This window comes from Pseudoalteromonas sp. SCSIO 43210 (assembly GCF_054133285.1).
Window position 1 is genome coordinate 3,171,932 of sequence record NZ_CP087225.1, and the last position, 115,343, is coordinate 3,287,274.

Below are 115,343 nucleotides of genomic sequence, written 5' to 3' on the forward strand. Positions count from 1 at the left end.
CAGCAACTAGGATAGGATCAAATTTGGTAGAAGCGTGTAAGCTCATGGTGTTATCTCTTTTGTTTAAGCGATTAATGCTTATTATTCTACAACGGTAAACCATTGGTATTTATTTACTTTAGGCTATCACCCTAAAGCAGCTATCACAGTAAAAATGCTGCCTATAAGAATATAGACAGCCAATACGTTTTGACAACAAAATGATAAAACGCCCACATTATGACACCGGTGTCATGGTCAAATCAATAAATAAATGCCTTTAACCATAAAAAGCTTGAAAAAATCCATTAATAAACGAGAATGGCACAATTATTTATTACTTTAATTAAGTTGTAACAATGAAAGGTAAAGCTACTTCATTCGACATTGCCCACTATGCTGGAGTGTCTCAATCAACCGTTTCTCGTGCTTTACGTAATAGCCCTCTGGTTAATGAAGAAACACGCAAACGTGTTCACGATGTAGCCAAACAACTTAACTACAAAGTAGATAAAAATGCCAGTAATCTTCGCACGCAACAAAGTAGTACACTCGCGTTGTTATTATTTGAAGACCCAACCTCAGATGACTCACAAATTAATCCATTTTTTTTGGCTATGCTAGGTAGCATAACTCGCGCGTGCGCTAAAGAAGGCTATGACTTATTAGTTTCATTTCAATCTGCTAGTGCTGATTGGCAAGCTGACTACGAAGATAGCCACAGAGCTGATGGCATCATTTTATTAGGTTATGGTGATTACATCGACTTTCAACCAAAGTTTAAAAGCCTACTTGAACAAAATACTAAATTTGTATGTTGGGGAGCAACGGTTGATAACCGCCCTGATCTAACAGTATGCTGTGATAACTATGGTGGAGGTAAGCAAGCTGCAGCCCATTTTATTGCACATAATCGTAGCGATTGTGCGTTTATAGGTGATGCTTCAGATCATAGTCCAGAATTTTTTGCACGCTTTCAAGGCTTCAAAGATGAGCTACTTGCTAATAAGGTAACAATAAACGAAAGAAAGATGGCCAACGCTATATCTACAGAAGAATCTGGATATCACGCCACCCGCTCCCTTATTGCTAATAATATAAAGTTTAACGCCTTATTCGCTGCAAGCGATTTAATCGCCATTGGCGCAATACGAGCGCTTAAAGAAGCAAATATCAAGGTACCTAAAGACGTAGCTGTTGTCGGTTTTGATAACATTGCTATTGCGAGCTATGTAAACCCACCACTTACGACCATAGAGCAAAATACGACGGTTGCAGGACAAATGCTAGTTGAAAATTTATTAAAACTCATACGCGGGGAAGAAGTGCAAAGCACTTTATTACCGCCACTGTTAATTGCCAGAGGCTCAAGTTAATTTAATTGTAAACTTTAGGGCTCATTTTTTACAAATAACTTATTAAATAACATTTCACATTGTTTAAGCCCATCAACCGTTAATACGATAGATTTAGCTTTACCAATAGGGTTACAGATTAAACCTTTTTCAAACAACCGGTTGGTTACTTCCCAATCAACTTGCTTCCAAGCTCGATTGTGCTCATGTAATGTGAGATACATCAACGCTAATGCAGCTTCATCTATTTTATTTTCATCAATATTCATTACTAACTCCCAATCATTAGGACTCTTGAATTCAAGCTTTAAATTATTTACGTATTCATTAAACCCTTTATAGCGAGGCTTTATTCATTAAACCCTTTCATTTTTATAACCAGGACGTGCAGTTCTGCTTTTTCATCACTTCGTCTATCTGCTACTGGTTTAGCTTCATTCTTGAACCAGAGAATAAAGAAAATAAAATAATTGAGCAATATAATTGCCACTGAAACCATTATTTCTAATTCAAACTCTGTGATAATAAGTAACCAGAGTTATTAAGTAATCGACTTTTTAGTTCTTTGCTGTAAGTACGGCTTACTTTCATAGATTTATCATTTTTTAAAATAGCGTTGTACTCACTATTTCGCAGAGGTTCTAAACGCTTTACATGCTTCAGATTTACGATAGCTGATTTATGTATGCGTACAAAATCAGCTGGGAGTGTATCTTTTTCGAGACTTTTCATTCGAGCTCGCATCACAAATGTTTCTTGTTGAGTATGTACACACATATAATCACCTGCTGCATCTATACATAAAATATCGTTGTAAGGTACAAGTTGTATAGGGTTTCGACCATCTTGTATAATTAAGTTATTAGCCTCAACTAACGTTTCAATTTTTGTTGAGTTGGTGAGTTTTGGTTGCTGCGCGTTTAAATAACTTTCGCGCATTTCAAGTAATTGCTGCTTGTTAACCACACTGCTTAAACGTTCACTTGCGCGCTCAATTGCTTCACCTAAGCGCTGCAATTTAACCGGCTTGAGCAAATAATCTACCGCCTTAACTTCAAAAGCTTGCACTGCATGCTGATGAAAAGCTGTAACAAAAATAACAGCAGGGCAATAATTCCCAATAAAGTATTTAACTAACTCAAAGCCTGATTTTTCAGGCATTTCTATATCTAAAAAAATAAGGTTTGGTTGGGTTTTATTTATAATACTTACGGCGTCATCTACACTATTAGCATGACCAATAACATCTATTTGAGGAAAGCTTTCAAGCCTTATCATCAACCCTTCTATAGCACTGTACTCATCATCAACTATCAGTGTTTTTAGCTGCATGCATATTCTCCTGTGTACGCTCAAGTGGAATTGCCATATTAACCCACGCTCCGCCCAGTTCGTTGTTACCTGTTTTAAATTTATTATTTTGAGGATAAATTAAGCTTAATCGTTGTTCACAATTTTTTAAGCCTATTCCTCTTTGAGAATTAGTATTTGTGTTAAAACCTTTGCCTGTATCTAAAACAGAAATAGACAACGTATTATTCTTTTGCTCTATTCTTAGCGTTATTGTTATGTTTTGAGCTTGATCCATTCCATGCTTTAAAGCGTTTTCAACTAAAGGCTGAATAAGCATAGAAGGAATTAAAAAGTCATCGCAGTGAGACTCGGTAATAATGTTTACATTCAGCTTATTACCAAAACGGCATTGCTCTATATCAAGATAGGTATTTAATATTTGTACTTCTTCGTGCACTGTTATTTTAGCAAGCGGATCGGTGTACAAACTATACCGTAATAAATCGCATAGTTTTTCAAGCATATCAACTGCATGCATATTATCTTTTTTTAGTATTAACGTACAAATTGCGTTAATGCTATTAAACATAAAATGAGGATTTAACTGATAACGCAGCATTTTAAGCTGTGCTTCGTTTGCTAAGTTAAGAGCAACAGCAGCTTTTTGTTTTTGCGCTTGGTTATCAAGGTAAGATGTAATACCAAAATAAGCCCCCGTCCATGTTGCTAACATAGTAAGTGACGCCGTACTCCAGGTGCCAAAGTCAAACCAACTCATCGCTGACCACCAATGGCCATAAAACCACTGCAAAGCAGCCCATTTAAAAGCGGTCCACACTATACTTGCAATCAACAGCGCTGAAACATGCAGTGGAATACTTATGTTTGCCGATTTTGTTCTTGCGAACAAATAACACTTCCTTAAACCAAGCGTTATGAAAAGCCCGCATAAGGTGTCGAGTAACAGATGCGGAATATGAATTTGCCAAGGCTCGTTACTAGGTAGCTTTATCATTATTTCAGTTAAAAGCGCATAAATCCCCCAACCACTCAACTGAAAAGCCCAAAATAAATAACGCCGAGATTCTAATTTCACATCTATCCTAATAAAATGAAAACAGGTATTAAACCCGATTAAAGTTTATAAATCATTACAGCCTATAATAAGGCTATTACTCTGTGTCGCTTTCACTAACGCAACATTCGCAATTGCTAAGTTGAGTGGATGCTGAGCATTAATACTAATTATTTCAGTGACTTCGTTCATCTTTGTTTGCGCTGCACTACATCCCAACTTTATAGCGACAGTTTGCCAGCCTTTATTTTTTAACTGGGTAAGTTGAGTCATTAGACTTATTTTAGTCAAACATATTTGTTCCCCACACATTGCGCGAAGCTCAACAACATCCGATTGCACATCATCAACGCGTATATCAAATTGTATGAACTGTTTATCAACGTCTTTAAACTCTGTCGTTGCTTGTTCAAAACGTAAACTCACTGTGGCAATCTCTTGTGTATTATTCCAAACAAACTGCCTGCCATCTTCTTGATACGCTAAGTTAACCGATTGCATAGAAATACTTTTGCCGTCGGCGCTCATGGCTGATGAGCTTTTAGTCATCATGTTGATTTGAGTTTGGTCTGATAACGCCCAGCGAACGTTAGGTGCTAGGTTTCTAACAAAAAATGAGGTGCCTTGGCTGTCACTTTCATTAGCTTTTGGACTGGTTTTTTCTGATAGCTTTTTTACACTTTTAGATTCTTTATAACTAAGTCTATAACCATAAGCAAATAAAGGATCGTAGTTTTTATCGCCTTTATTGAGAATAAATTGGTCGTCAAATTTTGGCCACGAAAAACTTAATTTACCTGTAAAGTCGTATTGAACAGCATCGTTTTTATCTAAAAGTAAAACGTCAGCAACACCTTGCCCTTGTGAGCCTGGTAACCATGCGGCTACAAACGCATCAGACGCATTTATCTCTTTATTTACCCAAAGCGGACGACCGCTTATAAATACACTCACTACCGGAATGTTTTGTGCTTGCAGCGATTTTAATAAAACGAGATCTTTTTTATTATCTCGCTGATATTCAAGCCCTTGTATGTCGCCAAACCACTCGGCGTAAGGCTCTTCGCCAAACACGACTATTGCTATATCGGGTTTTTGCTTAAATTGTGCATTTTGCGATAATTCAATTTCACCACCAGCGGCAAGTACTTGTTCTTTTAAACCATCAAAAATAGACACTGCATTTGGAAAATCAGCATTGGTATTATCCGTTCCTTGCCATGATACGCTCCAACCACCCGCTTGTTTGGCAATATTATGTGCGCCATTACCTGTCACTAATATTTTGCTACGCGGAGATATTGGTAACACATTTTGATTATTTTTTAGTGTATTATTTTTCAATAATACTAAAGACTTTCTAACAGCCTCACGTGCCAAAGCTTTATGCTCTGGGGCATTTAACCAGTCTGTATTTTTAGATTCTGCACGACTCGATGGCTTATCCTTGGTAAATAATCCCCAACGCACTTTTGCGCGAAGAAAACGCCTAACCGCGTCATTTATTCGCTCAAGCTTTATATCGCCTTGCTTAACTTGCTTAATTGTATTGTGATAAAATGCCTCATAGTGTTCTGGCACCATCATTACATCGACACCTGCATTAAATGCACCGGCACATTGTTCAAGATCGCATCCTTTTACAAATTTATGCGCATTCCAATCACTTACAACAAATCCATCAAACCCCATTTTTTTCTTCAGTACAGTCGTTAATAAATATTTACTGCCATGAACTCGTCTTGAATTCCAACTATTAAACGAGGCCATGACTGATTGCACACCCGCTTCAATCGCCGAAAAATAACCCGCCGCGTGAATATCTCTCAGTGTTTTTTCATCAATCACAGTATTTCCTCTATCTATACCGTTTTCGGTGCCGCCATCACCCACAAAGTGTTTTGCCGTAGCAATACGATGATAACCATTTAAAAAATCGTCGTTTATATCACCTTGTAAACCTGACACCATAGCACTTGCGTAACGTTTAACTATATCAGGGTCTTCTGAATAACTTTCGTAAGTACGTCCCCACCTATCATCTCTTACTACAGCAACTGTGGGTGCAAAACTCCATTCAATACCGGTTACTGAAACTTCTTTTGCTGTTGCTTTGCCAATTTTTTTTATTAATTCTGCATCGTTAGCTGCACCTAAACCAATATTGTGAGGAAACAACGTTGCACCATATACATTACTATGACCATGCATAGCATCTGTGCCCCAAATAGTGGGTATTGTACTTTGGTCTTGCGAGCTATCAATTGAGGCTAAATACATTTCATCAGCAAAGCGTAACCACGTTTTTGAATCTGCGGTTTTATTGCCGTATGGTGCTGAATTACCTCCATTTAAATATGAGCCAAAGCCATACTTTCGCATTTTTTTAACGCTGAGATAGCTTATTTCTGGTTGAATTAATTGTGCTACTTTTTGCTCAATACTCATTGTCGCCATAAGCTCATCAATTTGGTGCTCAACCGATAGATTAGGCTTTAATTGCGTATTAACCATTGGCCAATCTACTGATTCTGTAGCCATTACGCTAACGCTTAAAGTACATACGCTTAACAAAGCAGGAAAAGTATTTCGCCAAAAACGACGATTAATAGTAAGCATTTAGGGATCCTTAGAGTTTTTATAACTTGATTTTTAATGCTGTTAGCCATTCGTGCTAACATTATTACGAAAAACGCTTCCTTGCGATTTTATGTAATTAACCTGAACCCTGGTTAAGAGATTTGCTAACATATTGAATCATGGTGATATTTAAATTTATTCTCTCTAACCAGCGATTTTCAGTGAAACAAGGCGAATTTACACGTCAATAGCTGGCCTACTGCAAGTAAATTTAACGCAGTTAGCGCTGAAAATAGCTGCTCAAGATAGGTTTATTATCCAGAGTTCAGGTTAATTAGCCGTAATAAAATAACGAACCACACAACGTTTAATGTAGTGATCAATTAAACAAAGTACTGTAGAACGACAAAGTGAGCTTAATTAGTTAGCCGTGTACTGAATGAAGTCATAGTATGCCCAAGCAGAGCTTTGATAATACTGACCTGGAAAATAATAAGCTTGCTCTGAGTTATCACCATGCCAGTGATTAATCATCAACTTGGTGTTATCAACCGGCCATGCATAAGCAGGAATTTCGTTATTTGTTAAATTGCCATCACCATTGTCTTTATACATAACGCGAATTGTTTGCTCTGTACCTTGGCTATTATAAATAAACCAGCGTATTTGATTTACACTCCACTCAAATCCTATTTCTACTAACTCATTTTGAATGTTTACTCCAAACTGTGCTAAATCAATATCTTCTTCCCAACTTTGATATACCCCGCCATTTGGCTGATAAATAATATTGGTATGAACGACATTGCCAAGTGAAGGTAAAAATTCAATATCAATTTCTTGCCAAGCCCGTCCTGGCTCATCAAACCATGAGGTATAGGTAAAAATAGATGATACAGTCCCTGGGGTATTCCCTGTTTTTAATGCTCCTTGTACTTTGCCATAGGTTATCGTATTTGTACTTTGTAGCTCAGCACATTTGTTGTTATCAACTACCAGTGTTATGCCATGTGAGCTTGGTGAGATTAGACCTGGTTCAAATGTACAGCCAAATGGGCTGCCATTATCGCCTGATCTGGGTGTCCATATTGATGAATCAAAACCCCATGTAAAATTATCTTTAAAACTATTTGCTAGTACATCAGGTACTAACAACGCACTTAGTAAAATGAATACGACTATTTTTTTATACATATTTAATGATCTCTATTAAGATTTAAATGCACGTCAAATACTGCAATTACACAACCGCTTAAAGCACAGGACGTACGTTTTAATACTATATTTAACACTATAGGTTAAAAGTTAAACCCTACTTTTGCACCATAGTACCTAGGCATACCAAAACTACCTTTAGCAAAGCCTTTAGAGGTACTGTTCCAATGCTGAACAGTTTCGTCACTGGCGTTACTAATGAACGCTTCTGCAAACCATTTTTGGCTTTGCGGTTCATATTTTAAAGAGGCATTAAACATTGCAAAGCTATCACGGGAGTCATCTATATAACGCGTTGCTTCATCAGAGATGGCAAACTCCATATCATCGAGGTGTTTATCAACGTTCCAAACTGTTGAATATGATTTATCCTTCCAACTTACATTAAACCAGCTGTGTATAAACCCGTATTCACCAAAATCAAAACTATGCGTGTAACTTAAATTAGCAGTAAATTTAGGCGTCATCGCCAAGTCATTGCCTTTTAAATTAGTTTGTAACAAAGGATTTTCAGGATTGAGTGAGTCCTCATAAGAAATATCAAATAAATACTCAGCATCGTAGTCCCACTTTGTAAACCAATCGTCTGTTACTTGAGCCTCTGTCCAGGTTACATATCCCGTAATTCGACCGTTTGGATATGGCTTCCAATCAAATTCGAGCTCAATTCCTTTAATAGTAGAACCAGGTACATTTTGTGTGTAATACGCTATAACAGGCTGATTTATGTAATCTAATACAGGGTTTCCTGAGCCATCCAAAATAGGCCTGCCATCATTATCCTCAACAGCAGAAAGACGCTCAACGTTACCAATAGAACCAACAGATGCATACTGCATGTCTGTGTAATCTGTGTAGAAAAATGCAGCTTGTAGATTTAACGAGTTATCAAAAAAGCTCGATTTAGCGCCTATTTCCCATGTTAATACTTCTTCTGGATCAAATTGCGTTTCGAATCGATTTACTTCAGAGGTTCTATCGTTTACTACTTCAAACACATCGCCAATACCACCGGCTTTAAAGCCGCTTGCTAAATAAGTATAAAGCATTGTATCGGGGCTCAAGTCGTAATCTAAACCCACTCTAAAGTCATGGTGCGTCCAACTGCCTTTGTTGTCATTTTCAAAAAATGATGCGTAAATAGTAGGATCTTCAAAGTAATCTGCTGGCAAGTTATTTAAATCAGTACGATTAAACCAACCCGGCGCGCAGCCATCAGCATTTGAGCAACGATAAGAGCGCCCGCCTTTATCTTCTTTTGTTTCATCACTAAAGCGATACCCCAGCGTGGCGTGCAGTTTGGGGGTTATTTTATACGTAGCTTGTGCAAAAAATGCGAATGCATCGGTTGATCTATCAGGTTGATCCCAAAATACTTTATCGTCCATTGGATTATCGTAATACCCGAGCGTTGTGGTTTTTTCGTGAAAATAGTTAACGCCCATAATCCAAGTAAGGTCAGACATATCCGATGATTGTAGTTGTAGCTCCGTAGAATAAGATTTAGCGCCAGTACCGTCTAAAAAATAAGTTGCACCATCCCAAACATCTAAACCCGCTTCGCTATCTTGCTTTGAAGAGCGCTCCATGTCTTCAAAGCCCACTAACCACACTAAATCAAGATCGTCTGTTAATGCATAATTAAGAGTGTTACGTAAATACGTTATATCTAATTTAAGTTCACCGGGTACATTCACAACCGCTTGATATGTATTATCTGAAGGTAAAAAGTTTGAACAATCGCCACCGTACTCTGTTGGGCGACCTCGTAATTTATCGCAGTTTACCAAATCAACATTATTACCACTGTCGTTAACATATTTTTGAAATACGGTATGGTTGGTGAAATTACCATCTAAAGGCGACCATAACGTACTTACTCTAAATGAATACTCATTAGCACTATTATAAAAATCTGATTTGTCAGCTTCTGTTAACGCGCGAACTTGCTGCGACTCTGGGTTGGTACCAGCTGCATCTATCCACCAATTCTCTCGTTGAGTAAGTGTACTGCCAATGTTTTGATATGAATCTTGTGAAATAACGTCTGTATTTAGTACTGCATCACTTAATCTGCGAGTATCGTATTGGTTAGGATCGTAATAACCTTCCAAATAAGAATCACGTTTTAACCCTTTAGCTGCAATACGGACCGCAAAATCGTCGCTAACTGAAAAGTTATAAAAACCTTCCGCACTGCGTGTATTATATTTGCCCGCTTCTAACGTTACACTACCATAATCATCAGTAAAATCAGGTTTTGCAGAAATAACATTAATGCTACCAACGGTCGAATTTCTGCCAAACAGCGTACCTTGTGGTCCACGTAGTGCTTCAATACGCTCAACATCGTACATTAATGCTAAAGCACCTTGCATTCTTGGTGAATAAATTCCATCTAAATGCACGCCAACAGCAGGGTCGCCAAGTTCAGTAATATTGGTAGAGCGCACGCCTCGCATAGATATAACTGGTGCTGATTGATCTGTTGCCGTTGATATATCAAGCCCAGGTACAAGATTTGCTATATCCCTTATATTATTAACACCACTTTGTTTTAATTGTGCCGATGTTAACGCTGTAATTGCGACGGGTGTTTCCATTAACCTTGTTTTACGCTTAGTCGCCGTTACCGATATAACTTCTAATGCAGTGTCATTTTTTTAACCTCGTTACTATTGCTTTGATCTGCTAAAGACTCTTGAGCAATACTAGGCAACGAACAAGCAAGTGCGATTGCCAAAGTTATTGTGTTTATTTTTTGCACGGGTATCACCTTTCAATTTGTGTGGGTTGTCAGAGGCATGTAAAACAGCTTTATTTACTACCTGTTAACAGGTTACAAATTAGTTACACCCATTGACTACCCTAATACGGTAAAGCGAAGCACTGGCAATACAACCCGAGTAAATTACACGTAAATAAAAATTAAGTTGTCATATTTATCATTTTTAAATAACCTGAACTTTGGATAATAACTGCTTGAGATAAATAAGTTTAACTATCATTGTGGTTCAATATGTTCATAAATCTCTTAACCAGAATTCAGGTTAAATAGATATAAATTAACTAGAGCCTATTTACCTTTCGAGGTTAAATTTACAGCAGTATGTCTGATTTTAGGCAAATTGGCGCTTATGGGTCGAGGTTATTCACCATAGGCGATGTAAGTCATTATATTAGCGCAGGAGCCGTTACCAGCTCCATTCGGTTACACACCTTACGCCTCGGTTAAGCCGCATTTAGATAAAACACATTTAAATCCTGAAAGATCAACCAGCCACAATAAAAGTGTTCCGATTGAGGTGAACATACGCTTTATGGATAATCAGATTTGATGAACTAAAAGCAAGGAGGGCAGCTTAACAACTCTTGGGTCACAGATACTAAAAAGCCATGGTTTTAAACCATGGCTTTTAAATTTAAAAATATAAAACAATTACTATTTTAGTGCTTTTTTAACAACTGGGTAGTGATCCCATACTTGTTTATCACTGAGTGAGCGTACCAGCTTAATGTATTCTGCGTGTGTCCAAGCTAGAGGTGTTGCTGAATTAGTTCCTTCGCCCAGTATATAACCTGCTTTGTTTACACCAACGCCGTCCCATACTTGCTCTGGTAACATCATGCCTTCATTGGCAAATTGCTCTAGCCCTTTAACGTAACTGTTTTTAATTTCAGCTTGTTTAGCATCATCCAGAGCGTTGTTCGCATTAGCTGCAGCTATTTCATAGTGACCACGCTCACCGGTGAAAAACGGCCATACACGACCACGTTGGCCTGGTGTATTACTGCCACCCTCTGCGTAATTAGTACCGGTTACTTCATCTTCGCCGTAGCCATCATTACCGTAGCGACGGTAGCCTGCAAATGTGCCGCTGCCGTCGTCAAAGCTAAAGCTGTATTTAACTTGTAGGTTATCTTCAAGCGTTTCGTCATCGTACTCAGGCAATGTTTTAACAATGCTTTCGTCGTTAGCACCACGTACGCCATAGCGTACTAGTTCTAAGAAGCCGCCATCTAAAATTTGCTTTTTGTTAAAACCTTCACGGCCATTATTAGCGTTAATTTTAGTGTCTGAGTTTGCATCGGTATCTTGGCCTATACGAATAAAGTATTCACCATCACTATTTTCGCCTTTTAAGTTACCTTTAGTGGTAAACATTTGCGATTCAATATCGTTGCTGTATTTTTTAGCCGTAGCTAGGTAGCGCTGTGCGTTTTTATCATCGCCACTAAGCGCTGCTATATCACTGGCTGTAACAAGGCCTGCTACTATTGCGGCTGTAGTTGAAGGCGAATAACCGCTTTGCTCTTCCCAGCGCTCTTGTTGTGTTGCCGGTGGTGTAATTTGCGTGTCGTTCCACAAAATTTTAGCAAGGCCGCCCTCGACTAAAAAATCCGCCGCTGGTTTTAACATACGTGCGTACCAGTCTTTAAGCTCGGCATCACTAAGTACATTTGCTTGGTGTAATTTCCACGCAAGCATAATTGGCATCGCAGTTTGATCAAGCTGTACACCCACCCATTCTAGTTCGCCATCGACATGTGTTTTTTGTAAAAACCAGCCTGTATCTCCATTGTTACCTGGCGTTTTGCTATTAACTTGAACTTTTTCAAGGTATTCGAATGCTATTTTTGCTGTAGCTGTATCACCCAGTGCCATAAATGCCATAGCTACTTGGTAGAAATCTCGTACCCACACGGCTTTATAACCAGTTGAGCCTATTTTAGCCGATACGGTTTCGCCCCACGGATTAGACAACGACGCAATAAGCGCACCTGCGTGCGTTTTGTCTTCTTGTGCTTTTAATACCATTGCGCTGGTATAAAGTAACTTACCGTTATCGGCCGTTTGCCCCGTCATTTTATTAATAGGTGTAAGGCTTTGTAGGTAATCTTGCCAACCAAATGCCGCACCTTTACCATTGTAGTTATCAAGTACACTTTGATAACCTTTTGCTAGTGTTTGGGCGCCCTGCTCTGCACTTTGTTGCTCGTTATGTGCAAAGCTCAGTACTAAATCAAACGTGGTATTACTTTCAATATTGCCAAGCTCAGCAAGTAAACTGACATTACCTGACTGCTCACCAGTATTGCTATAGCTGGTATTTAATGATTGTGACTTTTTAAGCTCATCCAAACCATCGCTTACACCCGTAAAGCCAACCGTTTTTGCGCCAAATTCAGTATTTGCTTGCAATGTTAAGTAGTTGTCACCTTGCCAAGCAACTAAACCTTGCTCGGTAGTTTTTGCAAAATCATCAAGGCCGTTATTATCAATATATGGATTTACCACAACATAGGCTTTAACGTCTTTAAGGTCGGTATTAAACACGCTACGAACAAATAAACTTTGCCCATCAGGATCGGTAAAAACGTGTTTTTCAAGAGTGAATCTGCCTTGTTTATCTTTACTTACTATTTTATAAGCAAGTGATAACGGACGGCCTTGCTCGTCTTTGTATAGATAATCAATAGTGACATCAAGATCGTCTGCTTCGCTAACAGTAAAGTCTTTTCCTGTTACCACAAATTGCATATCTTTTATTTGTGCTTGATGAATAAGGCCAAACATAGTTTCGGTGATCATGCCTTTAGCAATTGAAAACCAGACTTTTGATACTACACCTGTTGGTGCATCACTTGTGTAATGACCATTTTGGTATTGCTCGTACGATGTGCCAATCCCTGTTTTACCTGCGTATGACCAAAACGGGTCGCTGCCCGGAGCACCAGGCGCAGTTGTTTTAGATGTTTGTACTGTTTGTGACTGATTCGTATTTTGAGCACCGCATGCAGTTAATCCAAGTGCTAATAATGAAATAGTAATTAGGTTATAGTTTTTCATTTTTTTACTCTTAATTAGAATTTTTAACGCGCATAACAGCAATGGCTGCTAATACAAATGACGCAGCACCAATTAACAAAGCGTAAATGGGCTGATTAGAAAACACATGACTCAAAATAAGCCCTAAAATACTGGCTGCAAGTAGCTGTGGAATAACAATAAAGAAGTTAAATATTCCCATATAAACACCCATTTTATTACTCGGTAATGAGTTACTTAGCATTGCATAAGGCAGTGACAATATTGAAGCCCACGCAAAACCAACACCAATCATAGGAATAAGCAGCATTTTGGGGTCTGTTATAAACATAAAGCTGGCAAGGCCTAGTGCGCCTAGTAATAAGTTAAAACAATGCGCGCCTTTTAAGCCCATTTTTTTAACTAAGAATGGAATGCACATTGCGGCAATAGCAGCGAATCCATTGTAAGCCGCAAATAAAATACCGACCCAATCAGCGCCATCGTTAAACGCTTTTGATGTTGTATCGCTACTCCCATAATGAAAGCTTGTTACTGCCGACGTGGTATAAATCCACATCGCAAATAAGGTAAACCAACTAAAAAATTGCACCCAAGCTAATTGCTTCATCGCAGTTGGCATTGTAAATACATCTTGCACTACTTGATAAAAGCCCCCTTGAGTGTGATTTTTAGCTTTTAATAAACCAGCTATCCACTGCACAATGCCAAAGGCAAGTAAGCCACCCGCTAATAAATAAAGTTCTTTTTCAAGCGCTAAGCCCATCACTAGGGCAAGTGTTGCAAGGCCTAATACAACAAATATAATGCCGCCTTTATTGTAGTTAATATCAGCAATTTCAGCCGTTACAACTGGCCCTTTTTGTGCCTCAAATTTAGCTAATTGCTCAGGTGTGTATTCTTTTGTTTTTGCAACAGTCCACAACACAGCAGCTAGTAAAACAACGCCACCCCAGTAAAATGAGTACTTAACTGAGTCTGGTATTTCACCAATAGCTGCCGTGTTACTCACATCAAACCAATTTGTCATCATCCATGGCAGTGCTGATGCCAAAACTGCACCTATACCAATAAAAAAACTTTGTAACCCGTAACCGGTAGCGCGTTGCTTTTCTGGCAAGTTATCGCCTACAAGCGCTCTAAATGGTTCCATGGTTACGTTAATTGACGCATCCATAATCCACAACATACCAGCAGCAATCCACAATGTTGGCGAATGCGGCATAATAAACAATGCAATGGTTGTTAATATTGCACCCAAAAAGAAAAATGGACGACGACGACCAAAACGACACCACGTTTTATCACTCCAATAACCAATAATAGGTTGCACAATTAAACCGGTTAGCGGTGCTGCTACCCATAAAATAGGAATATCATCCACTTGTGCGCCAAGGGTTTGAAATATTCGGCTCACGTTACCGTTTTGCAGGGCAAAACCAAACTGTATGCCTAAAAAGCCAAAACACATGTTCCATATTTGCCAAAAGCTTAGAGTTGGCTTGTCGCTATTATTTTGATTATTCATTATTAGCCTTATTTGTTAATACTGCGCTGCTAAATGCATCAAGTGTAAGTGTGAAGGTTGCGCCTTGAGACCCTGATGTAATCTCGGTGCTATGCTGCTCAAGTAAGTCATGCAATTGAGTGTATTCGCTGAGTCCCGCTAATTGCACTTTTGATAAATTAACCGTCATTGTTTGAGATTGTTCGCTAAAGTTACTTAATACGTAAAGCATTTGTTGGCCAAGTTTGCGGGTAAAGCCTACAATTCGCTCACTTCCTGTAACACTAAGCTCACTCATTTCACCGCCCACCACTGCAGGTAAACTATTAAGTGACAGAATGGCTTTATAGTAATCACGAAGTGCTGACTGCTCTTTTGTTAAATTAGCGCCGTCAAACTTACCGCTATTCATCCATGCTTGATGCGCTGGTACGCCAATGTAATCAAAAATACTGGTGCGGGTTGGTAAGCCAAAGCCTGCATATTCAGATCCATCCTCCCCTACATCTTGGCCAAAATATAATAAGGTTGGTGCACGGCTAATCAGGTTTGAAACCACCATGGCTGGTTTACCCCACACGGCTTTGCCTGCAAAGTCTGGGCTTGCGATACGCTGTTCATCGTGATTTTCTAAAAAGTGCAGCATGTGCTGTTCAATATCCGCAACCTGTTGCTGCGCATCAAAAATAGCGTTTGCAGGTTGCTTGCTTTGCATAATTGCTTTTAAGGTATCGTAAAAACCGACCTTATCGTATAAATAGTCCATTTTACCTTGATGGATATAAGCACGGTACATTTTTGGGTTGTAAACTTCGGCAAGTAAAAATGCATCAGGTTTTTGCATTTTTATTGATGAGTTTAAAAAGCTCCAAAATTCAACCGGCACCATTTCGGCCATGTCGTACCTAAAGCCATCAACACCTTTATCTAACCAAAAAAGCGCAATGTCTCTAAATTTGTACCAGCTGTTAGGGAGCTCTTTATCTTGCCAAAACGCGTAGTGAGCACGGTAATCTTTATTTTTGTATTCATTTGGTAACTCTACAAAGTCGTAGCTGCCATCAGGCTTTACACCGTAATTCACTTTTACTGTTTCGTACCAATCGTTCATATCTGGTTTTGGAGATCGAGCACCATTACCTGTCCATTTGGCGGGTGTTTCATCAAAAAAACCATCAACAAGAGGATGAGCATTCCCGCCTAGCACTTTATATGTTGTAGAGGTAGGCACTTGAAATGACTGCCCAGGCACATAGTAAAAATTGTTGTTTTTATCGTACGTTTTACTGGTGTCGTCTTGCGCGCCAAAATCTTCAACCCCTTTAGGCTTTCCTAATGATTGATAATTTCGCGCAACATGGTTAGGCACTATATCAATAATGACTTTCATGCCATGGCTGTGCGTACGCTCAATGAGCTGGCTAAACTCTCCCATACGATTCGTCACGTTAATTGCTAAATCAGGATTTACATCATAATAATCTTTTATTGCATATGGCGAACCTGCTCGTCCTTTTACAACATCAGGGTCGTCTTGAGAAATCCCATAGTCGGTATAATCGCCTACTAAGGCGTGGTGTAATACGCCGGTATACCAAACGTGCGTTGTTCCCAGCTCCTTTATACCTTTGAGGGCGGCATCGTTAAAATCGGCAAACTTACCTACGCCATTTTGCTCTTTAGTGCCCCATGAAACATTGGCTGTTTCGGTATTACCAAACAAGCGAGTAAATACTTGATATACAACCGGCTTGGTAAGCTCACTTTTTGTGTATGCAGGCGCTTGCGGTTGCTCAGGTTTGTTATTCTCTGAACACCCTATAGAAATAAGTGCGCTACACAGTACTGCGGATACATAAACTGATTTTTTCATTGTGTGTCTTTTTTGTCAGTATTGTTATTACTTTATACTAAAGATTACTGCAGCAACCATACAGTTGCTGCATACGTATTCAGGCAACTATTGTGGGGTATTTATAACGAATACCGTTGCACTCATAGCCGGTAGAGTAACTGCACTACCCAGCATCTTTGTTTTGTGGGTGAATAAGTTTAGTGCTTTGGCATTTTTTGGTATTACTTCCTGCATATACTCAATATTCTTAGTGAGCTCTTTTGTGTTTTTATTCATAAATACCAACACAGTTTGCTCGTCGCTAATACGCGCGTAACTATACACACCTTGTTGAGGCGTAAAGTGTACAAGCTTTCCTTTATCAAGCGCAGTGCTGCCTTTTCTAAAGTTAAGCAAGGTGCTAATTGTTTTATGCATCTCTTTTTGCTGTTTTGTTAGCCCCTCGCCCGTAAAGGCGTTACGAGTTTGGCCTTTAAATCCACCTGGGAAGTCTATTCTAATATCACCATGGTCTTTACTTGGAGTGTTATCTAATAGCACTTCCGTACCGTAGTACATTTGGGCTATACCTCGTGTGGTTAAAAACAAGGTCATTGCCATTTTAGTTTTGGCTTCGTCTTGGCCAAGTTCAGTGTAAACGCGGCTCATATCGTGATTATCTGCAAATACCATAATGTTATTGGTATCAGGGTATAAAAAATCATTAGCTAACGATTCATATACTTTAACCCAACCGGTGTTCCAACTTTCATCTTCATTTAGCGCTTGAATTACCGCCTCTTGCAACGAAAAGTCCATAACGCTTGGTAGGCTTGATGTATAGCCATCTTGGTTATGCTTACCACGTTGCCAGTAAGAGGCAATAGCAGGGTTAGAGGTCCACTCTTCTCCTACAATATTAAAATCCGGATACTCTTGCATAATTGCTTTTGTCCAATCGCTCAAAAATGCTTTATCTGAGTAAGAGTAAGTATCAACGCGAATACCACTTAAATCTGCGTATTCAATCCACCAAATCGCATTTTGAATTAAATATTCGCTTAAAAGTGGTTGGCGCTGGTTTAAATCCGGCATGCTGGCTACAAACCAGCCATCGTTAAACTGGCGTTTATCGTAATCGCTTGCGTGTGGGTCTTGAATTGTTTGGCGGGCATGGCTTGTCGCATTTTTACCATTTTCAAATTCGCCATTAAAGTTGATCCAATCTTTGCTCGGTTTATCCTTCATCCATGTATGCTCAGCACCAAAGTGATTAAGCACCATATCCATTACCAAGCCTATACCCTGCTCTTTGGCCTTTACTGAGAGCGATTTATAAAGTGAATTAGAACCCATGCGTGGGTCTACGTTATAAAAATCAGTAATAGCATAACCGTGATAAGAGTAATCGGGCATGTTGTTTTCAAGTACCGGCGTTAACCATAACTGCGTTACACCTAAATCTTTTAAATATGGCAATGCATTAATAACACCTTGTATATCACCACCGTGTCGCCCTCCTTTAAATGTTGGATTTACTTCCTCCAACATACCGCTCACGGTGTCATTTTGTTTATCGCCATTTACAAAACGGTCAGGGTTAATTAAATACACAGTATCTTTACTGCTAAAACCTTCTCGCACAGCACTATTTTTTGTTCTCTCAAGTAAAGAGAAAATGAAATTATTCTTACCATTGCTATTAAATTTTAATGTGCCTGCTTGAGCTGTATCGCTAATGGCTATATGTAAAAATACGTAATTAGGGTTTTCGGTGCGCGTAATATTGGCCAGCTCAACTCCTTGATAAGGTAAAAGCTTAAATTGGGTGTTTGCAATGTTTTGTTCATGCAACATTAGCGTAATTGTATTTTTTTTCATGCCCACCCACCAATTAGCTGGTTCAACGCTAAGAGCATAAGACATGCTTGGTATAGTATATAAACAGAGTAAGAGTATTTGCTGTATAAATCGCATTATGACGCCCTTTTAATACTGGCTAAAAATTCTTTGTGGGTAGGAAGTTTTTCAACTGTCGAATTTACTAATGTTTTTAAACTAATAAACAAATCACTTAACTGCTCGTCCGTAAACGAATTAGCAATAGTGCAATAGTCATCAGGTATTAAGCCTTGTCCAATCATCACTTGCTGCCAAGCAACTTCAGCAAATAACTCGTCGTTTTCACGGACTACCTTGCCTGTGTGTTTAAATAGATTAAGTTTATGGATCAGTGAATCCGGTATATCCATTTGCATGCATTGACGCCAAAATGCGGAGTCTTCGCGCACAGTAAGTTTGTAATGCAAAATAATAAAATCGCGCATGTGCTCTATTTCTGTCACGCTTTGTTTATTAAACTCGCTTGCTAACGCATCGCTGATACCATGGTGCGGAAATAATTTAATCAGCCGCGTAACTGCGCTTTGAATTAGGTGAATGCTTGTAGATTCCAATGGCTCTAAAAAGCCATTTGATAAACCAACCGCGATTACATTTTTATGCCATTGCTTTACACGTCTACCTGTTTTGAATTTAATAAATCGAGGTTCTGTTATTGGATCTGCGGGTAAGTTATTAAGCAACAACGCCTTTGCGTCTTCATCCGATAAATAACGACTACAATAAACCAAGCCATTGCCTATTCGGCTTTGTAACGGAATTTGCCACTGCCAACCGGCACTGTGCGCAATTGATTGCGTATAAGGTTTTAATTCATCGTTTGATTTTGTTTGTACTGCAATGGCACTATCGCATGGTAAATAATGAGACCAATCTACAAATCCGGTATTGAGTGTTTTCTCAATAAGCAACGCACGCAACCCTGTGCAATCTATAAATAAATCACCGTTGATTTGCTTATTATCATCGAGTATGAGTGTTTCTACATTACCCGTTGCTAAACATTGTGTAACCTCACTAATTTTGGCATCAATGTGTTTTACACCACGCGATATTGCCAGCTTTTTTAAATATTCAGCGTAAAGTGTGGCGTCAAAATGATAAGCGTAACTTAGCCCAGGTAATTGGGTATTGGGTATTGTGTTTAAGGGAGCAAATTTATGCTGTTTAGCGGCTTGGTAATTTAACGAAAAATCCCATAAATCGTCTTCGCAACCCGTGATTCGACCTTTTAACCAAAAGTTATAAAAGTCGCAAAACGGGAAGTCTTTTCCAATCGGGCCAAACGCATGCATATAACTGTGCGTTGGTTTTTTCCAGTTTTCGAATTCAATACCGAGTTTAATTGTTGCGTTGGTTTCGTTTATAAACTCTTTTTCGTTAATGCCTAATGCGTTATTAAGTTGAATAATAGGCGGAATTGTTGCTTCTCCAACTCCCACGGTGCCAATAGATGATGACTCTATCAATGTGATATTAATTACTTTACCTAACACTTTATTAAGCAGTGCTGCAGTTATCCAACCTGCGGTACCACCGCCTGCGATCACGACGTGTTTTATTGATTTCATCTTATTATCCACGTTTTATTAAATCAAAGTATGATTAAAAAGTTAGGTAAAGTAGCTATAAAAAAGCCCTTGTAAAATAAATCACAAGGGCTTCTACACACAATTTTTATTATAGCTTGTAGCTAAAGCCTAACAAGTAAGTGCGACCGTAATCTTGGTAGTCACGTACTTGTAAATTGTTATCACCCGAAAGCGAAGTAAATGGCTCTTCGGTTAAGTTTTGAATTTGGAATGTAACAGATAACCCTTCCAGACCTTGTAAGCCAGATTCAGCAAAATCATATCCAGTTTGAATATCCCAAATTGTTTCGCCTTTAATATCTACTTGCGTAGCCGCAAGTCCTAAGCCGTTAACATTACCTTTAAAGTCAGAGCGTTTACGCATACTTGTACGCGCTTGAAAGCCATTTCTTTCGTAATAAAAAGTTAAGCTATCGATCTTCTCTGATAAACCTGGCAGTTCATATTCATTCCCATTTTGATCTTCAATATCTTGCTCTACACCAGTATGGCTGGCAATTAAGCCAAAGCCTTCCAGTGATGAACTAAATATACTCAATGGTAAAGAAAGAGATAGCTCGTAACCCCAAAGGTCACCTCCGCCACCATTTACTTTGCCTGAGCCAGAACCTTGGCTATTTGCTGGTATTTCACCTGTTGATGGATTAGCGACACCAGTCATATCTATTGCGTAGTTACCGTCAAAAATCCAAGTAGAAATATCTTTATAGAAATACGCTGCTGCAAAATAACCTTCTTCATGAAAATAGTTTTCATAGCTTAAATCAAAACCAGTGGCTTCTTTAGGCTCAAGCTGCGGATTACCACCAGATACACTCCAGTTATTACCGTTAGAGTCTTGAGTTGGGCTATATGTTGCATTTACAGAAGCGTTCATTTCATCTAAACGAGCACGTGAAATAGTTTTAGCTGCACCAAAACGAACCGTTTGTTCTTCATCTATTGCAAATGATAAGTTTAAGCTAGGTAATACATGCGAGTAATCATGGCTAATGTCTGTTGGAGATACAACAACTAAACCGTTTTCGGTCGTCGCAGCAGAACCTTGTGATGATTGTTCCGTTTTAACATAACGCACACCAACGTTACCTGAAACAGGAATTGAACCTAGTTCAGTATTAATATCTGCTTGCAAAAATAAAGCTGTAACTTGTTCTTGTACTGTCCAAGACTGCGTTTTATGTTTTTGATCTGTTAAGCTCTCTTGTAGGAGATTGTAGTAACCGTCATTAACCAGACCATTAGTGTCATAAGCAATCATATTACCCATACCAATAAAGTCTAAACTTGCAGTGCCCAAACGGTATTTTTCAGGTACTGAGACCATTCCTGGGTTATCAAGTGAAAAATCTTTCAAAGTCATAAAATAACCTTCTGACTTTTTAGTTTTTTCACGGTCACGGTACGAAATACCAAATTTAATAGCGCTTATGTAGTCATTTTCAAGCACTTTGCTAGCAGCTAACTTTAATGTTTGAAGCTCATCATTAATTTCTGGTGCGTTGATGAAGCCATCTTGTGCTGTATTTTGGTAAGGCGTATCATTTAGGCCGTATTTATCATTTAACGCAGAGCTTGCGCCCCAAGATAACGGTCCACCTAGTTGAATTAAGTTATAGTCACTGTAATCAAGTTCATGGGTAAATTGCGCGCCCGTGTTGCCACCATTAAAGGTATAACCTAAGTTATCAGCAACACCATTACTGTCTCCGCGACCAGTTCCTGAGTAGCTTTCTATACTCCAAAGCTGACGTTCTACTTCAGATACACTTGCATCAAACTCTACAGACCATGCATCATTAATATCGTATTTTGTATTAAAACCGAATTGCTTTAGTTCAGCATTACGTTCTTCATAATCATTTCGAACAACAACACGCTGGCCTTGTTGCAGCTTAGCGCTAGTAATAAAACCAGAGTCTTCGTCTACAATAACACTGTTTGGATCTATACTACCTTGACCCCATGCAAATGGAATTTCAATACCGCGTAAAATTCTTTCGTCAGAAAAATCAACATATAATGCATCGAATGTCATATTCAAGCGATCATTCGGAGATGCTTCTATAACCAGCATTGCTGAGTCACGATCTAATGTAGATGAACGGACATAAGGTTTTGCACCACCTAAAATTGAATAATCTTTACCATTATTTGTGAATTCTGGATACCCCCACGAATTCCAACGCTTTTCTTGGTTTGGAGAACTCATTTTGTTATACGCGAATGCCACACCAATAGTGTCATCTGCAAATTGGTCAATATACGAAAAAGTACCGCGGAAACCTTGGTTATCGCCATCTGGGTTTAACTTGTCAAAGCTTGTTTTTTCAAGCTGACCATTAAACATAACAACACGTTCACCTTTACTTAAAGGCTTAACCGTTTGCATGTCAATGACACCAGCAATACCTTCGGCTTCAATACTGGCATTAGGTGTTTTATAAACAGTAACACCGCTCATTATTTCAGATGGGTAAAGATCAAACTCTACGCCTCGGTTGTCACCAATAGACACTTGCTCACGGCCATTAAAAGTGGTCGCACTTTCATCTTCACTGAAACCACGAACACTCACACGACTTGCTCGGCCATCTAAACGTTGTGCAGTTAAACCTGGTAAACGTGCAATAGACTCAGCAATAGACGAATCAGGTAATTTACCTATATCTTCTGCAGAAATAGATTCTACAACCTGTGTAGAAAAGCGTTTAGTGTTTATAGATTCAATTAAGCTGCCACGAAAGCCTTTAACCTCGATAACCTCTACGTCATCTTTTTTTATTGTATTTTCTTGAGCAGCTAGTGTTGCAAAGCTTGATAAGCCTGCAGCTGTTAATGCCAAAGTTAATATACTTGGTTTGAACATAGACATAATGTTTCCCGTTACCCATATTGTGATACCCGCATTCATTGTTTGAGTGATAGTCAAACAGGCGAGCTAATTTTGTTGTCAGGATGAATATTAACGCCAGCTTTATTTTATTAACAACTTTATGCATACGTATTCAACCGTTACAGAAGGATTTAACATTAACATGAACTTGAAAAAACAAAGACTAACCAATTGATTTAATTATATATAAAAACAAATAAATTCAATTGTAAAACATTGCTCGTTAAATTCACTCTATTAACAGTTAATAGCTCACTGACCTTGATGTAAACAAAGTGAAACTAATTAGTACCGCTATGGAAAATAAGAACTATTAAGCATCAACCAAGTGTTGAATTGGTCAGACCATTAAAGGTGAAACATAAAATATATTTCCCTTATAGGACAAGCTATTAGGTTTAGTTCGAGTAAGAAAATAGCTAAATTATATAATTGGTAAACAAAAAACACACAAATCGAACATTTTTAATGATGCCTAAGTACTTATTTTTGATAATTTAATTGTATTAATTTTAGTGCATACGTATGCAGGCTTTTTACAGTGTTCAAGGCTTCACGTATGCTTTTTCAAATAACGTGATTAATCTTAATCACAAATAAGAATAGTCTAAATACTGTGTGGAATGACGGAGAAAAGCATGACCCAAAAGCAGTGGTATAAAGGTGCGGTTATTTATCAGGTTTATCCGCGTAGCTTTCAAGATAGCAACAACGATGGTATTGGTGATTTAAAAGGAATTATTAATCGTATTGATTACATTAAAAGCTTAGGCGTTGATGCTATTTGGATTTCACCTTTTTTCAAATCGCCAATGAAAGACTTTGGCTACGATATTAGTGACTACCGCGACATTGACCCGCTTTTTGGTGATTTAAACGATTTTGATGAGCTAATAAGCCAAGCCCATGAGCGTGATATTAAAATAATTATTGATCAGGTATTAAGTCACACCTCCGATCAACATCAGTGGTTTTTAGATAGCCGCGATAATTTAATAAACGATAAAGCCGACTGGTATGTTTGGGCCGATGCAAAAGAAGATGGTACAGCGCCAAATAACTGGCTTTCTATTTTTGGTGGTGGGGCTTGGCAGTGGGAACCTCGTCGCGGGCAATACTACTTGCATAATTTTTTAACCGAACAACCGGATCTTAACTTTCATAATCCAGATGTAAGAAAAGCAGTGCTTGATAATGTAGAGTTTTGGCTTAAAAAAGGCGTTGATGGTTTTAGACTCGATGCTATTAATTTTTGTTATCACGATGCACGACTACGCGATAATCCAGCTAAACCAAAAGATAAGCGTCAAGGCCGTGGTTTTAGTGAAGATAATCCGTATGCGTTTCAGTACCATTATTACAACAATACTCAGCCAGAAAACATTGAGTTTATGCAAGATATTCGTGCATTACTTAATAAATACCCAGGTACTGTATCACTTGGGGAAATATCGTCAGAAGATTCGTTAGCAACTATGGCAGAATATACTCAAGGCGGCGACAAACTGCATATGGGTTATAGTTTTGAGCTTTTAACAAATGATTACTCAAGTGAATATATTAGAACTACGGTTCAAACCCTAGAACAACATATGCTTGAGGGCTGGCCATGCTGGGCATTTAGCAATCATGACGTAGAGCGCGTAGCAAGCCGCTGGAGCGAAAACGGTAAAATCAACTCTCAGCAATGTAAAATGTTAACCGCCCTACTTGCTTCTCTTCGCGGCAGCGTGTGTATGTACCAAGGTGAAGAATTAGGGTTAGGTGAAGCAAGTGTTGCCTTTGAAGACTTACAAGACCCGTATGGCATAACGTTTTGGCCTAACTTTAAAGGGCGTGATGGCTGTAGAACGCCAATGCCTTGGGAGCAAACTGGATCGCAGCACGCTGGGTTTAGTGAAGCCAAGCCTTGGCTCCCAGTAGATGATGCACACAAAAAACAATCAGTTGCGATGCAAACAAATGATAACAACTCAATTTTAAATGCCTACCGTGAATTTATGACCTGGCGAAAAAAGCAAACGGTTTTGCTTGAGGGTGATATTGAGTTTATTGAAACGCCTGAGCCTGTGCTTGCTTTTTATAGAACCCTTGGAACGCAAAGAATGCTTTGCATGTTTAATCTAAGCTTTCAACAAGCAAGTATTGATATGCCAACATCAATCGTTAAAGAATACACTGAGCTTAGCCATCACAGCGCAAAATTAAGCCAAGATACACTAACGCTTGAGCCTTACGCTTGCTTTTATGCAGAGTGTTAATGACATCAATAATTACACTTAATGTTACAGCTAAGCTCTAAACATAAAAAGCCCAAGTAAATTACTTGGGCTTTTTTGTACATTTAATTTTTCTAATGACTTTGGGTTTTACTGTTTAAGTAATCAGTTAGCGCAAATAGAACACCAGACATAACAAACGTAACATGAATAATCACCTTCCACAGTAATTCATCGTTTGGGTATGCACCTGAGTTAATAAATACTTTTAATAATTCAACAGCTGAAATAGCCACGATTGCGCTTATTAGTTTCATTTTTAGCCCTGAAAAACCGACTTTCCCCATCCAAGATGGTCTGTCTTCATGATTATCAATATCAAGCTTTGAAACAAAGTTTTCGTAACCGCTGAATGTAATGATTAGTAATAGCCCTGCTAATAGTGCGGTATCGACTAAGGTTAAAATGCCAACAAGTAATTCTTGATTAGTTGCTGAAAACGTCGCAATACCCATTAAATAAAGCTGTTTAAAAAATTTTATTAGTAACAATACAACTGCAAAGAGTAAACCAACAAAAAATGGGGCCAGAAGCCAACGTCCTTTAAAGATAAAAGATTCTAACGCATGCTCTAATTTATTCGCTTGGCGTGGCTTTTTTTGAGGTGTATGTGATGACATTTTTTGGTCTTTTAATTTAAAAAAGCGACCTTAGCTTATAACTCACAACAACACAATGATGTGAAAATACCGATAGATGAATTACTCATCTTCACGATAAAAATATTTCGTTATCTTTTATCTCAATTTCGTTTAAAAATCAGCATACCAACAGAATTGTTCTGTACTGGGCACTATTGTTTTACGCTTCAACTTAAATAGCGTAATTCAGTCGTCACACCATTTTTTTAGGAATAAACGAATGAACAAAGCATTGCTAGCATTAATCGTAGCACCTTTATTTGCAGTATCTGCAACTTACGCAGTAGCAGACGATGCGACAAACGCCTCAGCCGAAACAATAAAAGAATACACAGAAATGTGTGTTAACTGGGCTAAAGATGACGACGTAAGTAATGAAGATCTAAATGCATACGTATTAAAGTGTGTAAATGATGAACTTGAATCAGAAGGATACAAGAAAATATCTTCTGTAAAAATTTAATAATATTCATACCAATCTGCTTGTATATGTGGTCTATTTAACGATAAGAAAATCGCGCTAGAACTAAGCAAAAATTTTGTATCTAGTTGTTCTAAATAAAAATTTTTAACAACGTTGTAGAGTGATTTAATTCGATAAATTGTTCAAATATTTATGCAGGTTGGTATTATATGTGCGGCTAACAAAGCCATTGCGAAGTACATATAAATAGATAAAAAAAACCGGAATCGACACAAGCTGTGCGTTCCGGTTTTTTTAGCTTTTAAAAGCGATGAATAAGCGATTATTTACTTATTCAGCCTCTTTTTTTGCTTTTGGCTTAGCCTTTGCTTTAGCAGGGGCTTTTTTAGCCGCTGGTTTCTTTTTAGGTGCTGCTTTTTTCTTCGCTTCTTCTGTCCATTTACCCGCTTCATAATGAGCAGTCCAGCCGGTAGCTTTACCGTCAACTTCAGTCATAACATACTGAGATTTATTTTTACGGCTATAGCGTACAACAGCAAGATTACCATCAGGATCTTTAGCTGGTGCATCTGCTAAATAATAAAACTTAGGCGAAATGCGGTCTCTAAAGCGTTTTAACTCTTCTACCTTAGGTGCACGTGTTTCACGTGACTTAGGAAAAGTATTTGCGGCTAAAAAGATACCCGCAGCGCCATCACGTAAAACAAAATACGCATCTGATTTTTCACATTCTAATTCAGTAATGTGAACAGGATCTTCTTTTGGCGGCGCTGCTTCGCCATTTTTAAGTAGCTTACGAGTATTTTTACATTCTTCGTTATTACAGCCAAAGTACTTACCAAAGCGACCCGATTTAAGCTCCATGTCCGAACCACATTTATCACATTCGATAATTGGTCCATCATAGCCTTTAATTTTAAAGGTACCTTCCTCAACTACATGGCCTTTACATGCGGGGTTATTACCACACACGTGCAATTTACGAGTTTCGTCAATTAGGTATGAGTCCATTGCTGTTTCACAAATTGGACAACGCTTCATTTGCATTAACTTTTCAGTTTCTACATCTTCAACATCTGCAGCTACAGCTTCATCACCCGATACCAAGTTCATCGTTGTAGTACAACGCTCTTTTGGTGGAAGGCTATAACCAGTACACCCTAAGAAAACACCGGTTGAGGCCGTGCGTATACCCATTTTTCTGCTACACGTAGGGCATTCAATATCTGTTTCAACCATCTCGTTAAGACGCATACCACCTTGTTCTGGCTCATCTTTGGCGACAGTTAGTTGCGTTGAAAAATCAGCATAGAATTTATCAAGTACTTCAGTCCAAACGCGCTCGCCTTCCGCGATATCATCTAGCCGACCTTCCATTTTAGCGGTAAAGTCAAAATTCATTAAATCTGTAAAGTTTTCAACTAAACGATCGGTAACAATTTCACCCATTTTTTCAGCGAAGAAACGGCGATTTTCAACACGTACATAACCACGGTCTTGAATCGTTGAAATAATAGATGCGTACGTAGAAGGACGACCGATACCTCGTTTTTCAAGCTCTTTAACCAAACTCGCTTCACTAAAACGCGCAGGCGGCTTGGTAAAATGTTGCTTAGGATCAAGTTCAACAAGAGTCAGTGTTTCACCTAATGTAACCGGTGGTAATGATTGATCTTCTTCATTCTTTTTGCGAATTGCAGGTTGTACTTTAGTCCAACCATCAAAGCGTAATACGCGACCCTTTGCTTTGAGCTGAAAATCGTTTGCTGCAACAGTCAAAGTAGTTAGATCATATTCTGCAGGCACCATTTGACATGCAACAAATTGACGCCAAATAAGCTCGTATAATTTTTTAGCATCAGCGTCAACGCCTTCAATGTGACCAGAAAGCACTGTTACACTTGATGGACGAATAGCCTCATGCGCTTCTTGTGCATTGCCTTTAGAACTGTAGTTAATTGGATCTTTTGGTAAATATTTTTCACCAAATTGCTCAGTTACATATTCACGACACATAGCAACTGCATCTTTTGACAGATTAGTGGAATCGGTACGCATATACGTAATGTAACCACCTTCATACAAACGCTGAGCAAGCATCATGGTCTTTTTAACGCCATAACCTAAACGTGTACTTGCCGCTTGTTGCATTGTTGAAGTAATTAAAGGCGCACTTGGACGACTCTTACTTGGTTTTTCTTCAACATTAACAACTTTATATTCGGCATTCTCAAGGCTTTTAACTGCTGCGCTAGCCTGAGCTTCATTTACTGGCTTAAATGGCTTGTCGTCTTGTTTGGTTACTTCTAAACGTAACTCTGACTCTGTGTTTTTAACATCAGCATGAATATCCCAAAACTCTTCTGGTATAAATGCCTTAATTTCACGTTCACGTTCAACCAATAAACGCACTGCAACTGACTGAACTCGACCTGCAGAAAGTCCGCGAGCGACTTTTGCCCACAGTAATGGCGACACCATAAAGCCAACAACGCGATCTAAGAAGCGTCGCGTTTGCTGAGCAAAAACCATATCGGTATTTAACTCACCCGGCGTTTCGAACGCTTGTTGAATAGCATTTTTAGTAATTTCGTTAAAAACTACGCGTTTATACTTTTCAGGCTCTCCACCAATGATTTCTTGAAGGTGCCAAGCAATCGCTTCCCCTTCTCTATCCAAATCCGTTGCGAGATATATTTGATCTGCATTTTCTGCCAGTTTTTGTAATTCTTGGACAACTTTTTCTTTACCCGGCAATATTTCGTAATGCGGTTCCCAGCCTTGTTCAGGGTCAATTCCCATACGTGCGACTAAGTTGGTATAATCTCGTTGTTTTTTATACGCTGCTTTTTCTTCAGGTGGCAATTTACGAACTTCTGCTGGCGTTTTAGTTGCCGGCACTTTAGCTTTGCTCGAACCCGAAGTAGGTAAATCTCGTACATGTCCAATACTAGACTTTACGATGAAATCATTACCTAAATATTTATTAATTGTTTTAGCCTTAGCAGGTGACTCTACAATTACTAGCGATTTGCCCATAGTTGCCTATTTCTAACCAAATATTAAAAATGTGTTTACCGCTCTAAGCGGCGCGAATATTTATAGGTATATCTACAAACACTAGTTGTTACAAGCTTTTAATACAAACTTTTCAGTATTTACTGAATAAACGAACAATTTCTGTTGCTAATTTAAACAAACAGGTGTTTTTAGAATAATTGTTGTGGAATATATAGAACACAAACAAAAATGCCAACCTAAAGGTTGGCATTTTTTTGAAACATCATAAAATTATAGCTTAGCGTCGTCAGTAACTGCAATTGAAGTTGACGAAATAAGACCCGATGTAGCTTCAACACTAATTGTTAAAAAACCATCAGTTATATCATTTCTTCCATCGGCTGGCTCTCTTGTTATACCAAAGGAAATACCTACAGGCACAAAACTTGTTGTATTAGGAAAGATATAACTGTTAGTGCCCGTTAGAATACCATTTTCAGAGGCGATACTTACCTCACTCCCAACGGGTAAAGGGTTATTATAGGCATCAGCTATGAACACGGTTAATCCAACACTATTAGTTCCTGTCGCTTCTGTTAAGTCTATTGAATCAACTCCACACATTAGCTGGCCTGTTGAACTACGCACTAAAGGCCCTGTAGGGTCACTATTTACACGCACCTCAGTCGCTGTTACGCCTGTAATAGCAGCACAATCATTGGCATAAGTTATTAACCTAAAGAAAGCAGCATCACCAGACATTACAATTTCTTGGTTTTGAAATACGTTAACCATTTGGCGGCTGCATATACCAGCAGTTTCGTCTTCTTGACGGCATAGTAAACCATTGTACAAACCGTTCTCTGTAGTCCAAGAACCATTACCATCAAAATCTACAAACTCTTCAAACTCATCGCCTGTTGAGTTATCACGTGAACAAGGATCCGTTCCATCGTTACAGTCTTTACCGCCAAAAGTGCCATCTTCATTGTTATCAATAAAAGCTTCTGGAATATCAAATAAATCATCAAAGAAGTCTTCGCTATCAAAGTAACCATTACCATTTAAGTCTGAAAAAGTCTCTTCACCAATAGCATATGCATGAACGGTTGCACGCCCCCCTAATGGTAAATCTAATGTTAGATCATTATTTAAAATACCTAATGGACACGGTAATCCACCATCACATTTTTGAGCAATTGTATTTTCGTACATTGAATCGGTAAACGGGCGTGGATTACTACTAGTCCAAGTAACACTACAAACGCCATTCGTAGTCGTACAGCTTGGTTCGATAACACCACCTTCAGTAATAAAACTTACAGCAGTGCCATCTGGTACCGGGTTATTAAAATGATCGGCTAAGCGCGCATTAACAGATACTAAAGTCCCATCAACATTTAAACCATGCGTATTAAACTCTGAGCGAGATAGTGAAAAGCTATTTTGATCAGCAATCCCTGTGCTTATAACTAAAATATCCGAAGGCGCTGTTACAACCACAGTTTCGCCACCAACATCATCTTTACTTGAAGCAATAACACGCACAGGCGTCGCAACTGCACCAGACTGAACTGTAGTCTGTATCTCACCAGCACTATTGGTGATAGCCGAAGCGGTACTAAGCGTAATTCCACCTACTGAAGTGGATAATGTAAAGTCGACAGTTCTAGAAGCTAGTGCATTACCGTTAGAATCAATTAGTTTAAATCTAACTTCTGAAATTTCACTTCTGTTAGCTCCACCTGTACCTTTTAATGAAATGACAGGTTGTGTTACTTCAATAAATTGGATGAAGCCAATATCAGCTGGAGATACATTAATCGTTGCCGTACCTGATACAGTATCACCACCAGTAACAACTGTTGCAGTAATAATATCGCCGCCAACACACGTTAAAGGTCGGTAAGTTGAACGAGCGAAACCACCAATGCTGGTAACAGCTTCATCCATCACAGCTAAACCACTTGCAACACAGCCTGATGAAAATTCTACATTTAATGGGGTTGTATAGGCTTCACCATCTTTAGTAATTTCAATAGAAATTAGTGCTGTAGCACCTGCGGCTAGAAATTCATCATCAGCTAAAGAGCTTGTTATAGTAATATCAATATCTACAGCAGCTATCTGAAATGCTTTGGTAATGCTGCTCCCCAATACTGAAACAGTTATTTCTCCAGCCCCTACATCTCTGCCGGGGATAATATCAAGTATTGCAATACCATTTACATCGGTGATTGCGGTGCCCGTTGTAGGTGAAATAGAGCCAATCGTTGTTGTTGCCGTAACGAGAGTTTGAGTTAGTGGTATGGTTGAATCCTTTTTATTAACTTTAATATAAAGGATGCCAATTGAATCACCAGAAATACCGGCAGTCTCTTCACATAAACTCACATCCTTCGTCGTTTTGAAGTCAGGTGGGCAGTTTTGGAATATTGTAAATGCTATATCGGCACTGCTTTGATTTGGATCAATCGCATCCCCACTGGTATAAAAGCCCAATGTAGATTCAACCGCTTCAAACTGAGCGGTAACAATACCAGCCCCTTCAATTGTTCCTGATGTCAAATTGAGCGTAGCTATGCCCTTTGAGTCAGTCAGTGCAGTCCCTGAACTGGGCAATAAACTACCAAGCGATGAGTTAAAGGTAACAACTTCTCCAACCGCCGGTTGACTATCAGAATCTAGAACAAGCGCCTTAATTAAACCACTTTCACTTGCACTAATCTGGCTCGTTTGTGCCAGCGTTGTCGCCGAAAGTAAGCTTAAATCAATCGTAAAATCTTCCGACAATCCCAGCACAGGAGCGTCGCCTGCTGTAGTGTAAGTATAAGCATTAGAGTTTATACTACTGCCATCTTCAGTAATATAAGTAGCTGAAACAGTTCCTGCACCAGCTTCAGTGCCAGCAAGTATATCTATTTTAGCAATGCCTTCATTATTGGTCATTGCTGTTCCATTAGACGGATTTATTGTTCCAAAGCCTGATAGATTAAATTGTATGAGCTGAAAAGCAGCTGGTTCACCATCTAACAGAAGTATTGCTTGTGCAATTGCGGGCGTTAAAAAATTTACATTTCTGGCCTCTCCTCCATTTAATGTTTGTAAATTAACGGCCAGCTCTACTTTAGGTATAACTTCAGTTTGAGTCTGAAAATCAAAAACGTCTGTATACGATGCGCCATCAATAGTATACGTCGCAGTAACTTCTCCCGCGCCTGTAATTGTTCCCGCAGAAAGTTCAACAGTGGCAATACCGTCACTTTGGGTTAATGCCGACTCTGGAGTAAGTTCACCCACACCATCAGCTAAACTGAACGTTATGCGTCTTCCTGCAACTGGGGTATCATTTTGTTTAAGTGTTACACGTAAATCTATTGGCGCGTCAGCAGTTACTGCATTTGATTCAGAGTCACTAGTTTGAGAATACCCTTGAAGGGTTACTGTATAAACAGTTGTGTCGGTGTCAGTATCACCACCCACTGTGCCATCTTTTTCAAGCGTTCCACCTCCGCCACAAGCCATGAGTAAAAAGCTAAGTAACATAATACTGAGCAATCGCGTTAAAGGCATTGACCTCTCCCTAGTGTTGTTATTATTAACTAAACGTTATTTACCTAATATTAACCTATAACCTAGTTTAAAATCACAGTTTTTTATTACTTTTTTGTATAAAATAATTTTCAATAAATACTAACTTTTTCTGTATAAATATTTATAGACTGGTAGTCTATGACAAAATTTATTAAAAGTAGATTAGGGTATATGTCAAAAATCCGTTCAATGAGTTTAACCACTCGCATCATGATAGGTATGGGGTTAGGGGTTATAGTAGGCTTTATATTTCAGGCTATTTTAGCTGGTGAAGACGATTATCTAATACCACTTGGGTTATTCTCTTTGCCAATTAAAGCATTTTTTGTCGATGGCCTTTTTCATGTGGGTGGGCAAATATTCATCGCTAGCTTAAAAATGTTAGTTGTTCCGCTCGTTTTTGTTTCACTTGTCTGTGGAACCTGCAGCCTTAGCGATCCAAAAAAACTGGGACGCTTAGGTGGCAAATCTATTAGTTTATATTTACTAACTACAGCTATAGCTATTACAGTAGCAATCTCCCTAGCCTTATTATTTAATCCCGGGGAAGGAATTGGCTTACCTTCTCAAGCGAGTTACGATGCAAAAGAAGCACCTACTCTAGCTAGAGTTATTATAGACATGTTCCCAACAAATCCATTTGAAGCAATGGCTAAAGGCAACATGCTACAAGTCATTGTATTTGCATTACTATTTGGCATTGCTATGGCACTAAGTGGTAAAGCAGGCAAACGCGTTGCTGATGTATTTGAAGACTTAAACACAGTTATTTTAAAATTAGTTACTTTATTAATGAACATTGCACCATATGGCGTGTTCTTTTTAATGGCAAAGCTGTTCACTACAATAGAGCTCAATTTAATTGTGAGCCTAGCTAAATATTTTGGCGTTGTTGTTTTGGCCCTGCTATTACATGCGCTTGTAAATTACACATTACTATTAAAAATACTAACGGGCTTAAACCCGCGTATTTTCTTAGCTAAAATGAAGCACACCTGTTTATTTGCATTTAGTACATCAAGCTCTAGCGCAACCATGCCTATTACACTTGAAACTGCGACTAAAAAGTTAGGTGCAAGCAACTCAGTTGCCTCATTTACTATACCCCTAGGTGCAACCATTAATATGGATGGTACAGCGATTATGCAAGGCGTCGCAACCGTATTTATTGCACAAGTGTTTAGTGTTGATTTAACGATTTCTGACTATTTAATGGTCATATTAACAGCTACGCTCGCATCTGTAGGCACAGCCGGTGTTCCTGGTGTTGGCTTAATAATGTTGGCAATGGTACTTAACCAAGTTGGCTTACCTGTAGAAGGGATTGCTATTATAATTGGCGTAGATAGATTGCTAGATATGACCCGTACTGCGGTAAATGTTACTGGTGACTGTATGGTTACCTGTGTTGTTGCCAAGTCTGAAGGTGAACTTGATGAAAGCGTATTCAATGACCCTAACGCAGCTAAAGATTTAGAAGATTATCATAAGTCTATTGATTCATAATCTATGACTATTGAGTTATAAAAAACCTTGATGTTTTGCATCAAGGTTTTTTTCGAGTAAAAATAATTAGCTTGTTCTCAGGTTAAAAATTCTAATCTAAGGATTTAGGGACTTAAATTTAGAAAGTAAGTTTATCCCGACTTTATTTACGCCACTACTCAAGCCAAGCGCTAGCTTATCGCTCAGTCCTTTTTTGACTTTATATTTAATTTTATAGATTTGGCGTTCATGTTGCTGCTCTAATAAAGCATCATCACTTGTTTTTATAACATCTACCAAGCCTTTTTCAATAGCTTGCGTTGCAAACCAATGCTCGCCTGTCGCAACTAGATTTATATCTAAACTTGGGCGTTGTGTACTCACAAATGTTTTAAATAAGTCGTGAGTTTGTTCAATTTCTTCGCGAAATTTTTCACGAGCTTTATCCGTATTCTCACCAAATAAAGTCAGTGTACGCTTAAACTCACCAGCAGTTATTTGTTCAAATTCAACATCATTTTTCTTCAATATTTTATTAAAGTTAGGAATTTGAGCAATTACCCCAATAGAGCCAACAATTGCAAATGGTGCAGCGAGTATTTCATCGGCAACACATGCCATCATGTACCCTCCACTGGCAGCCACTTTATCAATTGAGACACTCAAGGGTATGCCAGCATTTTTAATACGCTGTAGTTGCGAAGCAGCAAGTCCGTACCCATGTACAACCCCGCCACCACTTTCTAAACGAATAAGGACCTTGTCTTTACTAGGTTCAGCAATAGAGATAATGGCTGTTATTTCTTCTCGTAAGCTTTCCACCTCGTGTGCATCCATACTGCCCACAAAGTCAATTACATATAAACGAGGTTTAGCTTCGTCTTTATCTGCTTTTTTACTTTGCGATTTAATCTGTTTTTGGTGTGCTTTAAGCTCTTTTTTACCGAGCGTATTTTGCAAAAAACTTTCTTTAAGTTCTTCTAATTGCTCTGATATATCATCTATTTGTATTTCACCTTTTTTAGCTTTTGGCTTAACTGCAGCGCCAACTATCAACATTAGAATAACTGCGATAGCGATAACAAAAGTAACTGTTTTAGCAAAAAACAAACCGTACTCGTATAAAAATTCCAACTGGTTTCTCCATTTATAAATTTCAGCTAATTTAACATGCTTTAAAACAAAAAAAAGCCACTTTTCAGTGGCTTTTAAAGGTTAATTATTTTACTGGTTATTAATCAGTCACAACTTCAGAGTCTGAAACTAACAACATACGTCCACGTGCAGCTAAATAAGTAGCTACTTGCAGCTGCATTTCTGCATTAGCAGCAGCACTGCCTTCAACAGTTGAAGCCTTTGCAGCATCTTGAGCTGGCGTTAATATAGAACCATGATGCCCTTTAGTAAATTTAACTAAATAGCTCGAAGGTGTTTCACTTAATGCTTGCGAAGTACTTACTGTTTCAAGACCCATCAAGTTAGCTAATGGAATTGTGCCAGAAATAGGATTATTAGCTGCCATTGGCGGTATCACTTGGTCGGGCTTGTTATCAACACCATCACCCACAACAACATTAGTATAAACAGGAGTACCTAATGCTTTCACCGTGGCAGCGTAGTTAGTTGGATCGCCACTATCAAGTGCTGTTTGTGCCGCAAATGCAAACTGTGTAAATACACCTTGAATGTTAGTAAGTTTAGTCGTTTCACCCGCAGTAGTAAGTGATGCAACATATTCATTGTAACCACATGTCAAGTAAGCTTCCATGTCTGGTACTAATGAGCCACAGTTAGAAAGCGCAGCGCCTTGTAGGTAGACATTAAGTTCATCAGCTTCGGTTGTACCAGCTTGTGAAAGTACTGAACCTTGAATAAATGGACCAAACGCAGCAGATTCAAGTAAGAAGCTTGCTATGCCACCGCCGCCACTTGCAAGTGCTACTGTATTTACATTAAACAGTGGGTCAACAGTAGGCGCCATTGGGCTATTAGCTTGAGCAATAAATGCCGGGGCTACAATAGACCCTAACGAATGCCCGATGTAGGTAACATCTTTACTATTGATAGTCGTATCGTTAATAAAGTTTAAACCCAAGCGTAAGCCTAATAAATCAGCCGCTGATTGACGTAGGCTATCTCGCGCAACAAGTAATGAACTCAAGTCCATATAACTAAGTACCGAACCTGTTGTTGCATTAAAGTCATCACTTCCATCACCATCAACATCGATACCGCGTTCACCATGTCTTGGGTGGTCAATTGCTACAGTTGCAAAACCTTGAATAGAAAGTTGGGCAGTTAACGCTAGCATACTTTCTTTTTGCGTAGTAATACCATGCTGCATAATTACAACAGGCCAGCCATTTTCTGGCATTTCAATAGCCGGTAATTGTAGTTGCGCACGAACACCGTTAATAATTGGTAAAATAGGTTTTGTTAGTTGTACTGGCACATTCGCCATGCTTTGTACTTTTGGAATGGTATTATATTTAGTTAAATGACGCGTGCTGTCTAAACCTAAATCTCGAAGCTGTCCACTACTCAATGCAAAACATAACCCGTCATTCTCACTAATAGGTTCTGCAGGAAAAGCATCACCGGCAACAGCTTTATAACCAAGTATTGCTACCGCGTTATCACACATACCTTGCCAATATGTATCGTTTAAATCACTTATCTCAGTGCCTGTTGGAGTCCCTAGGTACATAGGAAGCATAATGCTACCCTTTTGATATTGAACACCAGAAAAAGCAGGCGATACTTCAACACCTTGTGAAGCAAATACTTGTTGTACATTTACCATTGGTTGTTCTGGTACTTGCACAGCAGGTGTTGCCATACTTGGCTGTTGCAAGCTCACTGCTAACAACTGCTTGATAGTACCCAGCACAGGCCCTGCTGATTGAATAGTCATCGCACCTGAGAAAATAATGTCGTCTTTCGTAATATTTCCAGAACTAACAACTACATTTTCGTAGCTATTAACTGCGCCCTGCAAACCAAGTTGGGCTGCTGTAATTAATGGCGCTTCTTGTTTAACTAACCCATAAGTTGAAGATGGCTCAATAGAGCGACCCAATGAGTCTTTAAGCCCTGTTGTTAATACATTAATGTATGAACTACCAGCTTTAAATGGTTTTAGAGGAACAATTGCAACAGCATTACCTGAAGCTTGAGTAACAAAGTCAACACCAAAGGTAAGTTCGCCCACTAATTTACAAGCAGTACCTGCAGCTACTACCGAACATTCTTCATCCGTTAAGCTTGCACCCATTATTACTTCAAAAATTCTAACCGTACCAGGAGCCCCAGCAGATGCTTCATCTAAACTTACACTCGGTGGGAATGTTAAATCAATTTTATAAGGAACCTGCGAAGACCAACCATCAAGTGCGCCTAGAGCCAATTGTGGGTTGGCATAAGCTGTGCGTGGAATAGACACGTTATCATCATCTAATTCACCAGGAATGTTTAATGTACCGTCTTGGGTACCACTCATTAACAAATCGTTTGGAACAGATATAACTCCATTAGCAGGGTCAAAACTTACTGTTGCCGTTGGAATAACTGGGGCTGTGTCGTTTTTAACATCTTTTAACGTTTCTCCACCGCCACAACCTGCTAAAGCAGCTGTAACCGAGAGTGAAAGTAGCATTTTTTTCATATTGTTGGCTCCGCACATATTTTATTTTTATAGTGTGTTTAATCAGTGTATTAAGTTAAAACAATGTAATCAGGTTATTAATGAGACATTAGACCAGTTAAACTTAACGTAAAGTTTCTATTTTCGCCACCTAATTTTGCAATAAATTCGATTACTTCACGTTTTGCTATGTTAAAATTAAAAAAATCATACAATTTGGTACTTTTATGCACACTTATCAAGCAGCTGAAAACGCACTCAAAGATAAAGTTATTTTAATAACAGGCGCCGGCGATGGCATTGGTCGAGTAGCAGCCATTACATATGCAAAGTATGGTGCTACGGTTATTTTATTAGGTAAAACAACTAATAAACTTGAATGTGTTTACGATGAAATTGTTAATGCAGGTTATCCTAAACCTGCAATTGTGCCTATGGATTTAAAAGGCGCAACGAAGCAAAACTACCGCGACCTTGCCGCAACGATTGAATATCAGTTTGGCCGCCTAGATGGGCTTCTTAATAATGCCGGTATTTTAGGCTCGCTTGGCCCACTTGAGCATTTTTGCTCATCTACGTTCGAAAACATAATGAAAGTAAACGTGACTGCACAAGCGATGATCACTAAAGCCTTGTTTCCGGTTCTTCGTAAATCTGATAATGCATCAATCGTATTCACATCATCAGGTGTTGGTCGCAAAGGCCGTGAATTTTGGGGACCTTATGCCATTTCGAAATTTGCAGTAGAAGGCATGATGCAAACATGGGCATGTGAAGTAGGTAAAACAAACATTCGTGTAAACTGTATTAACCCAGGTGCTACGCGCACTTCAATGCGAGCGGCTGCATATCCAGGTGAAGATAGAGACGCGCTTGCTACACCAGAGGATTTAATGCCTACCTATTTATATCTAATGAGTGACGATTCTAGTGAAGTGAATGGCGAATCGTTAGATGCTCAGGTAAAAAAATAACCCAGCCTAAGTCCTGTGTTATTTAAAAGCACATTAAAAAAGCCGCAATTAGCGGCTTTTTTGTGTTAAATAAATAACTAATTGACTATTTACGTTTAGTCGGCTTAACACGTTGATTGTGTTTTTTAACTGCTTTACGGATTTGGTTGATTTTAGCGCGTTTATCTTTGCGCTTTTCTGGCATAACAGAAAGCTTAGTCTGCGTCTCCCGACCTAATTTAACGGTTTTACGTAAATAGTTTACCGTTTCTAGATCATACTCCATCCAACCACCTTGCGGTACGCGCTTATCTAGCTCCAATTTACCGTAACGAATACGAATAAGACGAGATACTTCCGCATCTTGAGATTGCCATAAACGGCGGACTTCGCGGTTACGCCCTTCATTTAACGTTACGTTAAACCATCGGTTAACACCTTCGCCACCCATTGGGGTTACAGTCGTGAATTTGGCTGGGCCATCTTCAAGCTCAACACCACGTAGTAGGTTTTTAACCGTTTCGTTGGTTACTTCACCAAATACACGTGCAGAGTATTCACGTTCTACTTCATAACTTGGGTGCATTAAACGGTTTGCTAGCTCACCATCATTAGTAAACAGCATCAAACCTGATGTATTAACGTCTAAGCGGCCTACTGCAATCCAACGATCGCCATCAATACGAGGAAGTCGGTCAAATACAGTACGACGCCCTTCTGGATCTTTACGTGTACTTAGCTCACCTTCTGGTTTGTTATACATAATTACACGACAAATTCTATCTGCTTTTTCTTCAATTTTCACAGTGTGTCCGTCAACACGAATTAAGTCTGTTTCCTCAACACGGTCGCCTAACTTTGCCACTTTACCGTTTACACTAACGCGGTTTGCATCAATGTATTTTTCCATTTCACGGCGCGAGCCTACGCCTGCACGGGCTAGGACTTTTTGTAACTTTTCACCTTGTATACTCATTCGGATGGTTCTCTCACAGAAGGATCACTTAATAACTGGTTAATTTTACTTTGCTGCTCTGTTGGCAGTGCTGGTAAATTATCTAAACCTGTTAACGAAAAATAATCTAAAAATTGTTTTGTAGTTGCATATAAAGCCGGTTTACCCGGAACCTCTTTATGCCCTACCACTTTAACCCACTCTCTTTCGAGTAAGGTTTTTATAATATTCGAACCCGTAGTAACTCCCCTTACTTGCTCAATTTCGCCACGTGTAATGGGCTGCCTGTATGCAATAAGCGATAATGTTTCCAGTAAAGCACGTGAATACTTAGGCGCACGTTCTTGCCACAAATTATTTAACCAAGGGCTTAAACTACTACATGCCTGAAAGCGATAACCACTGCCAACTTCGACTAGACGAATACCACGAGTTTGAAAATGTTCTTGTATAGTATCTATTGCGTCGTTTATTCGCGCCATAGAAATAGCTAAATCTATTAATACTACGTCTTTAAGGTGGCGCTTACTAAAAGGCTTATCTGCAACAAAAATAGCTGCTTCAATGATCTCAACTAGTTGTTCATCACTAATTCGCCGACCCGCCATACACACTCTTAACAAATAAAAATACACAGCCATCTATTATGACAGAACAACACCAAACTAGGAAAATATATCTACTAAATAACTAGATTTTAAACACAAAAAAAGCCAGTGATTATCACTGGCTTATAATTTACTCTTTAAAACAACAAATATTAGCTATGTTTAATGGCTTCTAATGCATCATCTTCAGCTACTGCGTTACCGTATTTTTTAATGTAACCCATAAACTCGCTTTTACTGATGCGCTTATCTTGGTTTTCATCCATATAACCAAAATGATTTGAAATATCATCATCGTTGCCTTCAGCAATCGAAATATAACCGTTGCTATCATTATCTAAACTTGAAAAACTACTCTCAATTTTATCAAACTTAGCTATTTCAGCTTTAAACGCTGATTCACTTACGTCACTATCAGTCGCCACTTTACCTGCATTAAGCTGCATGTAGGCGTTAAATTCTTTACGGCTAATTTCATTATCCATATTGGTATCAATATTCGAAAAATGCTCCCAGATGCTATCATCATCCGCTTCGACTTTTGAAATGTAGCCATCGCTGTCGTTGTCCAGGCTTGCAAAATCACTGTCTATTTTCTCAAGGCCTTGATTTGAAGAACAAGCCGCGAGGCTCAAAGATGCTAAAATTGTTGTTGCTAATGTTAACTTTTTCATAAGACGTGTCCTTGTAATTAAATAAATGTCACTTTAGCTAATACAATTCGGATGCCAATGTTAGTTAACTAATTAAAATCAAATAGTTACAAATAAATAGAGCATTTAACAAACAATTTCAATAAGTTATATCTGAAAACTTTGCAAAGTGCTTTGTAATTTTTGCAAAAAAAAAGCCCAGTATATATAAATATACTGGGCATGCTTTTCAAATCTTTGTGTTATTAAATAGCCGCATTTTGATAACGTTTTACAAAATCAGTTACTTTTTGACCATTACACTTTAGAGAGTTTAAATTACCGATTTTTTGACGAACTGGCGCTAGACCTTGTTTTAAAGCAGTCATACACAGTTGTGTTTCTTGTTGAGTGTCTTTAGCAAACACTTCAACTTTAGTTTTAATCACTTCAGTAGTTGTTCCTTTTTTAGCAATATCACGAATATCTTCGCCATTACACAAAATACTTTGTGAAAAGCGTGATAAAAACACACCATGCTGGGCTGCTTCTTTACGAGCGGCAGAAAAGCCTTTATTGGCACTTAATACACACAATTTAGATTCTATTTTATTATCTTTACTAAAATACGAATTACTTTGTGCCGAGACCGTAGTTGATGCTAAAAGTGCTGCAGCTAAAATTAGTTGTGTTTTCATGTGAGATCCTATTTGAACGAGCTTATTGAGTAATTTCGCGCATTATATAACCTACTTTTTAGATATCAATTGAATTTTTTATTTATTTAACAAATTAATATAGCATTAACAATGTTTAAACTTTAAACACCATTTGGTCAACAATTATGCAGCGATTTTATCCATTTCAGTCATGTTATGTACGCGTAAATACTGATACAATTTAGTGCATTAAATAGAACCAATTTTAAGGTAAATTCAATGAAAGTGATTTCTTTCAATATCAATGGTCTGCGTGCTCGTCTTCATCAATTACAAGCAATTATCGATAAACATCAACCAGACGTGATTGGACTGCAAGAGATTAAGGTTCATGATGAGGCGTTCCCACTAGAAGATGTGCAAAAAATGGGGTACCACGTTTATTACCATGGTCAAAAGGCACATTATGGTGTGGCTATGTTATGCAAGAAAGAGCCTAAATCGGTCTTAAAAGGATTTGCTACCGATACAGAGGAATCGCAAAAACGCATGATAAGCGTTACTGTAGAGCAAGAAAACGGTCGTGATTTAACCGTAATGAATGGTTATTTCCCGCAAGGCGATAATATCAATCACGAAACTAAATTCCCTTATAAACGCCAGTTCTATATTGACTTGATGACTCACCTTGAAACAAACCATACACCCGATCAAGATATAATTGTTATGGGCGATATCAACATATCACCTACCGATTTAGATATTGGTATTGGTGAAGTAAATGCTAAACGTTGGTTAAAAACGGGTAAATGTTCTTTCCAACCGGTAGAGCGTGAATGGCTTGCAACATTACTTAATTGGGGCTTTAAAGACACCTTTAGAGAACAAAACCCAGAAACAGACGATCAATACTCATGGTTTGACTATCGCTCTAAGGGGTTTGTAGATAACCGAGGACTTCGAATAGATGTAGTACTTGCAACTAATGAGCTTGCAGCACGCTGTATAGATACTGGTATTGATTACGAACTGCGCGGTATTGAAAAACCCTCAGATCATGCCCCTATATGGTCAACATTTAAGTAATTACTATGCTCAGCATAACAATACAAGGGCTACTTTGGGCCCTTGTAATTATTATTGCCCTACTAAGCTTTGATAAAAAAACATATAAAACATTGCTTAATACGCCAGCCCGTCAAACTGGCGTGCTTGCATGTGCGTTAGTGTTTGCAGTGCTTTGGCGAATAAAAGCAGGAATTTTAACTGGCCTCGATTTACACATATTAGGCGTTACAGCTGCAACATTAATTTTAGGCTGGCGATTGACTATTTTAAGTAGCCTACTTGCCACAGCCCTACTGACTGCATTTGGTCAAATTGAACTTGAACTGTTACCAGTTCAACTGCTTATTGGTGCGTTTATTCCTATTTTACTAAGCTACCTTGGCTTTATAATTAGTTACCAGTATTTACCTCGTCATTTTTTTGTTTATATATTTGTTTGTGCGTTCATAACTGCAGGGGTTATAGCCTGTATAAAAATAAGCCTAGGTGCTTTATTTTACTTAGCTATAGGGCAATACAATTGGCAAGAACTCGCAGATAACTACGTTTATTTAAGTGCCATAATTTGGTTTCCTGAAGCAATGCTCAACGGTATGGCTATAACAGTTATGATCACCTATCGCCCGCATTGGGTAAAAACTTTTTACGATAAGGACTACCTAGACTCATGAGTCTACAATATCAATGCCCACTGTGTAACCACGCACTTTTGAAAACTGATTCAACACTTCGTTGTGCTAACAACCATAGCTTTGATGTTGCTAAAGAGGGCTATGTTAATTTACTGCCTGTGCAACAAAAAAACTCAAAACAACCAGGCGATTCGCTTGAAATGGTACAAGCTAGGCGTGCATTTTTAGAGCGTGGCTATTATGGCTTTTTGCAACAAAACCTTAGCGACATAATCAGTAATATAAGTGCAAATACTATTATTGATTTGGGATGCGGTGAAGGGTTTTATACTCAAGCAATAGCAAGTAAAACAAACGCAGTTGTGTACGGCGTCGACATTTCAAAATCTGCGGTTAAATATGCAGCAAAGCGCTACCCTAATTGCAACTTTAGTGTGGCATCAATTAGCCAAGCGCCTTTTGAAAGCCAATTTGCTGATGTACTTGTTAGCGTATTTGCACCTTTGTTTGAGCAAGAGCTTGAGCGCCTTGCAAATCAAAACGCAACATTAGTGGTTGCAAGCCCAGGACCTTGTCATTTAAAAGAGCTAAAATCGTATATATATTCAAAAGTAAACGAACATACTGAAATATCTTCGCCAAAAGGGTTTCAAAAATCAGAGCAAGCTCTTTTAACAGAGCATGTAGCGCTTAGCTTTACTGATATTAAAGACTTAATAATGATGACGCCATTTGCATGGAAGTTCAGGCCAGAACATTGGGAAGCACTCAAGGAAAAAGGCGAGCATACTGTCACCTTGTCATTTTACATTACGCAGTTTACAAAAACTGCATAATCAAATTTGGGGTTATTTAGGCGTAAGTTTAACGACGTCTAAAATTGCTCTTTCGTAAACGCTTTATCCATTTTATCAAACATGTCTTTAAGTAGACTCGCAAGCTCCAAATAACGAGGCTTTTTTTCGCTTAACTGCGCTTGATAACCGTTGGCAACCATTTTTGTATAAAGCTCGTGATACCACTTTTGCATGGCTGGCTCTAAAGGTGTTTGCGCACGCTTACCTAGCCATAATAACCCTTGTAACGGTAACGAGATAAAAAACAAAGCACTCGCAATAGCTTGCGGTAAGAAGTCTGAACCGAGGTAATTCAGCTGAAAAAATAACGTAAGCATGGCTAAAATAGGCATAACTGTGATCGCAAGATCAGTAGCTTTAATAACCTTAAACTCGATGAATAGAGGTGCTAACTCTTTTCTCATTGGCCATTGTTTTGCATACAACCGCCCTGTTTGTACTTGTGACATCACACTTTTTTGCATCATGACTCCTCACAGTGACTCTATTAAAACACAATACTAAATTGATTATTTCTAAAGTGTAACACAATTTTAAGGGCCTTTACTTTCTCAGTAAAAGTGCTTAAATTTGCTGTTAAAGTGTGCAAAACACTAAACTAAATTCCATAACTGGGGTAAAATATTTCGCATTGATTCAGCTACATTTTAGTTTAGCTTAATTAAATGTTTTAGCCTTATTTATCACTCTGAGTGTAACGATTAATGTTTCACGTTCACTTACTAAATTTTGTTTATGGAAATGAATTTATGCCAACAACCTCCCCTAAGTCACAACACGTTTTAGTACTAAATTGTGGTAGCTCCAGCTTAAAATTTGCCATTATTGATGCAAACACGGGCCACGAAATTATATCTGGTCTAGCAGAGCGCTTAGGTGCAACAACTCCTTCTATAAAATATAAATTCAACGGCGCTAAAACTGTCATTAACTTAGTAGCAGGTCAAGCCCATGCAGAGGCAATAGATACGTTAGTAAGCCTAATAAAAGATCATAGCTTAGATGAGCAACTTATTGCTGTGGGTCATCGTGTTGTGCACGGCGGCGAGCATTTTACGCAATCGGTTTTGATTGACGAGAAGGTCATTGCGGGTATTACACAGGCAGCAACACTTGCGCCACTTCACGGACATGCTAATTTGTTAGGCATTGCATCTGCACAGGCATCGTTCGAAGGCTTACCACAAATAGCCGTATTTGATACTGCGTTCCACCAAACGATGAATGAAGTAGCTTACCTTTATGCACTGCCATATAAGCTATATACAGAATTTGGCGTTAGACGTTATGGGTTTCATGGCACAAGCCACTTTTATGTTGCAGGCCAAACAGCAAAACTACTTAATCAACCTATTGAGCAAAGTAACTTTATCAGTGCCCACTTAGGTAATGGTTGTTCAGTGTGTGCTATTAAAAATGGTAATAGTGTAGATACCAGTATGGGCCTAACACCACTAGAGGGCCTAATGATGGGCACCCGTAGTGGCGATATAGATCCAGGCCTGTTTAACTTTTTAACCACGCAGCTCGATTACACTGCACAGCAAATAGATAACTTGCTCAATCAAAAAAGTGGTTTATTAGGTATCAGCGAGCTTTCTAATGATTGCCGCACAATCGAAGAAGCGGCTGTTGCCGGTAATAAAAAAGCAATACTCGCGCTTGATATGTTTTGCTACCGTCTTTCAAAACAAATTGCCGCTTATATGGTACCACTACAACGCCTTGATGCGATTATTTTTACCGGCGGTATTGGCGAAAACTCTGATATTATTCGTGAAAAAGTAATCTCACAGCTTGCCTTTTTAGGACTTGATTGCGATAAACAAGCTAATCTTAATGCTCGTTTTGGCCAAGAAGGCATTATTAGCTCTTCACTGGCACGTAGTAAAGCCGTTGTCATGCCCACAAATGAAGAGTGGGTTATTGCACTTGATGCTGCAAACATAGCAAAGGAGCTTTAATATGGCGCGTCGTATTATGTTAATTCCTGTCTCTACAGGTGTTGGTCTAACCTCTGTCTCTGTTGGTTTAGTGCGTGCTCTTGAACAAAAAACAGTTAAAGTTAACTTTTTTAAACCAATTGCGCAGCCCCGCTCGGGTGAAACGGGCCCTGAAAAATCAACGCAAATAGTTACCCAAGGCTCACCGATTAACCCACCTACACCTTTTGCACTCGATTACGCAGAGCAAATGATTGGCGATGGCAAAGGTGACGACCTACTAGAGGAAATTGTTGAGCGTTTTGAAAGCAAAATAAACGACGATGAAGTAGCCATCATTGAAGGTATGGTCCCTACTCGTCGTCAACCTTACGCTGGACGTGTAAATCGTGAAATTGCACAAACACTTGGCGCCGACATTGTATTTGTACTCACCCCCGGTAATTACAGCATTACACAAATAGAAGACCGCCTTGAAATCGCAGCGGGTAACTATGGTGGAATTGATCACCCTCGCGTACTTGGCTGTATTTTTAATAAAGTAAATGCGCCACTTGATGAAGAGGGCCGCGCTCGCGCCGATTTAGTTGACACCTACAAACCAGAAGAACTTGAAAACGAATTAAATCGTTTAGCGTCGTTACCTATTTTTAGAAAAAACCCGTTTATGTTACTTGGTGCAATTCCGTGGGATTTTGACCTCGTCGCACCTCGCGTAAAAGATTTAAGCGCGTATTTAAAAGCAACGATAATAAACGAAGGCGATATGCTGCATCGTCGCCTGCGTCGTATTACTTTTTGTGCGCGTACAGTGTCAAATATTTTAAATTACTTTACCCCAGGTGCCTTATTGGTAACACCAGGCGATCGCTCAGACATACTCGTAGCTGCATGTTTATCAGCTATGAATGGCACTAAGCTTGGCGCTATATTACTCACCGGTGGCTTTGAGCCAGAGCCACGTATTATGGCCTTGTGTGAGCAAGCTATGCAAACTGGCTTGCCTATACTCGCTACTGATGGCGATACATGGCGCACCTCGTTATTACTGCATAACTTTAATATGGAAGTACCAAACGACGACGACCAACGAATTGAAAAAGTAAAAGATCATAACGCTGAACATATTGATTCTGACTGGTTAGACACGTTAGCAAAAAGCGTAGGTAAAACACGTAAATTATCGCCTCCAGCATTTCGTTACTTGTTAACAGACAAAGCCCGTAAAGCCGGAAAAACAGTTGTGCTACCAGAAGGCAATGAACCTCGTACTATTAAAGCGGCTGCTATTTGTGGCCAACGCGGCATTGCTAAAACTATATTGCTTGGCGATCGCGAAGAAATAATGCGCATTGCAGAGCAACAAGGGATTGAGCTTAACGAACACGTAAGTATTATTGAGCCTAAAAGCATCATTAATGATTATATTGCGCCTATGGTCGAAATTCGTAAAAGCAAAGGTCTAACTGCCGTAGTCGCGCAAGAGCAGCTGCAAGATAACGTGGTACTTGGCACAATGATGCTTGAGCAAGGTAAGGTAGATGGCTTAGTGTCGGGTGCAGTAAACACCACTGCCAATACAATTCGCCCACCACTGCAGTTAATTAAAACAGCGCCAGGATCATCGTTAGTATCATCCGTGTTTTTTATGCTGCTGCCTGACCAAGTGTTAGTTTATGGTGACTGTGCGATTAACCCAGACCCTAATGCTGAACAACTTGCAGATATAGCTATTCAATCTGCCGACTCTGCTGCTGCATTTGGTATAGAGCCGCGTGTAGCTATGATCAGTTACAGTACGGGTACGTCTGGCACGGGCGCTGATGTAGAAAAAGTACGCGAAGCCACAAAAATAGCGCAGCAAAAGCGTCCTGATTTAATCATTGATGGGCCACTTCAATACGACGCAGCCATTATGGAAAACGTGGCACTTAAAAAAGCACCTAATAGCCCTGTTGCAGGTAAAGCGACTGTATTTATATTCCCTGATTTAAATACAGGCAATACTACCTATAAAGCAGTACAACGTAGCGCTGATTTAATAAGTATTGGTCCAATGCTACAAGGTATGCGCAAACCTGTTAACGACTTAAGTCGTGGTGCATTAGTTGATGATATTGTGTATACCATTGCACTAACGGCCATTCAAGCAGCACAAGCTGAAGCACTTAATTAAACATCAACACTCACATGTGCTTTTTATAGCCTAGCTATTATTTATTTAATAATTAACTAGTTAGGCTATTTATACCCTGCAACCCCCATACTTATCCACAGAAATTGTGGGTAAGTTTTTCTACCTTCGGGAATTAACTCACTTACTATCAGGTTAGTTACTGTTACACCTTTAATTTAAAGCTAATAATCTATACTATAAACCTACCGATATTGCTGTTTCGCAGGTTTTTAATGTCAAAACAAACATTACAATTACACAGCACCGTTTTATCTATACATAGCTTAGATATAGATGCCGACATACCTGCGGCGCTGTTAAAACTCCCGTTGTTTTTTATTTCTAAAACCCACGACGAACTTTCAATTGTATGCCCTAGTAGCTTTGAAATAAACAGCCTAGACACAGAGCCAAATTGGCAAGCACTTGAAGTTGTTGGCCCACTTGGTTTTTCGCTAACCGGGATAATGGCCAATATTTCGGGCGTATTAGCACGTGCTAAAATATCTATATTTTCAATTTCAACCTACGACACCGATTACATACTTGTAAAAAAGCAAACTGCACTTCAAGCTATTACGGCACTAAAAAAAGATGGCTACAGTGTGGTGGCTGAATAAATTATGAAAGCACAAAAAGTAGAATATATTGCGCAAAACAAAATACCTCGTAACGCCATTAATATTACCAGCCCTTTTTCAGGCAAAGTACTGGAGCTAAATGAACATCCAGAACCTTTGTTTAGCTTTGGCACACTTGGGCCAGGTATTATAGTGCAACTAACTAACCATAAAATTTTAGCGCCGTTTGATGGCACTTTATTACAGGTAAAAAATGCAGGCACGGAGTTTATATTACAAGCAAAAAATGGGTTGAAAGTGTTAATCAACTTAACCATTTCAACATCGCAACCAATTACACACACTCATATAGCACAGCTCAATGGTAGCAAAATAATCAAAGGCCAACGCCTTGCTTATTTTGATTTACGAGAGCTTGATACTCCTATGCTTGCTAGCCTAATTTTACTAAATGGCCACAACCTTGGTACATTTCATTACTCTCACTCACTGGTACAAGCGGGTGAAGACACTCTATTAACTATTATTAAGAAGAATTAAATCTATGATTACCTTATACGGCATTAGCAATTGTGACACGATTAAAAAAGCTAAAAAATATTTAACCGATAACAATGTCGAATTTACTTTTCACGACTACCGTAAAGATGGCGTGAATGAGCAAATGGTGAGTGACTTTGCTGATAAGCTTGATTGGGAACAGCTTGTTAATAAACGTGGTACTACTTATCGTGCATTAACTGATGAGCAAAAACAAAGCTTAACTAAAGAGAGTGCTATTTCACTGTTAGTTGAACAACCTGCAATGATCAAACGTCCGGTACTCGTAAACAATGGCAGCTACCATTTAGGTTTTAAAGCAGTTCAATACGATGAGATTTTTAAATAATGACTGTTGACGTAATTGCACTCGCTCAAGCGCTAATCCAACGAGAGTCAGTAACCCCCGAAGATGCTGGCTGCCAACAGATGATGAACGATCGCCTTGCTGCGGTTGGTTTTAATATAGAGTCATTATTTTTTACCGACACACTTAATACTTGGGCTCGAAAAGGCACACAATCACCGCACTTTTGTTTTGCAGGTCACACTGATGTGGTGCCAACAGGCCCTGAAAAAAATTGGCAACATCCGCCGTTTTCAGGATTAATAAAAGACGGTCTCTTACATGGCCGTGGCGCTGCCGATATGAAAGGCTCACTTGCAGCAATGCTTGTAGCAACCGAGCGTTTTGTTACTAAGCACCCAGATCATAAAGGTTCAATTTCATTTTTAATTACTTCTGACGAAGAAGGTCCATTTGTAAACGGGACGACTCGTGTAATTGATACGCTAGAAGCACGCGGTGAAAAAATCGATATGTGCCTAGTTGGAGAACCTTCATCAAGAGATGTACTAGGTGATGTTGTTAAAAATGGTCGAAGAGGCTCACTCACCGCTTTTTTAACCGTTAAGGGCGTACAAGGGCATGTAGCCTACCCACATTTAGCACAAAACCCAATTCATCTAGCAACCCCTGCACTTACTGAACTTAGCCAAACGGTGTGGGATAACGGAAATGAATACTTCCCTGCTACCAGCTTTCAAATTTCAAATATTAATGGCGGCACAGGCGCTGGTAACGTGATCCCGGGTGAACTAGAAATACAGTTTAACTTTAGATTTAGCACGCAAGTAACGCATGAGCAATTACAACAACGTGTAAATGACATACTGCAAAAGCATAACTTAAATTATGAATTAAGTTGGATAGTAAATGGTTTGCCTTTTATTACCGAGCACGGACCTCTTGTTGATGCCACAGTCAATGCTATTAAATCGGTAACCGGTTTAACCACAAACCTAGAAACCACAGGTGGCACATCTGACGGGCGTTTTATTGCGCAAACAGGTGCTAAAGTAATTGAACTAGGGCCACGTAACGCTACTATTCATAAAGTAGATGAATGCGTAAGTACCGATGATTTAATAGCCCTTACCAACATTTACGAGCAAATATTAGAGCAACTTTTAACATAATGGATGCCACTCAACCAACACCAATAATGTGTATTACAGGGCAAAGTGATACACATTTAACTGATATACAAAATCATCGCTTGCACAGCGCTATTACTAGCGACTTTTTAGCACTACAAAGTGCAGCTCAAAAAGCGGGATTTGATCTTACTATTGCCTCAAGTTTTCGCGACTTTGAACGTCAGTCAATTATTTGGAATAATAAGTTTTTAGGTATTCGACCTGTTTATAATAAACAGCAAGAAATTGTAGATTTAACTAAGCTAAGCGAGATTGATAAATGTATAGCTATAATGCTCTACTCTGCACTACCTGGGGCAAGCAGGCATCATTTAGGGACTGACTTAGATGTGTTTGATAAAGCCGCAGTAAGTGATGATTATAAGCTACAGCTAACACCTGATGAATACCTGCAAGGTGGGCCGTTTGCACCTTTAAGTAACTGGCTTGATGACAACTTGGGTAAGTTTGGCTTTTATCGCCCTTACCAGCATGATTTAGGTGGCGTCGCACCTGAGCTTTGGCATATAAGCCATATTAAGCAGTCACAATTATTAGTGAATAAACTTAGCGAGCAAGTACTTTTTGAATGTATAAAAAACAGTGAACTACAGGGCAAGCAGGCAATACTTGATAACTTACCTGCTATTTATACACGCTTTGTAACAAACGTAAGCACACCCCTAAAAGAAGGCTCGCTCAAATAATATTATGCCTTCTTTTTATTTAAAATAAATACCAGCACAGCGCCTAAAATTAACGCGCTTGCGACTACAAACTCCATTGTTACCTGCTCTGATAAAAACAAAACCCCGGCAATGGCTGCAAGTACCGGCACACACAACTGCACAACAGCAGCTTGGGTACTTTTAAGCAGTGGCATAGCTACATACCAAACACTGTAACCAATCCCAGATGCTATCGCACCCGAGGCACACGCAAGTAACACCCCTTCAATACTCATATTTTTTAAATAACTCATACCTACAAGTAATAAAACAGGGATAGCCACTAAGCTTCTTATAAAGTTAAACCCAGTAGTACGCAGTGGCGATACACACACTTTACCGCGAATACTGTAAATACCCCATGCTATACCGCTGAGTGCCATAAGTGATGCACCAAACAGTGAAGGCACTGCAGCGGATGGCAGCATTAAATATACAAAGCCGCCTAGCGCCACTATAAACGAGCACCACTGAAGCACACTTAATTGCTCTTTTTGATAAATACCCCAGCCAATCATAGTAAGTTGCACAGCGGAAAACAAAATAAGTGCGCCAGTGCCTGTATCGAGCTCTACGTAGGCAATCGAAAAACAAAGTGCATAAACTAAAAGGCTAATACTGCTTTGCCAGCTTCCTCTGTCACTTATAATAGCGGGGTTAAATGTGCCTTTACGTTTTAAATTATGGGTATAAATAGCCATTATAATGCCCAAACACGCTGCACCACTTAGTAAGCGAATAACTGTAAAGTTCCAAGCATCTATATAGCCTTCGGCTAAAGCCATTCTGCAAAAAAGAGAATTTGCGGCAAACGCAATTAAAGCAATGATTGTGTATATGGTGGCTTTCAAAAAAATTCCTTTGCAACAAAAAAACATTGTTGTTTAAACTTACTCGTTAATTAACCAACCACGTTCAAGCCACTGATTAATTTTAGTAATTAAAAACCCAGCGATTTGCTCACCAGGGAGCTCATTTAAACAGGATTGGCATAACTGTGCAAAGGGTGTGTTTTGTTTTAATAGATTCAGCAAGCGATGCTCTTGTTCATCAACGCTTAAATATTGTGTACGCCTGTCAATATCACGTGCAATAACCCAAAAGCGAGGTTCTGAGGCTATTGGTTCTGGCGGTGTTTGCTTTTCTTTTATTGCCTGCCAACTTTCAACCGCCAACGTATTAAACGCGACTAACTGTACACTTGGATGTAATTTTAATAGTAAATTTGGCCATTGCTGTGGTTCAATACTTTCAAGCTCTGATACATTGAGTAATGTTTTATCGCTTGCATCAAACGCGCTTAGCAATAGTCGTTCAAATTTGGCTATATCTGCAAGTATGGGGTAATCGTTAAAAGGAGTATTGGTGGCTAAGTAATCAGGTAATTTATCTGCAAAAATTCGTAGTGACGTATGAGTTGAAGGATATAAAGCTAAATAACCATCAACCATCATCTCAAATAAATCATCACCTAAGTAAATGCCCAACTGTTCGTGATCTTGTTCTACAACAGCTCTTAAACGAATTTTATAAGCGTTTTGATAAATAGAGAGTCGCTGTTGTGTGTTTAACTGCCCTTGCTGCGCAATTTGGTCGCTAATATCCGAACTTTCACCTTGCAGTAAATCCATAAACTGTTGTTGCAGCTTCGCTAAATCGCTCATGCTCTAATATCCCAAAACGGTTTCACTAGCGTTTTAGCATGCTCAAGCTCAGTTATTAAATCATCAAGGGAGCCAATATTATCATCGCGTTCAATCATAGTACTTACAGGGCCTAATGTTTTTGCATACTGAGCATATAAGTCCCATACCGCATCTGGGACATCTTCATCATGAGTATCTATAATATGCGTACCAAAGTCTTGATGTCCTGCTAAGTGAATTTGCGCAATAGCAGTACTCGGAATAGCCGATAAATAATCCATTGCGTTAAAGTCGTGATTACGTGCACTTACATAAACATTGTTTACATCCATTAAAAACTTACAGCCAGTTTGCTTATGTAATTGCGCTAAAAATTCCCACTCACTCATTTGTGAAGCGTTGTATGTTAAATAACTCGACACATTTTCAAAAATCATCTCTCGGCCTAGGTAGTCCTGAACTTGCGATATTTTATTAGCTAAATGTTCAAGCGCCTCATTGGTGTAAGGCATTGGCAGTAAATCGTGGCTATTTATGCCGCCAACTTGAGTGAAGCATAAATGATCAGACACCCACTGCGGCTCTACTCTTGCAATGGTGTTTTTTAACTGATTTAAATAGTCTTTGTTGATTGCGTCTGTACTACCAATCGACATTGATACACCATGCATCACAATGGGGTAATCAGATCTGATTTTATTTAAATAATGCCAAGGTTTTCCACCGGCTACAAAATAGTTTTCTGAAATAATTTCAAACCAATCTACAGCTGGTTTCTCTGCAATAATTTGCTCAAAATGAGGGGCTCTTAGTCCTAAACCAAAACCTAAAAAACGATTTGTCATAAACTTCCTTAATAAGCCTGAATAATAAAATACATCGTTCAGGCTTATTTTATGCGTTCGATAAATTTTTATACCAATTGCATTAAATTTGTGATCTATTATAGCGCTAAGAAAATAACGCAATAAGTGTGCTATTTAATGCGATAAAAAGATCATATTTTTAATAAAATTGGTATTAGCTACCTACAGAACCACCAATGTCACCACATGCTTTTGCTGGCATTGATACAAAACCAGTCCCTTTACATGATGCATGTCCAGCGCACGCGTTATTAGCTGTTTTACAATCATTATGACCGCCACATACATTTACATCATTACAATGTACTAAATCAGCTTTAGCTACACTGCCAACCCATTTATCTTTTACTTTACCGCCAACGTCAGCACACGCTTTTGCAGGCATAGCTACAAAACCAGTACCTTTACATGATGCTTGACCAGCACATGCATTTTCAGCTGTTTTACAATCGTTATGACCGCCACACACATTTGCATCGTAACAATGAACTAAATCAGTTGTTGCGCCATTATTTGCAACAGAACTTGATGGTGATGTTTCTGCCTCTGTAGCATTACAACCAACTAAACCTGCAACCATTACAGCCATTGCTGCACCTGTGAACTTTTTCATTTTTTATTTCCTCTGAGTGATATAACAAATAGCTAGACCGTAAAAGCTAAATTACTATTTCAGTGTAGTTGATAAAAATTAATAGAATTCACGTTTTGTTCACCAGTGTGATCTTATATTTCTAGATTAGCAGGCAATTTTACTCTACGATTTTTTACAATATTTCACACATTTAGCTAAAAATAATATGTTAATGTATGCAGGTAAATTAAGAGGAGTGCGCAGTGCGCCTAAGTATAACTTTAAGCTTTTGTTTTATTTTAAGTGGGTGTAGCACAATAGGTTTTAGTGACCTATTTAATGACTATGCCACGCAAATGACACCAATAAGAAATGCGATCGAGAAAAATAATATCGAAGAAGCGCAATCCCTTATTGCTAATAATAGCACCCTGCACAGCAGCTACTTACTCAACCAACTCGAGCAAGCTCGTTTAAACGACTTAGCGAATACAGCAAATGATGCACAAAGCAAATTTGAGAATGTGTATACGCAAATGCAAAAAAAACGTGAAGCCGCCAAAATACAAGTTAGTGCGGGCCTTGAACAAAGTAATGCGTTATTTACTAACGACTCAGCCATTACCTATGTTCCACCTGCTTACGAAATGAGCATGCTTCATAGTTATAAAGCACTTAACTATGTATATAAAAATGATATTGAAGGCGCTTTAGTAGAAATTCGTAGAGCTAATAAAGTACAAGTTGATGCACTTGCAGAAAATCAAACTGAAATAGACTCAACAATAAAAGAAGCGCAACAGCACTACCCGAGTATGAACAATGTAACCAGAGATGTAAAAAATGGCTTTCAAAATGCCTACACGTTTTACTTATCTGCTTTGCTTTACCAAAGTGCTAAACAATACGACGATGCTTATATTGATTATAAAAAAGCACTCGCTATACAACCTAACAATATTTATTTACAACAGGACGTAATACGCCTTGCTAAAAAACAAGGGTTTGCGCAAGACTTAAGTGAATTCAAAAAACGTTTTAGTGATGCACCCACAATTTCTGCAACGCAAGGCGAAGTAATTGTTTTATTTGAACAAGGCTTAGTCCCCAAACAAGATGAATTTAAACTGCGCTTACCAATTTATTCATCACGTGGCGATGCACGCTTTTATAGCCTAGCAATGCCGGTATATAAAGATAACGCCTATGTGCGCCGTCTTAACACCATAAACATTGATGCACAAAGCTTAACGCTTAGTCCACTGGTACACATTGAAGCACTTGCAGCCAAAACATTAGAAGATCAAATACCTGCAAAAGTAGCCCGTCAAGTACTTAGGTTAGTGGCAAAAGAAAAAGTGCGTGCAGAGTTTGCTCGCAGCGCCGGTGATGTAGGTAACATAATTGCCAATATTTATAATTTGGCATCTGAGCAAGCTGATACACGCAGTTGGCTTACGCTTCCAAATCAAATAAGTGTTGCAAGGCAAAACCTAAATCCAGGTGAGCATTCTCTGCATATAGGCACACAAGCGCCTATAAATTTCACCATTAGTAAGCAAGGGTTAACGTTAATTTATTTAACCTCTATTAATAACTACTTTAATTACCACGTAGTTCAACTTTAGGAGCCATCATGAAATACATAGCGCCATTATTAGCAGTCTTAATGCTCAGTGCATGTTCCAGCAAACCGATTACATCCGGTATTTCTGTTGAACAAAATAAAAGCCAGTTTAATGAGCAATTACGTGTTGATAACCCAGCTTTAAATAAAAAGCTGACTATAACTGACATAAAGAGCCGTCAAACAAACCAGTTAACCGATGTGGTAGTGACACTTTCGAGTCAGTATAAAAAATCACAGTATTTACAGTATCAATTTAATTGGTTTGATAAAGACGGCTTTGTTATTAAAGGCAACCACTCACCTTGGCAAGCACTCACCTTATTTGGTTTTGCAAAAACACAATTACCGGGCTTAGCACCAAGCTCTGATGCAGTTACCTTTTCTTTAGCAGTAAGAGAAGTGTCTACCGAATCACAAGAATTTAAAGATTAAAGGAAACAACCATGATCATCAGTAACAAATTTAAAACAGCATCAACTTACGCTTTAGTTGGTTTGAGCGCTTTAGTATTAAGTGGCTGTGCCAATAAAGCCGTAGTAAGTTATGGCGATGCACAAGCAGTAGAAACAACCGATATTAATTTTGGCTCTACCGACTTACAAAAAGTAGCAAGCCAAATGACCGATTCATTACTCAGCTCACCCGTTGTTGGCACAATGACCGCTAATAAACGCCCTGTAGTATTTGTTGAGCGTATTAAAAACAAAACCAGTGAACACATTGATACTGAATCAATCACCGATTCAATCTCAACACAAATGCTACGCAGCGGTAAGTTCCGTTTTGTAGATATGACTCGTGTTGAGTCAGTACGTGAGCAATTAACGTTTCAGAACGAAGATGCCCTTGTTAACCCTGCAACAGCCGTTGCATTTGGTAAACAAATTGGCGCGCAATATATGTTATACGGAAATTTATCGAGCATAGTTAAATCAAATGCCGATAAATCAGACGTATACTATAAATTTACGATGCGTTTAATGGATATGGAAAGCGGCCTAGTTGAATGGGCAGACGAAACTGAAATTCGTAAAACGAAAGAAAAATCAACCTTTGGCTGGTAGCTAATACCAATCGGCTTATATATGGGGTCTATTTAACGTTAAGAAAATTACGCTAGTACTAGACAAAGATTTTTGTATCTAGTGGTTCTAAATAAAAAATTTTTAACGACGTTATAGCGCAATTTAATTCGTTAAATTGATCAAAGATTTATGCAGGTTGGTATAAAAGGAGCAAGTTATGAAAGCAATTACTGTAATTATGTGCGCTTTACTTACAATAAGTGCGCCTACGTTTGCTAAATACGAGCGCAATAAAGCAGTTCCTGTGCAGCAAGTTTTATTTGGTGACGTAAAATCGGTCCGCAATATTACCGAACAAGAAATCATTCAAGACAAAAACAACGGCTGGAAAACCTTCGGCGGTGCATTACTCGGTGGTGTTGTAGGCAACCAGTTTGGTGGCGGTAGCGGCCGCACAGTAGCAACAATATTAGGCTCGGTAATTGGCGGCAGTGTTGCACATAATAGGCAGCAGCAAAGTCATTATCAGCAAAATCATTTTGTAGAGTTATTAATACAAGTTGAAAACGGCGATCAGTTTATGGTTGTTCAAGATCAAGACCAATCAATGCGTTTTAGTAAAGGCGATAACGTAAGATTAGTTTACTTGAACTACAACACGGTGCGTGTAGATAAAGCGTATTAGGCCGTGCTGAACTTTGGTGGTTGAATTTGCAGCGGCATGTTTGGTGTTTCGACAAGGCGGAACCTATGAACGGTGGTTGTTCCCCATAAATAGGCGATAACGCAGCATAAATGCGCTGCCCGAAGGGCTGAGGGATCCCCACTTTATCCAGCGGCCTCTTTTTGATAATTAAAAATAAAGTTTTTTAAACTTTTTTCTATATAGCTTTGTGTAATACGTCTCTTACATAGCTTTATGACTTGCTTGGCTAAGGTTAAAAATGAAAGAACTCGGCGATTCTTAACACTATTTGCTTGAAATTTTATATGCCACTTTCTTTTTTCTGCTTCACACCCTATAAACCATAACGCAGTGCTCGCTATTGTGGCTATCAAGCATAATATTCCTATTCTATTTATGCCGGTGCTTTTACTAAAACGCCACGAAAAACCATATCTCAAACTTTTGTCATCGCGGAAATTTTGCTCTATTTGCATTCTTTTGCTATATAAACCAACTACTCGCTTACTCGTCATTGTATTGTCTGATGTCGCGAGTAACCATGGCTCTTTCGCTAAGTTTTGATACATTTTTGTATCTTTCGTAAATCTGCTTTTTCCTTTTCTTCCTTTATTTTTTCCATGATATACGTGTAAAAATGCATCGCATGCTGTCGGGCTGGACTGAGTTAGTCTTGCTTGACCTAACGCCTTTGGTATATCGCTGGCACCAGCCCTAAGTTGTTTTAATGTATGCCATTGTGATTGCATGGCTAGTTTACACTTCATTGAGCCTCTTAATCGACCTATCATATGCCAACCAAGTTCGCGTACTTTACTATACCAAGGCGTAAGAAAGCCGCCGTCTGTTACAATATAGACACTAGGATGTCGTCCAAGTACTTCATAAAGTTCATCTAAAAACAGGCTGTTGGTTGCTGGGCTATCAAAATTCTTCTGCTCAACAATCATGTTATAAATCACGATAGAGCGCCCATCCACAAGTAAGCTTGCTCGCAGTAAGTGATAGTCGTGACCACAGGCACCGCTCCAGTCAACGGCAATTGCAAGCATTGGTAAAGAGTCGATAATAGGATGAGCTAATGCTTTATAGATAGCGACCCTTTCATTGTAGAGGTGAGTATTTTTTAAGAAGCGATCAACGCGTTTTATTTTATGTTTTACATCCACAGCGCCAGACAAATTTCTGCCGATTTCAGTTAAGGTAAGTTTATTGCCCGAAATTAATGCATTACTGCAGCTTAGTAATGTTTTTACTCTGGCATTATTGAATGGCGCTAATGCATGTTTAAAGTACTTATGGCAAACTGATGTGTCAGGCATAGCAGTTGTGACTTATGTGGGTTGTGGTGATTTACATAAGATCATAAATTGCTGTGCCTGTCACGTTTTGGGGATTCGTCAGCCCGAAGGGCTGAGGGATCCCCACTTTATCCAGCGGCCTCTTTTTGATAATTAAAAATAAAGTTTTTTAAACTTTTTTCTATATAGCTTTGTGTAATACGTCTCTTACATAGCTTTATGACTTGCTTGGCTAAGGTTAAAAATGAAAGAACTCGGCGATTCTTAACACTATTTGCTTGAAAGTTTATATGCCACTTTCTTTTTTCTGCTTCACACCCTATAAACCATAACGCAGTGCTCGCTATTGTGGCTATCAAGCATAATATTCCTATTCTATTTATGCCGGTGCTTTTACTAAAACGCCACGAAAAACCATATCTCAAACTTTTGTCATCGCGGAAATTTTGCTCTATTTGCATTCTTTTACTATATAAACCAACTACTCGCTTACTCGTCATTGTATTGTCTGATGTCGCGAGTAACCATGGCTCTTTCGCTAAGTTTTGATACATTTTTGTATCTTTCGTAAATCTGCTTTTTCCTTTTCTTCCTTTATTTTTTCCATGATATACGTGTAAAAATGCATCGCATGCTGTCGGGCTGGACTGAGTTAGTCTTGCTTGACCTAACGCCTTTGGTATATCGCTGGCACCAGCCCTAAGTTGTTTTAATGTATGCCATTGTGATTGCATGGCTAGTTTACACTTCATTGAGCCTCTTAATCGACCTATCATATGCCAACCAAGTTCGCGTACTTTACTATACCAAGGCGTAAGAAAGCCGCCGTCTGTTACAATATAGACACTAGGATGTCGTCCAAGCACTTCATAAAGTTCATCTAAAAACAGGCTGTTGGTTGCTGGGCTATCAAAATTCTTCTGCTCAACAATCATGTTATAAATCACGATAGAGCGCCCATCCACAAGTAAGCTTGCTCGCAGTAAGTGATAGTCGTGACCACAGGCACCGCTCCAGTCAACGGCAATTGCAAGCATTGGTAAAGAGTCGATAATAGGATGAGCTAATGCTTTATAGATAGCGACCCTTTCATTGTAGAGGTGAGTATTTTTTAAGAAGCGATCAACGCGTTTTATTTTATGTTTTACATCCACAGCGCCAGACAAATTTCTGCCGATTTCAGTTAAGGTAAGTTTATTGCCCGAAATTAATGCATTACTGCAGCTTAGTAATGTTTTTACTCTGGCATTATTGAATGGCGCTAATGCATGTTTAAAGTACTTATGGCAAACTGATGTGTCAGGCATAGCAGTTGTGACTTATGTGGGTTGTGGTGATTTACATAAGATCATAAATTGCTGTGCCTGTCACGTTTTGGGGATTCGTCAGCCCGAAGGGTTCTGCCTAGGTGCAATTTACTCTGTGTTACCTAAATGGATTTAGGTAAGGGGCGTGAGCAGGACACGGAAGCTTTGCTCGGTTTTTACTTATTCTTACATGGATGTAAGTCATTAGGGTAACGCAGAAGCAGTTACCGAGCCCACTAGGTTACAAACCTCACGCCGCGATTAAATCGCCCCTAGATTGAACACCTTCCTATACCTATATTTGAATGACTCTGCATTGTAGTTTTTCTCATCAAAATGCATTGCACTTTGCAAAAAAGAGCAATAACAACCGGACCCTTTTCTTTTAGAACTCATTAAATAATTATAAATCAATAGATTATAAATTTATGTGTCTTGGAATAATTCCTGCTATATCAAATTAGGAAAATAAAACACAAAGGCATAACAATGAAAATAGTGTGTATAGGCGGCGGTCATGGATTAGCGCAGGTTTTAAGCGCAATTAAACCAATGTGTAATAGTTTAACAGCAATTGTCGCAACAACTGATAACGGGGGAAGTACGGGAAAAATAAGGGAATCTCAAGAATGCATTGCTCTGGGTGATATTAGGCGCTGTTGTCTGCAACTTGCAGAAAATAGAAAGGCACTTAACTCAATTTATGAACACCGGTTTTCAGAAGGTGTGTTAGATGGCCATTGTTTAGGCAACTTAACGTTGTTGGGCTTAACTGAGCTCACCAAATCTCCCACCAAAGCTGTTGCTTACTTTAATGCAATACTTGGTAATTCAGAAACTGTTTTGCCTATGACAGAGATCCCGACAGATCTAATCGCCACCCTTAAAAATAATAAAGAGGTCTTTGGTGAGTGTGCTATTGATGCGTTAGACACATTACCAACAAAAGTGCATTTGTCTAAAAATGTGCCCGCAGCGCCAGGGTGCGTAAGTGCTATTTTGGAAGCCGATTTAATCATAATTGGTCCAGGCAGTATTATTACAAGTGTTATGCCTGCCTTTTTAGTAGAAGAGATCTCTTTGGCTATTCAAGAAACATCTGCCTGTCGTATTTTCATTGAGAACACAACGCTAGAAAATAGCGTCATGAAACACACGTCAACTACTGGGATCGACTGGCTACAAGATCACCTAGGTTTTAAAATATACGATTTAAGTATTTCACCTTCTGCAATTGAAGAGATTTTTAATGACAATAAAAATGCACTACAGTCCAGAGAACATTTGCATGATATTGACGAACTAAAAAACATATTCTCGGAGTTACTTAAAGTACCAATTCAGCTTTGTGAGCAATCTTGATTGCTTGCAATAATAAATGCCATTTCGTTGAATGTTTGCTTGCTTTGCACTTCGACTATTTCTAGAAGATTATGTAAATCCTTTTTTGAGTGCTCGGTTTTTATAAGTTCCTCAATATATTTACATGTATCACCTAGCGCTATCGCACCAAAGCTATAACAACTACTTTTGAGACTATGTGCGTTAATTTCTATCTCATCACGCTCATTTGAATTAAGTATTATCGCCATTGTTTTTTTTGATTCGTCGACAAAAAATTTTAGTAGTTCAACAGCTGTGTCGTCGCCAATATCATTCTTGAGCTGTTCTATTACCGCTAAATCTATCATATCTACCTTTTGGAGTTTATTATGAATTACCAAGTTATTTTGTTTGTTGACTCTTCCATGTTGGGGGGGATTGAAACCCACATCGTTGAATTATCAAAACTACTGAGTAAAAATAATGTTCGTAGCTCAATTTTATTTTATAAAAATCATGGCAATCAAAAATTTTATGATTTATTGATTAAAGAAAACATAAGGTATGACTTTTTACAAGGGAAAATTAAAAACCTCGCTAATAAACTACTCAGTTATGATAACAACACTGTCGTTCATACGCATGGCTATAAGGCAGGTATATTAGGCCGATTAGTATGTAACATTATCAACAAACGCTGTATTAGCACATACCATGCTGGCGAAGTTGGGAATGGAAAAGTTAAATTTTATAATAAACTAGATCAATGGCTTTCATCGTTATCTATAAATTTTGCGGTCTCAAACAAAATAAAAAATACAATTAGCAATGTAAAATTACTTGAAAATTTTATCTCTTTACCAGCGCCTTCAAAACCGGTTATTCATACATCAACTATCAAGATTGGGTTTGTTGGCAGGCTTTCTTATGAAAAAGGACCAGATATATTTTTTCAATTAGCTGAAAACATGAAACAGTCTAACAATGTTGAATTTCACATTTTTGGTGACGGCCCTCTAAAAAATAAAATACCTGTTATAAATAACCTACATTATCATGGCTTAACTGAACGCAATAATATATGGAATCAAATAGATGTCTTACTTATTTGTTCTAGAGAAGAAGGCTTGCCTATGACATTATTAGAAGCAATGTCTCAGCATAAACTGGTTATAAGCAGTACTGTTGGCGCTATACCAAGTATCATTAAAAATAACAAAACTGGTTTTTTAATGAGTGTTGGTGATGCTAAAGATTGTCAAAAAAGCATAGAGCAATTAATTAATTTCCCTCCCCAAGCAAAAGTTAACTTATTAAATGACGCATATAACATGCTAGAGGAGCGTTTCTCTGGTAAAAAACAATTTTTATTGCTTCACCAAGCGTATACAGGAAAATAAACTATTCATTTTCTTCCCAGCTTTTAATCTTTCGATAAAGTGTCGATGGGCTAACATCAAGTAGTGAAGCGGCTTTAGGTATATTTGATGAACATATTTTTATTACACGTTCAATATATTCTTTTTCAGCTAACCATAATGCTTTAACATCATTTTGTGTATTTGGTAAATCGTCAATTAATATATTCGCAGGTTTAGTTTGAATACTCATTGGTGCTGGTTCAATCGCTTTTTTTGAATTTTCAGGTAAAGCGGGAAGCATATCAATATCTATAAATGCCTCAGGATGGAGTACCAATACATTACGAATCACATTTTCTAACTGCCTTACATTACCAGGCCAACTATATTGCATAAGTAATTGCTTAACCCCCCCTGCCATGCCTTTATATGGATGACCTTCGTCTTTCGCTATTTTAACAAATAAAGCTTCAGCAATTTCTATAATATCTTGGCCGCGCTCTCTTAGTGGCGGTAATTCAATAGGTATAACATGTAATCTATAATATAAATCTTCTCTAAACCGGCCACTTTCCACTTCAACTAATGGATCTCTATTTGTTGCACACACAAATCTAACATCTACTTTTACAACTTTCTCACTGCCAACTTGTTGATAGCTACCTGTTTGTATAAAGCGAAGTAATTTACTTTGTAGGTTAATGTCCATTTCACAAAGTTCATCTAAAAACAATGTTCCACCATCGGCTTGACCTGCAGCGCCAACGCGATTCGCAATTGCCCCCGTAAAAGCACCTTTTAAATGACCAAAAATTTCACTCTCAATTAAATCTTTAGGGATAGCCGCGCAGTTTAGTGCAACAAAAGGTTTATCAGCGCGATTTGAAGCTTGATGAACTGCACGAGCACATAGTTCTTTTCCCGTACCACTTTCACCTGTAATAAATGCAGTGGCTTTACTGGCGGAAGCAGAACTTATAATTTGATAAACAGATTGCATCTGTTTTGAACTACCAATCAAATCAAAGTATTTTCCGTTTTCGTATTTGTTTTTGTATTGGCTAACCGTTTGTTTTAAGTTTTTAATTTTTAACGCATTATTAACTGTAATCCGAAAACGGTCGGCTTCTATTGGTTTTTCTAGGAAGTCACATGCACCTAGCTTTATTGACTGAATCGCTATTTCTTTTGTAGCATGCCCTGTTAATACAACAACTTGTGGACAGTTTTCTGGATCAAATGTAGCAAGAATGTCTAATCCATTCATATCCGGTAGCATTACGTCGAGCACGATTAGATCAGGCTGCACCTTATTAATAATCGCTATTGCAGTTGCACCATCACTTGCCACGAGTGTATTTACTCCTGTCGGTAATAAATATGATTGGTACATCATTGCAAGAGATTGAGTATCTTCGACAATTAACACTGTTGGTGGCATAGTTAATTCCTTGTTAGCAAGCCAAAAAGAAGCTGTGAATCTGTAATGATTTAACTATAAAAGGTTAATTAAAGCAAATTCAATTAATTACAATAAGCGAAGCATCATCAATTTCTTTTGAAAGCGTAACCTGTGAGTTTTCCCATAACGTGTTAGCAAACTCAGCATGAGCGTGTTTATCTAACGGTATAATTTTAGTTAATTCACATATCTCATCTTTATCGGTAAAGCGGTTTTCAGTCCAGCCATCCGTGTATAGTAAAATATGTTCAACGTTATCAAGCGCTGCTTCATAAAGTGTATAACTATGATCTTGAGCGAGACCAAGCAGTGGACCGGTGCCTTTTAATTGACAAATTTCGCCTGTTTTTCGCAAAACGACAGGTGGAGGATGACCTGCATTTAACCAATATATTTTATTATTTTTTAAGAAAAATATGACAAGCGTAACTAAACTAGATTTACATAGCTGTTGTTTATAGATCGCGTTATTTAAAGCCACTAACATTTTTTGATAAGGAAGACCGGTTGCCAAAAAGCCACTTATAAAACCTTTAATAGCAAAGCTTTCTTTTAATGCTTGTAATCCGTGTCCCATCATATCACCTAGAATAAAAGCACTGCATTCATCATTAATGGGCATAAAAAAATCACCGCCGTTACCCAAACTAATTGAACCAAAAATATGAGCGGTTTTCTCATCTTGTAAATGAATTTTAGAAGGCGCTGACTCAAAAGTAGTTTGATAAGACAAGTAAGCAAAACGATGAGTTACACGTTCGATGCTTTGTAGTAACTTATTTTTTTTAATCGGTTTAATTAAATAATCGTCAACACCTAAGCGATTTATTTTATGTATCACTTCATCACTGTCATCGCCAGTTAACATAACAACTGATAGTTGCGACTTTAAATTAGACTTATTAAGTTTTTCTAATAAGGGCTCACATGTCCCATTTTTTAATTTATGATCCAGTAATAAAATACTTGCGTCAGCGGTTAAAATTGCCTGCCATCCTGATTCTATACTTTCACAGGCAATCACTTGAAATTTATCATTTAGATAAGCGCTCATGAGGGCAAGCTGAGTGACATCATCATCAACATAGATAATCGTTGGACGCCTATCTATTTGCTCTAAAGGGAATGAAAAAAAGTTTTTGCCATTTTTCGTTATATAATCTGCGTCCTTAAAATAATAACGAATTAACTCAACTCCCATTCCTCCTTCAACGAGTTTTCCAGAGTCTATTTTCCACGATGAATTGTTGTTTTTAAAAAGGTTATATGGGGCTAGCTCATCAATGAATGTTAATATGTAGCTGTCGCTACTAGGCTGGCTAATACGTAATAAAATTTGATGCTCAGAACCTTGGTTGTGTCTAATTAGATTTGTTAAATACTCTGTAGTAACTAAGCCTGCGGCATCCACCTCATCCTTTTTTACATTGAGCGCTCTTAAAACGTGCTTTAGAATGAGGCGAATCTCAGTCAATGTTGGCCATAGTAGTTCAAAGCGTCTTTCAAATAATATATCCATTGCACCCTCAATGATGTTCAAACAACCATCTTTGTTTATTAATTCTTGCTTTAAGAGTAGTACATAACTTTGGCCATTTTGTCGTATGCTTTTCTAAAAGTTTAACTATACGCTCACCTAATGGCGCAAAATTATGTTGGCTTATCAATATTTTGATATTGCTATGCCCTGCTTGCTTTAATTCTCTCACACCTTTGCAAAGCGACTCTTCATCGTTAACCCCCAGCCCCACGGTAACGAAGGTTAATTCACTGCATAAACTTAAGGAATGCAGTGGCACATTATTCCTGTTCAATTTTAACACCGGTGACATGTCAATTAATATATAATCGTATTCTTGCTTTAGCCGATCAACTGCGTCATTTAGTACATGTTTGTTCTTCGCCGGTTCAATCCTAGCTAGGTTTTTAATGGTTAATAAACTGATACCTTCATAATTAGTCACGCCTAATTGACAAGAAATATCATCAAAGCACCATGGTTTAGAAATTGTTGGTAACTTATCATCTGAGCAAAATGTATTGATTGGGTTTAAATCAATTATTAGCACTGATTTAAGTTGGCTTTGTAATCGCTTAGCAACACTAACACATGCACTAGATGACCCTTCTGAACCTGATAAAGAGATAAAAGTGATACAACGAGCTGAATTATCAATCATCATGTTACATATAACTTCCAGCTCATAATACTGTTTTGGTATTAATTTCATAAGCCCACCACTAATGCAAGAATAGTAATAACATCTAAAAAGTTATCTTTAAATTGACTAAGTAAATCCTGCCCTTTCTCTGGTATGTAAAGCGTATCACCCGCTCTTAATACTGGAATATTTACTGAATTTGGTGATTTAATAAACGCCTCTAAATCAAATACACGAGACTGTTCTTTACAACATGAATGATTAACAACAACTATTTTATCTATCAATGCTGAGTTAGAAGGGCCGCCTGCTTCAGCTAATACATCTAAAATGGACATTGTATCGTCAAAATTGTATCGACCCGGTTTTTGTACAGCCCCCATTATACGTACTACCCGTTCTTTAGGTGTACGGAGCCAATCTTTGTCTTTTTCAGGTACAAAAATAGTGTCTCCTGGTAATACATTAGGAAACAAAGTTTCATCGCCTGTTTCAAAGTACATGGCGAGATCTAATTTACTTACTTTAGCTCGATTACCATTACGGTGAGTGATTCTAATATTACGAATATCTGCCGTCGCTGTTGGGCCGTCTGCTGCAGCTAAAATATCAATAAAGTGCATGTTTTCGTTAAACGAGTAACGACCTGGCGAACCTATTTGCCCCATAATATAAATAGACTTACTCGACTCTTGGCGGATCCATTGGGATTTATTATCCGACGGATCAACTGGTAGCTCTTCAAATATAACTGTATCACCCGCAACTAAATTTGGCAGCGGTGTGTCACCATTAGTAATAGTATACTTTTCAAGATCAAAGCGTTGTGTAACATCACCATTACGCAGTATTTTTATATCATTGATATTAGCGCTTTTTGTAGGCCCCCGGCATGAGCTATTAAGTCTGTAAAATCCATTTCATTACTCCATTCGTATCGACCTGGAGAATGTATGGCACCAATTATTTTGATAGCTCGTTTAGTCGGAATTTTAAGCCAGCTTTTTTCGTTAACATCTGTTTTTTCAGGTACAAAAATTACATCGCCAGGGTTTAAATCTGGTACTTTGGTCGTTACACTGCCTTCGCTATAACGCTGTAAATCAAATAAAATACTGTCTCCTTCTGGTGTTAATATTTTGATATGGCGAGTTTCAGCAAATCGTGTTGGTCCGCCTGCATTGGCTAAAATATCTAAAAAGTTTGTGCTATCGGCCGCTTCGTACGCGCCTGGTTTTTGCACTTCTCCCATAATATAAACCGTACGTGACGTTGTGTTTACGTCATCAACCATAATAGGCACATACACAGTAGAGCCAGGTTTTAGCAGTTGCATAGTGCTATTTGAGGGTTTATCTAGGTACCCTTTCAAATCAAAAATAACAGGTGTTTTATCAACAATGACTCTTATTTTAGTTACATCAGCATAACGAGTGACCCCCTCTGCGCGCATAAGTGCATCTAAAATACTCATATTTTCTTTAAAGGAAAAACTCCCTGGATTATGTACTTCACCTAAAATAGTTATCGCGCTGCTATCACTGGCATCCCCTGTTGCACTGAGTGTTTGCGCATCAAAGTCTATTTGCACATTACCAAGCAAAGGCGATACTGGCACAAACACAGTATCTTTGCTTTTTAGAGAAGGTAACAGGCTAATATTTCCTGTATCTAAATATGATTTATAATCAAATTCAATTACCTCATTACCACGCCTTATCTGTATTCTATCTAGCTGAGCACCGGGTTTTAAACCGTTTGCTTTAGAGATAACCATTTGAATATTCCCATCATCAGGAATACTCACTTGCGATGGTGTCACTACATAACCAAGTACATTAATAAGAATATCTCTGCTGTGGATCGCTACATAAAAATCATCCATTGCAACAAATAGTTCAGCAAGTACGGGGGTTAACTCACTTTCAATTTGCATAGTCGTTTTGTCAGCCACATTAAATTGGCCTATTTCTGGGAGGTTAATTTGTCCTCTTTTATCCACTTCAAACGTTGTATCAAATTCTGCTTCACCTGGAATATATAGAAAAAGCTTATTTCCCACTTGCACTATGGCATTACTTTCATCAGAAGCTGAGTAAACATTGAATGATAAAATAAACACCGCAATCGCGAATATAAATTTCATAATTTACTCCTCTTTGCTTTTAATAATTTTTGTCCAATTAACAAGTGCTTTAGCGTTATCATCTTGCATATTATTATTGCTTGCATTGAGGACTATCGCTTCAACTCGCCTATCAGAATGGCGGACACTTTCCGTTGGGGATTGCTTGCTATAGGGCTTTAAGCTTCCTTGTGTAAGTGTGGTAATACTTTGAGTTTTAACACCATAAACGACGAGCCAATGTTTTACTGTTTCAGCTCTTTTTAATGCAAGCTCATAATTATTATTCCCTTCACCAACTGAATCAGTATGACCCACTAACAAAATTGAAATACTATCTAGTTGCTTAGCTAAATCAGCAGCTTGAGCAAGCCTTGCTGCATATTTAGGGGTTATTTCAAACGCATTAAATGCAAATTGATTATCACTATTTAGTAAATCCGCTACTTGTTTTTTAACACTAGATACAGTCGTTTCTGAAGTGGTATTAACTGCACAATGAGTGAGCTTTTGAACCGTGTCAAAATGGTTTGTTAGTTGATTGAGCCCATGGTAGTGAATCAATAAGTCATGCTCTGCATCTTCCCACATTTGCGCAGCTATAAGCCTTCGAATACGATTTTCGTAAATTTGAGCTTTTAAAAGCTGTGCTGGCATACATGCTTTTATATCTTGTGACTTTAAAAGTTCTAATTTAAAAACAAGGTGTTCAAATTCACTTCTCACCACATCTTCGGGTTGTGTAAAGTTATTATCTGTTTGCTCATCATTTAATGGATAGTTTTGATATTTTTCGGCCCAACCCCCTTGCCCCTCATCAGGCCAAGAAGCACACCCACTTAAAAGCAAGGTTATGATGAAAAAAATGTGTGCTTTCATATCGCTCTCCTTATCGTTAAAGCGAATCAATAAATGGAATGGTTTTATCCACTCTTAGAAGATTCATTAGCTTAAACGGCTGCCCAGTTACATTGAGTAATGACAATTTATGGCTTCTTTTTTCTATTCTTTTATAAAGAAAGACAATCGCGCCAATACCCGAAGAGTCAATAAACTCAGTCTTTGAAAAATCCAAGATAATAAAGTCTGTACCTGTATCAACTAGCTCTTCAAATTCATCTTTAAATCCATCAACAGTAAAACCTGAAAAGTCATTTGGAAGCGATACTATTTTATGTTCATTTTCACTGGTTAAATTTATCATCGTAGTTACCTATTAAATATTAAATTCAATATAACTATTACAAGAAACGAACCAACTTTAAGATATTGATAATTAATGGCTTTTAATTTAGCAGTGGGAGCGCTTGAGGATAGTAAAGCATAATGCAATTCCCTTTTAAAAGTAGGATTGCATTATGCAAAAATAATTATTGCCCTTTTCCAGTAAATACAACAACGAGTGTTTTCAAAAAAATAGTCAATTCCATATAAAACCAACTACGTGGAGATGATGTACTTAACATATAAGCATAATCCCAACCTATTTTTTTCCTTGCATCATCAATACTTTCATCATATCCATTCATTACTTGAGCAAGCCCCGATATACCTGGCTTTATACCGTAGGTACGCTGAGAGAAATAAGGAATATCTTTTTCAAGCTTGGAGTAAAATACAGGTCGCTCTGGTCGAGGACCAATGAGTGACATATCGCCTACCAGCACATTCCATAATTGAGGTAATTCATCTAAACGCGTTTTACGAATGAAACGCCCTATAGGTGTAATTCTAGGGTCGTCCTTACTTGCCCATACCGCGCCACTTGCTACTTCAGCATCAACCACCATCGAGCGAAATTTAAGGACATTAAAAAGGGCAACAAAGTTATCATTACTCTCTCCCACTCTAAGTTGATTAAACAGTACCGGTCCACGTGAACTTACTTTAATTGTTGCAGCCACTAAAAGCATGATCGGAGACAGTAAAGTTAGTCCTACCACAGAGCCAACAATATCAATTATACGTTTTATAACTTTAATACTGACGTTTGGTTCAGCTTCTCTATCATGAACCCTTTCCCAGTGTTTTTTATAATCACCACGTTCAAATTTAATAATGCCCCATAACGCTAAAAAATAAGCATTAAGAATATAATTAACTTTATCAACGATAGGGATCTTGGCCTTAATGTTGAGAGTACTTTTAATCACAAAGAGACTATGGACGGCTACAATCACGCAACACAACAACTTAACTAACAATAAGTTCGAGAAAAATGCCATTGAAAACAGTAAAATATAAATTAAAGCAAGCAATATTGGCATTACGCCACGCAAAACTTTATGTGAAATAAAGTTAAAACTAACCCACCCTAATCTAGGATTGAATAGCTCAAATAATATTTTAATTTGTTGCCAATTGCCTGCTCCTAATCTCACTCTTCTAGCATAGTCATGGCTTTGCTCATCGCACTCTCTTTCAATAATGTTAATATCGCTATTTACGACCGCTTTGCCGCCATTTTTTAAGGCTTTCATAGACAATATAAAATCATCATTTATTGTATTTTCATCCAATATATCTGTGTATTTTGAACGAATAGCAAACATGGCTCCTGGCACACCAATCACCGCACCAAGTGATGATTCCAGGCTTTTTACATTATTTTGATATTGCCAATAGTGTTGTTGCTCTGGGGTTGCGTGTTCATCTAGAACATAAACACCTGTAATGACCTTAATATCAGGATCTTTAAAATCAGTATCAATTTTATTTAATACATCAATACTTAATAAGGCACTCACATCGGTAAACAGCAAGACGTCGTAATTTGATTTAGTTAGTGTAATTAACTCGTTAATACCATGTGCTTTGCCTTGGTTTTGTTTATTATAATGCAAGTGGCACACTACGTTTTGCTGAGCAAGATGTGATTGAGCCAACATCGCTTCTTCGTATGTGTTATCTGTACATCCATCTAAATAAACATGAATGGCATAAAGCTCAGTGTCATAGAGCATAGCGCCGAGGTTATGTAATTTTTCTTTAATGTGTTCTTGCTCATTAAAAGCACACACCAAAATACCAAATCGATTATTTTTTCTTATATTCCCCTCTGGGAATATACGTTTATGAGCCCGTCGACTAACCAACTTTAACAGCGCTAAATAACCAACGTGATGGTACACAACGGTTACAATCAACACCATGAGAACAATTATTAAATAAGTCATGATTTTCCCCTTACGATGGTAATCCATTATAAAAACGGTCGTACTCTTCACTCATTTTATTAGCATCAGCGATTGAAAAAATATGCTCCCTTATACATTCTCCCTGTTTCATATTAATCGCTTTAATAACCGCAAGTTTAAGCCCCATTTCATCGCCTGGTTTAACCAATACACCTTGCTTATGGGTTAATACTTCGCTGATCCCCCCAACATCAGTTGCAACAATAGCTTTACCACACGCCATAGATTCCAAAATTGATAGCGGTAACCCCTCTCTTTGCGAGTAAAGACACATTACATTGATTGCAGAGTAAAATAATTGCATGCTTTGTACATTGCCTAAAAAATGTACTCGATCTGAAACACCCAATGAGCTAGCATAATCAACAAGTTTTCTGCGTAAGCTACCATTGCCAGCAAACACTAATTCGATGTTTGCTGGCAATGAAGATAAAACCCTTATAAGCGGAAAATGCCCTTTCCCTAGCTCTAAACGAGCAGAACAACCAATCAAACTCACCTTTTTAGGTAAATTTAATTCATGCCGAGCGTCCAACTCATTGGTACTAAAAAACTGTTTAAAATCGACTCCATTTAGGATTGTTCTATCGGTTCTAATTGCTGTTTCGGTATAGAAATCTTTCGCCACAACTTGTGCATCCGCAACCCAGTGTATTTTTGTTAGCTTATTTAATAATTTAGTTATTAAACGTTGCTTAAAACTTTTTAAATACCACGCGTCATGGATAGTCGAAACGTGCTTTATCTGGCGATTTTTTAAACTTACAATACTTGCATAAAGCATTGGCCCTATATGATGGCTATGGATGACATCTATATTGTGTTTTTTTAAAAGAGCTGACAGTTTTCGAACTGTATTTAGATCAAATTTTTCAGCCTTATTTAGGCAAATTAATCTGTGCTCAAACGCAGCTAGCTGCGGCCAGTCTCTAACTGCTTCACTAAAACTTCCCTCGAGTGAAACAAAAACACTCGTATCAGAAAATTGACTTTTTTGCATTAGTGTCGCGGCCATTTTCTCAAGGCCACCTATTTTGAAATGTTGAACCAAATGTAATACATTCATGTTATTTCCTCTGATCAATAGAGTTCACTGATGAATTGAAAACCAAATCCACAGGTGTATTTCTAACAATGGGTAAAATAGTCACGACCTCAAGAGCTGAGAGCTTCTCTATGGTTTGAATATCCTTAAGGTGGCTATCGAATAAAGTCGCAACAAACACTATTGTGCTACTTGTAAAGATACCTAAAATGATGCCTACAATAATTGATACGGCAAAAGATGTGTTGATAGGTTGTGTCGGACTATATGCACGCTCGATGTTTTTTACTTTATCTGGGCCTTCATATTTAACTAACTTTCCTGTTACCTTCGCCATTTCGTAACGGCTTAACATATCTTTATATAATGATTGCTTAACATCGTAATCACGTTCTAATTTTCTTAATTGCTTTTCAATATCACTTGTCACTAAAAGTCTTTCGCTTACTGTATTAACTTGCTGTTCGAGCATGCTGTATTCTTGCTGGTGCTGAGTAACTGAGTTTTTTGCTTCTTCTAAATTAAGAATTTGAGAGACAAGTACACTGCTTTCGTTATCCCCGCCACTGGGTAAGGTATTGGCCATCTGCCAAAGCTGATCAAGGTTAGTAAGGTCAAGCTCCTTGCTACTTTCAATTAATGACTGTTGACGATTTCTTATACTTTGCATCTCTCTTTTTTTTGAAATTACCTTACTGTGCTTTTCTGTATAACGTGTTTTTAAAAAGCTAAGTTCAGACTCTACTGCAATAATTTTTTCTTCAATACGCCCTAGGATTGGATTGGCTTGTCCCATTTTTGTTGTCAACGCTTTAAGCTTGGCTTGCGCACCCGATAAAACGATAGATTTTTGCTGTTGGTCACTCAATAACTTATCGAATGTTTGTCGGTTACTGTGTAAAACGGCAGGCAAAGTATTGCTATTTTTAGCTTTGAACATAGCCAGTGATTCTTCCGATACCTCAAGCTCATCCCGAAGACTGACTAGTTGCTGATAAAAAAACTGTTCCGATGTATCAAGTGATGCTCTTGTTGGGGCTAATAAACTTTCAATAAATTTTTCAACCACTTTCTCCAACACCATCTTCATTTTTGTCTGGTCATGCCATATGAAGTTCACACGAACAAGTTCATCGCCAACAAGTGATAAAGAAAGTGCTTGAGAAAGCTCTTGGTGGATTTTTTCTATCTCAGCTGAGGTAGCCGTTTCAGAAATCAAGCCTGTTTCTTTTGCAACAGCTATTAGTACTTTTCGGCTAATTACAAGTGTTCTAAGTGCCGCCATTCGATTTGATAAATCGAAAGAAAAAGATAAATCATCTAGGTATGGATTAAGTAACGAAGACTCTTCAATTAAAATAGTTGCATGGTTTGTGTATTGCTTTTGCGCAGTCACAGCCAAGATAATCACGACTGAAGGAACAATCAAAAGTGGTAAAATGAATAGCTTTGCCCTTGTATAAACACTATACAAGGTTAAATAAAGTAACCTTTTTATTTGCTCTCTTACTAACATAAACCCTACCTATACATTTGCATATTGCTATGCGAAATTTAGCTGCTATTTGCATAATAAAAATTTAAGCTGCAAATAGCGTACTTTAATAAGGTAGTTGCACAGGCTGCGCCAAGATTATCGTTTACTGCCTAAGGCGCTTTATTTAACATTAAAATATCATGTTGAACGAGCAATGCTTTTGACTCCCAACTATGATCTTTAGCGATGTCCTGTTGCGCTGACTTAAGAGAGCTTAACTGTTCTTTATCTAAGGCAATTGCCTGATCTATTTTATTTATAAAATCGAATTGATTTTTTGCTATGTAAATATTCGACTTATAACGTGTTACGGCTGGAAAGTCCGTGGCAACAATCGGGCTTCCTGCGGCTAAATACTCTTTTAACTTTAATGGATCACATGCTCTAATTTGCTCATTATCTACAAATGGTAAAATAGACACATCCCAATGTGCCGAAAACTCCACTAAACGCTCGTGATCAACAGCTGGCACATGTGTAACGTTTTTAAACTGCATTAGCTCAGATGTGCAAGCAACAATATCTCCGACCAAAAGCAGTTGATAATTTGGTCGCTCCGCAACAAGCGCTGTTAATAAACTGATATCTAACCACTGATTAATACTTCCATAAAACCCAATTACTGGTCCATTTAAAACATCTATTTCTGGGGCTCTCTTTACATCAGACGTAAATAAATCATAACTCACACCATGGGGAAGTAGCTTTGTTTTATGAGCCGGCATTTTATTGTTTAAAAAATCACTCACAACATAAATTAGGTCGGCTTTCTTAATTAAATTTTTCTCAAAGGATGACACTAAATTAGGATCGACACCTGCCAATGCATTAAAATCGTCACCACAGTAGTAAATAAGGGTGTCTTGTGCTTTTTTAGTGAAAAAGTATTCTGCGGTAGGCACACTTAACCAATACGTTAACGGGCCATTACTTTGAATATCTTTAAAATAAAAAGAAAAAACCCACCTATTATAACGCCTCACAAAGCGATTATCGTGCCATGGCAAGACTGGTAATCGGTAAACTTGCATCGTCGAAGGTGTTTTAATTGCCGTATTTTCAGGTTTACTAAAAAGCTGCTTAAACTTTCCCCAAACTCGTTTTATATCGTGTAATTTAAAGCGAGGTTTTCGCATACCTATTGAGTTAACCCAATGTATTTCATGATTTTTAGCCAATTGAGAAAATAAATGTTGCGTACTACTCGGGTGACTTGCCCAATCTTCGCCAAAAACGATAAATTTCATATTATTATTCCTTGATGTGTTTGACCACTTTAGCCGGATTACCTGCTGCAATAGTAAAAGGCGGAATACTTTTCGTAACAACGCTTCCTGCGCCTATAATTGCCCCCTCGCCTATAGTAACGCCAGCAAGAACAGTCACTCCAGTACCAAGCCACGCACCACGTTTAATAGTAATGTCGCCAATTTGAGACTCATCATCACTCTCCCCAAGTGCTCTTCGTTCACAATCAACTGGATGGCCAGGAAAACCGGCTAAAAAAATACGTCCCGCGAGCCGCACATCATCTTCTAACGTAATATTTCGACCTACCGAAAATGCATTCTGCCAACCTATATCTACATTATTACCAATAACTAAAGTTGGCGTGGTAACGCTACCCATCCGCCCACAAAAAGTTGTGATACCCGACATCCGTACGTTATCGCTGCACTCAATTTTAAGCTCCCCCAAAACTTGTGGCATACCTGAGTAAAGAAACAACTGTTTTTTACTCCCTTTTATCTGACTTTTAAACAGTGGGGTGTAATAAAGTATTCTTAGTAATTCATGGGAAAATGTTTTTAAAAATTGATGTAGGTAATAGAATCCAGAGTGAAATAACGGAATAACCACCATTTGTGGATTGCGAAGATAAGTTGCAAAATAAAACAGCGATTTCGCAACAGGATGAGGGCTATTCTTAAGCCAGTATTTAAAATGTATTAACATACTACGATTCCTTATTGCTTTGTATTGTGAGCTTTTCTAGCGCAATTGTTAGTGCCAGAATAATATATAAAGGCCAAGTAAATGCTTGTGTTAGGAATGTACCAGCAACCATAAACCCAATAATGCCAGCCTTTAATGCATTAGCATTAACAACAACTTGGTGGTTGTAGTTAAGTTTATTAATGCAATAAACTCTCGAAAGACTTCGGTAAATACTGGCAATTAAAACCAGAAATATACATATTCCAACAAAACCTGTTTCACCTAAAACCTGAAACCAGGTGCTATGTACTGCATGATTCTTGCCATCCCAATGAGGACTGTAAAAGTAATAATTTACAAAAAAGTTATCTACACCAACGCCTGTTAAGGGGTTCGACAGCGCCATATTAATTGCCGCTTGCCACGCGTATATTCGACCCATTGCAGATTCATCAACCCCATCTTCTGCAGCTCCACCGCTTTGCCTGTCGCTTATACCAGCAAAAACCATCATAGCTAACATCGCAACACCTGCACACATTGCAACAACGACAGGATTTTTTACTTTTTGATATAAAAAGAAGCTTAAGATAGCCGCAATTCCGAGTACCCCACCACGACTTTGCGTAGCAATAACACCAGAAATAGTAAAAATTAAACCGATTCCTGCAAATATTCGACGGTATTTATTAACTTGTGAATTGAATAACTCAGCGGCTAAAAAAGAAACCGGAAACATTAACACTAAAGATAAATCGTTTGGATCACCCAGTTGTGAGCGATACTCACGAGAAATAGTCACCCGAGTACCTTCAATTAGACCAATGCCATTAATTTTGTTGTTTAAAGCAACCAATGCAACAGCAACACCAGAGATCATGATCCCCATGCGAACAAAACTAAAATGAGAGAACCGTGTTAGCCACCAGCTGATAGCAAACACCATAATAAATACCTTAACCAGTACCCCTATCCAATACTCTATTGCCAGCCCTTTGTTTGTTGCACTAAACACACACACCGTAAGCCAAGCAAACCAAATAACAAAAATCAGATGTGTTGAGCTCCAATGTGGCTTTAAGGTTTTTGAAATAAACAAATGCCATGTAATTCCTAACAGCGAGGCGAGCGCCAACATTTTAGGTATTTTGAGGGGCATTAAAAAAACAAAGGCTTCGTGTAATCTAAAATAACTAAATAGAATAAAAAAAATAATAAATACAGTACTTATCTTAACCGCTAAGTATCCTGCAAATGGCAGCAGTAATAATGCAAATGCAGCAATAGGACCAAATAAAATATACAGCACAAGCGTTAGCGCTGTAATAAGCAACCCATTTATAATTAAACAATGTTTTTTATACCAATTAATCATGCACTCTGCCCTTCAATATGTGATGAATGACATTGCTAATTATTTGATTATATTTATGACAAAGGATCATTAAAAAACAGATAAATGTGATGAGTTGGCAGATTACATATTGTGGAAAGTCAAAAGCACTCATCATATAAATGACTAAAAAACATCCCCAGCTCGGCACAAGGTTTTTTACACTAAACGATAAATATTCAAGCTTTTGACTTATAACAAAAAAAAGTATTGCTTTTAATAACTGGGCTGCCATTAAAGCAATAACAGCACCCAGTACAGCTAATTCAGACACCAAAAAGAAAAGCAGTATCAGTGCTGTTAAAGCACTAATAACATTCACTACAGTGACAAAAAAACCGTTGAATTTGGTATAACAACCAATATTTAATAAATCACTATGGTGTCTTAGTACCACAATCACAATTAAACTCGGTAACAGCCATATATTTAATTGATAGCTATTGGGTAATACTACGGCTAAAAGATGAGGCGCCACTATCGTCATAAACGCACAAAGTAATATGCCAATATCCAAACTAAGTTCGCATAAAAACACATAACGAGTACGATCTTGTGCTAACTCATTAAAACGACGAGAAAACCACCACATTCTAATCGGTTCAAAAGTAAACGACGCCATTAATGCAAACTGCACTGCAACGTAGTATTGAGCTAGTTTTTCTTTACCTACACTTGCTACAATAAACCAGTTTTCAGCACCGTTATTTGCGTATACAAACAATGAAGAGATAATAATGCTTAATAAGAACAGACTATTTTTATAGCTAATATTCCAAGGAATATATTTAAAGCCGATGCTAATCTGCTGAAAAACAACTGATAATGCTATAAATAATACACAAGCACTCGATACAACACCCGACACCATCACACCGGTTACCCCATAGCCTAAATAAAGCAATACAAGCGTACACACAGTTTGAACAATGCCCTGTAGTATAGCTAAAATACAAAACTGCTTAGCCATCTCGTAGTATCTAAAGTAACAAAATAAAATTGAAAGCAGCGATGATAGTGCTAAATTAACAGCCAACAGTTTTATATCTATCAAAGTTAATGAAACAGGCAGTAACGCGCTAAACGGCTCTACAAAGTAAACACATACACACACAAAGATACTGCTGAAAAAACCACATAAAATAAATGCATCTCTAAATAATGCTCGCTTTTTTTGAGGGTTGTTTATTTGTTGCTTAAAAAGTAATTCCGGTAAGCCTAAACATAAAAGTAACGACATAACCGCTGATATTGACACTAAAAAAGTTAGCTCACCAAACTCAGTTTGACTCAAAATACGTGTAGAAATAGGTAATAAAGCAAACCCCAGCACTTTAAGTGATAAGGTAGATAAACCAAAATATGCAATTTGCTTAATTCCATTCATAGTTTCACCTACACAGTTTGAATCCAGTTAGATAGCTTTTTAGCTTGCGAATTTGCATCAAACTTTTTAGTCACTAATTTTTTAGCATTTAGTCCTTTTTCGTATCTTTCATACGGGCTAAGATCACAAAATTCAGTTAAAATTCTTTCGAGACCGCCAATACTAGAAGGCTCACATTTAAACCCAACGGAGTCATTAACAATTTCTTTTGCTCCCATCAGTTCTGTCGTTATTACAGGAATGCCACTGGCCATCGCCTCTTTTAAAACCACAGGACCGGTATCACGGTCACCATTACTAGACACACAAAAAGGAGCCACTAAGGCAGAGTAATCACTGGTGTTTTTTGCTAGCCATGTGGGGCTTTTTGCACCTAAAAACTTAACTTCATTAACAATATTAAGTTCTTCACATAAATAAATTAGATCATTTAATAAAGGCCCTTCCCCTACAATATCTAGCGAAATAGAGTATTTTTTATTTAACTTTTTTATTGCTGGTAATAGAAATTGCAGACCTTTTTTTTCAACTAATCGCCCTACAAATAAGAGCTTTACTGACTCATTTAGACGACTTGGTTTGGCGTTAAACATACTTAAATCGATACCACAGTGCAGTAATTGAACCTTACCTGCGCTGTAATTATTTAGCTTTATCTGCATGTCTTTACATACCGCAACTGAGAAAGCACACAGTGATAATTTAAGTTTTAAATCAGAATCGTTCACGTAAACATCGTGACCGTGCCCTATTGAGGACACGCTAACACCTGCAATTTTGCTGGCAACTATTGAATATGTGAGCGGGGCATGCATGAAATGGCAATGGATATGAGAGATTTTACGAGAATGAATTATCTCAGCAATATTCAGTCCATAACCCATTAGCGATACAAGAGAGATAGCGCTAAATTTACTGGCCAATATGCTACTTTTAAGTGCCATAACAGGGTGTTGTAATGCAAAACTAATAGCAGACTGAGTCGATTTTTTTATTACAATAATACGAACGCTATTATCTAAATTGATGCACTCATTCAAGTTTTCGAACGTCAGCACACTTACTTTATGTCCTGCTTTAACTAAAGCATTGATTTCAGTAACGACAAACGTTTCTGATGGAATGTGAAAGCTGGGGACAACAATACCAATATGTTTCATTTTAAAAACTCCAGATAAACTTAATGTTACTTCGCAAGAACTATGCCCTGCAAAAAACGGCTTAAATGAGCATTAAAAAATCAATATGCGAAGATAAATCGCAATATGCAAACCATTAAACAAAAAATCGCCCCGAAGCGTATTAAAATCGTTGGCGCTTATCTTGCGTAGTCTAACTACCTGAGAAAATGAAGGTTACTTAATATGAGCATTGAAGTAAGCGTTATTATTCCTAATTACAACTGTAAACCCTATTTAGCAAAGGCAATATCAAGCATTGTTAGACAAGAGAATATTAGCTACGAAATACTCGTCGTCGATGATGGTTCAACTGACGGCAGTGTCGAATGGTTAGAAAATCTTCAAAAAACACTGCCTGAAATTAGAGTCATTGCACAACCAAATACAGGGGTTGTAAAAGCGAGAAACAGAGCAATATCTGAGGCTAAAGGCGATTACATTGCCTTTTTAGACGCCGATGATTACTGGACAGACGACAAGTTATACAATCAAATTAACTATATGAAACAAAATAGTGACTGTGTTTTAAGTTTTACTAATTACATGCATGTAAATGAAAAATATGAACCAATTATTGATTGTTTCTCTTATTGGCCGGAGTTCTCAAAATTTATAGATAAAAATAGCACAGGGTATCAAAACCTTAAATCACCTATGGACTTACTCCTATTTGCTAATGTGATAGGCACGTCTTCTGTGGTGGTAAAAAAATCAGCTATCAGCTTCGTTGGAAAATTTGATACTTCACTCAATAGCGCAAGTGATTGGGATTGTTGGTTAAAATTAGCTCGAATTGGTGATGTTGCATTTTCACTTCAAACATCAATGGGCTATTTAATGAGGGCAGGCTCAATCACAGCAAATAGAAAAAATAGACTTAATGCAATGAAAGTAATCATTTCTCGATGCAAAAACGATACTGGATTTGATACAAAGCTTAAAGCTAAAGCGAGAATGTTAGAGTGTTATGGTGAGTACTACAGGGAAATCGGGCTTAAATTTAAAGCCTTACGTATTACAGCGGCTGCTTTTATGTTATTTCCCCACAAACGAAATTTTCAGCACCTATTACATGATATAAAACAGACGATTAAGCCATCGTGAGCAATTTTTATATACCAAAGCCCATTAAATAGCTTACGCAAACCGACTTTTAAAGGCTCAGCATAAAATCCTGAGCCTTTAAGGTTAATCAATAATTAAATCATAACTAAGCATTCTATGATCACTGCCTTTAAAGTCACTCACTGTTAATCTTTGCAAATTAATGCCTTCACTTATTATACAATGATCTATGGCTAAGCCTGTAAAAATAGATCGCCCACGTTCAAAAGGCATAAAGCTCACATACCGCTCACTTTCTCCGTAACACGTTTTACTATCATCCCAATTAAAGTATTGAGACCAAGGGACAATATTTAAGTCACCAGCGATTACCCAAACGCCCTTTTCATTATGTGCTGCCGTGTTTAGTGCTGCTAATAACGTATTTCTATTTTGCCAATGTTGTCTTGACCGTGGGGAAGGAGGATGAGCTACAAAAACCGTGACAATGCGATCTATAAATAAAAACTTCAATTTAATGTAACCTAATCTATCAGCATCCAATTTAACTTGATGCTTATACACCATAGGTATTCGTGATAAAACAACTATGCCATAGGGAATTCCTTCTATCTCTTCATAGCCAAACATATCAGTTGTACTTAAAAATTGGTTCAGTAAATTACGATTTTTGTCGCTGAATTCTTGTAAAATCAACACATCCCATTTTTTTTGCAACAACGTTGCTAAATGAGTTTCTATATATTTATTACTATAGTTTAAGTTTATTTGCTTAACAGATAATACCGGTCCACTGTAGGATGTTGAGCTAGATAGATTAAATAACACAGGGGTAACCCCTACAATACACACAAGCAGTAATGCGGCTCCTAATTTAAATAGTTTGAGGGTAATTAATAGCAGCGCACACACTAACGCAGCTGACAATAATTGTAAGCGCAAAGATACAAACACATCTGCATAAAAATGCTCTAAAGGATTATACGCAAGTGCAATAAATAACAATGCGGCTAACAAAAGAATAATCCGCAAAAAAAATCGTTGCGGATTATTAATACCTAAGGCTCTAAACATAAATTTTTGACCCCGTGAGTGAAAACTTTCAAAGGTTATCGCATTATAAATAACTGTTGCTGTTCGCCTGAATTATATTTCCATGAATATAAAAGTGGCTGAGTAGAGCTATCGTAAAACCAAATTTCGGCTATTAACTCAATATCTTCGCGACTCAATGTAAGCTGTTTTTCAAGCATACTATTGGCCAATGGCCCTCTATAAACGCAGTTATTATAATCTGCCCGCTGTGCTGATATTTTCTTTTGGCACACATTTAAATACGCTCTAACCTCTCCCAGTCCAAGATCAACATCAAGATTAAGTGAGTATTTAGTGGAAAGGTTAAATTGTTCATCAATTTGTAAAGCTGCTATTCCTGCTGGTTCATTTGAACTTTCCAAAGGTAGAGATACCGCTGCCTCAGGAGCTTTTGATTCTTCTGAACCCGAGCCGCCACATGCAATTAAACCTAGTGATAACATTGAAATTATAATAGCGTTATTCATTATTGATCCCCTTTTACAACATTATTAATACTGTAATTATTAAACCATTTTGTTTTTTGCGCACCCGATGACTCTGCAAATTCGGCAAAGCTGCCATAGGCATCAGTTATATCAACACCCTCAAGTGGATGAAGCCATTGCATACCAACTTCCATTGCCCAAGGTAAGCCACTTTCACTAAGGAAATACAAACCTTTACTTTGATCGCTCACATCATCAGAGCCAACATAGTTATAAAATGAGGAGTCAAACGCTTCAGTCGGCGTTTGATTTTTGATATGCACTTCCCAGCTTCTGGATTCTTTTCCTACCAAAAAGTCTCCGTGATAAAAACCATCTGTTGCAAAAATAAAGGGGTCAAGAAGTGTACCTGGAGAGGCTGTGATTGCTTTTGGTAATTTTAATGGAATGGTCATGCTAAATGTGACTTTAACGTTATCATCACAGTTATTTTCTGTTCTAAAGTATTCGCAACCGGACTGTTTAGAAACATACTCCCACGTATCTTGCATAAAAATTAGAATAGCTTCATCGCGGTTTTCTTCTAAATAACGGCCATTTTGCAATTGCCCATCAATAACCAAAGAAATAGCACTCTCATCAACTTCATTTCTTAAAATTGAGAGTGGATTACCATTTACCGTTTCCTTTAGCCTCACAGCAAAGCCATTATGATAGGTCGCACCAATACCTATAAGTTGACCATCTATTTTGTAGCCAACTACACTGCTGCCTTCTATTAGCTGAGTCGTTCTGTAATTTAGTACGACATCATTAAAATCGTAATCACCTGCAAACGGCCATTTATCTTCGTAAGCAAGCGTTACCCAATCACTCTCACCTGGATACACAGCACTGGCAAATGTAGTTACTTCGTAATCTTCAACTTCGCCGCCAAGTACTCCCCCTGTTGCGGTGATAAGCGAGGCTTCGGTACCATCAGTTACTCTAAATCGAGCCCATGTTTGGCCTGACTTTGTATTACTAGGAACACTGACAAGAATACTGTTATCACCCTCATTAAGCTGAAGTTTGGTGACCGTTCGTTCATCTTCACTAAATGCTCCGTTTTGATCCCAATCAAACCATGCATATAAAAAGCTAGTCGCTGATGCCCTAACTATGATTTGGCTATCTTGACCTGCAGATATAGCAGTTACAAAACTAACCCCATCATCCGATCCATCAATCGGAAAATTGACTAAATCAGCTTCTGTATTTATATTTTCGCCATCAACAGAATCTCCTAGATAAATTAACTCACTGCCAGTGCTATTAGGATCAAACAGATGCCTAGCGCCACTTTTTTCAAGACTCGTGTTATACGGTGCTGGTGCATCACCAAAATCAATTGAGCTATCGGTGACTTTAACTTCAGCTATGGCACAACGTGCCCCATCGTTTTGGCTTGATTTAGGGCCTGATGTAAATACGTTAGCAACCGGCGTATAGTCAACAACTGGGCTAATGCTTAAATCAACCTTATGAATTTTACCGCTTTTGTTATTACTGAAATAAAATTGCCCATTAATATCAAAGTATGCAGCTCCAAAAGCCCCAGTATCATCACCAATGTCTACTTGAGTAATAAATCGAGCGGTATTAGCTGCTATGTCTATTTCATGCAAGTCACCATTAGATTCTACAGCGTATAATAAATTACTCTTTGGGTGAAAAGCGAAATCAAATATACCTAGCTTCCATGTATCTGAATCAGGTAGAAGTGTGGCCGTAATAGAGGCATCTAAATCACCATCTAGGTTGATAGAATAAAGACCAAAATTTGGAGTATAAACATAATATGAAGCGCTCTGAGTTCCTTCATCTTCAATGACTTGAATATCACCAACGTAAAAATTTGTTGCAGGAAGACCAGCAACATCTAAACGTTTCATTTCAAAATCATCACCAATTTGCACAACACTACTTGGTAATTGCTTACTAAACCCGTATAAATATTGATCTTTATAATTAAAGCCTATTGCGTTAACACTTTCATTATTAGCCTCATTTGCAAACGTCAGCTCTGTCGTTAAAACGGTAGGTTTAGCAGACACTAAATCTATTCCATACAGTTGTGCTTTTGAGTTTTGCATTAAAAAAGCCTGACTTGGACATTCATCAAATGGCTGACTTAAAACAGCACACGGAACTAGTGATAAAAGTGCTGTGGATAATTGGGTTAATTTCATAATTAGTTGCCCTTATTTATTAAGTAAATAAATCAGTGCAGACTTCATTCCAAAATTTAGTACATTGAATTCTTTATAAAAAAATAAAATAGAGCGATTTCTATGCATGTTGCAACTCTATTAATTTGCATTATGCGAATTAATACCGTGTTTATAAAATAGATATGACGGAAAAAGTTCTAAGCATAAGAGGTGTTAAAATCATTAGTATCGCAAATAATCCAGCTAGCTTATGAACTCTATAAATACCAAGATCTTAACTTTTCATCTAACCATAGGTGCTTTTTAAAATTTAAATGCCCTTAGGTAATCTATCTTCCTTGTTTGTCAGCGCTTTATCTGTAAGCTTTATTTAGGTGTGCGAGAATCACTGTTATTTAAATAAAATATTCCCTTATACTTTGGGAAACTAACTCATTAGGTTATTTACATGTTTGATCACGTAAAAAGAGATTGGCTCTCTAATGTTCGTGGCGATGTGCTTGCTGGTATTGTTGTGGCGCTTGCCCTAATACCTGAAGCGATTGCCTTTTCTATTATTGCCGGTGTTGATCCAAAAGTAGGTTTATACGCCTCATTTTGTATCGCCGTTATTATTGCCTTTGTAGGCGGACGTCCTGGCATGATATCGGCAGCCACCGGTGCAATGGCACTGTTAATGGTGACGCTAGTTAAAGATCATGGTTTGGAATACTTACTGGTTGCTACCTTACTCACTGGTGTACTACAAATATTTGCAGGCTTTTTAAAGCTCGGTGAATTAATGCGCTTTGTATCGCGCTCTGTTGTAACAGGGTTTGTAAACGCGCTGGCGATTTTAATATTTATGGCGCAGTTACCTGAGCTGACTAATGTTACTTGGCATGTTTATGCGATGACCGCAGCGGGCTTAGGTATTATTTACTTATTCCCATATATTCCAACTATTGGCAAAATACTTCCCTCTCCTTTAGTGTGTATTGTTGTTATTACACTGGTTTCAATATTTTTAGGTCTTGATATAAGAACCGTTGGCGACATGGGCGAACTGCCAGACACTCTACCTATATTTTTATGGCCCGATGTCCCCCTAACACTCGAAACACTGCAAATTGTATTACCGTATTCAATTGGTCTTGCTGTTGTCGGCTTACTTGAGTCAATGATGACCGCCACTATTGTTGATGACTTAACTGATACAACGAGCGATCGTAATAAAGAATGTAAGGGCCAAGGTATTGCTAATATTGGCGCAGGCTTATTTGGTGGTATGGCGGGTTGCGCTATGATTGGGCAATCAATTATTAACGTTAAATCGGGTGGTCGCGGCAGGCTTTCTACCTTTATTGCAGGCACATTTTTAATCATTATGGTGGTGTTTTTAGATGAGTGGCTGCAGTTAATTCCTATGGCAGCCTTAGTTGCCGTAATGATTATGGTATCGATTGGTACATTCTCTTGGACCTCTGTTAAGGATTTAAAAAAGAACCCGCTTTCATCAAACGTAGTGATGATTTCTACCGTTATTGTGGTTGTTGCCACGCATAACCTAGCCATTGGCGTTTTAGTTGGTGTGTTGTTAGCTACGTTGTTTTTTGCCAATAAAATTGGTCGCTTTATGGTGGTTAAAACCAAGCATGATGAAAGCAACGATAAAATAACCTATGAAGTCGTTGGCCAAGTATTTTTTGCCTCAGCTGAGCAATTTATTGCATCGTTCGATTTTAAAAATGCGGTTTCTAACGTCGTAATTGATTTAACCCATGCACATTTTTGGGATATAACTGGTGTATCGTCACTCGACAAGGTGGTCATTAAATTTAGGCGTGAAGGCGCAACGGTTAATATTATTGGTATGAATAGCGCAACCGAAACTGTAATTGATAAATTTGGTGTGCATAACAACCCTGAAGAAGTCGAAAAACTACTTGGCGGACATTAAGGAGAATGCAATGACTAAAATAATTACCTATGTAGATGGCTCAGCCATTACTAAAAATGTAACCGACGCTGCTATTTGGGCTTCAAAAAAGCTAAATAAACCAATTAGCTTTGTGCATACAATTGAAAAAACGCAGCAAACTAATATCGGCGACTACTCTGGCAGCATTGGGCTTGGTGCGCATTCGACACTTCTTGATGAAATGACCAAGCTTGACGAACAACGCTGCAAAGTAAGTTTAAAAATGGCTGACGAATTATTAAACTCAGTAAGTGAGCATGCTAAATCGGCAGGTATTACTAATTTTGAATTAATTAAGCGCCACGGTGATTTGCTCGATACCGTTATAGACTTAAAAGACGACACACGCCTTATTGTTATTGGCCAAAATGGTGCTGGACATAGTAATAGCTTTGCGGTGCTGGGCTCACATATAGAAACCTTAGTGCGCAATGCAACACAACCTATTTTGCTTATTCCAGAAACATTTAAACAACCTAAATCATTTATGATTGCGTACGACGGCCGCGAAACAGCCGACAAAGCGCTACAACAAGTGATTGATGGCGGCTTGTTACATGGTTTGCATTGCCATTTAGTGAGTATTAAAAATAACGAAAAAGACCTTGAAGAAAAATTTGTTAATGCACAGCACAAGCTTATCAGTATGGACTTTGAAGTGTCGGCAAGCTTTTTAGAGGGCAATATTTTTGACTCGTTAATGCAATATAAAGAGCAAAATAATGTAGAACTAATTGTAATGGGTGCATTTGGGCACTCTAAACTAAGGCAGTTTTTTGTGGGCAGTAACACCATTAAAATGCTCGAAAACAGCGATGTGCCTGTGGTTATTTTAAAGTAGGTAGCTATTTTAAATAAGTTTAAAATCAATCTTAAAAGCCTAAAATCACTTAACTGATTTTAGGCTTTTGTTTTTGGCCTAGCTTCAAACTTTTCAAATAAAAACTGAATAAACGACGTGACCTTTTGAGCCACAAACTTTCTATGCGGATAAATAGCAAATAAGCCAAACTCAAAGGTTTTATAGCCTTGCATAACCTGCACAAGCTTGCCCGATGCAATATCGTCTCTCACCACTATTTCAGGGATTAAGCCAATACCGCCACCCGCTACAACCACCTCTTTTACTGCTTGCGGATTATTAACCGAAACACGCGAGTTTACGTTTGCCGTTAATGCCTCACCAGTAGGTGAAACAAGTGGCCAATGGCGACCTATTTTAAAGTTACTATCAATCACTGTGGCGTGTTGTTCAAGCTCATCAACACTCGCTGGTGCGCCAAAGCGGTTTATATAATCTGCCGACGCACATAAAATTAAAGGGTAACTGGTAATTTGCCTCGCGATTAAATTAGAGTCAGACACACTGCCAATTCTAATTGCTAAATCAACCCCCTCTTCTAGCAAATCAATTGTTTTGTCTGAAAGCACTAAATCAATACTTAAATCAGGATAACGGCTCAGTAATTCAGGCATTAACGGCGCAAGGTTTGATTCACCAAACGACACCGGCGCACTCACCCTAAGTTTGCCGCTAGCAAGCGCTGTTTGACCCGATAAGTTATCGAGCATTTCACTGTAGCTTTCAATTACAGGTACTACGCTTGTGTAATAACTTTGCCCCGCTTCGGTAATCGAAATTCTGCGCGTGGAGCGGTTAAATAATCTAACCCCTAAGTCTTGCTCTACAATGCCCACGTATTTACTAACCAGCGCCTTTGAAAGCCCTAGTCTGTCGCCTGCGGCTGTAAAAGAGCCTGTTTCAACAACCGCTATGATTGTTTTAATGCCAATAATAGTATCCATGATTGTCAATATAGCATTGACATTAATTCCTTACTAGCTCGGTTTTTCAAAACGGATAATAGTGAAAGAATAGCGTTATTAAAAATCACTATTTAAAATTAAAAACAGGACAACCCATGAGCAACCTAACGCTATACCGTTTTACTTTATCTGGTCATTCACATCGTGCAGAATTATTTACATCGCTTTTAAAGCTTGATGTAAATATGGTTGATGTTGCATTGCAAAACGGCGCACAAAAACACGCTGACTTTCTAAAAATGAATATTTTTGGGCAAGTACCGGTACTTAAACATAACGATGACATTATTAACGATTCAAACGCTATTTTACTGTACTTGGCACAAAAGTTTGATGCTAACAGAACCTGGTACCCAGAAGATATTACGGTGCAAGCGCACATTCAGCGCTGGTTGAGCGTTGCTGCAGGGCTTGTGGCTTCAGGACCGTGTGCAGCGCGTTTAGTTTCGGTATTTGGTGCAGAGCTTGATCATCAAAACGCGATAAACATTGCCCACACATTATTTAAAACAATGGATGCGTACTTACAAAATCGCGAGTACTTAGTAGGCACTCAGCCTACTATTGCCGACATTGCCAATTTTTCGTACATAGCGCACGCACCAGAGGGTGGCGTATCACTTGAACAATACCCAAATATTTTAAGATGGTTAAACAATGTACGTAAACTTGATGGTTTTATAGCAATGCCTGAAACAAAAGCGGGTTTACTCGCTTAGTTTTAAGTTTTTAATACTATTTTTTAAGAGGCTATTAAGCCTAATGCCGATCAGTTAAGAAAATGATCGGTTGACCGATCCAAACGATCATGCAAAATCCGTAATAGGAAACTAACTACGGATTTTTTTGTGAATATAGAACAAGCACTGCAAGCAACACTTGAAGAAAGCAGCCGATACCATACCTTTGAAAAATTATCAGAAATTCTTGACCCTGAAATCATTGAACAAGGCTTTCAACAAGCAGGGATTGCAACCGTTCGTAAGCGAAGATTACCGCTTTAGGCCGTTTTGTGGTCAGTTATTGGCATGGCATTGTTTCGAAAAGAATCGGTTTGGAATATCGCTAATAAGCTAGATATCATGTTACCTGGCAAGAACCAACTCGTTGCTCCAAGTGCGATGGTACAGGCGAGACAAAGGTTAGGTGATGATTCCGTTAAACACGTTTCCAATAAATCTGCTCAATCAATGTATAAGCAACAGTCATTCGAAACATGGAATGGTTTGAACCTATTAGCTGTTGACGGTGTTGTTTGGCGAACAGCCGACACGCCTGATAATCGTAAAGCCTTCTCTTCTGGTAGCAACCAATACGGTGATACAGCCTTTCCTCAAATACGCATGGTCTGTCATATGAAATTGACCAGCCATCAACTGCTCAGTAGCGAGTTTGATAACTATAAAACCAACGAGATGAAATTAGCTGAGCGTTTAATTGAACGTACACCGGATAATTCACTGACTATGTTTGATAAAGGATATTATTCTTTAGGCCTGTTAAATCGTTGGCACCAAACTGGAAAAATGAGGCACTGGCTGATACCAGCAAGACCCGACTTACAGTATGAAATCATCTCCAGCGCGGGTAAAAATGACCATATCATTGAATTGAAAACAACAAAGCATGCACAAAAAAACTTTCCCGATGTTCCTGAAACGATTAAAGCGAGATTAATCAGTAAAACAATAAAGGGTAAAAGCTACCGTATACTAACCTCGATGACGGATAGATTGCGTTATCCAGGTAATGAAATAGTTGAATTATATTGTCATCGTTGGGAGATAGAACTTGGGTTTAGAGAAATCAAACAAACCATGCTTGATAGCGCATATCATTTGAGAAGTAAACGTCCAGACATGGTGCGTCAGGAGCTATGGGGCGTGTTACTCGCCTATAATTTAATACGAAGAATAATGACGATGGCGGCGACAGTTACAGGGATATGGCCTAACCAGCTTAGTTTCTCTAGCAGTTCGATGGCTGTCATTCAGTATTTCTCGTCAGTATCTATAATGAGTCCAGGGAATATTCCAATACACTGGCGGCACTTACTCAATACACTGGTCTTATTTAAGCTTCCAGCTAGACGAGAGGATAGAAGATATCCCCGATGGGTTAAGCCAAAACCGTCTAAGTATCCCCATAAAAAGAAAAACGCCAGTCAGCTTAACTGACTGGCATTAAGCTAAATGCCGCTTTTGTATGTGGGCTACTTAACAATCCAAGGCGTTACTTTAATAACCTGCGATATATCGCCAAGTGCTGCGGTATCATCTTCCCAGTTATCTTCAACTGCAAAATAACACACAGACTTTTCGCACGTTATGCTCTTATCATCAAATTGCATTGGGCTTTTAAATGTAACTGCTACGCCCTTTTGCTCTGGTAATAAAAACCACATTAATTTACTTATAAAAAAGCCCGACAGATCAGTTAACAGCTCATCAAGTTCTTCGTTAATGGCATATAACGACTGCTTTGAAAGCGCTAAACCTTCAAGTTCATTTGCTTCTATTTGTAACTTTAATTGGCAATCATGTTCAGGGTTTTGTGGCTGAACAACAATCACCGCTTTATCGCTATCAAGTTGTTTATCGAACGGTAATAGTAGCTGTGCTTTATCGGTAAAGTTGAGCGGATACTCGTTTTTTTCGGTTAAAATAGTACCGCTTTTTATTGCGCACGCTTCGTTAGTTGCTATATCACTTATATAAAAGTTAACTCGCGCATATTGAAAATCGCCTTTGTTAACTACCTTTAAGCGATCGTAAAAACCGTCGTACGACATCACAAACTCTCTCGCATTGGCGTTAAATACCGTCGTACTAAGCAACAACAACGAGATAACACTCACGCAATTTAGAATACGTTTATTCATCAAAGTAAGCTCTATTTTGGTTGATCATAGTGTTCAATTCTTCAATGTACGCTTCACCACGTTCAGAATATGACATTAAACCCTGCGTTAGTTTTGTCGCCTTGATCTGCTTTTGTTCAAGGCGTAAATTTTCGCGAATCGCGCGTAAATCTTTATAAGCAGGATGCGTGTTGATATTTTTAAAGTAAGAATTTATAGCCGCTCTTACCGACTTAAACGCAGCCACTTCATGCACAGCACCTGTATTACGGCGTCTTGGCACCATGCCACAACCTTTTGAATAACACCACTGACCAAAAAAGTTAAGGCCAATACGTGCAAAACGCGATGTGCCCCACGCAGATTCATTCGCTGCTTGCATAAGCGCTAATTCTTTAGGAATTATATCAACACGACGTAGTGCTTGTGTAAGTATTAGCGTATCAATCGTGGTTGGTAAGCCGTACGACTTTAAAATTTTAACAATATCTTTGCTTTGTTTAGATTGCAGTGGCTCGTTATCCTCAAGCATCATGCGTGCTATTTCAAGCTTAGCGCGTTGCTGTAGTATTTTTTTATTTTCGGCTTCAACGTGCGGACGAATAAAGCTAAAAAATGCATGTTTTTTTTCTTTAACATCACTAAATTCTGAAAACTTTGGCAGTTTTACATTATGTAATGGTTTTTCTTTTTTCTTCACTTTTTTTGGTTGTTCTGACGTTTGTTCTTCCGATTCAACATCGTCACTTTGTATAAACGGATATGCAAGCGCCCATACAAAAAACACGGTTAGTAAAAGCTTAAAAATCGTTTTTAACATGTATTCTCTCTTTGAAACAACAACTATGCATGGTTTATACACAAGCATACGAAGGCGCATTATACCTAAGCCACTTTATAAACGCGAATAACTGGGGTTTGATGACCTTTTACGGTTGAATTTTCAGCAGTGTATTTGGGTTTTAGATAAAACAGAGCCTATGTAGTGCATTTGTTCATTCGCAATTTATAAGTGCATGGGTATACTGAGCAAAGTTTAATAATATTAACTATGTGTGAGTAAGCAGTATGGATAAACAATGGCAAAGCCGAATAATAGAGCAATATAAACATCGTCCTAACGATAACCGCTCGCCGTGGCAGGTCGATCGTTCGCGTATTATTCATGCCGCTGCATTTAGGCGTTTGCAAGCTAAAACTCAAATTATGGGCATTGGCCTAAACGACTTTTACCGCACTCGCCTTACCCACTCTTTAGAAGTATCGCAAATTGGTACCGGCATATTGCGCCATTTAAAAGCGCAACATAGCGACTTTACGCACTTTCCATCAACTGGACTGCTCGAAACACTGTGTTTGGCGCACGATATTGGTCATCCACCTTTTGGCCATGGTGGCGAAATAGCGCTAAATTACATGATGCGCGATCACGGTGGTTTTGAAGGTAACGCACAAACACTGCGCATAGTTGCAAAACTTGAGCCCTACAGTAATGGGCACGGCATGAACCTAACTCGTCGTACTTTATTAGGTTTTATAAAATACCCCGCGTTTATTAATACGCTTTGGCATACCATTCCCGATGCCACAACCGGTCGTGCATTTATAAAAGCGGATGATTGGCGACCTGCCAAAGGGTTATACAACGACGATGCAGCCATATTCAATTGGATAGTAGAACCACTGAGTCAAAACGATAAAACATTGTTAGGTAACCATGGCGCTATTGATAAGTACCGCGCTAAAACAACGTATAAATCGCTCGACAGCGCCATAATGGAACATGCCGACGATATAGCATACGCCGTACACGACTTAGAAGATGCCATTGCAACCCACGTACTCACATTAGACGATTGGCAAACCCATGCTCTGCCCCATTTAAAAGCACTAAACTTTGACTGGCTAAACGACATGCTTGAATCGCTGACCCAGCGCTTGTTTTCAAAAAATGATTATGAGCGAAAAGATGCCATAGGTGAGCTGGTTAATACCTTTATTATTCATATACATTTGGATATTCAAAACGATGACTTTGAATGCCCTATTTTAAAGTATACCGCTAAATTAGATGCCCAATACGACAGTGTATTGCAAATACTTAAGCATTTTGTGTTTCAACGTTTAATACGCGACCCCGAAATGCAGCAAATAGAATTTAAAGGTCAAAACTTACTTATAGAGTTATTTACCGCGTTTGCTAGCGATCCGCTGCGTTTATTGCCCGAAACAACACAAGCACAATACATAGAAGCGCAAAAGCAAAACCAAGGTATGCGTATAATTTGCGATTACTTAAGCGGAATGACCGACGAGTACGCTTATAAAACGTATCAACGATTGTTTTCACCTATGCAATAGCTAACTGCTAACTGCTAACTGCTAACTGCTAACTACTAACAAACATTAAAAAGGCCGAGTAAATTTAATTTACTCGGCCTTTTTAGTTTTTATATTTAGTTGGAACGTTTTATAAAGATTTTACGCCCATGTTGTACAACGTAAAACCAAATATATCAGCGTACTGCTCAATTGTTTTACTCGTTGGTGTACCTGCACCATGCCCCGCATTGGTTTCTATGCGAATAAGCGTTGGGTTATTACCTGTTTGCTTTGCTTGAAGCTCAGCTGCAAACTTAAACGAATGCGAAGGAACAACACGGTCATCATGATCGCCAGTTGTGATCATAGTAGCTGGATACTCAACACCTGCTTTTACATTATGAAGTGGTGAATAACCTTTAATGTATTCAAACATTTCTTTGCTTTGCTCACTAGTGCCGTAGTCGTATGCCCAACCAGCGCCCGCAGTAAATGTATGGTAGCGCAGCATATCAAGTACGCCTACAGCAGGAAGAGCCACCTGAAATAAGTCTGGGCGCTGCGTCATTACGGCGCCAACCAATAAGCCACCGTTAGATCCACCGCGAAGTGCTAAGCGTTTTTTAGAGGTGTACTTTTTATCTTTTAAGTACTCAGCCGCGGCTATAAAGTCGTCAAACACATTTTGCTTTTGCAATTTAGTGCCTGCATTATGCCAGTCTTTACCGTACTCACCGCCACCGCGAATATTAGCAACGGCGTATACACCACCTTGCTCAAGCCATACTGCATTAACGGGGCTAAAGCTTGGCGTTAAACTAATATTAAAACCACCGTAACCGTATAAAATTGTAGGGTTTGAACCATCAAGCTTAATGCCTGTTTTATAGGTAATTACCATCGGTATTTTAGTACCGTCTTTTGATGTGTAAAACACCTGCTCAGACGTGTAATCATCACTATTAAAATCAATAGCCGACTTACGATAAACACCCGATTCACCCGTAGTTACGTCAAACGTATAAGTAGTACCTGGTGTTTTGTAGTTAGTGAACGAATAATAAAGCGTTGTTTGATCTTTTTTACCGCCAAAACCACGTGCTGTACCCACGCCTGGCAATGTAATTTCGCGAATTAGCTCGCCTTTTTTGTTGTACTGTTTTACCTGCGAAATCGCATCAACCATGTAGTTTGCAAAAAAGGTATCGCCGCCTTTTGTAAGGTTTAGTACGTTTTTGGTTTCAGGAATTAAATCAACCCAATTTTCTGGGCTTGGGTTGCTTGCATCAACTGTCACTACTTTTTTGTTTGGTGCATTAAGGTTAGTAACTAAAAATAGCTTGCTGCCTTCGTTATCAATCACTGATGTATCTGAATCAGTATTTCCAACAACCGTTACAAACTCACTGTTTTGCTTTGTTAAGTCTTTTATAAACAGCTTATTACCTGAGGTTGACGTACTAGCTGAAATAAGTAAGTAGCGGCCGTCATGAGTTACATCAGCGCCTACATAGCGATGTTTCTGCTCATCAGTTTCACCAAATACAACACTATCAGCAGACTGAGCAGTACCTAGCTTATGGTAATACGCTTTATGCTGATCTGTTTTAGCCGAAAGCTCACTGCCTTTAGGTTTCTCGTAACTTGAATAATAAAAACCTTCGTTGCCAAGCCACTCTATGCCACTAAACTTAACATCAACAAGTGCTTCTTCAACTTGTTCTTTAGTATGTGCATCAATAACTATAATTTTACGCCAGTCGCTACCACCTTCAGATATTTGATATGCGAGCAACGAGCCATCTTTGGAAAACGATAAACCCGACATAGACGTCGTACCATCGTCACTAAACTTGTTTGGATCTAAAAATACTTCAACGTTGCCGCCCTCTTTACTGCGGTACAAAACATATTGATTTTGCAGGCCATCGTTTTTATAAAAATAGGTGTAATCGCCTTCAGTAAAAGGAGCGCCTATTTTTTCGTAATTCATTAGTTTTTCAAGGCGCTGCTTTAACTTATCGCGATAAGGTATTTGTTCTAAATAAGAAAACGTTAAATTGTTTTGCGTTTTAACCCAATCGGCAGTTTCTCTGCTCATATCATCTTCAAGCCAACGATATGGATCCGTCACCGATTCTTCAAAGTAAGTGTCTACCACTTCACCTTTTTTAGTCTCTGGGTACACAATTGTATTTACTTGTTTCATTGATACTTTTACTTCTTCTTGAGTTACTGTATTAGTTGGCTCTGAACAACCGCTAAGTGCCATAAGTACAGCACATGTTAAAGTTTGCTTAAACATGGTGAGTTCGGTTCTTATTTATTATTAATAGCATAAGAAGTTATTAACTTTTAATCCTTTTGTCTATTAAGATGCGTTCAATGCTATTTGTCGTTGTAAACAAATGTAAAGGTGCGCTTTAATAGCCCACAATCTTCATAAAATAAAAAACAATAAAAGAGCACGCAATGCAAAGTACAAACCCCACATTTAAAAGTTTTAAAGCCTTCTACCCTTATTATTTAAAAGAGCACCGCAACGTTATTTGCCGCCGCTTACATTTTATAGGAAGTACACTGGTTCTTGCTGTAAGCGCAATAGCATTAATAAAACAACAATACAGTTTATTATGGCTATTACCTGTTATTGGATATGGGTTTGCGTGGGTCGGGCATTTCTTTTTTGAAAAAAACCGCCCTGCTACTTTTAAACACCCTTTTTACAGTTTGTGGGGAGATTGGGTAATGTTTAAAGATATGCTTGTAGGAAAAATTAAATTTTAACACTATTTTTAGCACTCTTTTTTATACCAATTACTTATAAAAACAAAATTACTTCATGCTTTAGAGTATAGGTTCTAATAAGTAGTACATAATTTATAAACCACTCATTAAATGTTAATTTAGTTAACATTTAATGGGTGGTTTTGTATTTTACATTTTTTAAAAATATTTATAGCTCAACAGCTGTTTATTGCCAGCCCAATAAAAACGGCTTCCTACTCTCAATTAATTAAAGCCATCAACCTCATCTTACCAGTTAACTAAACGTTAAATTTAACTTTTAAATATAATTCATTATTCATCAATTACTTAGCAATCACCTTAGCTATATAACTAAAACAATGGTCATTATAAAAAACAACCAAATGTAATTATAAAAATCCCTAGATTAATTGAATGTTATTCAATTGACTGACTTTGTTAATTAAGTATATGTTCAAAGTAACAAAGAGGTTTACCCACTTTTTTGTATAAAAAAATAGAATAATTCAATGGGTTTCGAATGAGGGAAATAGAACATGAATAAAAAGCCATTATTTCAATTACAGACATCGGTACCACAAATATTACTCGCCATGAGCGCCTCTGCTGCACTACTGGGTTCGCTCTCAGTAAATGCTGCAGAGCAAAACACCAAAGCAGAAGAAAATATTGAACAAATAAGCGTCATAGGCTCTCGCCGATTAGGTCGTACAGTAGAAGATAGTTCAGTGCCTATTGATATTATAGGTGCTGATGCACTCAATAATTCAGGTTTTACTGAAACGAATGCCCTGCTTAGCAGTTTATTACCAAGCTTTAACTTTCCGCAGGCATCCCTTACAGATGGTAGCGACCATGTGCGCCCTGCCCAACTTCGTGGCTTAGCACCCGATCACACACTAGTGCTTGTTAATGGCAAGCGCCGCCACAGTAATGCACTGCTTAACCTAAATGGCTCAACGGGTCGTGGTTCATCATCGGTTGATTTAAATGCGATACCAGCAAATGCTATTGCCCGCATTGAAGTATTACGTGATGGTGCAGCAGCGCAATATGGCTCTGATGCTATAGCCGGTGTTATTAATATTGTGCTTAAAAGTGCCAGCAGCGGTGGCTCGTTTTCAGCAAACTATGGCGCTAACGTTACTGAAATGGATGGTGTACCACAGCTAAAGTCAGTATCTGAAGGCAGTGATGGTGATTTAGCCTTTACCGAGGGTAGCGATCGCTCGTTAACCGACGGTCAAACATTAACCCTACAAGGTAATATGGGTTTTGAACTAGGCGATAATGGCTTTTTAAACATCTCAACAGAATACCGCGATCGCCATTCAACTAACCGCTCAGACTACGACCAACGTGAAAACTATGCACGATTAGAAGATGGCTCACTCGACCCACGCGAACTGACCGTAAATCGATATAACCATAATTTTGGTAATGGCGATGTTGAAGACTTCTCTATTTTTTACAACGCAGGTTACCAGTTAACAAACAACGCCGATTTATATTCATTTGGCTCTTACAGCAAACGTGAAGGCGAAGGCGGCGGGTTTTATCGTCGCGCAAGCGATAGTCGTAACGTAGAAGAGATTTATCCTGATGGTTTTTTACCGGTTATTACCTCAGATATAAATGACTTTTCATTAGCTCTGGGTGTTAAAGGTTTTGTAAGCGAATGGAATTACGATGTATCAGCCGTATATGGTCAAGATGCATTTGAATTTGGTGTTACCAACAGCTTAAATACTTCATACGGCCCTACTAGCCAAACAAGCTTTGATGCCGGAACACTTACTTACGATCAACTTACCTTAAACGTTGATTTTAGCCGTGAAGTAGACGTCAGCTTTTTAGAAAGCTCTGTAAACGTAGCTGTAGGTGCTGAGTATCGCCGCGAAGGTTACCAAATAGATGCAGGCGAAGAAGCCTCATACGCACAAGGCACATTTGGCCCAGGCGGTGCAGTAACCGACCCTGTTGATGGCCCATTTGGCGCAGCGGGATCACAAGTTTTTCCTGGATTTACACCGGAATCCGAAGGTGATAATAGCCGTCATAACGTGAGCTTATATATAGACCTTGAAACTTACCTTACCGATGATTGGAACCTAACAGTTGCCGCTCGTTACGAGGATTACTCAGACTTTGGCGATACCGTTAATGGTAAAGTTGCAACTCGTTACTCATTAACTGAAGACTTAGCACTACGCGCCTCTGTTTCTACTGGTTTTAGAGCACCTTCTTTGCAGCAACAATACTTTACCTCAGTGGCCACTGTATTTGTTGATGGTGAACCAACCGAAACCGGTACCTTTGCACCAAGCAGCGATGTAGCAAAAGCACTGGGCTCGCCGGGTCTTGATGCTGAAGAAGCCACAAACTACGGCGTTGGTTTTACATGGTCTACCGACTTTAATTTCAGCTTATCGGTTGATTACTACCAAATATTAATTGATGACCGCATTGTGCTATCAAACAACTTATCGGGCGCTGCTATTGAGCAACTTCTTGAAGGTACAGGCGCTAACCAAGGTCGTTTTTTCTTAAACGCAATTGACAGTAAAACGCGCGGTGTTGATGTTGTAGCTTCTTATAATGTACCAACCGATGGTTACGGCGATGTTGCCTTTAACTTAGGTTATAACTACGGTAAAAATGAAGTTACCGATATAATTGACCCACCAGCAGCTCTGCAAGGTGCTGGGTTTGATCAAGACAACTTATTCTCTGGTAACGAACTACGTCGTTTTGAAGTAAGTACACCGCGTAATAAATACAATTTAAGTGCAACATGGAATATGGATCAATGGCGCACCACGCTTAGAACAACGCGTTACGGTGAAACACAAGACCCTTCAGATAACCCAGAACGTAACGAAGTGCTTAAACCTAAATGGATAACTGACTTAGATGTGGCCTACTCGCTTACTAGCAACGTATCGCTGAGCTTAGGGGCTAATAACATTTTTGATGTTTACCCAGACGCAACCCGTGAAAATGTTGACGATTTAACAACCTTCTCGCGTTTATTTGCTTACTCTAGCTTCTCAGCGTATGGATTTAACGGACGCTACGTGTACGGTAAAATAGAAATGAAGTTTTAATAAGCACAGCTTAAAGTAACCAAACACACAAAAGCCACCGATTAGGTGGCTTTTTAACGCGAGTTGCTATTAAATATATAATTAGATTTTAGTTAACCAGCCGTGTTTGTCTTCGCTTTTACCCCATTGAATATCGTTCAATGCTTGGCGAAGGCGCGCAGTCGTTGGGCCTGGCTCGCCAGTACCTACTTTGTATTCTTTATCGTTATGAATAAACGTCCCCACAGCAGTTAGTACAGCTGCAGTGCCCGAAAGCGCCGCTTCAGTACCTGGTTTAGCAGCACGCTCTAATAGCTCAGTAACGCTAAAGTTACGCTCGCTTACCGTCATACCTAAATCTTTGGCTATGGTTAAAATACTATTACGCGTTACTCCATGTAAAAACGTGCTATCAAGCGCTTTAGTAATAATTTCGTTGCCATCAATTAAAATAAAGTTAGCAGCACCGGTTTCTTGTACGTCGCCACCTGGGCAAAATAAAATTTGATCTGCTTGATACTTAGTTCGTGCAGCACTAATAGGTGCTAGAGCACTGGCGTAGTTACCACCACTTTTTACCATACCCATGTGCGGCGCGCAGCGCATACCATCTTCTTCAAGTAGTACGCGTAGTGCAGTTGCACCACCTGCAAAGTAATCACCCACTGGCGATAGTAACGTGTACAAAAGCGAGCTCATTGATGGCGCTGCTGCTTTACCAATTGCCGCCTCAGTACCAATGTGTGTTGGGCGAATATACATAGAGCCCGGCGGTAATGGCGTTTCATCTGCGTATTCGCGCATAATATCGATAATCATCGTTTTTAGCATATCGCTGTCAAAACTCGGTAAGCTTAATAGCGCTGAGCTTTGTTGCATGCGTGCAATGTTTGCATCCATTCTAAAAAGATAAACAGAACCATCTTCATGGCGAAAGGCTTTTAAGCCTTCAAAACATGTACTTGAATAATGAAGAACGTGCGCACCAGCATGAAGTTCAAGTTTATCGGAAGGGACAATTGAGCTTTCGCTCCATTTATTATCAGAAAAACGAGCTTGAATCATCTGCGGCATAAACACGGTACCAAATGCGGCCATTTTAATCTCTCTTGTGTGGTCTATTTTCCCCCATTGTATGACAATCACCCGCCATTTAACCATAGCTAAAGTAAGGCTTTTTTAATTAACTATGAGAAATTTTTGCAAGTACTGTTTACTAATCAACCGCATTGGGTGCTATAAACAAAAAAATCGACTAATGCAGTTGCACTAGCCGATTCTTAAAGGTAAATAATTTACTTGAACGAATACCTAATAATACGTTTTAACACCGAGGTATACTGTTTAAAAAAGCTACCTGTATGGTAATCAATGCCGTGTTTTTTCAAAACGGCTTGTACTTGAGGTGCAACTTCTTGATAGCGCGAAGACGGCATATCTGGAAATAAGTGATGCTCTATTTGGCAGCTCAAATGCCCTGTTAAAACATGAAACCAATGCGACCCTTTAATGTTAGACGAGCCCAATACTTGGCGGTAATACCACTGCCCTTGGGTTTCGTTTACGCAGTCTTCTTGTTTAAAAGTTTGCGTTTCTTCAGTAAAGTGACCACAAAATATTATGGTCGACGTCCATAAATTACGGATTAAGTTTGCTACTAAATTCCCCGCCAATACCCATAAAAATAAAGGCCCTGCAAGTAACGGAAATATCGCATAATCTTTAATTAATTGGCGAGCGCCTTTACTAAAAAAGCGATGCTTTAATGTAGAGTGTGAAACAAGCCCTTCGCGGTTTTCTTTCTTTTTACCAATAAAAACACGCTCTGCTGCTAACTCGTGATACGACACGCCCCACTGAAATAACACACTTAAATTAATATACGTAAAAAACTGCCATACATTTTTAAAACGCCACTTAAAATCATCGCTTAAACGCAACAAGCCATAACCAAAGTCTCTGTCTTTACCAATAATATTAGTATACGTATGGTGTTCAAAGTTATGAACGCGATGCCAACTTTGTCCATCGCACGCTATGTCCCACTCATAATGTTGTGAGTTGAGTTGCTTGTCGTTCATCCAATCGTATTGACCATGCATTACATTGTGGCCAATTTCCATATTGTCTAAAATTTTAGCAAGCGCTAATAACAACACACCTGCAACCCACAATAATGGTTGAATAAAACCGAGCATTAGCAAAATTCGCCCGCTCCATTCACACACTCGCTGTTTGCGCACAACAGAGCGAATATAGTCGGCATCTTGTTGGCCTACTTTGCCAAGGGTGTCCATTTTAATGGCATCTAGCTCGCTTGCGAGCATGTCATAGTTAATGTTTTTCATAATTGTAACTCCAAATCACTAACAGGTTGGCTTACGCAAAGTTGTATTAATTGCTCGCCGTTGTCACTCAATTCACCTGTTTTTAAATTACGTACCACGCCTGACTTTTTAATACATTGGCATTGATGGCAAATACCAATACCGCAACCGCGTTTAACGGGGAGCTTTTTTTCTTCAAACTGAGTCAGTAAAACATCGTTGCCCGATACAACATGGGCACTAGCGTTAATTTTTACATTAAATTGGCTGTCGTCGTTTAAGGTAGGCAGCGCCAAACCAAAGGCCTCTTGGTAGTAATTTAGCTTATGCGTTTTAGCAAAATCGCTCACCGTTTGCATAAATGCTGCAGGGCCACAGCAGTAAATGTCTGGGTTTTCCCACGGCTTAATATTGCTGGTTATATCGCTTGATTGCTCACGCGTTAATAATAAAAACGAAAAATGCTCAAATTGCGCTGCCAACTCACTTAGCTCATCAACACATTGATGCTCAGTGGCTTTTGCGTAATACACTAACGACACTTTTTGCGTAGTTTGGCTTAAGTAATCATCAAGCATAGCCAGCATAGGTGTTATACCCGAGCCGCCTGCAATAAAAGTGGCTGGCGTGTGTGTGTTTTTAAAAACAAAGTCGCCGCTTGGCGCAGAAATATTGCACCACAACCCCGCTTTTAATGCACTGCTGAGTAAGCCTGTAAAGCGCCCTTGCGCATTTGTTTTGATTAGTAAGCGCACCAAACCTGTATTTTTAAATTGCTGAGCGCTTGAGGCCACGGTAAAAACGCGTGTTAATAATCGCCCATTAATTTCAACCGTTAAACTTATATGCTGCCCTGACGTATGTGCCTGCCATTGTTTGCTTGGCTTAAGTTGCACACTTAAAAAACCGCCATCAAGCACAGCGGTACTAACTACTTGCGCTCTAAACTGCCCTGCACGCCACGCAGGTTTAAACACCTGCATTATTGGCTCTATGTAGCCTGCAAAACTTTGATGGTGTAAAAACCATTTTGAAAATTGGTTTAATACTTGAGTCATCATGGTTAAATCTCTATCAAATCTTAATTACTTTGAACTTACACGTGTACGCCCAAACTTCAGCGCACAAGTGTACGCTGAAATTTTTAGTTTTCAACCCCAATAGAGTAATTATTCAATTTTTATTAGCGCAATTTGCTAAAACAATTTCCTGTGAAGAAGTAATTTTAAAATATATAAGTGTGCATTTTTCATTCAACTCAACACTTAACAAATTTATTTATGCCATGATAAGGTTATGTAAGATTGGATTAATTTTGGAAGCCATAATGATAAATTTAAGGTCACATAACACTCACCCTAAACTAATAAATGCAGGCTTAGCCGTTGCTATATTTGCTACTAACGCACCCGCGCATGCAAAAAGCGATTACGTAAAAAATTATAAACAGCTAGATACTTTATCGCTTAGCGTTAACGCAATAACAGCGGCAGAAGGTGTGGTTATACCTTGGGCTATTGAGCCTTTAGCTAATGGTGATTTACTAATATCTGAGCGCAGCGGAGCGTTATTTTTATTACCTAAAAATACCACTAAATTAACTAAGGTTTCAGGGCTTCCCGACATTGATGCTAATGGCCAAGGTGGATTGCTTGATTTATCACTACACACCGATAGTAAGCAAAACCAATGGCTGTACTTTAGTTACTCAAGTAGTGAGGGCAAAGGAAGCGGAAGTAACACCGCCTTAATGCGCGCCAAGCTAAATAGCGATCATACGCAGCTGTCTGATCAGCAATTGCTATACAAAGGCGAGCATAATAGTACCAAAGGCCAGCACTACGGCAGCCGTATTGTGTTTGATAATGAAGGTTATGTTTATTTTTCAATTGGCGATCGCGGCTCGCGCGACATAAACCCGCAAGATCTCACGCGTGATGGCGGTAAAATTTATCGCTTACACGAAAACGGTAATATCCCAAGCGACAATCCGTTTGTTAAACAAAAAGATGCAAAACATGCGGCATGGTCTTATGGGCACCGTAATCCACAAGGCATGTGGTTTAATAATCAAAACAATATTTTATGGTCTCACGAGCACGGACCACGCGGCGGCGATGAACTTAATATAATAAAAAAAGGCGCTAACTACGGATGGCCTTTAGTAAGCTATGGCGTTAACTACAGCGGTACCAAGTTTACCGACCTTAAAGAAAAAGACGGCATGCAATCGCCCGCATTACACTGGACCCCTTCTATTGCGCCATCCGATATGTTGTATGTAACGAGTGATAAATACCCAAAGCTTAAAGGTAAGCTATTACTAGCATCAATGAAATTTGCATTCATTAGCGCACTAGAGCTCTCAAAAGGTAAGGTTGTTAAGCAATATAAAATACTCGATGGAATTGGCAGAGTACGCAGCTTAGCCCAAAGCAGTAATGGTTTTATTTATTTAGGTATTGATGGGCAAGGTATTAAACGCCTAGAGCCAGAAATGTAAACATTAGCACTAGAACCAGAACTAGCACACAGTACGTTAATAATTACACCGTGTTTACTTTGCGCTTTTAAAGCGCAAAGTAAACATTTTCACCAAACAAAGAACTATTAAGCCCATTAATGCGTACACTAATTACATATAACTTAATAAATTAAGAGAATACTAATGTTTTCATTTTTAAAGCCTGATCCCGTAAAAAAACTGCGTAAAGAATACGACGTAAAACTAGAGCAAGGCATGCAGGCACAAAGAAAAGGCGACATTAAAAGCTTTGCAATGTTAAGCGCAGAAGCCGAAAAAATCTGGAGTGAAATAGAAACTCTAGAGGCTAAAAAAGCCAAATAATACCAATCGTATTAAGTTATTAGACATTTATAGCGACGGATAAATAGAGTGATAACAAGGCATAAATTTCGACATGTAGTTGTTCTACATGAGAAATTTATAACGCCGTTAACGCTTTATTTAGCACGCTAGAAAGGCTAAATATTTAAGTCGACTGGTATAAGTATACTTAAACGTGTCAGCCCTGTTTCAAAAGCAGGAAGACGCGTTTAGTAAATAATTTATGACCTCGTTTTTTACAGCTTCCACCATCCCTAAACCACCCTTTATAATATGCTTACACAAGCAAGTGTAATTAAAGCAGTTACTTACGATTTATTGGTATATCAGCGTCGGAAACAGCAATTCTTACAACAGAGCGAACGAGTTAGTGGGCGAGCCTGCTGAATAGAATCAATGAGTTAACCTGCTTAATTGCTCAGGTTAGTAGCGACTGTGCGTGGTGAAAATATCATTGCTTAACAGTTAAATATTAGGTTTAATGGGGACATAATAAACGCTGAGTAACGCAGGGATAGCTTAGATACGATATACACGTCAATGAAATTGGCTAAATATCGGTTAGGCCATAAAAAGCCTTTCTTTATAAGTAAAGTCCATAGCATAAACAATACCAACGCGAACACACCGAGCAGGTAGCGCCTCAGTCCAACAAGCGATTATGCAACACAAACTACGTGTTGCATAAATACTAAAGTGTTAAGTGCCCGTGTTGCTATCTACCTTCTGTGTTTAAAGAGAAATTAATGAAAAAAAGATTACAAGTATTCGTCTCATCAACCTATTTAGATTTAGTTCCTGAAAGACAAGCCGCTGTGTCCGCAATTTTGAAATCAGGACATATACCTGCTGGGATGGAATTATTTACAGCCGGAGATCAAAGCCAATGGAGTATTATTAAGCGTTGGATCGATGAATCAGATGTTTATATGTTAATTTTAGGTGGAAGATATGGAAGTGTTGAGCCAGACAGTGGTTTAAGTTATACAGAGTTAGAATACAATTATGCTTTAGATATAGGGAAACCATTATTCGCAGTTGTTATAAACGATAATGCGTTAGATGAAAAAATTAAAAAAGTTGGTGCTTCTGTTTTCGAAAAAGATCATCCAGTCGAATTGAAAGCATTTAAACAAAAAGTATTATCTAATATGTCATCATTTTACGAAGATGAAAAAGATATTCGATTATGTGTTCTGGAAAGTTTACCTGAGATTGCTGCAACTAGAGAATTAGACGGTTGGATATCAGGCGCAGAAGTACCAGATACGAAAAGCTTGGTTGATGAAATAACACGATTAACTAAAGAAAATAGAGAACTGACAAATGAGATGGGCTCTCTTCAAGACAAGCTTAAAAATGCACCATCATCTAAGGAAGATTCGTCAAATGAAGAGTTGGCTTTGATCTTGAAATCAATTGAAATTGATTTTCCGAAGGCTATGGAACAGCCTAAAATGAATTTGTTCGCTGCGCTGATGTGGCTAAAAGATCATCTAATTACAGGTGTTACAAATCAGCATGGTACTGATGATTTAACCATGTTTGTTTATCAAAATATACTTCCTAAGTTACAAATACATAATCTCGTAATAAATGAAAAAGTCGCATCTGTAAAATATCGTCGTTTTTCTCTAACTAAGCAAGGGCAAGAATTCTTAGCTTATATTGAAAAGAAGCAAATCTTAAAAAATAGAACTTAATCGGGTAGCCGGAGGTCTCTAACCTCCAGCCCCCACAACACCCATCATGCGGGTCCGCAATGGGCAGAAATTAGGATGACACCCATCCTAATTACCTTGAACCGACTTTCCTTTAAATAAAAAGCGGAACATTACAGTGAACAAAGGTATGAATAAATTGACCTTACGGGGTCAAATGAAAGTGAATGCCTTACTTCACGCTGCGGCAACTGTATTGCCTTGTTCATAATATAGAAAAGCTGCAAAACACGATGCATTAAGAAGGATAAGCCATTTTACCCTAAATAAAAGCCACTCAAACACCCGTCCCCCCTTCCAAAACGCTAATTAAAACAATATCAAACACTTCAATATTCTACGTAAAAATACAGTAATCAATTGAACCAAAATAGGAACTCAGCTATGGTTTATTTATCAATAAAAAAATTAAAAAACGAGTTAATCTACAGGCTCGTTAAGTTACCAAGGAAGATATGCGTAAATTTCTGGCATTGGATATACAATCTCAAATAGACTTGCGAGAAAAGTATCCAGATCTTGATAAGTTGTATGCTGTAGAAGATACTGATGCATATACTTACATGGCGGTTTCGGTTTTCGATCGTTGGTTGGGAGCAGAAGACTCAATTAAATACTTATCTGATGTTGCTGATGAGGAGCAACAAAGTAGAGATGCAAAATTCGTTAAATTTGCGAAAAAATTAATCGACAACACTGAGGTTCTAAACTTTACATTTAAAGGTCGTTGGAGTTCAGCTAAACCACAGTTTCGCAAATTTACCTCGGACGCTGCTAAAGAAGCTTACCTAATGTGCGCTCCACATAATGTAGATAGTAGTCATTTTTATAAAGTGATGCTGCCTGAGTTGGAGGCTGTATATTTTGAAAGCTGGGACGACACTAATGTTTTCTATTTACGTAATCCTAAACACGCAGAAAAAATTGAAAAATGGGCTAATGAATGTGGCTTATACCGTCTAAATAGATAACTTAAGCGCATCAAAAATGACGTCAAACGCTTGGCTGACGCTCATTCTTCGCTAATTTTAGCCAAGCATTATCCGCATTTTATGCGGGCGCTAGCTGTACTAGCTATAGAGAAGTTTTCATGAAACATAATGCAATCAATTTTAAAGAAAAGTTTACTAAGTTTACAGATCATTGGTCTCCTCGTGTAATTGCAGAAATGAATGACTATCAGTTTAAATTGGTCAAAGTAGAAGGTGAATTTGTATGGCATGATCACCCGGATACTGACGAAGTTTTCATTGTAATTGAAGGGTGCCTTAACATTGAATTTCGCGATGGAGTCGTTACATTAGAATCAGGTGAAATGTTTGTAATCCCTAAAGGCATTGAACATAAACCTATAGCAACTTCAGAATGTAAAATCATGATAGTTGAACCTAAAGGTGTTGTTAATACTGGTGATTCAGGTAGCGAACTTACAGCAGAAGATGATGTTTGGGTGTAATGCACAGCTAACAAACGCTTCAACAATGATAAATACTGGTTGGCTCCTACGCTTCGGATATTAGCCAACCAGCATGCGGACGTTAGATGTTATGAAGTATTTGGCAAGCTTTTATAAAAGCGCAAGTTTTGTAGCTACTCTGTGGTGTATATCTTTATTGCTGCCATTATTGCTTTTGGCAAATGATGAAATTTCATGGATGCCAATAATAGCTGTTGTTCTTATAATTGTTTACGGCACAACTATTTCTCTTTTTAGAAGGGATCAGCTATTTGAAGGGACTTGGTGTATGTCAGATGTAGTCGCATATATTTTAGTGCCTATTTGTCTTTTTGCATTTGTCACATATATGATGCTATCAAGCTTAAACACCTAACAAGAACATTAGACGGAATTTACTCTTCCCCCATTTAATAGGTATCACGATAATTTTTACCATACACATCCTCAGGACTTATTTGCATTAGTAGTGCGGGGTTGTCTATCGGTTTAAACCCGTATTGCGCGTAAAGGCCATGTGCATCAGAAGTCGCTAATAAAAAGCGCCTGAGCCCTTGTAGCTCAGGGTGCTCTACTATCGTTTTAATAAGTAACTTACTCAGCCCATTACCTTGCAAGTGCGGGGCAATAAATACATCTGCTAAATAAGCAAAGGTTGCTTTATCGGTCACTACTCGGGCAAAGCCAACTTGTTCGTTATGAGCGCTGTAAACACCAAAACACATTGAGTTATCAATAGCCGATTGCATCACGCTTTTAGGAATGCCTTTGGCCCAATAGCTATTAGCAATAAAGTTATAAATAACGTTAAAGTTAAGTTTGCTTTTGTCTGTACTTATTGAGTAGTTACTAGTGTTTACTGTCATACGTTAGTAGTCTTTTTTATCAATGTTTTTATAAACATTTCTATAGAACGTTCCTATAGCCTATAAATAATCTTTAACGTTTTTTAGCTGTTTGTCGTGTACTCTTGAAAGTACTAACAATGAGCAAATAGCCCCAAATAACGCCAGTCCCATATCTGATTGGGTATCCCACACGTAACCTTGCGTGCCTAAAAATGCTTCTGCGTTTTCGCCGCTTAATACTGCAACCCACCACTCTATTAATTCGTAAAACGCGCTAAATGCTAAACATACCGAAATAACAAAGGTGATTAACCAGCCTCGACCATTTACTACTTTTTTGCGCAGTAAAATTTCGCGAGCTAGTAGTGCAGGTACAAACCCTTGAAAAAAGTGCCCTACTTTATCGTAGTTATTACGCTCACTACCAAATAGGTTGTCGAAAAAAGGGACTTCGGCGTAGGTGTAATGCCCGCCAATCATCAGCACAATACAATGCGCTAAAATAAAAGTGTATAAAATAGGGGTAAGTTTAAAGTGGCTATAGGTACTTGCTAGCAGCACTAAGCCAATAATTGCGGGGATAACTTCAAGCAGCCATGTAAATTGATCTTTTGGGTTAATACCAGACCAAATTAATACAATAAAAAACAGGCTCAGCCATAAATACTTCATTTAGAATCCTTTTCTAAATTGATCAAATTTACGGCATTTTACGCCTTTGAAATAAACGACGCTACCTATAGTTTGTTTTTGCAGTAATGCGATTAAACAAAGTAGGAAAAAAGCGTTTAATTGTGGGCGCCCAACCACTTAAACCTTTGCCAATAATCACTTCGTCTTTTTTATTACTAATGGCACGAATCATTTTTGAAGCTGCTACGCTTACATCCATGCCATTTTCTATCGACTCTTCTGGTTTATTTTGCGCTATGCCTTGCTCGTTTAGTGAGTTATGCGCAATTGCTGTTTTAATAGAACCTGGGCAAATTGTTAAACAATGAATATTATGTTCAGCAACTTCTGCACGTAGGCAATCCATAAAACCAACAACCGCATATTTAGAACCCGAATATCCCGTTCTAAATTTTGAACCAACTTTACCCGCCACACTACTAATAGACACAATTGAGCCACTGCGCCTTGCCACCATAGCAGGCAATATAGCTTTAGTAAGTGCAATTAAGCCAAAGTAATTAACCTCCATTAATTGGCGATACACGTTAAAGTCGTTTTCTAAAAATAAGCTACGCTGCGATACGCCGCCGTTATTAATTAAAATATCAATTGCAGGAAGCTCGTTCATTTTTGCTGTTACTGTACTCAGTACATGCTCTGGCTGAGCTAAGTCCAGCGGCACAACTAAGTGCCCTTCGCCTTTAAGCGTTGCTTTTAAATCGTTTAGTTTATCTACATTGCGCGCCGATAAAATAACGCGCGCTCCAAGCTCGGCAAATTGTATAGCAAGCTCTTTACCAATACCTGATGATGCGCCGGTGATCCACACGGTTTTATTATTATATTGCATGCGTTATCTGCCCTTTTATTGTTATTTATTAGGTTTTATAAAGGTACTTAGTAAAGTATTTTACGCCCTTGTAGGACCCGCTATTGCGTTTACTTCATCTTCTAATGTTTTGTAAAAACCCATTAAAAATAGTAGTTCAACAGTTACGTACAAAGGGCCAATAATTAAACCAATTAGGTCATCTACAAACGCTGGTTTTTTACCTTCGTAATAGTGCCCAATAAACTGCAGTACCCAGCCAAATACAAACACACCTACGCCAATACTCAACCACGGCCAAAACGCCATTGCCGCAATAGGCTGAGCACCAACAAGGAGTAAAGTGAATATCACGGCCATAATAAAGCCAAGCGAAAAGCTCAGCATAAAATAATAAACAACCGACGCTAATACAAAAAGTTGTGCGCCATCAATTACAAAGCTACCAAGGGGTATTTGAATGCGCGCTAGTAAACACAACGCTGCAAATACAATGAGCGGAATACCAAAAAAGTGCGTTAGTACATTACGCTTAGAACGATGATACAAACCATATTTACCAAGTTGCTGTTGAAGTGTTTTCATTTTATTGCCTTTAATTTATGTGTAAAACTTACTTTAGCAAAAGTAGACACAACAACAATGTCAGGTATCCGACATTGTGTAAATTAAGCAAATGCAGAAATTATTTTACCCGGCTCATGCTCACCTTGCATATCAATTCGCTCGCGCCCTTGTTGATACTCTTGATCGATCATTTTTTGAAGTTCCTCAATTTTATCAGCAATTGCGTCAGGGTCTGCGCCCTCACCTTGTAGCTCTTTAGTGAGTTCTTCTATTGCCGCTTTGAGCTCGTCTATCTTGTCTTTATTTACACCTAAGCGCTGATAAACCAGCGCTTCTTGCGCGCTTTCTAAAAATGTTTGCTCTTGAGGGCCTGAGCTTATGCCTTTAACTTCACTTGTTTTTTCATTAGGGAGGACATTAGTTGCCGTAACTTCGCTCGGGCTTGCCGCTTTAGTTATAATCGATGAGTTATAGTTACTATATTGATTTTTAAAGGTTATTGTTGTCATTAGCTCAAATCCATTGTTGCATTACATTATCTTTAGCAATTTTGGTTCCAACTAAAAATACCCAGCCTATTTAAGCTTGTGCAGCACAGGCCTGTAACTTTTGTTTATCTATAATAGTAATACGTTGATACCCCAAGCTAATAGCTTGTAGGCTAACAAGTTGTTGCAGTATTTGATTAATAGTTTGGCGCGTTAGGTAGGTCATATCAGCAAGTTGCTGCTGAGATAAAACAAGCGGTGTTAAATGCTCTGTGTGTTCACTCAACATTAAAAGCCGATTACATACTTTTTGTTCAGCGCTTAATAATGCGTGATCTTCCATTGAGGTAAACATTAGCCGTAACTTTTGTGCCAGCAATAAACCAAACTCTTGCCAATATTGTGGCTGTTCATTTAAAAGCTGTTCAAGCGCGCGTTGGGGTACGTAAAAAAGCACAACATCAGTTTGTGCATATACATCATGAGTGCGCCGGCCACCATCAAACAAGGTAACTTCGCCAAACCACAGCGACGTATCTACAAAACTCAATACGGCTTCTTTGCCTTCGTTGCTTACGCCACTAATACGTACCACGCCGCTAAGTACGGCATAAATTCCATCGTGCTTATCACCTCGCAAAAATAATGATTGCTGGGCTTTTAGCGTGAGCGTTTTGCCTTGCGTTAATAAAAAGCTTTTTAAATAAGGGCTGCGGTTTTTAAACCAGTGTCCTTGTTCAATCACCTTTTGCTGTTGTGGAGTCATTATTTACTGCATTTTCTTATTAAAAGGCTGCCTTTCACTGACCAGCTTTTTTGGTAAATTTAAATCAGTTGCTATAACAAAGTCATCATAAGGATCGTTACCTGAAAAAAGCTCAGTTATTAGCGTTTTATTTTTATAAACATTAACGGTTACACCACTGCCCATGCCGCCTGAGTTAATAATATAATAATGATACTCGCCATTACTAAAAAATAAAATACTCTCGCCAATACGCCCTACTTGCCTGTAGTAACTACCAAATGGTGCACTTGGTGTAGCTTCTTTTTCAAGCCCTATGTCATTAATTCGACCAAATCGATAGCTCAATGATGAGTCGTCTTTAGCAACACAAATAGAAAGTACGTTATCAGTAGGCTCAAGTTTATAAGCAATATCTTCACTTGGATTACGCAGCACTTTTTGCATCTTAGCGTTTATATAAGCGGTTTCATTCATTTTACAATGTGTTGCAACTAACCCTAGTACTAACACTGGATCCTCAACGTTAGTAAATTGTTCTTGTTGTTTTGAATCTGAAGATGGTTTTACTAAATCCTCTAAATGGGCTTTTTTCTGCGAAGACGAAACTTGATCATCACACCCAAATAGTACTAATAAGAAAAAAGAATAAAAGCTCGCTAAAAATTTATTGCGCATAAAAAATCCATCTATGAGAGAACCTTTAAAATAGCGATAAAACTAGCGACTCGCAACTCCCTTATGCGTAATACTTTATAAGTTTATGGTTAAACCATATTCTGCAAAAACTACCTTACTTTTTAGTGATTTATTTAACGATTTTTTAAACAATTATTGGTTTTTTAATAACCTATTCATAAAGTGAGATAGTACCGCCGCTTGATGCGTTTTCATCAATTGCGTTTTACATAATCACTACATCGGCATTTTCGCTAAGTTAGCAAATGTACCTATTTTTTGTTGAGTGACCACGGCCGATTTATTAACTTTAGCCCTTACTAAAAGCTGATTTAAACACCTCATAACAGTGTGTAAATAACTAAATGAATCAATAACCAGCTTCCTTATAATAAAATATTGTTACACCACCATTTCAAATGGTTTTTTATAACCACCTGTAATTTATAATTTAAATAAAATCAAATCCAATAAACATACATTTTAAAAACAATTTAGTCTCATTTTATTAAAACAATAGTTGACCCTATACAAAATTTAAACTAGCATTTCTGGAAGCGCTTCCACAAAGCCTAGTTAAACAGACCTTTCTGGAAGCGCTTCCATACATTTGACAATGTTTATAACTACACAATAACAGCCCCATACAAGCTGTTAATAATAATGATAAAAGCGCGAGGGAAACCGAATGTCCAACCATATTGTAAGAAAAACAAAGATAGCCACTAGCCTATCTCTGATTTTAGGCGCATCAATCTCTTTACCTGTATATGCACAAGAAGCAAATACAGATGTTGAAGTAATTCAAGTTACTGGTTTTAAAAGCAGTATTAAAGAGTCGACTCGTTTAAAACGCGACGCCGCTGGTGTTGTAGATGCTATATCAGCTGAAGATATTGGTAAATTCCCCGATACCAACTTAGCCGAGTCGCTACAGCGTATTACGGGTGTGTCGATTGATCGCTCAAATGGTGAAGGCTCTAAAGTAACGGTTCGTGGTTTTGGCCCCGACTACAATATGGTAACCCTAAACGGGCGTACAATGCCGGCGGCATCTTTGCCTGCAGGCGGTGGTACACCCAGCTCTCGTGCTTTTGACTTTGCAAACTTAGCGTCTGATAGCGTTAAATCGGTTGAAGTATATAAAACTGGTAAAGCAAGCATTGCATCAGGTGGTATTGGCGCAACAATTAATATTAATACCGCTCGCCCACTTGATAACCCAGGCTTTGTTTCAAGCATTGGCGTAAAAGCATTACACGACTCAACAAACCGCGTTGGTGATGACATAACACCAGAGCTTTCGGGGTTAATTAGCTGGACCGACAGTGAAGCTAAATTTGGTGCCTCGTTAACTGCAAGTATGCAACAGCGCGATAGCTCATCAACAGGTGCATTTGTAAATCAATGGAATACATCAGCTTTTGACGGCACAATCCCACAAGCTGCAGACGAT

96 protein-coding genes and 3 pseudogenes (2 of these 99 running past the window's edge) are annotated in these 115,343 nt (G+C 38.4%); 37 read left to right on the forward strand and 62 right to left on the reverse strand.

Annotation, left to right across the window (positions count from 1 at the left end; all coding sequences use genetic code 11):
- Nucleotides 1–46, reverse strand: partial view of a glucokinase gene (gene glk / locus LOS73_RS13610; protein WP_007375363.1) — the beginning only. The gene continues 947 nt to the left of window position 1, outside the view; 46 of the gene's 993 nt are visible here — the first part of the coding sequence; the start codon lies at nucleotides 44–46; the stop codon falls past the left edge of the window.
- A gap of 292 nt (nucleotides 47–338) precedes the next feature.
- Between glk and LOS73_RS13615 the strand changes: the two genes are divergently transcribed.
- The gene (locus tag LOS73_RS13615) at nucleotides 339–1,355 is read left to right on the forward strand and encodes a LacI family DNA-binding transcriptional regulator (RefSeq protein ID WP_007375364.1); all 1,017 of its coding nucleotides are present in this window, start codon (nucleotides 339–341) and stop codon (nucleotides 1,353–1,355) included.
- Nucleotides 1,356–1,369: 14 nt separating this feature from the next.
- On the opposite strand, the gene LOS73_RS13620 is transcribed toward LOS73_RS13615, so the two are convergent.
- The 13 genes from LOS73_RS13620 to LOS73_RS13680 form a co-directional block, all read right to left on the reverse strand.
- Nucleotides 1,370–1,603, reverse strand: a complete 234-nt coding sequence (locus LOS73_RS13620) for a DUF6429 family protein (protein ID WP_008134061.1) — start codon at nucleotides 1,601–1,603, stop codon at nucleotides 1,370–1,372.
- A 235-nt stretch (nucleotides 1,604–1,838) separates the two neighbouring features.
- Nucleotides 1,839–2,666, reverse strand: coding sequence for a LytR/AlgR family response regulator transcription factor (locus LOS73_RS13625; RefSeq protein WP_007375366.1), 828 nt, complete (start codon nucleotides 2,664–2,666; stop codon nucleotides 1,839–1,841).
- Nucleotides 2,641–3,723 carry a sensor histidine kinase gene (locus LOS73_RS13630; protein ID WP_007375367.1) on the reverse strand — a complete coding sequence of 361 codons (1,083 nt, stop codon included), beginning with the start codon at nucleotides 3,721–3,723 and terminating at the stop codon, nucleotides 2,641–2,643. The genes LOS73_RS13625 and LOS73_RS13630 overlap by 26 nt, the downstream gene beginning before the upstream one ends.
- A 45-nt stretch (nucleotides 3,724–3,768) precedes the next feature.
- Nucleotides 3,769–6,321, reverse strand: coding sequence for a glycoside hydrolase family 3 N-terminal domain-containing protein (locus LOS73_RS13635; RefSeq protein WP_457933843.1), 2,553 nt, complete (start codon nucleotides 6,319–6,321; stop codon nucleotides 3,769–3,771).
- Nucleotides 6,322–6,702: 381 nt separating this feature from the next.
- Nucleotides 6,703–7,476, reverse strand: coding sequence for a family 16 glycosylhydrolase (locus LOS73_RS13640; protein ID WP_007375369.1), 774 nt, complete (start codon nucleotides 7,474–7,476; stop codon nucleotides 6,703–6,705).
- Between the two features lie 104 nt (nucleotides 7,477–7,580).
- Nucleotides 7,581–10,100 carry a TonB-dependent receptor gene (locus tag LOS73_RS13645; protein ID WP_457933844.1) on the reverse strand — a complete coding sequence of 840 codons (2,520 nt, stop codon included), beginning with the start codon at nucleotides 10,098–10,100 and terminating at the stop codon, nucleotides 7,581–7,583.
- A gap of 41 nt (nucleotides 10,101–10,141) precedes the next feature.
- Nucleotides 10,142–10,264, reverse strand: a complete 123-nt coding sequence (locus LOS73_RS13650; protein ID WP_337120276.1) for a hypothetical protein — start codon at nucleotides 10,262–10,264, stop codon at nucleotides 10,142–10,144.
- A 675-nt stretch (nucleotides 10,265–10,939) separates the two neighbouring features.
- Nucleotides 10,940–13,348: a glycoside hydrolase family 15 protein gene (locus LOS73_RS13655; protein ID WP_457933845.1), complete on the reverse strand. Its 2,409-nt coding sequence runs from the start codon at nucleotides 13,346–13,348 to the stop codon at nucleotides 10,940–10,942.
- A 10-nt stretch (nucleotides 13,349–13,358) separates the two neighbouring features.
- Nucleotides 13,359–14,855, reverse strand: coding sequence for an MFS transporter (locus LOS73_RS13660; protein WP_007375372.1), 1,497 nt, complete (start codon nucleotides 14,853–14,855; stop codon nucleotides 13,359–13,361).
- Nucleotides 14,848–16,707, reverse strand: coding sequence for an alpha-amylase family protein (locus tag LOS73_RS13665; RefSeq protein ID WP_457933846.1), 1,860 nt, complete (start codon nucleotides 16,705–16,707; stop codon nucleotides 14,848–14,850). The genes LOS73_RS13660 and LOS73_RS13665 overlap by 8 nt, the downstream gene beginning before the upstream one ends.
- A gap of 87 nt (nucleotides 16,708–16,794) precedes the next feature.
- Nucleotides 16,795–18,645, reverse strand: a complete 1,851-nt coding sequence (locus LOS73_RS13670; RefSeq protein WP_457933847.1) for a glycoside hydrolase family 13 protein — start codon at nucleotides 18,643–18,645, stop codon at nucleotides 16,795–16,797.
- A complete protein-coding gene (locus LOS73_RS13675; RefSeq protein ID WP_457933848.1) occupies nucleotides 18,645–20,141 on the reverse strand; it encodes a tryptophan halogenase family protein in 1,497 nt (498 codons plus the stop codon). Before LOS73_RS13675 ends, LOS73_RS13670 begins: the two co-directional genes overlap by 1 nt.
- Before the next feature lie 109 nt (nucleotides 20,142–20,250).
- Nucleotides 20,251–23,037: a TonB-dependent receptor gene (locus LOS73_RS13680; RefSeq protein ID WP_149606083.1), complete on the reverse strand. Its 2,787-nt coding sequence runs from the start codon at nucleotides 23,035–23,037 to the stop codon at nucleotides 20,251–20,253.
- A 659-nt stretch (nucleotides 23,038–23,696) separates the two neighbouring features.
- On the opposite strand from LOS73_RS13680, the gene LOS73_RS13685 reads away from it, so the two are divergent.
- The gene (locus LOS73_RS13685; RefSeq protein ID WP_033029479.1) at nucleotides 23,697–25,319 is read left to right on the forward strand and encodes an alpha-glucosidase family protein; all 1,623 of its coding nucleotides are present in this window, start codon (nucleotides 23,697–23,699) and stop codon (nucleotides 25,317–25,319) included.
- 92 nt (nucleotides 25,320–25,411) lie between these two features.
- Here LOS73_RS13685 and LOS73_RS13690 read toward each other — a convergent pair whose 3' ends face one another.
- Nucleotides 25,412–25,957, reverse strand: coding sequence for a TIGR00645 family protein (locus tag LOS73_RS13690; RefSeq protein WP_007375378.1), 546 nt, complete (start codon nucleotides 25,955–25,957; stop codon nucleotides 25,412–25,414).
- Nucleotides 25,958–26,198: 241 nt separating this feature from the next.
- Between LOS73_RS13690 and LOS73_RS13695 the strand changes: the two genes are divergently transcribed.
- Nucleotides 26,199–26,441 (forward strand): hypothetical protein, encoded by a 243-nt coding sequence (locus tag LOS73_RS13695; protein WP_007375379.1) that lies wholly within the window; start codon nucleotides 26,199–26,201, stop codon nucleotides 26,439–26,441.
- Nucleotides 26,442–26,732: 291 nt separating this feature from the next.
- On the opposite strand, the gene topA is transcribed toward LOS73_RS13695, so the two are convergent.
- Both topA and LOS73_RS13705 read right to left on the reverse strand, forming a co-directional pair.
- Nucleotides 26,733–29,441: a type I DNA topoisomerase gene (gene topA / locus LOS73_RS13700; RefSeq protein ID WP_008134073.1), complete on the reverse strand. Its 2,709-nt coding sequence runs from the start codon at nucleotides 29,439–29,441 to the stop codon at nucleotides 26,733–26,735.
- A 252-nt stretch (nucleotides 29,442–29,693) separates the two neighbouring features.
- Complete coding sequence (locus tag LOS73_RS13705) at nucleotides 29,694–32,975, reverse strand: Ig-like domain-containing protein (RefSeq protein ID WP_033029482.1); 3,282 nt, start codon at nucleotides 32,973–32,975, stop codon at nucleotides 29,694–29,696.
- 192 nt (nucleotides 32,976–33,167) lie between these two features.
- On the opposite strand from LOS73_RS13705, the gene LOS73_RS13710 reads away from it, so the two are divergent.
- The gene (locus tag LOS73_RS13710) at nucleotides 33,168–34,502 is read left to right on the forward strand and encodes a dicarboxylate/amino acid:cation symporter (protein ID WP_033029520.1); all 1,335 of its coding nucleotides are present in this window, start codon (nucleotides 33,168–33,170) and stop codon (nucleotides 34,500–34,502) included.
- A 96-nt stretch (nucleotides 34,503–34,598) separates the two neighbouring features.
- Here the strand turns inward: LOS73_RS13710 and sohB are convergent, their stop codons facing one another.
- Both sohB and LOS73_RS13720 read right to left on the reverse strand, forming a co-directional pair.
- On the reverse strand, nucleotides 34,599–35,615 hold the full coding sequence (sohB, locus tag LOS73_RS13715; RefSeq protein ID WP_007375383.1) for a protease SohB: 1,017 nt from the start codon (nucleotides 35,613–35,615) through the stop codon (nucleotides 34,599–34,601).
- A 100-nt stretch (nucleotides 35,616–35,715) separates the two neighbouring features.
- Nucleotides 35,716–38,145 carry a VolA/Pla-1 family phospholipase gene (locus LOS73_RS13720; protein ID WP_033029484.1) on the reverse strand — a complete coding sequence of 810 codons (2,430 nt, stop codon included), beginning with the start codon at nucleotides 38,143–38,145 and terminating at the stop codon, nucleotides 35,716–35,718.
- A 206-nt stretch (nucleotides 38,146–38,351) separates the two neighbouring features.
- Here LOS73_RS13720 and LOS73_RS13725 point away from each other — a divergent pair, with 206 nt between their 5' ends.
- Entirely contained in the window at nucleotides 38,352–39,098 is a 747-nt protein-coding gene (locus tag LOS73_RS13725; RefSeq protein WP_007375386.1) for a YciK family oxidoreductase, read from the forward strand.
- Between the two features lie 85 nt (nucleotides 39,099–39,183).
- Here LOS73_RS13725 and rluB read toward each other — a convergent pair whose 3' ends face one another.
- The 4 genes from rluB to LOS73_RS13745 form a co-directional block, all read right to left on the reverse strand.
- Complete coding sequence (gene rluB, locus LOS73_RS13730) at nucleotides 39,184–40,053, reverse strand: 23S rRNA pseudouridine(2605) synthase RluB (RefSeq protein WP_002959716.1); 870 nt, start codon at nucleotides 40,051–40,053, stop codon at nucleotides 39,184–39,186.
- A complete protein-coding gene (gene scpB, locus LOS73_RS13735) occupies nucleotides 40,050–40,640 on the reverse strand; it encodes an SMC-Scp complex subunit ScpB (protein ID WP_457933849.1) in 591 nt (196 codons plus the stop codon). The genes rluB and scpB overlap by 4 nt, the downstream gene beginning before the upstream one ends.
- A gap of 152 nt (nucleotides 40,641–40,792) precedes the next feature.
- Entirely contained in the window at nucleotides 40,793–41,314 is a 522-nt protein-coding gene (locus LOS73_RS13740; protein ID WP_337120265.1) for an EF-hand domain-containing protein, read from the reverse strand.
- Between the two features lie 224 nt (nucleotides 41,315–41,538).
- Entirely contained in the window at nucleotides 41,539–41,970 is a 432-nt protein-coding gene (locus LOS73_RS13745) for an exonuclease III (protein WP_457933850.1), read from the reverse strand.
- 240 nt (nucleotides 41,971–42,210) lie between these two features.
- Here LOS73_RS13745 and xthA point away from each other — a divergent pair, with 240 nt between their 5' ends.
- The 3 genes from xthA to LOS73_RS13760 are packed head-to-tail and all read left to right on the forward strand — an operon-like array spanning nucleotide 42,211 to nucleotide 44,467.
- Nucleotides 42,211–43,017 carry an exodeoxyribonuclease III gene (xthA, locus tag LOS73_RS13750; RefSeq protein WP_007375390.1) on the forward strand — a complete coding sequence of 269 codons (807 nt, stop codon included), beginning with the start codon at nucleotides 42,211–42,213 and terminating at the stop codon, nucleotides 43,015–43,017.
- Between the two features lie 5 nt (nucleotides 43,018–43,022).
- The gene (locus tag LOS73_RS13755; RefSeq protein WP_007375391.1) at nucleotides 43,023–43,670 is read left to right on the forward strand and encodes an energy-coupling factor ABC transporter permease; all 648 of its coding nucleotides are present in this window, start codon (nucleotides 43,023–43,025) and stop codon (nucleotides 43,668–43,670) included.
- Nucleotides 43,667–44,467: a putative RNA methyltransferase gene (locus LOS73_RS13760; protein WP_457933851.1), complete on the forward strand. Its 801-nt coding sequence runs from the start codon at nucleotides 43,667–43,669 to the stop codon at nucleotides 44,465–44,467. Before LOS73_RS13755 ends, LOS73_RS13760 begins: the two co-directional genes overlap by 4 nt.
- Nucleotides 44,468–44,505: 38 nt before the next feature.
- Here the strand turns inward: LOS73_RS13760 and yfbV are convergent, their stop codons facing one another.
- Nucleotides 44,506–44,952, reverse strand: a complete 447-nt coding sequence (gene yfbV, locus LOS73_RS13765) for a terminus macrodomain insulation protein YfbV (RefSeq protein WP_033039346.1) — start codon at nucleotides 44,950–44,952, stop codon at nucleotides 44,506–44,508.
- 285 nt (nucleotides 44,953–45,237) lie between these two features.
- On the opposite strand from yfbV, the gene LOS73_RS13770 reads away from it, so the two are divergent.
- The 7 genes from LOS73_RS13770 (at nucleotide 45,238) to LOS73_RS13800 (ending at nucleotide 51,914) form a co-directional block, all read left to right on the forward strand.
- The gene (locus LOS73_RS13770; protein WP_033039348.1) at nucleotides 45,238–46,452 is read left to right on the forward strand and encodes an acetate kinase; all 1,215 of its coding nucleotides are present in this window, start codon (nucleotides 45,238–45,240) and stop codon (nucleotides 46,450–46,452) included.
- 1 nt (nucleotide 46,453) lies between these two features.
- Nucleotides 46,454–48,607, forward strand: a complete 2,154-nt coding sequence (gene pta, locus LOS73_RS13775) for a phosphate acetyltransferase (protein ID WP_007375395.1) — start codon at nucleotides 46,454–46,456, stop codon at nucleotides 48,605–48,607.
- 233 nt (nucleotides 48,608–48,840) lie between these two features.
- On the forward strand, nucleotides 48,841–49,227 hold the full coding sequence (locus LOS73_RS13780; RefSeq protein WP_033029493.1) for an ACT domain-containing protein: 387 nt from the start codon (nucleotides 48,841–48,843) through the stop codon (nucleotides 49,225–49,227).
- A 3-nt stretch (nucleotides 49,228–49,230) separates the two neighbouring features.
- The gene (locus LOS73_RS13785) at nucleotides 49,231–49,728 is read left to right on the forward strand and encodes a PTS glucose transporter subunit IIA (RefSeq protein ID WP_033029495.1); all 498 of its coding nucleotides are present in this window, start codon (nucleotides 49,231–49,233) and stop codon (nucleotides 49,726–49,728) included.
- Between the two features lie 4 nt (nucleotides 49,729–49,732).
- Complete coding sequence (locus tag LOS73_RS13790) at nucleotides 49,733–50,077, forward strand: ArsC family reductase (RefSeq protein ID WP_008134091.1); 345 nt, start codon at nucleotides 49,733–49,735, stop codon at nucleotides 50,075–50,077.
- A complete protein-coding gene (dapE, locus tag LOS73_RS13795; RefSeq protein ID WP_007375399.1) occupies nucleotides 50,077–51,207 on the forward strand; it encodes a succinyl-diaminopimelate desuccinylase in 1,131 nt (376 codons plus the stop codon). Before LOS73_RS13790 ends, dapE begins: the two co-directional genes overlap by 1 nt.
- The gene (locus LOS73_RS13800; protein ID WP_008134093.1) at nucleotides 51,207–51,914 is read left to right on the forward strand and encodes a M15 family metallopeptidase; all 708 of its coding nucleotides are present in this window, start codon (nucleotides 51,207–51,209) and stop codon (nucleotides 51,912–51,914) included. Before dapE ends, LOS73_RS13800 begins: the two co-directional genes overlap by 1 nt.
- 2 nt (nucleotides 51,915–51,916) lie before the next feature.
- Here the strand turns inward: LOS73_RS13800 and LOS73_RS13805 are convergent, their stop codons facing one another.
- The 4 genes from LOS73_RS13805 to bufA2 form a co-directional block, all read right to left on the reverse strand.
- The gene (locus tag LOS73_RS13805; protein WP_008134094.1) at nucleotides 51,917–52,786 is read right to left on the reverse strand and encodes a DMT family transporter; all 870 of its coding nucleotides are present in this window, start codon (nucleotides 52,784–52,786) and stop codon (nucleotides 51,917–51,919) included.
- Nucleotides 52,787–52,825: 39 nt separating this feature from the next.
- Nucleotides 52,826–53,599: an HvfC/BufC N-terminal domain-containing protein gene (locus tag LOS73_RS13810; RefSeq protein WP_033029499.1), complete on the reverse strand. Its 774-nt coding sequence runs from the start codon at nucleotides 53,597–53,599 to the stop codon at nucleotides 52,826–52,828.
- The gene (gene bufB / locus LOS73_RS13815) at nucleotides 53,596–54,426 is read right to left on the reverse strand and encodes an MNIO family bufferin maturase (protein ID WP_007375403.1); all 831 of its coding nucleotides are present in this window, start codon (nucleotides 54,424–54,426) and stop codon (nucleotides 53,596–53,598) included. The genes LOS73_RS13810 and bufB overlap by 4 nt, the downstream gene beginning before the upstream one ends.
- 175 nt (nucleotides 54,427–54,601) lie before the next feature.
- Nucleotides 54,602–55,060: a BufA2 family periplasmic bufferin-type metallophore gene (gene bufA2 / locus LOS73_RS13820; protein WP_007375404.1), complete on the reverse strand. Its 459-nt coding sequence runs from the start codon at nucleotides 55,058–55,060 to the stop codon at nucleotides 54,602–54,604.
- Nucleotides 55,061–55,284: 224 nt separating this feature from the next.
- On the opposite strand from bufA2, the gene LOS73_RS13825 reads away from it, so the two are divergent.
- The 4 genes from LOS73_RS13825 (at nucleotide 55,285) to LOS73_RS13840 (ending at nucleotide 58,361) form a co-directional block, all read left to right on the forward strand.
- Nucleotides 55,285–56,649 carry a COG3014 family protein gene (locus tag LOS73_RS13825; RefSeq protein WP_457933852.1) on the forward strand — a complete coding sequence of 455 codons (1,365 nt, stop codon included), beginning with the start codon at nucleotides 55,285–55,287 and terminating at the stop codon, nucleotides 56,647–56,649.
- Between the two features lie 8 nt (nucleotides 56,650–56,657).
- A complete protein-coding gene (locus LOS73_RS13830) occupies nucleotides 56,658–57,083 on the forward strand; it encodes a YcfL family protein (RefSeq protein WP_457933853.1) in 426 nt (141 codons plus the stop codon).
- Between the two features lie 11 nt (nucleotides 57,084–57,094).
- Entirely contained in the window at nucleotides 57,095–57,715 is a 621-nt protein-coding gene (gene lpoB, locus LOS73_RS13835; RefSeq protein ID WP_007375407.1) for a penicillin-binding protein activator LpoB, read from the forward strand.
- 178 nt (nucleotides 57,716–57,893) lie between these two features.
- Entirely contained in the window at nucleotides 57,894–58,361 is a 468-nt protein-coding gene (locus LOS73_RS13840) for a glycine zipper 2TM domain-containing protein (RefSeq protein ID WP_457933854.1), read from the forward strand.
- A gap of 143 nt (nucleotides 58,362–58,504) precedes the next feature.
- Here the strand turns inward: LOS73_RS13840 and LOS73_RS13845 are convergent, their stop codons facing one another.
- Together LOS73_RS13845 and LOS73_RS13850 are read right to left on the reverse strand one after the other, a co-directional pair.
- On the reverse strand, nucleotides 58,505–59,683 hold the full coding sequence (locus tag LOS73_RS13845; RefSeq protein WP_096792381.1) for an IS4 family transposase: 1,179 nt from the start codon (nucleotides 59,681–59,683) through the stop codon (nucleotides 58,505–58,507).
- Nucleotides 59,684–59,790: 107 nt separating this feature from the next.
- Nucleotides 59,791–60,969 (reverse strand): IS4 family transposase, encoded by a 1,179-nt coding sequence (locus LOS73_RS13850; protein ID WP_457933648.1) that lies wholly within the window; start codon nucleotides 60,967–60,969, stop codon nucleotides 59,791–59,793.
- 489 nt (nucleotides 60,970–61,458) lie between these two features.
- Between LOS73_RS13850 and LOS73_RS13855 the strand changes: the two genes are divergently transcribed.
- The gene (locus LOS73_RS13855; protein WP_457933855.1) at nucleotides 61,459–62,331 is read left to right on the forward strand and encodes a gluconeogenesis factor YvcK family protein; all 873 of its coding nucleotides are present in this window, start codon (nucleotides 61,459–61,461) and stop codon (nucleotides 62,329–62,331) included.
- On the opposite strand, the gene LOS73_RS13860 is transcribed toward LOS73_RS13855, so the two are convergent.
- Nucleotides 62,310–62,660, reverse strand: coding sequence for an Hpt domain-containing protein (locus LOS73_RS13860; protein ID WP_007375197.1), 351 nt, complete (start codon nucleotides 62,658–62,660; stop codon nucleotides 62,310–62,312). The two genes, LOS73_RS13855 and LOS73_RS13860, sit on opposite strands and share 22 nt — an antisense overlap.
- Nucleotides 62,661–62,681: 21 nt before the next feature.
- Here LOS73_RS13860 and LOS73_RS13865 point away from each other — a divergent pair, with 21 nt between their 5' ends.
- Nucleotides 62,682–63,692: a glycosyltransferase family 4 protein gene (locus LOS73_RS13865; RefSeq protein ID WP_457933856.1), complete on the forward strand. Its 1,011-nt coding sequence runs from the start codon at nucleotides 62,682–62,684 to the stop codon at nucleotides 63,690–63,692.
- 1 nt (nucleotide 63,693) lies between these two features.
- On the opposite strand, the gene LOS73_RS13870 is transcribed toward LOS73_RS13865, so the two are convergent.
- The 14 genes and pseudogenes from LOS73_RS13870 to LOS73_RS13935 form a co-directional block, all read right to left on the reverse strand.
- Entirely contained in the window at nucleotides 63,694–65,094 is a 1,401-nt protein-coding gene (locus LOS73_RS13870; RefSeq protein ID WP_096793277.1) for a sigma-54-dependent transcriptional regulator, read from the reverse strand.
- A 79-nt stretch (nucleotides 65,095–65,173) separates the two neighbouring features.
- A complete protein-coding gene (locus LOS73_RS13875; protein ID WP_008135518.1) occupies nucleotides 65,174–66,634 on the reverse strand; it encodes a SpoIIE family protein phosphatase in 1,461 nt (486 codons plus the stop codon).
- Nucleotides 66,635–66,641: 7 nt separating this feature from the next.
- The gene (locus LOS73_RS13880; protein WP_007375201.1) at nucleotides 66,642–67,346 is read right to left on the reverse strand and encodes a ParA family protein; all 705 of its coding nucleotides are present in this window, start codon (nucleotides 67,344–67,346) and stop codon (nucleotides 66,642–66,644) included.
- Nucleotides 67,343–69,423: pseudogene (locus LOS73_RS13885) on the reverse strand (SLBB domain-containing protein). Before LOS73_RS13885 ends, LOS73_RS13880 begins: the two are co-directional and overlap by 4 nt.
- A 3-nt stretch (nucleotides 69,424–69,426) precedes the next feature.
- Entirely contained in the window at nucleotides 69,427–70,281 is an 855-nt protein-coding gene (locus tag LOS73_RS13890) for an OmpA family protein (protein ID WP_008135514.1), read from the reverse strand.
- Between the two features lie 16 nt (nucleotides 70,282–70,297).
- Entirely contained in the window at nucleotides 70,298–70,606 is a 309-nt protein-coding gene (locus tag LOS73_RS13895) for an STAS domain-containing protein (protein WP_007375204.1), read from the reverse strand.
- 166 nt (nucleotides 70,607–70,772) lie between these two features.
- Nucleotides 70,773–72,578, reverse strand: a complete 1,806-nt coding sequence (locus tag LOS73_RS13900) for a sugar transferase (protein ID WP_033030604.1) — start codon at nucleotides 72,576–72,578, stop codon at nucleotides 70,773–70,775.
- A gap of 10 nt (nucleotides 72,579–72,588) precedes the next feature.
- A complete protein-coding gene (locus tag LOS73_RS13905) occupies nucleotides 72,589–73,665 on the reverse strand; it encodes a glycosyltransferase (protein WP_033030602.1) in 1,077 nt (358 codons plus the stop codon).
- 1 nt (nucleotide 73,666) lies between these two features.
- Nucleotides 73,667–75,160 carry a GumC family protein gene (locus tag LOS73_RS13910; protein WP_007375207.1) on the reverse strand — a complete coding sequence of 498 codons (1,494 nt, stop codon included), beginning with the start codon at nucleotides 75,158–75,160 and terminating at the stop codon, nucleotides 73,667–73,669.
- A gap of 131 nt (nucleotides 75,161–75,291) precedes the next feature.
- Nucleotides 75,292–76,428 (reverse strand): glycosyltransferase, encoded by a 1,137-nt coding sequence (locus LOS73_RS13915; protein WP_007375208.1) that lies wholly within the window; start codon nucleotides 76,426–76,428, stop codon nucleotides 75,292–75,294.
- A gap of 4 nt (nucleotides 76,429–76,432) precedes the next feature.
- Entirely contained in the window at nucleotides 76,433–77,137 is a 705-nt protein-coding gene (locus tag LOS73_RS13920) for an acyltransferase (RefSeq protein ID WP_457933857.1), read from the reverse strand.
- Between the two features lies 1 nt (nucleotide 77,138).
- Nucleotides 77,139–78,494 carry an O-antigen ligase family protein gene (locus LOS73_RS13925; protein WP_033030598.1) on the reverse strand — a complete coding sequence of 452 codons (1,356 nt, stop codon included), beginning with the start codon at nucleotides 78,492–78,494 and terminating at the stop codon, nucleotides 77,139–77,141.
- Nucleotides 78,487–79,899 (reverse strand): lipopolysaccharide biosynthesis protein, encoded by a 1,413-nt coding sequence (locus LOS73_RS13930; protein WP_457933858.1) that lies wholly within the window; start codon nucleotides 79,897–79,899, stop codon nucleotides 78,487–78,489. The genes LOS73_RS13925 and LOS73_RS13930 overlap by 8 nt, the downstream gene beginning before the upstream one ends.
- Before the next feature lie 8 nt (nucleotides 79,900–79,907).
- Nucleotides 79,908–81,059: a glycosyltransferase gene (locus tag LOS73_RS13935; RefSeq protein ID WP_457933859.1), complete on the reverse strand. Its 1,152-nt coding sequence runs from the start codon at nucleotides 81,057–81,059 to the stop codon at nucleotides 79,908–79,910.
- A 204-nt stretch (nucleotides 81,060–81,263) separates the two neighbouring features.
- Here LOS73_RS13935 and LOS73_RS13940 point away from each other — a divergent pair, with 204 nt between their 5' ends.
- A complete protein-coding gene (locus tag LOS73_RS13940; RefSeq protein WP_007375213.1) occupies nucleotides 81,264–82,184 on the forward strand; it encodes a glycosyltransferase family 2 protein in 921 nt (306 codons plus the stop codon).
- A gap of 84 nt (nucleotides 82,185–82,268) precedes the next feature.
- Here the strand turns inward: LOS73_RS13940 and LOS73_RS13945 are convergent, their stop codons facing one another.
- The 3 genes from LOS73_RS13945 to LOS73_RS13955 are packed head-to-tail and all read right to left on the reverse strand — an operon-like array spanning nucleotide 82,269 to nucleotide 85,899.
- A complete protein-coding gene (locus tag LOS73_RS13945) occupies nucleotides 82,269–83,219 on the reverse strand; it encodes an endonuclease/exonuclease/phosphatase family protein (RefSeq protein ID WP_457933860.1) in 951 nt (316 codons plus the stop codon).
- Between the two features lie 35 nt (nucleotides 83,220–83,254).
- A complete protein-coding gene (locus tag LOS73_RS13950; protein ID WP_008135491.1) occupies nucleotides 83,255–83,707 on the reverse strand; it encodes a hypothetical protein in 453 nt (150 codons plus the stop codon).
- Nucleotides 83,707–85,899: an LruC domain-containing protein gene (locus LOS73_RS13955; protein WP_457933861.1), complete on the reverse strand. Its 2,193-nt coding sequence runs from the start codon at nucleotides 85,897–85,899 to the stop codon at nucleotides 83,707–83,709. Before LOS73_RS13955 ends, LOS73_RS13950 begins: the two co-directional genes overlap by 1 nt.
- 430 nt (nucleotides 85,900–86,329) lie before the next feature.
- On the opposite strand from LOS73_RS13955, the gene LOS73_RS13960 reads away from it, so the two are divergent.
- Together LOS73_RS13960 and LOS73_RS13965 are read left to right on the forward strand one after the other, a co-directional pair.
- The gene (locus LOS73_RS13960; protein ID WP_457933862.1) at nucleotides 86,330–87,820 is read left to right on the forward strand and encodes a SulP family inorganic anion transporter; all 1,491 of its coding nucleotides are present in this window, start codon (nucleotides 86,330–86,332) and stop codon (nucleotides 87,818–87,820) included.
- Nucleotides 87,821–87,830: 10 nt separating this feature from the next.
- Nucleotides 87,831–88,682 carry a universal stress protein gene (locus LOS73_RS13965; RefSeq protein WP_008135486.1) on the forward strand — a complete coding sequence of 284 codons (852 nt, stop codon included), beginning with the start codon at nucleotides 87,831–87,833 and terminating at the stop codon, nucleotides 88,680–88,682.
- A gap of 59 nt (nucleotides 88,683–88,741) precedes the next feature.
- On the opposite strand, the gene LOS73_RS13970 is transcribed toward LOS73_RS13965, so the two are convergent.
- The gene (locus LOS73_RS13970) at nucleotides 88,742–89,647 is read right to left on the reverse strand and encodes a LysR family transcriptional regulator (protein ID WP_033030582.1); all 906 of its coding nucleotides are present in this window, start codon (nucleotides 89,645–89,647) and stop codon (nucleotides 88,742–88,744) included.
- A gap of 116 nt (nucleotides 89,648–89,763) precedes the next feature.
- Here LOS73_RS13970 and LOS73_RS13975 point away from each other — a divergent pair, with 116 nt between their 5' ends.
- Both LOS73_RS13975 and LOS73_RS13980 read left to right on the forward strand, forming a co-directional pair.
- On the forward strand, nucleotides 89,764–90,387 hold the full coding sequence (locus tag LOS73_RS13975) for a glutathione S-transferase (RefSeq protein ID WP_007375221.1): 624 nt from the start codon (nucleotides 89,764–89,766) through the stop codon (nucleotides 90,385–90,387).
- 129 nt (nucleotides 90,388–90,516) lie between these two features.
- Nucleotides 90,517–91,845: pseudogene (locus LOS73_RS13980) on the forward strand (IS4 family transposase).
- 35 nt (nucleotides 91,846–91,880) lie between these two features.
- On the opposite strand, the gene LOS73_RS13985 reads toward LOS73_RS13980, so the two are convergent.
- Entirely contained in the window at nucleotides 91,881–92,549 is a 669-nt protein-coding gene (locus LOS73_RS13985; RefSeq protein ID WP_033028769.1) for a DUF2987 domain-containing protein, read from the reverse strand.
- The gene (locus LOS73_RS13990; RefSeq protein ID WP_007375460.1) at nucleotides 92,542–93,348 is read right to left on the reverse strand and encodes a glucosaminidase domain-containing protein; all 807 of its coding nucleotides are present in this window, start codon (nucleotides 93,346–93,348) and stop codon (nucleotides 92,542–92,544) included. Before LOS73_RS13990 ends, LOS73_RS13985 begins: the two co-directional genes overlap by 8 nt.
- Nucleotides 93,349–93,596: 248 nt before the next feature.
- Here LOS73_RS13990 and LOS73_RS13995 point away from each other — a divergent pair, with 248 nt between their 5' ends.
- Nucleotides 93,597–94,889, forward strand: coding sequence for an anti-phage deoxyguanosine triphosphatase (locus LOS73_RS13995; protein WP_033028768.1), 1,293 nt, complete (start codon nucleotides 93,597–93,599; stop codon nucleotides 94,887–94,889).
- Nucleotides 94,890–94,998: 109 nt separating this feature from the next.
- Here LOS73_RS13995 and LOS73_RS14000 read toward each other — a convergent pair whose 3' ends face one another.
- On the reverse strand, nucleotides 94,999–97,155 hold the full coding sequence (locus LOS73_RS14000) for a prolyl oligopeptidase family serine peptidase (protein ID WP_033038319.1): 2,157 nt from the start codon (nucleotides 97,153–97,155) through the stop codon (nucleotides 94,999–95,001).
- A gap of 167 nt (nucleotides 97,156–97,322) precedes the next feature.
- Between LOS73_RS14000 and LOS73_RS14005 the strand changes: the two genes are divergently transcribed.
- Together LOS73_RS14005 and LOS73_RS14010 are read left to right on the forward strand one after the other, a co-directional pair.
- Nucleotides 97,323–97,637, forward strand: a complete 315-nt coding sequence (locus LOS73_RS14005; protein WP_007375463.1) for a DUF962 domain-containing protein — start codon at nucleotides 97,323–97,325, stop codon at nucleotides 97,635–97,637.
- A 518-nt stretch (nucleotides 97,638–98,155) separates the two neighbouring features.
- Complete coding sequence (locus LOS73_RS14010) at nucleotides 98,156–100,726, forward strand: TonB-dependent receptor plug domain-containing protein (protein WP_033028766.1); 2,571 nt, start codon at nucleotides 98,156–98,158, stop codon at nucleotides 100,724–100,726.
- 81 nt (nucleotides 100,727–100,807) lie between these two features.
- Here the strand turns inward: LOS73_RS14010 and LOS73_RS14015 are convergent, their stop codons facing one another.
- From LOS73_RS14015 to LOS73_RS14025, 3 genes are all read right to left on the reverse strand, one after another.
- Nucleotides 100,808–101,866 carry a branched-chain amino acid aminotransferase gene (locus LOS73_RS14015; protein WP_269634966.1) on the reverse strand — a complete coding sequence of 353 codons (1,059 nt, stop codon included), beginning with the start codon at nucleotides 101,864–101,866 and terminating at the stop codon, nucleotides 100,808–100,810.
- 134 nt (nucleotides 101,867–102,000) lie between these two features.
- On the reverse strand, nucleotides 102,001–103,053 hold the full coding sequence (locus LOS73_RS14020) for a fatty acid desaturase family protein (RefSeq protein WP_033028765.1): 1,053 nt from the start codon (nucleotides 103,051–103,053) through the stop codon (nucleotides 102,001–102,003).
- Nucleotides 103,050–104,093 carry a flavin reductase family protein gene (locus LOS73_RS14025; protein WP_007375467.1) on the reverse strand — a complete coding sequence of 348 codons (1,044 nt, stop codon included), beginning with the start codon at nucleotides 104,091–104,093 and terminating at the stop codon, nucleotides 103,050–103,052. Before LOS73_RS14025 ends, LOS73_RS14020 begins: the two co-directional genes overlap by 4 nt.
- 266 nt (nucleotides 104,094–104,359) lie before the next feature.
- Between LOS73_RS14025 and LOS73_RS14030 the strand changes: the two genes are divergently transcribed.
- The 7 genes and pseudogenes from LOS73_RS14030 (at nucleotide 104,360) to LOS73_RS14060 (ending at nucleotide 109,433) form a co-directional block, all read left to right on the forward strand.
- Nucleotides 104,360–105,535, forward strand: coding sequence for a PQQ-dependent sugar dehydrogenase (locus LOS73_RS14030; protein WP_033028774.1), 1,176 nt, complete (start codon nucleotides 104,360–104,362; stop codon nucleotides 105,533–105,535).
- Between the two features lie 165 nt (nucleotides 105,536–105,700).
- Entirely contained in the window at nucleotides 105,701–105,880 is a 180-nt protein-coding gene (locus tag LOS73_RS14035) for a DUF6435 family protein (protein ID WP_007375469.1), read from the forward strand.
- Between the two features lie 746 nt (nucleotides 105,881–106,626).
- Entirely contained in the window at nucleotides 106,627–107,583 is a 957-nt protein-coding gene (locus tag LOS73_RS14040) for a DUF4062 domain-containing protein (RefSeq protein WP_007375470.1), read from the forward strand.
- Between the two features lie 127 nt (nucleotides 107,584–107,710).
- Nucleotides 107,711–107,843: pseudogene (locus tag LOS73_RS14045) on the forward strand (transposase); the annotation flags it as partial.
- 213 nt (nucleotides 107,844–108,056) lie between these two features.
- Nucleotides 108,057–108,572 (forward strand): hypothetical protein, encoded by a 516-nt coding sequence (locus LOS73_RS14050; protein ID WP_033022982.1) that lies wholly within the window; start codon nucleotides 108,057–108,059, stop codon nucleotides 108,570–108,572.
- Nucleotides 108,573–108,691: 119 nt separating this feature from the next.
- Entirely contained in the window at nucleotides 108,692–109,057 is a 366-nt protein-coding gene (locus LOS73_RS14055) for a cupin domain-containing protein (RefSeq protein ID WP_007375472.1), read from the forward strand.
- A 73-nt stretch (nucleotides 109,058–109,130) separates the two neighbouring features.
- Nucleotides 109,131–109,433, forward strand: a complete 303-nt coding sequence (locus tag LOS73_RS14060) for a hypothetical protein (protein ID WP_033022984.1) — start codon at nucleotides 109,131–109,133, stop codon at nucleotides 109,431–109,433.
- Between the two features lie 34 nt (nucleotides 109,434–109,467).
- On the opposite strand, the gene LOS73_RS14065 is transcribed toward LOS73_RS14060, so the two are convergent.
- The 7 genes from LOS73_RS14065 to LOS73_RS14095 form a co-directional block, all read right to left on the reverse strand.
- A complete protein-coding gene (locus LOS73_RS14065; RefSeq protein ID WP_007375474.1) occupies nucleotides 109,468–109,923 on the reverse strand; it encodes a GNAT family N-acetyltransferase in 456 nt (151 codons plus the stop codon).
- Nucleotides 109,924–109,983: 60 nt separating this feature from the next.
- Nucleotides 109,984–110,577 carry a DUF2238 domain-containing protein gene (locus tag LOS73_RS14070; protein ID WP_007375475.1) on the reverse strand — a complete coding sequence of 198 codons (594 nt, stop codon included), beginning with the start codon at nucleotides 110,575–110,577 and terminating at the stop codon, nucleotides 109,984–109,986.
- Nucleotides 110,578–110,638: 61 nt separating this feature from the next.
- On the reverse strand, nucleotides 110,639–111,430 hold the full coding sequence (locus tag LOS73_RS14075; RefSeq protein ID WP_007375476.1) for an SDR family oxidoreductase: 792 nt from the start codon (nucleotides 111,428–111,430) through the stop codon (nucleotides 110,639–110,641).
- 60 nt (nucleotides 111,431–111,490) lie between these two features.
- Nucleotides 111,491–111,994 carry an Mpo1 family 2-hydroxy fatty acid dioxygenase gene (locus LOS73_RS14080; protein WP_007375477.1) on the reverse strand — a complete coding sequence of 168 codons (504 nt, stop codon included), beginning with the start codon at nucleotides 111,992–111,994 and terminating at the stop codon, nucleotides 111,491–111,493.
- An 83-nt stretch (nucleotides 111,995–112,077) separates the two neighbouring features.
- Complete coding sequence (locus LOS73_RS14085) at nucleotides 112,078–112,485, reverse strand: hypothetical protein (protein WP_007375478.1); 408 nt, start codon at nucleotides 112,483–112,485, stop codon at nucleotides 112,078–112,080.
- A gap of 70 nt (nucleotides 112,486–112,555) precedes the next feature.
- Nucleotides 112,556–113,230, reverse strand: coding sequence for a Crp/Fnr family transcriptional regulator (locus LOS73_RS14090; RefSeq protein ID WP_007375479.1), 675 nt, complete (start codon nucleotides 113,228–113,230; stop codon nucleotides 112,556–112,558).
- Between the two features lie 3 nt (nucleotides 113,231–113,233).
- A complete protein-coding gene (locus LOS73_RS14095; protein WP_007375480.1) occupies nucleotides 113,234–113,887 on the reverse strand; it encodes a hypothetical protein in 654 nt (217 codons plus the stop codon).
- Between the two features lie 688 nt (nucleotides 113,888–114,575).
- Here LOS73_RS14095 and LOS73_RS14100 point away from each other — a divergent pair.
- Nucleotides 114,576–115,343 carry the beginning of a TonB-dependent receptor gene (locus tag LOS73_RS14100; protein WP_033028761.1) on the forward strand. The gene runs 2,199 nt beyond the window's last position, so only the first 768 of its 2,967 coding nucleotides appear in the window; its start codon is at nucleotides 114,576–114,578; its stop codon lies beyond the right edge, outside the window.

Bases quoted from the DNA above. Each gene is read 5' to 3' on its own strand.
- LOS73_RS13615 (WP_007375364.1), top strand. From the start codon at position 339: ATGAAAGGTAAAGCTACTTCATTCGACATTGCCCACTATGCTGGAGTG.
- LOS73_RS13620 (WP_008134061.1), bottom strand. From the start codon at position 1,603: ATGAATATTGATGAAAATAAAATAGATGAAGCTGCATTAGCGTTGATG.
- LOS73_RS13625 (WP_007375366.1), bottom strand. From the start codon at position 2,666: ATGCAGCTAAAAACACTGATAGTTGATGATGAGTACAGTGCTATAGAA.
- LOS73_RS13635 (WP_457933843.1), bottom strand. From the start codon at position 6,321: ATGCTTACTATTAATCGTCGTTTTTGGCGAAATACTTTTCCTGCTTTG.
- LOS73_RS13640 (WP_007375369.1), bottom strand. From the start codon at position 7,476: ATGTATAAAAAAATAGTCGTATTCATTTTACTAAGTGCGTTGTTAGTA.
- LOS73_RS13645 (WP_457933844.1), bottom strand. From the start codon at position 10,100: ATGGAAACACCCGTCGCAATTACAGCGTTAACATCGGCACAATTAAAA.
- LOS73_RS13655 (WP_457933845.1), bottom strand. From the start codon at position 13,348: ATGAAAAACTATAACCTAATTACTATTTCATTATTAGCACTTGGATTA.
- LOS73_RS13660 (WP_007375372.1), bottom strand. From the start codon at position 14,855: ATGAATAATCAAAATAATAGCGACAAGCCAACTCTAAGCTTTTGGCAA.
- LOS73_RS13665 (WP_457933846.1), bottom strand. From the start codon at position 16,707: ATGAAAAAATCAGTTTATGTATCCGCAGTACTGTGTAGCGCACTTATT.
- LOS73_RS13670 (WP_457933847.1), bottom strand. From the start codon at position 18,645: ATGCGATTTATACAGCAAATACTCTTACTCTGTTTATATACTATACCA.
- LOS73_RS13675 (WP_457933848.1), bottom strand. From the start codon at position 20,141: ATGAAATCAATAAAACACGTCGTGATCGCAGGCGGTGGTACCGCAGGT.
- LOS73_RS13680 (WP_149606083.1), bottom strand. From the start codon at position 23,037: ATGTCTATGTTCAAACCAAGTATATTAACTTTGGCATTAACAGCTGCA.
- LOS73_RS13685 (WP_033029479.1), top strand. From the start codon at position 23,697: ATGACCCAAAAGCAGTGGTATAAAGGTGCGGTTATTTATCAGGTTTAT.
- LOS73_RS13690 (WP_007375378.1), bottom strand. From the start codon at position 25,957: ATGTCATCACATACACCTCAAAAAAAGCCACGCCAAGCGAATAAATTA.
- LOS73_RS13695 (WP_007375379.1), top strand. From the start codon at position 26,199: ATGAACAAAGCATTGCTAGCATTAATCGTAGCACCTTTATTTGCAGTA.
- topA (WP_008134073.1), bottom strand. From the start codon at position 29,441: ATGGGCAAATCGCTAGTAATTGTAGAGTCACCTGCTAAGGCTAAAACA.
- LOS73_RS13705 (WP_033029482.1), bottom strand. From the start codon at position 32,975: ATGCCTTTAACGCGATTGCTCAGTATTATGTTACTTAGCTTTTTACTC.
- LOS73_RS13710 (WP_033029520.1), top strand. From the start codon at position 33,168: ATGTCAAAAATCCGTTCAATGAGTTTAACCACTCGCATCATGATAGGT.
- LOS73_RS13720 (WP_033029484.1), bottom strand. From the start codon at position 38,145: ATGAAAAAAATGCTACTTTCACTCTCGGTTACAGCTGCTTTAGCAGGT.
- LOS73_RS13725 (WP_007375386.1), top strand. From the start codon at position 38,352: ATGCACACTTATCAAGCAGCTGAAAACGCACTCAAAGATAAAGTTATT.
- rluB (WP_002959716.1), bottom strand. From the start codon at position 40,053: ATGAGTATACAAGGTGAAAAGTTACAAAAAGTCCTAGCCCGTGCAGGC.
- scpB (WP_457933849.1), bottom strand. From the start codon at position 40,640: ATGGCGGGTCGGCGAATTAGTGATGAACAACTAGTTGAGATCATTGAA.
- LOS73_RS13740 (WP_337120265.1), bottom strand. From the start codon at position 41,314: ATGAAAAAGTTAACATTAGCAACAACAATTTTAGCATCTTTGAGCCTC.
- LOS73_RS13745 (WP_457933850.1), bottom strand. From the start codon at position 41,970: ATGAAAACACAACTAATTTTAGCTGCAGCACTTTTAGCATCAACTACG.
- xthA (WP_007375390.1), top strand. From the start codon at position 42,211: ATGAAAGTGATTTCTTTCAATATCAATGGTCTGCGTGCTCGTCTTCAT.
- LOS73_RS13755 (WP_007375391.1), top strand. From the start codon at position 43,023: ATGCTCAGCATAACAATACAAGGGCTACTTTGGGCCCTTGTAATTATT.
- LOS73_RS13760 (WP_457933851.1), top strand. From the start codon at position 43,667: ATGAGTCTACAATATCAATGCCCACTGTGTAACCACGCACTTTTGAAA.
- yfbV (WP_033039346.1), bottom strand. From the start codon at position 44,952: ATGCAAAAAAGTGTGATGTCACAAGTACAAACAGGGCGGTTGTATGCA.
- LOS73_RS13770 (WP_033039348.1), top strand. From the start codon at position 45,238: ATGCCAACAACCTCCCCTAAGTCACAACACGTTTTAGTACTAAATTGT.
- pta (WP_007375395.1), top strand. From the start codon at position 46,454: ATGGCGCGTCGTATTATGTTAATTCCTGTCTCTACAGGTGTTGGTCTA.
- LOS73_RS13780 (WP_033029493.1), top strand. From the start codon at position 48,841: ATGTCAAAACAAACATTACAATTACACAGCACCGTTTTATCTATACAT.
- LOS73_RS13785 (WP_033029495.1), top strand. From the start codon at position 49,231: ATGAAAGCACAAAAAGTAGAATATATTGCGCAAAACAAAATACCTCGT.
- LOS73_RS13790 (WP_008134091.1), top strand. From the start codon at position 49,733: ATGATTACCTTATACGGCATTAGCAATTGTGACACGATTAAAAAAGCT.
- dapE (WP_007375399.1), top strand. From the start codon at position 50,077: ATGACTGTTGACGTAATTGCACTCGCTCAAGCGCTAATCCAACGAGAG.
- LOS73_RS13800 (WP_008134093.1), top strand. From the start codon at position 51,207: ATGGATGCCACTCAACCAACACCAATAATGTGTATTACAGGGCAAAGT.
- LOS73_RS13810 (WP_033029499.1), bottom strand. From the start codon at position 53,599: ATGAGCGATTTAGCGAAGCTGCAACAACAGTTTATGGATTTACTGCAA.
- bufB (WP_007375403.1), bottom strand. From the start codon at position 54,426: ATGACAAATCGTTTTTTAGGTTTTGGTTTAGGACTAAGAGCCCCTCAT.
- bufA2 (WP_007375404.1), bottom strand. From the start codon at position 55,060: ATGAAAAAGTTCACAGGTGCAGCAATGGCTGTAATGGTTGCAGGTTTA.
- LOS73_RS13830 (WP_457933853.1), top strand. From the start codon at position 56,658: ATGAAATACATAGCGCCATTATTAGCAGTCTTAATGCTCAGTGCATGT.
- lpoB (WP_007375407.1), top strand. From the start codon at position 57,095: ATGATCATCAGTAACAAATTTAAAACAGCATCAACTTACGCTTTAGTT.
- LOS73_RS13840 (WP_457933854.1), top strand. From the start codon at position 57,894: ATGAAAGCAATTACTGTAATTATGTGCGCTTTACTTACAATAAGTGCG.
- LOS73_RS13845 (WP_096792381.1), bottom strand. From the start codon at position 59,683: ATGCCTGACACATCAGTTTGCCATAAGTACTTTAAACATGCATTAGCG.
- LOS73_RS13850 (WP_457933648.1), bottom strand. From the start codon at position 60,969: ATGCCTGACACATCAGTTTGCCATAAGTACTTTAAACATGCATTAGCG.
- LOS73_RS13855 (WP_457933855.1), top strand. From the start codon at position 61,459: ATGAAAATAGTGTGTATAGGCGGCGGTCATGGATTAGCGCAGGTTTTA.
- LOS73_RS13860 (WP_007375197.1), bottom strand. From the start codon at position 62,660: ATGATAGATTTAGCGGTAATAGAACAGCTCAAGAATGATATTGGCGAC.
- LOS73_RS13865 (WP_457933856.1), top strand. From the start codon at position 62,682: ATGAATTACCAAGTTATTTTGTTTGTTGACTCTTCCATGTTGGGGGGG.
- LOS73_RS13870 (WP_096793277.1), bottom strand. From the start codon at position 65,094: ATGCCACCAACAGTGTTAATTGTCGAAGATACTCAATCTCTTGCAATG.
- LOS73_RS13875 (WP_008135518.1), bottom strand. From the start codon at position 66,634: ATGGATATATTATTTGAAAGACGCTTTGAACTACTATGGCCAACATTG.
- LOS73_RS13880 (WP_007375201.1), bottom strand. From the start codon at position 67,346: ATGAAATTAATACCAAAACAGTATTATGAGCTGGAAGTTATATGTAAC.
- LOS73_RS13890 (WP_008135514.1), bottom strand. From the start codon at position 70,281: ATGAAAGCACACATTTTTTTCATCATAACCTTGCTTTTAAGTGGGTGT.
- LOS73_RS13895 (WP_007375204.1), bottom strand. From the start codon at position 70,606: ATGATAAATTTAACCAGTGAAAATGAACATAAAATAGTATCGCTTCCA.
- LOS73_RS13900 (WP_033030604.1), bottom strand. From the start codon at position 72,578: ATGACTTATTTAATAATTGTTCTCATGGTGTTGATTGTAACCGTTGTG.
- LOS73_RS13905 (WP_033030602.1), bottom strand. From the start codon at position 73,665: ATGAATGTATTACATTTGGTTCAACATTTCAAAATAGGTGGCCTTGAG.
- LOS73_RS13910 (WP_007375207.1), bottom strand. From the start codon at position 75,160: ATGTTAGTAAGAGAGCAAATAAAAAGGTTACTTTATTTAACCTTGTAT.
- LOS73_RS13915 (WP_007375208.1), bottom strand. From the start codon at position 76,428: ATGAAATTTATCGTTTTTGGCGAAGATTGGGCAAGTCACCCGAGTAGT.
- LOS73_RS13920 (WP_457933857.1), bottom strand. From the start codon at position 77,137: ATGTTAATACATTTTAAATACTGGCTTAAGAATAGCCCTCATCCTGTT.
- LOS73_RS13925 (WP_033030598.1), bottom strand. From the start codon at position 78,494: ATGATTAATTGGTATAAAAAACATTGTTTAATTATAAATGGGTTGCTT.
- LOS73_RS13930 (WP_457933858.1), bottom strand. From the start codon at position 79,899: ATGAATGGAATTAAGCAAATTGCATATTTTGGTTTATCTACCTTATCA.
- LOS73_RS13935 (WP_457933859.1), bottom strand. From the start codon at position 81,059: ATGAAACATATTGGTATTGTTGTCCCCAGCTTTCACATTCCATCAGAA.
- LOS73_RS13940 (WP_007375213.1), top strand. From the start codon at position 81,264: ATGAGCATTGAAGTAAGCGTTATTATTCCTAATTACAACTGTAAACCC.
- LOS73_RS13945 (WP_457933860.1), bottom strand. From the start codon at position 83,219: ATGTTTAGAGCCTTAGGTATTAATAATCCGCAACGATTTTTTTTGCGG.
- LOS73_RS13950 (WP_008135491.1), bottom strand. From the start codon at position 83,707: ATGAATAACGCTATTATAATTTCAATGTTATCACTAGGTTTAATTGCA.
- LOS73_RS13955 (WP_457933861.1), bottom strand. From the start codon at position 85,899: ATGAAATTAACCCAATTATCCACAGCACTTTTATCACTAGTTCCGTGT.
- LOS73_RS13960 (WP_457933862.1), top strand. From the start codon at position 86,330: ATGTTTGATCACGTAAAAAGAGATTGGCTCTCTAATGTTCGTGGCGAT.
- LOS73_RS13965 (WP_008135486.1), top strand. From the start codon at position 87,831: ATGACTAAAATAATTACCTATGTAGATGGCTCAGCCATTACTAAAAAT.
- LOS73_RS13970 (WP_033030582.1), bottom strand. From the start codon at position 89,647: ATGGATACTATTATTGGCATTAAAACAATCATAGCGGTTGTTGAAACA.
- LOS73_RS13975 (WP_007375221.1), top strand. From the start codon at position 89,764: ATGAGCAACCTAACGCTATACCGTTTTACTTTATCTGGTCATTCACAT.
- LOS73_RS13985 (WP_033028769.1), bottom strand. From the start codon at position 92,549: ATGAATAAACGTATTCTAAATTGCGTGAGTGTTATCTCGTTGTTGTTG.
- LOS73_RS13990 (WP_007375460.1), bottom strand. From the start codon at position 93,348: ATGTTAAAAACGATTTTTAAGCTTTTACTAACCGTGTTTTTTGTATGG.
- LOS73_RS13995 (WP_033028768.1), top strand. From the start codon at position 93,597: ATGGATAAACAATGGCAAAGCCGAATAATAGAGCAATATAAACATCGT.
- LOS73_RS14000 (WP_033038319.1), bottom strand. From the start codon at position 97,155: ATGTTTAAGCAAACTTTAACATGTGCTGTACTTATGGCACTTAGCGGT.
- LOS73_RS14005 (WP_007375463.1), top strand. From the start codon at position 97,323: ATGCAAAGTACAAACCCCACATTTAAAAGTTTTAAAGCCTTCTACCCT.
- LOS73_RS14010 (WP_033028766.1), top strand. From the start codon at position 98,156: ATGAATAAAAAGCCATTATTTCAATTACAGACATCGGTACCACAAATA.
- LOS73_RS14015 (WP_269634966.1), bottom strand. From the start codon at position 101,866: ATGGTTAAATGGCGGGTGATTGTCATACAATGGGGGAAAATAGACCAC.
- LOS73_RS14020 (WP_033028765.1), bottom strand. From the start codon at position 103,053: ATGAAAAACATTAACTATGACATGCTCGCAAGCGAGCTAGATGCCATT.
- LOS73_RS14025 (WP_007375467.1), bottom strand. From the start codon at position 104,093: ATGATGACTCAAGTATTAAACCAATTTTCAAAATGGTTTTTACACCAT.
- LOS73_RS14030 (WP_033028774.1), top strand. From the start codon at position 104,360: ATGATAAATTTAAGGTCACATAACACTCACCCTAAACTAATAAATGCA.
- LOS73_RS14035 (WP_007375469.1), top strand. From the start codon at position 105,701: ATGTTTTCATTTTTAAAGCCTGATCCCGTAAAAAAACTGCGTAAAGAA.
- LOS73_RS14040 (WP_007375470.1), top strand. From the start codon at position 106,627: ATGAAAAAAAGATTACAAGTATTCGTCTCATCAACCTATTTAGATTTA.
- LOS73_RS14050 (WP_033022982.1), top strand. From the start codon at position 108,057: ATGCGTAAATTTCTGGCATTGGATATACAATCTCAAATAGACTTGCGA.
- LOS73_RS14055 (WP_007375472.1), top strand. From the start codon at position 108,692: ATGAAACATAATGCAATCAATTTTAAAGAAAAGTTTACTAAGTTTACA.
- LOS73_RS14060 (WP_033022984.1), top strand. From the start codon at position 109,131: ATGCGGACGTTAGATGTTATGAAGTATTTGGCAAGCTTTTATAAAAGC.
- LOS73_RS14065 (WP_007375474.1), bottom strand. From the start codon at position 109,923: ATGACAGTAAACACTAGTAACTACTCAATAAGTACAGACAAAAGCAAA.
- LOS73_RS14070 (WP_007375475.1), bottom strand. From the start codon at position 110,577: ATGAAGTATTTATGGCTGAGCCTGTTTTTTATTGTATTAATTTGGTCT.
- LOS73_RS14075 (WP_007375476.1), bottom strand. From the start codon at position 111,430: ATGCAATATAATAATAAAACCGTGTGGATCACCGGCGCATCATCAGGT.
- LOS73_RS14080 (WP_007375477.1), bottom strand. From the start codon at position 111,994: ATGAAAACACTTCAACAGCAACTTGGTAAATATGGTTTGTATCATCGT.
- LOS73_RS14085 (WP_007375478.1), bottom strand. From the start codon at position 112,485: ATGACAACAATAACCTTTAAAAATCAATATAGTAACTATAACTCATCG.
- LOS73_RS14090 (WP_007375479.1), bottom strand. From the start codon at position 113,230: ATGACTCCACAACAGCAAAAGGTGATTGAACAAGGACACTGGTTTAAA.
- LOS73_RS14095 (WP_007375480.1), bottom strand. From the start codon at position 113,887: ATGCGCAATAAATTTTTAGCGAGCTTTTATTCTTTTTTCTTATTAGTA.